Genomic DNA, 114825 nt, shown 5'->3' with positions numbered 1-114825 from the left:
TCTCGTCGTCGGGCTCCAGCGCCGCCAGCGTCGACACGTGGGCCCGCTCCAGGAGGAGGGCGAAGCGGGCGTCGTCGCGCCGGTGGAGGAGGACCGCGCCACGGCCCGCCCACGCCTCGAACGCGTCCGGCTCGTGGACGTTGCCGGGGTGGGGGAAGGACACCTTGACGACGCAGGGGCGGCCCGAGGACCGCAGGCGGACCGGGACGATCACGCCCACACCGCCGTGCGTCACTTCGCCGTCGGGCACGCAGTCCCAGCGCCGCAGCAGGTCCTCGACCGTCGCCGGGAGTCCGGCGATCCAGGCCGCTCCGCGGTCACCCTCGCGGTCGATCGTGCCCCGTACCAGTGCCTCCGGAATGCCGATCATCCTGGCACCCTACGCGGCCCAGGGGTACGGCGTGCGGCGTACGGCCGCGTCCGGTGCCGTCCCGCGCCCCGCGCTCGTAGGCTGGCCGCACCACGGACCCCACCTGTGAAGGGCGCCCCCATGAGCAGCGGCTGGAGCAGCGGCGACATCCCGGACCTCGCCGGGCGCGTCGCCGTCGTCACCGGGGCCAACAGCGGGCTCGGGTACGTCACCGCCCGGGAGCTGGCGCGCAAGGGCGCGCGGGTCGTGCTCGCCTGCCGGAACGAGCGGCGGGGGAACGCGGCGGGGGACCGGATGGCCGCCGAAGTACCCGACGCCCACATCGAGTTCGGGCGGCTCGATCTCGGGGATCTGGCGTCCGTACGGGACTTCGCCGCCTCGTTCCGGTACGACCGGCTCGATCTCCTCGTCAACAACGCCGGGGTGATGGCACCGCCGTACGGGACCACCGCGGACGGGTTCGAGACGCAGTTCGGCGTCAACCACCTCGGGCACTTCGCGCTCACCGGACTGCTCCTGCCCGTCCTGCTGCGCACCCCCGGCGCCCGTGTCGTCACCGTCTCCAGCATGATGCACGTCCTGGCCAACGTGGACCTCGGCGACCTCGACAGCCGGCGGCGCTACCGGCGCTGGGTCGCGTACGGGCGGTCCAAGAGCGCCAACCTGCTCTTCGTCCACGAACTCGCCCGGCGCGCCGACGCCGCCCGCGGCCCCGGCCTGGTCGCCGCCGCCGCGCACCCCGGCTACGCCGCCACCAACCTGCAGACCGCCGGACCCCGCGCCGAGGGGCGGCGCGCCGCCGAGCGGGCGATGACGGCCGCGAACCTCGTGTTCGCCCAGTCCGCCGAGGCCGGGGCCCTGCCCACGCTGTACGCGGCCACCGCCCCCGGCGTACGGTCCGACTCCTTCACCGGTCCGGCCGTCGCGATGTGGCGCGGGGCGCCGGCCCCCTCCTGGCGGGCGCCCTGGACCCGCGACGACACCATGGCCAGGCGGCTCTGGGACGCCTCGGAGCGGCTCACCGGGGTGTCCTACGACGCCGTCCTGAAGGGGGCGTGAGCGGGGCGGGACCTACGCGGCCCGTACCTCGTACGCCGTCACCCGTACCGTCTCGTCGTCCAGGCACGCGCCGGTCTCCAGGTCGAAGCGCTGCTTGAGGAGCGGGGAGGCCACGAACGGGCGGCCCTGGTGGGTGCCGGTCAGGCCGCGGGAGAGGACCGCCGCGCCGCCGAACGGGTCGCGGTTGTCGATGGCGTAGAGGCGGCCGGCGCGGTCGCGGAAGACGGCGGCCTGGTGGCCGTCCGGGAGGAGTACGGCCACGCCCCGGCCGGGCGTGAGCAGGCTCAGGTCGCAGACCGTGAGCCAGGCGTCGGCCAGCTGGAGCTGGACCTTCAGGTCGGTGGTCTCGGGGGCCAGGGTCATCGCTGGGCGCTTCCTTCCAGAACGGTCGCCGTGCCGTCCGCGCGGCGCAGGCCGATGGACAGCAGGGGCAGGTCGGGCTTCATCTGGTCCCGCTCGGGCACGAAGCCGACGACCGGGTCGGGGGTGTCGGGGGCGTTGACGAAGGACACGAACCGGGCGAGCTTCTCCGGGTTGTCGATGGTGGTCGCCCACTCGTCCGCGTAGCCGGACACGTGCGCCGCCATCAGGGACTCCAGCTCCTCGCAGATGCCCAGGGAGTCCTCGACCACCACGTCACGGACGTGGTCCAGGCCGCCCGGGATCCGCTCCAGCCAGGTCGACGTGCGCTCCAGGCGGTCGGCCGTACGGATGTAGAACATCAGGAAACGGTCGATCAGCCGGACCAGTTCGGCGTCGGTGAGGTCCTGGGCGAGCAGGTCCGCGTGGCGTGGGGTGGCGCCGCCGTTGCCGCCGACGTACAGGTTCCAGCCGTTGGCGGTGGCGATGACGCCGAAGTCCTTCGACTGGGCCTCCGCGCACTCGCGGGCGCAGCCGGAGACGGCGGACTTGAGCTTGTGCGGCGACCTGAGCCCCCGGTAGCGCAGCTCCAGGTCGATCGCCATCCGGACCGAGTCCTGGACGCCGTAACGGCACCAGGTCGACCCCACACAGGACTTGACGGTCCGCAGCGCCTTTCCGTACGCGTGGCCCGACTCGAAACCGGCGTCCACCAACCGCGTCCAGATCAGCGGGAGTTGCTCGACGCGCGCGCCGAACATGTCGATCCGCTGGCCGCCGGTGATCTTCGTGTAGAGGCCGAAGTCGCGGGCGATCTCGCCGATCGTGATCAGGCCCTCGGGGGTGATCTCGCCGCCGGGGATGCGCGGGACGACCGAATAGGACCCGTTCTTCTGGAGGTTGGCGAGGAAGTGGTCGTTGCTGTCCTGGAGCGCCGCCTGCTCGCCGTCCAGGACGTAACCGCTCGCACCGATCGTCGGGGCGAGGGACGCGATGACCGACGCCACCGCCGGCTTGCAGACCTCGCAGCCGTCACCGCTCCGGGCGCCCTCCCGGCCGTACCGGTCGAGCAGGTCCTGATAGGTGTTGATGCGCAGTGCCAGGACGATCTCGTACAGCTCCTCGCGGGTCTGGGCGAAACAGCCGCACAGGCCCTTGTCGACCTCGACGCCGGACGCCTCCAGCTCGGCGGTGACCAGCTGACCGAGGACCTTGACGCAACTGCCGCACGTCGTACCGGCCTTGGTGCACTTCTTCACCTCGGGCACGGTGCTGCAGCCGTGCTCCGTGACCGCGCCGCGGATCGTGCCCTTGCGGACGTTGTTGCAGGAGCAGATGACCGCGTCGTCGGGCAGCGCGGCCGGGCCGAGCTGGACGGACTCACCGGCACCGGCCGGCAGCACCAGCGACTCGGGCGGGACCGGCGGTACCGAACCGGTGAAGGCCTTCAGGGTGCCGTACGCGTCCGCGTCGCCGACCAGGATGCCGCCGAGCAGGGTGCCGTCCCGGCCGATGACCAGCTTCTTGTACAGGCCCGAACGGGAGTCGGAGTACACGACGTCCAGGCAGTCCTCGGCCGTGCCGTGCGCGTCGCCGAAGGAGGCCACGTCCACGCCGAGCAGCTTCAGCTTCGTGGACAGGTCGGCGCCGGTGAAGGTCAGCTGCTCGGCCTCGTCGGCGGCGAGGGCCGCCGCCGCGGTCTCGGCCTGCTCGTAGCCCGGCGCCACCAGCCCGTACACCCGGCCGTCCGCCGCCAGCGCGCACTCGCCGATCGCGAACACGTGCGGGTCACCGACGGTACGGCACTGCTCGTCGACCGTGATGCCGCCGCGCTCGCCGACCGTCAGACCGCAGTCGCGGGCGAGTTGGTCCCGCGGCCGGACACCGGCGCTGAACACCACCAGGTCGGTGGCGAGTTCGGAACCGTCGGACAGCCTCATCCCGGTCACGGCACCCGCGGAGTCGACCACGATCTCCTGCGTGCCGACGCCGGTGTGGACCGTCAGACCCATCTCCTCGATGGTGCGCAGCAGGGCCGCGCCACCGCCCTCGTCCACCTGCACCGGCATCAGCCGCGGCGCGAACTCCACGATGTGGGAGGTGAGTCCGAGCCCCTTCAGCGCCCCGGCCGCCTCCAGCCCCAGCAGCCCGCCGCCGACCACCGCGCCCACGGTCGCCCTCGACTTCGCGTACTCCTCGATCGCGAGCAGGTCCTCGATGGTGCGGTAGACGAAGCAGCCCGTCGCGTCCTTGTGGGGGACAGGAGGCACGAACGGGTAGGAGCCGGTGGCGAGTACGAGCGTGTCGTACGCAAAGGTCCTGCCGGACCCGGCCGTCACGGTCCTCGCCGTGCGGTCGATCGTCTCCGCCGGGTCGCCCACGCACAGCTCGATGCCGTGTGCGTCGATGAACTCCATGTCGGTCATGGAGAGTTCGTCGGGGGTCCGGCCCGAGAAGTACGAGGTGAGGGCGACGCGGTCGTAGGCGGGGCGCGGCTCCTCGCACAGCACGACCACGCGGTGCGTGGCGGTCAGGCCGCGCTCGGCGAGCGCCTCGAGGAAACGCTGACCGACCATGCCGTGGCCGACGAGCACGATCGTGGGGGTGGCCCCGGGGGTGGTGGTCATCAGGAGCCTCCGTCGTTGGGGAGCAGGTGGAGCAGGGGGCGACCGCGCTCGGAGGGCACGCCCGTCCGCAGCGCGCCTTCCGGCTGCACGTGGTCCGACATGTCGTATGCGATCGCGGTGCCGTCCGCGCGGCCGGCGGTCCGGGCGGCGCGGACGGAGCCGGGCACCTGGGCCTCGGCCGGGCCGCCGCAGGTGGGGCGGGCGGTCACCTCGGAAGCGCGGCGGGGCGACCCGGGCGTCACGGGGGCGCCGAGCTCGCCGGGCCACCGGGCGGGACGGGCGCCCGTGCGGCCGGCGCCGATCACCACCACACGCGTATTCGAGGTCATACCCAGGAGCGTGCGGCGCCGACGTTACCCGGCCGCATCACCGCTGTTTCCCGTGAGGAACGCTGCCCTCTTCGGGGGCGGGAGGTGGGTGTGAGGGGTCCGGGGGAGGGACGGCGGGGACTGTGAGGTGGCGGAAACGCGGGGCGGCGGTCGGCCTGCGCCGCAGGTGGGCGGTGGTGGGGGCGGCGGCGGTGCGCCGGTGGGGCGGTGGGGTGGCGACGGGACCGGTTTCGCGGGACAGAGGTTGTGTACGTCGTCCCCGGACCGCGGTCGGTCACCGCCCGCCCGTCACCGACTGCCGGCCGGCGGCTGTCCGTCACCGACTGCAGGTGAACGGCTGCCCGTCAGCGGTTGCCCGTCACCGGCTGCTCGTCAGGTGGGCGAAGACGACGACGTTCCCCTGGTACCCGGTGGTGCGCGAGTAGCCGCCGCCGCAGGTGATGACCCGGAGTTCGGGGCGTTTCGCGGCGCCGTACACCTTCTCGTCGGGGAAGTCGCGGGCCTGGTAGACCTCGACCGCGTCGACGCTGAACACGGCGACGCTCCTGTCCTGCCGGTCCACCTCGATGGTCGCGCCGCGCCTGAGGGCGCCGAGGTCGTAGAAGACGGCGGGGCCCTCGGTGTTGTCGACGTGCCCGGCGACGATGGCGGTGCCGGTCTCGCCGGGGGTGGTTCCGGCCTCGTACCAGCCGGCGAGGTTCTTGTTCCCGGCGGGCGGGACGTCGAGGCTGCCCGAGGGGGTGAGGGCGAGGCCCATGAGGGGGGCGTTCACGCGGATGGCGGGGATGCGGATGCGGGTGGGCGGGGAGGGCGGCAGCGCGGGGGCTTCGAGGGCTTCCTCGCCGGGGTCGGGGCGGCCCTCGGCGGCGGACGGCTGGGGCGGCGCGGTGTGCGGTCCGATGCCGGGGCCCAGCAGCCAGACGCCGGAGCCGAGGGCTATGACGGTCACGGCGGCTATCGCGGTGTCCCCGATCCTGCGCATGCGAACCCCTCTCCCTGAGGGACGAACGTGACCCCCTCCCCCTCCGGGCCGCGAGGGGCGTCGGACCCGGAGGGGGTGGGATGTGCGGTACCGGCGGACGGACAGCGGAGGGTGTCCGTCAGATCACATCGCCTCTCGCCCGGCGATGCAGGAGCCAGGTACCGCCCGCGGCGGCGACGGCCAGAGCCGCCACGCCTGCCGCGGTCTGCACGGGGTCGGAGCCAAGGGCACCACCGACCCCCGTCTTCACACTGCCGTGGGGCTGCACCTGCTGCCCCGCGGCCGGCGCCAGTGCCACCACCAGGTCCCCGGTCACCTGCCGGTTCCCCTCGGCGCACTTCGCGACGATCTCGTACGTCCCCGGTTGCGCGCTCGGCGGCACCTGGAACTGCCCGATCGCCTCGCCTTCGTGCGTGCTCGGCGCAAGGGTGAACGTGCCGGCGCCGACCGAGCCGGCGTCCCCGACCGCCGTTCCCTTCTCACCGCAGGCAGCCGTGTTCACGGTGACCTGGGCGCCTGCCGCCGCGGTCGACGGGTACACGTCGAGGCTGCCGGTGCCGCCACCGTACGCCGGCGCGACGGCGAGTCCGGCCGTGGCCACGGCCAGCGCGGTCCCGGTCACCAGACGGGCGGTGCGTCGCATGGTGCTCCCTCGGTCGAGGTCGTCCACTCCCTTGCTCTACCGAGGTAAAAGCCAACCGCCCGACCGCGCTCCCTGAGGCGCCGTCAGTTTTGGGATGAACGGGTGTCACGGCGGGGGGTCGGGAGCCCCGTTGAGGGGGAATTCGGGCAGGTCAAGGGGGTTGAGCGGGCACCGGTATGAAGAACACACGAATGGTGGGGGTGGGGGGAGTGAACGGGTGACCCTCTCCGGGGGCGAGCGGCCGGGCCGGGCGGCCGGGCCGGGCGGCCGGGCCGGGCGCCCGAATGTCGGATGCATGCCCGAAGGCGAGTGAGTCTGACGTCCGGGCCGCATCTGCGGCGCTACGGCATCCCCTGCCCGCCCTCCGGCACCGTCCGGATCGCCGCGATGTCGAACTGCAGCCGCACCGTCTCGCTCACCATCGCCCCGCCCTCCGCCAGGCGGGAGTTGTAGGCCAGCCCCCAGTCCATGCGGTTGATGGTGGTGGTGCCGTCGAAGCCGACGCGCTGGTAGCCGAAGGGGTCCGTGACGTTGCCGATGTAGGTGAGTTCCAGGTCCACCGGGCGCGCCGTGCTCTTGATGGTCAGGTCGCCGGTCATGACGTAGACGTCCGGCGCTTTCAGGCGTACCGCCGTGCTCTGGAAACGCATCCGCGGGTGGGTCGCGGCGTCCAGGAAGTCGCGGCCGACCAGGTGGGCGTCCCGTTGCTCCACGCCCGTGTCGACGCTCGCCGTGGACAGGATGATCTCCGCCTGGGAGCGGGAGGGGTCGCGGCCGTCGAAGTAGAGGCGGCTCTTGTACTCGGTGAAGGCCCCGCGGACCGTCGTCACCATCGCGTGCCGGACCGAGAAACCGATTCTGCTGTGGGCCGGGTCGATGATCCACTCGCCGGTGAGGGCGGCGAGGGCGGGGTCCAGGAGGGTGGGGGCCGCGGTGGGGGTCGCAGCCGGACGTGGGGGGAGCGTGGGGGTGCGCCGGGAGGTGTGGGGGCGGCTGAACAAGTTCATGATTTATCTAGTTAGTCGACTCGGGGAATTGCCGCAAGTGGCCTTCCGGGCAATGGAGTTCGGAAAACCGGCGGTGCGTCACCGAAACTGCACATCATCGCCATCTGATCCACTCAGGGAGCATTGTGAGAGGGCCCGGCATTCCGGAATTCCGTGATTCCTTGAATTGCGCTATTCCCTGTTGTCTGGGGTGTATGTGACGGCCGCCCCGGTTCGTTCGCCGGGGCGGACGCCCCACCTCGATGCGCCGTGCCTCAGTTCACGTTCACCGCGCTCCACGCCGCCGCCACCGCGTTGTACTCCGTGCTGCCGTTGCCGTACAGGTCCTTCGCCGCGTTGAGGGTTGCCGTGCGGGCGCCCGCGTAGTTCGTCGAGGACGTCATGTAGACCGTCAGGGCGCGGTACCAGATGGCCCCCAGCTTGTCCCTCCCGATCCCCGTCACCGTCGAGCCGTTGTACGTCGGGGAGTTGTAGCTCACGCCGTTGATGGTCTTCGCGCCGCTGCCCTCCGCGAGCAGGTAGGCGAAGTGGTTCGCGACGCCGGAGGAGTAGTGGACGTCCAGATTGCCCACCGACGAACTCCAGTAGTCCGCCGAACTCCCGTCCTTCGACGGCTGGTCCATGTACCGCAGTGCCGTCTTCCCGAAGCCGGAGCGGACGATCTTCTCGCCGATCAGGTAGTCGCCGGGGTCGGAGGAGTTGTTGGCGTACCACTCCACCAGCGTGCCGAGGATGTCGGAGGTCGCCTCGTTCAGGCCGCCGGACTCGCCGGAGTACGTCAGCGCGGCCGTCTTGCTGGTGACGCCGTGCGTCATCTCGTGGCCCGCCACGTCCAGCGCCACCAGCGGGCCGAAGGTCGTCCCGTCACCGTCGCCGTACGTCATGCAGAAGCAACTGTCGTCCCAGAAGGCGTTGTTGTAGCTGTTGCCGTAGTGGACGCGGTTGTACGAGCCCTTGCCGTCGCCGGCGATGCCGTTGCGGCCGTGGACGTTCTTGTAGTAGTCCCAGGTCTCGTTGGTGCCGTACTGGGCGTCGACCGCGGCCGAGGAGCGGTCCGACGTGGCGCCCGTGCCCCAGTGGTTGTCGGCGTCCGTGAACACCGTCGACGGCGCCCGGCTGATGCAGATGCCGAAGATGCACAGGTCCGTCTTGTTCGCCGCGTCGCCCGTGTACGTGTTGCCGCGCGTCGGGTCCGTGAGGTTGTACGTCGATCCGGACTGCGTCGTCTCCAGCGGGACCGTGCCGCTGTACAGCGACTTGCCGTCGCCGGTCGCCGTCTCGATGCTGTCCCAGGCGTCGATCTGGGCGCCGGTGCGGGCGTCCGTCAGCACCGTGCGGGCGACCGGGTTGCCGAGCGAGTCCTTGCCGACGGCGTTGGTGCGCCAGGCCAGCCTCGGGGTGCCGTGCAGGGCGTCGACGACCAGCTGCGGCTTGGCCTGCACCTGCTTCAGCGCGTCGCCGAGGTTCGCCGCCCGCAGCGCGTTCACCGCGAGGTCGGCGGCCTTCGGGGCGGAGACGTCCGGGACGATCGACGCCAGGGATATCCGGCTCCGGGTCGCCCGGTCGGCGCTGCGGTAGGCGCCGTCCGACTTGAGGTGGACGACGAAGTCGCCGCCCAGGACGGGGAGTTGGCGGTACGTGCGGTCGTAACGGACGTGCTGTGTGCCGTTCCCGTCCACGATCACGTCGCGGACCGAGGTGCCCTCGGCGGACGTGAGGCCGAGGGCGGTGGCGTGCTGGACGAGTGCCTGTGCCGCGTTCGCGAGCGTGGTGGCCCGGGTCGGTCTGGCGTCCGCGTGGGCGGCGGGGGAGAGCGCGGCGGCCAGCAGGGTCGCGGTGGTGGCGGCGACGCCGGCCGTGGCGAGACGGGAGGCTCGGGTGTTCCGTGTCCGGCTCATCGGTCTCCTTGGAGATGCGCCTCGAAGGCGTGGGGGTGGCGCTGATGACGACTGAGATTTAAGAGGCCATGACATGTCATGTCCATAGCGCCTCCATGGAGATGTGTGTGGAGGTCGGGAGGGTGCAGAATCCTTTCTGTGACCGCCCGGAACCCCCACCGCCTCCCGTTCTTCGTCTACGGCACACTCCGCCCGGGCGAGGTCAACCACGACGCGTACCTGCGGGGACGGACAAGGACCGAGGAACCCGGCCGCCTCGACGGCGCGGTGCTCTACGACGGGCCCGGCTACCCCTACGTCGTCGAGGAGCCCGGACCGGCGGCGGTGCGCGGCGAACTCGTCACCGCGCGCCCGGAGTCGTACGACCGGCTCCTTCTCGAACTCGACGAGTTGGAGGAGTGCGTGCCGCAGGACCCGGCGAGCCTGTACGTACGCGTCGCGCGGGACGTCGTACGGCTGCGGGACGGGGCCGCGGTCCGGGCCTGGGTGTACGTCGCCGGGCCCGTCGTGGCCGGGAGACTGCGCACCGACGGGCGGCGCATCGACGGCGGCGACTGGCTGGGCCACGGCTGACCGGGGGCTGCCCCCGGAGACCTCGACGCCCGCCCGGTTGGCAGGGGCGACAGGGCCACCCCGAACCGCGGGGCGCGGTACGGGCGGCGGGCGGGCGTCGAGGCGGCCTCCACGTCGACCAGCGTGCGTCCGGTGTGTTACGTCCCGTGACGGACCCGTGTTGCACCGCCGAAACGGTCAACTCCCCCCGGTATCCCTGCCATCGTGAGAACCGATACCGGGCCGCCGGCGTCGGCGCCGCCCCACCCGGGGCCGACGGGTGCCTGGTCCGCCGCCGTCCCTGGGGCACGGAGCCCCCGCAAGTGGCTCATTCCCCACCCCTGTTGGCCGGTCCCACCCCGTTGAGTCTCCAAGGGACCCGACTACAGTCGTCGTCTGCCACCGCCGTCCCCCACCCCGCGTAAGACCCGCACGGCGCTCGACCCCCGCCCTGACCGGGCCCCCGCCGCTCCCGGACTCGGCCTCCCCCCACTCGAAAGAGCCAGCCAGGAGGTCTCCGAGCCATGCCTCTGCGTCACCTCACCCCCCGCGACCAGCACCTCTTCTGGCAGTACGGCCGCGGCGCCGACACACCCGTCCACGAACCGCTCGTCCACCGGGCCATCGAACGGCATGCCATCGTCCACCCCCACGCCGTCGCCGCCGAGCACCACGGCGCGACCCTCACCTACGGCGAACTCGACCGCTACGCCGGTGCCCTCGCCGCCCGGCTGGCCCGCGAGGGTGTCCGACCCGGTGACCACGTCGGCCTGTTCGCCAGGCGCTCCATTCCGATGCTGGTCGGCCTGTTCGCCGTCCTCAAGGCGGGCGCCGCCTACGTCCCCCAGGACATCGGCCGCACCTCCTCGGCCCAACTCGCCGACGTCATCCGCACCGCCGGCACCCGGGTGATCCTCACCCAGAAGGAACACGTCCCGCGCGTCCCCCTCCCCGGCGGCCACCGGCTGATCGCCCTCGACGACCCGGCGCCGTACGATCCCGGGCCCGTGCCGCTGCTGCCGCCGCATCCCGACGACGGCTGCTGCGTCCTCTTCGTCCCCGGGACCGCCGGCCGCCGCACCCACGCCGTGAAGCTCACCCACCGCAACATCGCCAACCTGCTGCTCACCGAACCCGGCGGGCTCGGCATCCGCCCCGGCGACCGGGTCGCCCAACTCCTCGGCATCGCCTCCGGCCCGGCCGCCTGGGAGATCCTCGGCTGCCTCACCCGCGGCGCCACCCTGGCCGTCCGCGGCGAGGACCCCGGTGCCGCGGCCCGCACCGCGACCGTCCTGATCGCCACCGCTGCGGTGCTGTCCGGCATCGACCCGGCCGACTGCCCGCGCCTGCGCACGGTCGCCGTCGCCGGGGAACCCTGCCCGCGCCCGCTCGCCGACCGCTGGTCGCGCCGGGCCGCCTTCTTCCACTGCCGCGGCCCGGCCGAGGCGACCCTCGCCACCACCATGAGCCGCCACACCCGGACCGCCGGGCGGCCGCTTCCCAACAGCACGCTGTACGTCCTCGGCGCCGACCGCCGTGCGCTGCCCATCGGCGAGACCGGCGAGGTGTGGGCGGGCGGCGACTGCGTCTCGGCCGGCTACCTGGGCGACGACACCCTGAACGCCGAGCGGTACGCCCCCGACCCGTTCCTCGGCGCGGGCCGGGCCATGTTCCGCACCCGCGACCTCGGCCGCTGGACAGCCGACGGCGACCTCGAACACCTCGGCCGCCCCGCCGACCGGCTCGGCCCGCCCGGCGAACGGCCACTGCTGCGGCTCGCCGGGGAACGCACGGCGGGCACGGTCGCGGTCACCCGCTGAGGACGACGGCGGGGTGCTCCCGAGAGCTCCGCCGGAAGTGCCGCGATCTGCCGTCTGCCGTCTGCGGCGCCGTCGTGGCTGGTCGCGCAGTTCCTCCCCCGGCCTTCGGCGGGGGACCCCCAGCGCCCCCTTACGGGGCGCTGCCGTCGACGGACGCGCTCAGTGCGGCGCCGCGGCCAGGGCGCGGGCCACCCCCGGTTCCTTCTTCCCCAGGAACCGGGGGTTCGGCTCGAAGAGCACGTCGAGAGCCGCCTTCCCCGCCGCGAAGACCTCCCGCGTCCCGCCGTAGTACCAGGTCACGTCGTGCTTGGCGTCGACCCCGACCCCGTACGACTCGACCCCCGCGGCCTCGCACAGCGCCACCGCCCGCCGGATGTGGAAGCCCTGGCTGATCAGTACGGCCCGGTCCACGCCGAAGATCTTCTTCGCCCGGACGCAGGAGTCCCAGGTGTCGAAGCCGGCGTAGTCGCTGACGATGCGTTTGCCGGGCACGCCGTGCGCGGTCAGGTAGGTGCGCATGGCGTCCGGCTCGTCGTAGTCCTTCCGGCTGTTGTCGCCGGTGACGAGGACGACCTTGACGCGGCCCTCCTTGTACAGCGTCGCCGCCGCGTTCAGGCGGTTGGCGAGGTACGGCGAGGGCTCGCCGTCCCACAGGCCGGCACCGAAGACGACCGCGACGTCGGCGCGCGGCACGTCCGCCACCGTGCGCAGCCGGCCGGCCGTCGACACGTACAGCCAGGTGGCGGGCAGCAGCGCCAGCACGCACGCGGCCATCACGCCCTGCACCAGGCGCCGCCGGCCGGTGCGGGTCTGCGGCAGTCGCGGTCGGCGGATCCTCATACGCTCGTTCCCCCCTTGGGCGCCCCGTGGGCTTCGACCATGGAGGACGCAGCGCAGGAGGTTCCGGTTCGCTCACAGCGTGCGGGTCCCTACCGTGAAGCGCCGGAAAAGACTCGTGACGGTCAGGCAACGGGCGTGCAACCTCGCCCGGCGAGGATCTTCGCATGACGGTGACCGACCTCTCCCCGCGCCCCGGCCCGCCCGCCCTGGTCCTGGTGGCCCACGGCAGCCGCGACCCGCGCGCGCTCAGCACCGTGCGGGCGCTCATGGACCGGGTGCGCGCGCTGCGCCCTGGCCTGCCCGTGCACCTCGGTCACATCGAACTGAACGAGCCGCTGCTCCCGGACACCCTCGCCGCGCTCGGGGAGACCGAGGCCGTCCTCGTTCCGCTCCTCCTCGGCCGCGGCTACCACGTCAAGCAGGACATCCCGGAGATGGCGGCCGCCGCCTGCGCCCGCACGCGCGTCGCCGCCCCCCTGGGCCCGCACCCCCTGCTGGCCGACACGCTGCAGGCCCGCCTGCGGGAGGCGGGCTGGCGCCCGAGGCCCGCGAGCGCCGTGGTCCTGGCGGCGGCGGGTTCCCGTGACCCCGACGCCAGGGTCGACACCAGCCGCATGGCCGACCTGCTCGCCGCCCGCCTGGGCGTCCCGGTCCTCCCGGCCTACGCCTCGGCAGCGGCCCCGACGGTCCCGGAGGCGATCACCGCCCTGCGGGCGAGGGGCCGCCGCCACATCGCCATCGCCTCCTACTTCACGGCCCCCGGCCGCTTCGCCACGGAGTGCGCGGCGAACGCCCCGTGGATCGCGTCGGCCCCCCTGGGAGCCCACGACGCGATGGCCGAGCTGATCCTCCACCGGTACGAGCGGGCCCAGGGAACGCCGGTGACGGCAGCCGCCTAGGGGTGCGCTTGCGGCTGCGGGTGCGTCGTGGTTGATCGCGCAGTTCCCCGCGCCCCATTCAGGTCGGCCCACTGCACCCACCTTCTTGAGGGCGCGGGGAACTGCGCGACGAGCCCCCACGCACCCGCAGCCACAGACGCACCCCGACCCGGCAGACGAGTAGGCGCCCCACAACCGCCGTTTCGTCACCACCAACCCGTACTGTCGAACCATGGCAGGCACCGCACCCGCACCCTCTTCGGCCTACGACCCGGCGTCAGCCGACCGCTGGGCGCCCGAACCCGACAAACGCCCCGGCCGCACCGCCTTCCAGCGCGACCGCGCCCGCATCCTGCACTCCGCCGCCCTCAGAAGGCTCGCCGGCAAGACCCAGGTCGTCACCCCCGGCACCTCCGCCCAGGCGTGGGACGCCAGCCCCCGCACCCGCCTCACCCACTCCCTCGAATGCGCCCAGGTCGGCCGGGAGCTGGGCGCGGCCCTCGGCTGCGACCCCGACCTCGTGGAGGCCGCCTGCCTCTCCCACGACCTCGGCCACCCGCCCTTCGGGCACAACGGCGAGCAGGCGCTGAACGAGTTCGCGGACGACTGCGGCGGCTTCGAGGGCAACGCCCAGTCCCTGCGGCTCCTGACCCGCATCGAGCCCAAGCGGTTCACCCCCGAGGGCTCCGTCGGTCTCAACCTCACCCGCGCCGCCCTGGACGCGGCCACCAAGTACCCGTGGCCGCGCGGCGCGCACCCCACCGACCCGGCGTCCCCCAAGTTCGGCGTGTACGAGGACGACCGGCCGGTCTTCGACTGGGTCCGCAAGGAGGCCCCCGGCACCCGCACCTGCTTCGAGGCCCAGGTCATGGACTGGTCGGACGACGTCGCCTACTCCGTGCACGACGTCGAGGACGGCCTGCACGCCGGTCACGTCGACCCCGACTGCCTGCACGCGGAACCGGAACGGCAGGAGGTGTTCGCCGTCGCCGTCCGCCTGTACGTGCCCGCCGGCACCGACCCCACCGAACTCGCCGCGGCCCTCGACCGGCTCCAGGCCGAGGAGTGGTGGCCGCACGGCTACGACGGCACCGCGGTCGCCCAGGGCCGCCTCAAGGACGCCACCAGCCAGCTCATCGGCCGGTTCTGCCTGGCCGCGGAGGGCGCCACCCGCGAGGCGTACGGGGGCGGGCGGCTCACCCGGTACGGCGCGGAACTCGTCGTACCGCGCGAGGCCAGAATGGAGTGTGCGGTGCTCAAGGCCATCGCCCACCGGTACGTCATGCAGCGCGCCGAGCAGGAGCGGCTCCGTGCCGACCAGCGGGTCGTCGTCGCGGAACTCGCCGAGGCGCTCACCGCCCGCGCGCCCGACGGACTCGACCCGCAGTTCCGGGCGCTGTTCGACGCGGCCGGCGACGACCACGCCCGCAAGCGGGTGATCGTCGATCAGATCGCATCGCTCACCGACGCCTCCGCGCGGTCGCTGCACGCGCGACTGACGGGACGTATGTGAACACTTTGTGACTCTCTGCGACTCCCTCTGGCCTGAACGGGGCAAGATCGCGTCAGCGGGGGTCACTCCCTCTTCCCGCATCACGCTGCGTGCGGGAGGCTCACAGTGCGGCGCATGTGGGTGGCATATGTGGCGGCACCCTTACGAGGAGGCATCAAGTGGTCGACGCGGACCAGACATTCGTCATCGTCGGAGGCGGACTCGCCGGTGCGAAGGCGGCCGAGACGCTCCGAGCCGAGGGCTTCACCGGCCGGGTGATACTGATCTGCGACGAGCGCGACCACCCCTACGAGCGGCCGCCGCTCTCCAAGGGCTACCTGCTCGGCAAGGCCGAACGCGACAGCGTCTTCGTGCACGAGCCCGCCTGGTACGCGCAGCACGACATCGAACTGCACCTCGGCCAGACCGTGGACCGCATCGACCGCGCCGCCAAGACCGTCCGGTTCGGCGACGACGGCACGCTGGTCCGCTACGACAAGCTGCTGCTCGCCACCGGAGCGGAGCCGCGCCGCCTCGACATCCCCGGCACCGGCCTGGCCGGCGTCCACCACCTGCGCCGCCTCGCGCACGCCGAGCGCCTCAAGGGCGTCCTCGCCGCGCTCGGCCGGGACAACGGGCACCTCGTCGTCGCGGGCGCCGGCTGGATCGGCCTGGAGGTCGCGGCGGCGGCCCGGACGTACGGCGCCGAGGTCACCGTCATCGAGCACGGGCAGACCCCGCTGCACAGCGTCCTCGGGCCCGAACTGGGCAACGTCTTCGCCCAGCTGCACGAGGAGCACGGGGTCCGGTTCCGCTTCGGGGTGCGGCTCACCGAGATCGTCGGCCAGGACGGCATGGTGCTGGCCGCGCGCACCGACGACGGCGAGGAGCACCCGGCGCACGACGTCCTCGCGGCGATCGGCGCGGCGCCGCGGGTCGGGCTGGCCGAGGCGGCCGGGCTGGAGCTGGCCGACCGGGCGGACGGCGGGGGCATCGTCGTCGACGAACGGCTGCGGACGTCCGACCCGGACATCTACGCGGCCGGCGACGTGGCCGCGTTCCCGCACGCGCTGTTCGACACGAGGCTCCGCGTGGAGCACTGGGCCAACGCGCTGAACGGCGGGCCGGCGGCGGCGCGGTCGATGCTGGGGCAGGACCTCACCTACGACCGGGTGCCCTACTTCTTCACCGACCAGTACGACCTGGGCATGGAGTACAGCGGGTGGGCGCCCGCGGGGTCGTACGACCAGGTCGTGATCCGGGGTGACGCCGGGAAGCGGGAGTTCATCGCGTTCTGGGTGAAGGAGGGGCGGGTGCTGGCCGGGATGAACGTGAACGTGTGGGATGTCACAGAGCCGATCCAGCGGCTGATCACCTCGCGGGCCGTGGTGGACACCGACGCCTTGGCGGATCCGCATGTGCCGTTGGAATCGCTCGCCTAGGGGGCTGCCGGGAGCTGCCGTCCCGCGGGTGCGGGTGCGTGGGGGCTGGTCGCGCAGTTCCCCGCGCCCCTTTGGGGCGCTGTGGTGACCGTAGAATTCACCCGTGGCTGGACGGATCAATGACGAGGATGTGAAGGCGGTACGGGACGCGGTCCCGATCGACGCCGTCGTGTCCGAGTACCTCCAGCTGCGCAACGCGGGCGGCGGGAACCTCAAGGGCCTCTGCCCGTTCCACGACGAGAAGTCGCCGTCCTTCCAGGTCAGCCCGAGCAAGGGGCTCTTCCACTGCTTCGGCTGCCAGGAGGGCGGTGACACCCTCACCTTCGTGATGAAGGTCGACCACCTCTCCTTCTCGGAGGCGGTCGAGCGGCTGGCCGCCCGCGCCGGCATCACCCTGCGCTACGAGGAGGGCGGGTACAACCCGTCCCACCAGCGCGGTGAGCGCATCCGCCTGGTGGAGGCGCACAAGATCGCCGCCGTCTGGTACGCGGAGCAGCTCGCGACCAGCCCCGAGGCCGAGACCGGCCGGGTCTTCCTGGCCGAGCGCGGCTTCGACCAGGCCGCCGCCGTGCACTTCGGCGTCGGCTACAGCCCGCAGGGCTGGGACCACCTCACCCGCTACCTGCGCGGCCAGGGTTTCACCGACAAGGAGCTGCTGACGTCCGGCCTGTCCCAGGAGGGGCGGCGCGGGCCCATCGACCGCTTCCGCGGCCGTCTGATGTGGCCCATCCGGGACATCGGCGGCGAGGTCGTCGGCTTCGGCGCCCGCAAGCTCTACGAGGCGGACAACGGGCCCAAGTACCTCAACACGCCCGAGACCGCGATCTACAAGAAGTCGCAGGTCCTGTACGGCATCGACCTCGCCAAGCAGCACATCGCGAAGGCCAGCCGCGCGGTCGTGGTCGAGGGCTACACGGACGTCATGGCCTGCCACCTGGCCGGGGTGACGACCGCGATCGCCACCTGCGGTACGGCCTTCGGCGGCGAGCACATCAAGATCCTGCGCCGGCTGCTGATGGACAACGGATCGGCCCGCGTGATCTTCACCTTCGACGGCGACGCGGCCGGCCAGAAGGCGGCCCTGCGCGCCTTCGAGGACGACCAGAAGTTCGCCGCCGAGACGTACATCGCCATCGCCCCCGACGGCATGGACCCCTGCGAGCTGCGCCTGGCCAAGGGCGACGAGGCGGTCGCCGACCTGACCGAACCCCGCACCCCGCTCTTCGAGTTCGCGCTCCGCCAGATCGTCGCCCGCTACGACCTGGACACCCCGGCGGGCCGCGCGGCCGCCCTCGACGAGGCGGCGCCGGTCGTCGCCCGGATCAAGAACAGCGGCGCCCAGCACGAGGTCGCCGTCCAGCTCGCCGGCATGCTCGGCATCCTCGACACCCAGTTCGTGGTGAAGCGGGTGGCCCAGCTGGCCCGTTGGGCCCGGGAGAAGGGCGGCGGCGGTGGCAGGGGGGCCGGCGGCCCGGCGCGCGGCCCGCAGCAGCCGTCGTACGACACCGGCACGGCCCGCCCCGTCGTCTCCGGGCCCGCCCTCAACCTCCGCAACGCCGTCTACGCCACCGAGCGCGAGCTGCTGAAGCTCGCCCTCCAGCGCCCCGACCTGGTCTCCCCGGCCTTCGACGCCTACGGCGTCGACGAGTTCACCGCCGAGCCCTACGCGGCCGTGCGCCAGACCATCATGGAGGCGGGCGGCGCCGAGTACGGGGCGCAGGACCCGCAGGAGTACCTGGTCCGCGTCCGCGACGCAGCCGCCGACGACGCGGTCCGGGCGATGGTCACCGAGCTCGCCGTCGAGGCGATCATGCGCCGCACGGTCGACGAGAACTACGCGGGCGAGCAACTCGTGACCGTCCGCCGCCGCGCCGTCGACCGCCGTATCCACGAGATCCAGATCACCCTCACCCGCCTCGGCAACGGCGGCGACCCGGCCCAACTCGCCTCCGTGCAGAACGAGTTGTGGGTGCTCCAGCAGTACGGCCAGGCGCTGCGCGAGCAGGGTCCGGCCGCCCTCTGAGCCCCGGCCGGCCGGCAGGATAACCGCGCGGTCACGGACCGGACGCAAAAAGTCACCGCACGCCCCTCGTGGCGGCGATGTGTCTTACCCCACACTGGGGTGCGGTGCCTGAGTCCTCGGAGCGCGGCCGGCCCGTCCCGGACGGGTCCCACACCCCCGCCGTTCCACTCATCGCGTACGGGACGGACAGCGGCGAGGCCGTCGTCTCCGCCCCCGAAGTACCGCTGCCGTACCCCCTGGCAGCGATCATCCTGGAGGTCGCCCCCGTGCAGACCCAGACCCTGACCCAGACAGACAGCAGCACGCTCACGGACGAGCCGGAAGCCGATACCGGCGGCCATGCCGGCGTGCCGCCGCAGAGCCGGGCCGCGCTGCACCCCGAGACCGAGCCGGACGGCCCGGCCCCGGAGGAGCTCGCGGCCGACGCCCCCGACGCGGAGCCCGAGCCCGAGCCCGCCGAGCCGCGGGCCGCCGCGCGCGCCGACACCGGCGGTCCCTCCTCGGACCTGTTCCGCCAGTACCTGCGCGAGATCGGCCGCATCCCGCTGCTCACCGCCGCCGAGGAGGTCGAGCTCGCCCGCCGCGTCGAGGCCGGCCTGTTCGCCGAGGAGAAGCTGGGCAGCACCCCCGACCTCGACAGCGAACTGGCGCTGGACCTGGACCGGCTGGTCGTCATGGGCCGCATGGCCAAGCGCCGCCTCATCGAGGCGAACCTGCGGCTGGTGGTGTCGGTCGCGAAACGGTACGTCGGCCGCGGTCTGACCATGCTCGACCTGGTGCAGGAGGGCAACCTCGGACTGATCCGCGCCGTGGAGAAGTTCGACTACGCCCGCGGCTACAAGTTCTCGACGTACGCCACCTGGTGGATCCGCCAGGCCATGTCCCGGGCCCTGGCCGACCAGGCCCGCACCATCCGCGTCCCCGTGCACGTGGTGGAGCTGATCAACCGCGTCGTCCGGGTCCAGCGCCGGATGCTCCAGGAGCGGGGCTACGAGCCGACGCCCGACGAGGTCGCCGCGCACCTGGATCTGGCGCCGGAGCGGGTGGGGGAGGTGCTGCGGCTGGCGCAGGAGCCGGTGTCCCTGCACGCCCCGGTGGGCGAGGAGGACGACGTCGCCCTCGGCGACCTCATCGAGGACGGCGACGCGGCGAGCCCGGTCGAGTCGGCGGCGTTCCTGCTGCTGCGGGAGCACCTGGAGGCGGTGCTGTCGACGCTCGGGGAGCGGGAGCGGAAGGTGGTCCAGCTGCGGTACGGCTTGGCCGACGGCCGTCCTCGGACGCTGGAGGAGATAGGCCGGATCTTCGGTGTGACGCGGGAGCGGATTCGCCAGATCGAGTCGAAGACTCTGAACAAGCTGCGGGATCACGCATTCGCGGACCAGCTGAGGGGCTATCTGGACTGATTGCCGGGTGCGGGTGCGTGGGGGCTGGTCGCGCAGTTCCTCCCCCAGCCTTCGGCCGGGGGTACCCCCAGCGCCCCTTACGGGGCGCTTCGCCCGCCGCTCGTTCCCAGCCACCCTTCTCAGCCGCGGGCAGTCGTGCCGCTGGGGCGGCACGGGTGGGCGCTGGGGGTCCCCCCGGCCGAAGGCTGGGGGAGGCACCCCGCAAGCGCGGGCAAGTGAAACCCCCTGCCCGCGCCCACAGCGTGCCGCACCCGCGTCAGTCCACCTCGGCCACCGCCTGCGCGAACTGTGCCTTGTACAGCCGGGCGTACGCCCCGTCCGCGGCCAGCAGCTCGGCGTGCGCGCCCTGTTCCACGATGGACCCGTTCTCCATCACGAGGATGGTGTCCGCGTCGCGGATCGTGGAGAGCCGGTGGGCGATGACGAACGACGTCCGGCCGTCCGCCAGTTTGGCCATCGCCTTCTGGATCAGGACTTCCGTGCGGGTGTCGACCGACGACGTCGCCTCGTCGAGGACGAGGATCGTCGGGTCGGACAGGAAGGCGCGCGCGATGGTGATGAGCTGCTTCTCACCGGCGCTGACGCCCGTGCCCTCGTCGTCGATGACCGTGTCGTAGCCGTCGGGCAGGGTCCGGACGAACCGGTCGGCGTGGGCCGCCCGTGCCGCCTCCTCGATCTCGCCGCGGGTGACCTCGCGGGAGGCGCCGTACGCGATGTTCTCCGCGATGGAGCCGCCGAACAGCCAGGTGTCCTGGAGCACCATGCCGATCCCGGAACGGAGTTCGTCCCGGGACATGTGGCTGATGTCGACGCCGTCGAGGGTGATCCGGCCGCCGGAGACGTCGTAGAACCGCATCAACAGATTGACGAGCGTCGTCTTGCCGGCGCCCGTCGGGCCGACGATCGCGACCGTGTGGCCCGGTTCCACCGTGAGGGAGAGGTCCTCGATCAGCGGCTTCTCCGGGTCGTACCGGAAGGAGACGTGCTCCAGGGCGACCCGGCCGCGCAGTTCGGCGGGGCGCTCGCCGGGGACCGGGTCGGCCTCCTGCTCCTCCGCGTCGAGGAGTTCGAAGATCCGCTCGGCGGAGGCGACACCGGACTGCACCAGGTTGGCCATGGAGGCGACCTGGGTCAGCGGCATCGAGAACTGCCGGGAGTACTGGATGAAGGCCTGGACGTCACCGATGGACAGGGCGCCGGAGGCGACCCGCAGACCGCCGACCACGGCCACCAGCACGTAGTTCAGGTTCGACACGAACATCATCAGCGGCTGCATGACCCCGCTGTTGAACTGCGCCTTGAACCCGGCCTCGTACAGCGCCTCGTTCTGCTCGGCGAACTGCTGCGCGGACTCCTCCTGCCGGCCGAACACCTTCACCAGGGTGTGCCCGGTGTACATCTCCTCGACGTGGGCGTTCAGCTTGCCGGTGGAGCGCCACTGCTGCACGAAGTGCGGCTGCGAGCGCTTGCCGATGCGGGTCGCGACCAGGAAGGACAGCGGCACGGTGACCAGGGCCACCAGCGCCAGGATCCAGGACACCCAGAACATCACCGCGAGCACGCCGACGATGGTGAGCACCGAGTTGATGAGCTGGCCCATCGACTGCTGGAGGGTCTGGCCGATGTTGTCGATGTCGTTGGTGGCGCGGGAGAGCACCTCGCCGCGCTGCCGCTTGTCGAAGTAGGACAGCGGCAGGCGGGACAGCTTCGTCTGGACGTCCTCGCGCAGTCGGTACATCGTGCGGTTGACGGACCGGTTGACGAGCCGGGTCGCCACCGCCATCAGCAGGCCGGCGACGACGTAGGTGCAGAGCGCGAACAGCAGGACGTTGCCGACCTGGTCGAAGTCGATGCCCTTGCCCGGCGTGAAGTCGGTGCTCCTGAGCATGTCGGCGACCGTGTCCTGGCCCCGCTCGTGCATGCCCTGGAGGACCTGGTCCTTGGTGGCCCCGGCGGGCATCTGCTTGCCGATGACGCCGGCGAAGACCAGGTCGGTGGCCCGGCCGAGGATCTTCGGGCCGATCACGTTGAGGGTGACGCTCGCGACCACGCAGAACAGCAGCAGGTAGATCGTGAGCTGTTCGGGTTTGAACCGGGCGAGGAGCCGTTTGCCCGAGTTCTTGAAGTCCATCGAGCGCTGGTCGGGGCCGCCCCCGGCCATCATGCGTCCCATGGGCCCGGCCATCAGGCAGCCTCCGCTTCCGTGAGCTGGGAGAGCACGATCTCCCGGTAGGTCTCGTTGCCGGCCATGAGTTCGTGGTGGCGGCCGGTGCCGACGACGCGTCCCTCGTCGAGGACGACGATCCGGTCGGCGTCCCTGATGGTCGCCACCCGCTGGGCGACGATGACGACGGTCGCCTCGGCCGTCTCCTGGGCGAGCGCGGCGCGCAGGGCGGCGTCGGTCGCGTAGTCGAGGGCGGAGAAGGAGTCGTCGAAGAGGTAGATCTCCGGGCGCTGCACGAGCGTCCGGGCGATGGCGAGGCGCTGGCGCTGGCCGCCGGAGACGTTCGTACCGCCCTGGGCGATGGGCGCGTTCAGCCCGCCCTCCAGCTTCTCCACGAAGCCCTTGGCCTGCGCCACCTCCAGCGCGTGCCACAGCTCCTCGTCGGTGGCGTCCGGGTTGCCGTAGCGCAGGTTGGTCGCCACGGTGCCGGCGAACAGGTACGGCTTCTGCGGGACCATGCCGACCGTCTGCGCGAGCAGCTTCGGGGCGAGGCCCGAGACGTCCTCGCCGTCCACGAGGACCTGACCGTCCGTGGCGTCGAAGAGGCGCGCGACCAGCCCGAGCAGGGTGGACTTGCCGCTGCCGGTGGAGCCGATCACGGCGGTCACCTCGCCGGGCCGGGCGACCAGGTCGACGGCCTTGAGCACCGGCTCCTCGGCACCCGGATAGCGGAACCCGGCGGCCCGGACCTCCAGGTGGCCGTGGCGGCGCAGCTCGGTGACCGGCGCGAGCGGCGGGACGACGCTGGACTCGGTGTCCAGGACCTCCTCGATGCGCTCGGCGCAGACCTCCGCGCGCGGCACCATCATGAACATGAAGGTGGCCATCATCACGGACATGACGATCTGCATGAGGTAGGCGAGGAAGGCGGTCAGGTCACCGATGGCCATCCCGCCGCTGTCGATCCGGTGGGCGCCGAACCACACCACCGCGATGGACGAGACGTTCACCGTCGTCATGACGATCGGGAACATCAGGGCGAGCATGTTGCCGGTGGCCAGCTGCATCTCGGTCAGGTCCTTGTTGGCCCCGCCGAACCGGCCCTGCTCGTACTCGTCGCGGACGAACGCGCGGATCACCCGGTTGCCGGTGATCTGCTCGCGCAGCACCCGGTTCACCGTGTCGAGCCGGACCTGCATGGCCCGGAACAGCGGGCGCAGCCGGCGCACGATCAGCGTCACGCTGATCCCCAGCACGGGTACGACGGCGACCAGCACCCCGGACAGCGGGACGTCCAGGCCGAGGGCGAGCACGATGCCGCCGACACACATGATGGGCGCCGACGCCATCAGGGTGAACGCCATCAGGACCAGCATCTGGACCTGCTGTACGTCGTTGGTCGTACGGGTGATGAGCGAGGGTGCCCCGAAGTGACCCACCTCACGCGAGGAGAAGGACTGCACCCGGTCGAAGACGGCGGCACGCACGTCCCGGCCGAGCGCGGACGCGGTCCTGGCGCCGTAGTAGACGGCACCGACGTTGCACACCACCTGTGCGAGCGAGATGCCGATCATCAGGGCGCCGAACGTCAGGATGTAGTCCGTGTCACCCTTCACGACGCCGTTGTCGATGATGTGCGCGTTGAGCGTGGGCAGGTAGAGAGTGGCGCAGGTCTGCAGGAACTGCAGCAGCACCAGGATGGAGATGGGTTTCCTGTAGGGCCTGAGATAGGTCCGCAGAAGTCGTATGAGCACGCTACGTCTCTCGGAGTCGGCGGTGGGGTGGGCGGGGTGGTCTGCCCGAAGGGCGGGGTGTTTGCCCTAGGCCCCTATCGTCCGACACTCCACCCGCGTTACCTCAACCGATTAACCCGAGAGCGGACGCCCGGGGACGTGCGCGGCCGTACGCTTCGGGGGGTTTACGCCCGGAACGCCCCCGGATGGGTCTGCTCCCGCACCGAGACGAACTGCTGCCGCACCGCCTGCCCGACCGCCAGCTCGTCCCCGGGCTCCAGGACCTGCGCCGCCGCGCCCTGCCACACCGGTGGCGTCCGCGGGTCCAGCGTCCCCTGCGAGACCCCGAGCGCCCAGGCCGCCTGCCGGGCCGCACCGATCGCCGCGTAGTCCGCCGGCTGCGGTACGACGACCTGCGCGCCGAACAGCATCGGCGCCGCCGCCTGTACGGCCGGCAGCTCGGCGGCCTGCCCCAGCAGGAAGATCCGCCGCACCTCCACACCCCGGCCGCGCAGCACGTCCAGCGCGTCGGCGAGCCCGCAGAGCATGCCCTCGAACGCGGCCCGCGCGAGATGCTCGGCCTTCATCGACTCCCGGCGCAGCCCGGCCAGCGTCCCGGCGGTGTGCGGCAGGTTCGGCGTCCGCTCGCCCTCCAGGTACGGCAGCATGACCAGCCCGTGCGAGCCGGGCGTGGACTTCATCGCCAGGTCGGAGAGGGCCTCCAGATCCGCCAGCCCGAGCAGCTCGGCGGTGCCGCGCAGGGCCCGTACGGCGTTGAGCGTGGTGACGACCGGCAGGTGCATGCCGGTGGCGTCGGCGAGCGAGGTGATCATCCCGGAGGTGTCGGCGAGCGCCTCGGTGTGCACGGCCATCACCGACCCCGAGGCGCCGAGCGAGACCACGGCGTCCCCGAACCCGAGCCCCAGCCCGAAGGCGGCGGCCATGGTCTCGCCGGTCCCCGCGGAGATCAGCAGCCCCTCCGGGGTGGTGCCGGCCGCGTCGGACGGGCCGATCACGTCGGGCAGCATCGCCTGGTGCCCCAGGGCGAGTTCGACGAGGTCGGGCCGGTAACCGCCGGTGGCTGCCGACCAGTACCCGGTCCCGGAGGCCCCACCGCGATCGGTGGTCCTCCGGACCGGCCGGCCGAGCAGCTGCCACACCAGCCAGTCGTGGGCCTGCAGCAGTACGGCGGTCCGGCGGGCGTTCTCCGGCTCGGTCTTCGCCAGCCAGCGCAGCTTGGTGACGGGCTGCGCGGCCTGCGGCACGCACCCCACCGCCTGTGCCCAGGCCTCCCGCCCGCCCAGCGCGTCGATGAGATCGGCGGCCGCGACCTGGGCGCGCTTGTCGCCGCCGACCATCGCGGGGCGGACGGTGTTGCCCTGGGCGTCCAGCGGGATCAGCGCGTTCTGCTGCGCGGACACGCCGATGGCCTGCACGCCCTCCAGGAGCCCGCCGCCGGCGGCCTCGCCGAGGGAGAGCAGCCAGGCCTGCGGGTCGACGTCACTGGGGCGCGCCGCGCCGTCCGGCGTGTCGAGCGGGTGCGGTGCGTATCCCTGGCGGAGCACCGCACCCGTGTCCGTGTCGCAGACCACGATGCGAGTGAAATCGGGTGAGCTGTCCAACCCGGCGACTATCCCCATGACCGAAATTCTGCCGCACGCTCCGCTGTGGTTCGGCCGACGGGCGCCTTCTGGGGTGGGTGCCTTGTGTCGTACGGCGGGTGGGGGCTGCTGGCGCAGTTCCCCGTGCCCCCAGGTCGGACGGGCTGCCCGGCGCCGGAAAGCGCCGTCAGGTGTTGCTGGTACCCCAGTCGTCGCCGGCTGCTCCGTCGGTGTTGCGTTCGCGCAGGGACCGGACCCGGGCCGCGACCGAGTCGGGCATGCGGTCGCCGACCTTCTCGCTCACCGAGTGGATGGCCTTGCCGGCGTAGACGCGGCCCTGCTGGGCGGCGGTCTCGGCGGTGTTGCGGACGGCCGGGTTCTGGGCGACCTGACGGGCCGACTTCTTCAGCTGTTCGTAGCGCTCGCGTCCGGCGCGCGTGCCGAGCACGTAACCCAGAGCGAGCCCGACGACGAACGTGAGCTTGTAACGCATGGCGGCCACCCTTCCGACGTGTGGGAGTACCGATTGGCGGAGCACCCCCCTGCTTGCGCTAATGTATGTGTCGCAGCGAGCGGGCGCCCCCTGGCGAATACCCAGGTAGGTACGTTCGATGCAACGAGGCATTCCTCCGTAGCTCAATTGGCAGAGCAGCCGGCTGTTAACCGGCAGGTTACTGGTTCGAGTCCAGTCGGGGGAGCTCGGTCCTCCGTAGCTCAATTGGCAGAGCAGCCGGCTGTTAACCGGCAGGTTACTGGTTCGAGTCCAGTCGGGGGAGCATGCTGAACGAGGACCCCTGCGGGGGTCCTTTTTCATGTGCGTCGGGCGTCCGTGGGAACCGCCGGGCCTGCGCCGATGTCCTCAAGGTCGTGAACGTCGCAGTTCGCCGACCAGCCGAAGCAGGAGATCGTATGAGCGGCTATGCTGCGGCAGACGGCGCGCACACTTGTACGCGACACGCCGCTATGGGGCGGTAGCTCAGCCGGTTAGAGCAGCGGACTCATAATCCGTCGGCCGTGGGTTCGAGTCCCACCCGCCCCACCACTCGCTGTGCGAGGAGAAACCTTCTGAGCTGCGGCTTTGTCGTGTCTGGCGGGTGGCTCCGCCGGTTTCGTGGAGTCCTGTGCGGGCTCGGCCTGCCTCAGGGGCCGAGCCAGGGGCCGGCGGCCGTTCACTGTGTGGCGTTTTGTCTCGCGTGGGCGATGTCCGGCGCTCGGCACGGGCATCGGGTCAGGGCAGGGCGTTCAGGCGAGTCTGCCGGCCTTGGCGTCGGCGGCGAGTGAGGGGAACCGGTCGCCGCTCATCTGGACGCGTCGGCCGGAGTCCGAGCAGTGTGATCCGCTGCCCGGCGGGGACGCGGGTTGTTCTCGATCCCGACGCGGCGGACGACACCGGAAGGGAATATCCGCCCACGCTCGACGCCGACGCGCACGGGCAGTTCCGTGCGCGTCGGCCTCGTCTGCGGTACCTGGCGATGGGTCAGCCGATCGCCAGCTTGTTCTTCCAGCCGATGCCGTCGCCGTTGCCGATGATCTCCGTACCGGAGCCGCTGAGCGCCGTGCGACTGCCGGTGTAGAAGCGCACGGTGCCATCCACTCTGAGCGTCCAGATGTCGGGGATGCCGTCCCCGTTGGCGTCCGGAGTGCCGAAGACCAGCCTGATGCTGGAGCTGCCCCAGCCCGAGGCACCGTACTCGGTGTCCGCGCCTCCGGAGGAGGCGGCCGCCGAGGCGAGCGAACCGGTGTCGACCCCGCCGGTCGCGGTGTCCTTGATGCCCTTGCGAAGCAGCAGTCGTCCGCTGACATCCGAGCGGTAGACGAAGTCCGTGACGCCGTCGCCGGAGACGTCCTGGGCGGTGACGAGGTCACGCTCGGTCCAGGCTGACGCGGACAGTCGCCGGGCCTCGTCCACCGTGGCGCCGTTGTACCCGATCAGCGCCCACAGCGCGTCGCCGACCGTGAGGAAGAAGTCGGGCTTGCCGTCGCCCGTGGCGTCGCCGGCCGAGACGATCTGGGTGATCGTGGAGGGATCCGGTGCACCGGGCGGCAGCAGGATCTCGTGCCGCTTGCCGATGTCGACGGCACCGTAGCCGTCGCCCGGGTACACCCACAGCTTTCCCGCGCGCACCGCGATCAGGTCCTGCAGACCGTCACCGCCGTAGACGTCGCCGAGGTGGGCGATGAGGGTGTTCTTCCAGTAGCCGGAGGACGGACGGGAGTACAGGGGCAGGTCGTCGCCGTTCGGGTCCTTGTCGCTGTTCTCCTGGTAGGCGCCGGACATGGAGTAGCCGAGGGCGCCGGTGCCCTTGGAGCCGTCGGTGGTGCCCTTGTCCGGGTACATGCGCAGGTTGCCGTTGGCGTCCACGACCATGAGGTCGGGGAAGCCGTCGCCGGTGAAGTCTCCCGGCGCGTCGGCCGCGTCGCGCGGGGTGACGTAGAAGAAGTACTTCCGCGGGTCGGACACGTTCCCGGCGTCGTCCACGGCACGCACGTAGAGCACGTTCGGCCCGGCGAGCGGCGGCTTGGCGCCGGAGTAGGTGGTCAGGGTGGAGGTGGCGGCGCCGTTCGTCCGCGACACGGAACCGCTGTACGAGGCGGAGTTGTAGCCGTACTCGTACTTGACCACGTCGGTCTGCGAGGCCTTGAAGGTGAACGAGCCCGCCGTGCCGAACTTGACGGTGGACCAGGTGGAGTCCTCGTCCGCGTTGCCGAAGCCGTCGTCCTTCGCGTCGGCGTCGGGGAACGTCGTGGAGGTGACCACGGGCGGCGTGGGCCGGGAGCTGTCGAAGACGAACCGGCACGGCGTCTTCGACGGCGTGTAGCCCGATGTCGCCCCGCGCTTGTCCACCGCCTTGACCCGCCAGGAGTACTTGACGCCGTTCTTCAGGCCATTGGTGGAGAACGGGTCGGTGTGCACCCGGGCCGAGTCGGTCTGGCTGCCGACCGTGACCTTGGCCTTGCTGCCCAGCAGGTTCCCGCTGCCGCCGGTCGGCCACAGCTCGAAGCGCAGCGAGTCCAGGTTGGCGTCCTTGTCGCTGCTGTTCGCCCAGAAGGTGATCGAGGACGCGCCGACGTTGACGTAGGGCGAGGTGGTGTCGCAGGACAGGTCGGGGTCGAGGTCCAGGTGGGACGGGGCGGCCGGCGGGCGGTTGTAGACCAGCTCGACGTACGGGTCGTTGCCGCCGTCCGCCTGGAACTTCTTCCACGAGTACGCCGAGTCCTCGTCACCGGCCCGGAAGCCGATGGTGAGGGTGGACCAGCCGTGCGCGATCGCCTTCTGCGCGGCCGGCTTGACGTCGAACGCCTCGTAGTCGTCGGGGCAGCCCGAGGACTTGTAGCCGTGCGCGAAGCTCTTGCTCGCGAGCTTGTTGCCGGCCGTCATCTTCGGAGCGTTGCGCCAGGTCGTCCTGTTGCTGATCGCACCGGTCAGATAGACGTTCATCGTGCGGGCGCTGCACGACCACGAGTAGGTCTCCAGCGCGTGCAGCTTGGCGCTGATGACCGTCGCGCCCTCGAGGTCCGGGTTCCAGTCGATGCTGAAGAACGACCGCGAGGTGCCCCAGGTGTCCGACTCGAAGCCCACGCGCGCTTCGTGGGTGCCCTTGTTGAAGTTGCGCCCGTTGTAGAAGTTCGCGTTGGGGTGGCGGCTGTAGGCGGTGGTCCAGTCGTTGGTGTGCTTGCTGACGGACGGGTCGATGAAGACCGGGTAGACCGTGTCGGGGTCGGTCAGGAAGTCCTGGTCCGGTGTCAGGGACCAGGTGGAGCCGTCGAGGTCGGCCGTGACCAGCGTGCCGCGGGAGTCGGGCTGCGGGCCGGCCAGCGAGGGCAGGTCCAGGGTGGCGGCCGCCCCCGTGTGGGTCGGCTCGGGCGAGGGCTCGGCGGGAACGGACGGCGCGGCGCCCTCGCTCTCGCCGGCCGAGGGGTCGGGAGCCTCGTCGGTCGCGTCGGGCAGCACCTCGTCATCGACATCGCCGTCGTCGCTGTCGTCGACGGAGTCGCTGGGCTCGGGGGAGGCGGTGGGGGACTCCGAGTCGTCCGGTGCGGCACTGGCGTCGTCGGACAGGCTCTCGGCGGCGGTCGGCGACGCGCTCGTGCCCGCCTGACCGTCGGTCAGGGCGGGAGTCCCGGAACTGTCCCACATCAGCGGCGTCGGCGAGATCGCCGCCTCCTCGCCGTCGGCGTCCCGGCCGCTGACGATGCCGGTGGTGGGGTCGAGACTGAAGGTCAGGTCGGGGGAGGTCAGCCCGTAGGCCAGCTGCGCCACCCGTGGATCGGCGGCCGCCTGCCGGGACTTGACCACCAGCAGCTGGGCGAAGCCCCCGTCGTCCGCCGTCAGCACCAGGTCGGCGCCGGGGATGATCTCCGGGTACAGCGCGCGCGAGCCGTCGATCACCGGCGTGGGGATGGTCCCCGGCCAGGTCAGCTGGACGGTGTGCTCCCCGGTGGTGAGCGTCACCAGGGTGGTACCGGTGCCGGCGGCCGCGGTGAGCAGCGAGACCCTGCGCACCCCGGTCCCGCGGTCGGCACGTGCGGAGGCGGTGCGGGAGCCGGCCGAGAACGTGAGACCGACGTTGGTGGCGCGTGGCGACCAGCCGTCTCCGGTGCGGACCAGCGTGGTGTCGATCGACTGCCAGCGGCCGTGGGCCTTGGCGCGGACCGGTGTGGCGTGCACGCGCCGCTGCAACAGCCCGTCGGGCCGTGCCCAGGTGGTCTCGTACGCCGTCCGCAGCGCCGTCACCTCGACCGGCCTGCCGGACCTCGCCGCACGCGAGGCGGCCTCGGCCTCGGTGACCGGTGCGGCCGCGCGGGCCGGGCGGTCGGTGCCGGGGTGCCGGTCCTTGCCGGTGCCGGTCAGCCCGGCGTACGTCAGGCCGCCGACCGTGGCCAGGGCCACGACGGCCGCGGCCGCGGCCCGGCGGGCGCGCGGGCGCCGCCACTTGCTGGTCATGAGCGAGTTTTCCTTCCCCCCTAGGGCAACGGGTGCAGATCATGACCTACGCGAACGCGCCCGTCACGCCTGTGTCTTGAACCGACGGCCGCGGCGGGGCTCCGCGGGCGCCGGAGCATCCCGATTGACGCTCCTTTGACTGTTACATGACGTGATCATTGCCACATGGTCACAGGGAACTCTGGATTTCTTCATGGCATGGACACAGAATCTGGCCGATCTTGAAGTGGCTTCACCTGCGGTCAACCCAGGCGCCACTCCACCTTGTTTCGGGTCGACCGGGGGATTTTCGCCGTGCCCTTCTTCCTGTCCGCGCACCGGCGCAGACGCCGTTCCGCCGTGCTCGCGCCGGTGGCCGCGGCAGTGGCGCTCGCTCTGCTGCCCGCCCAGGCGTTCGCCTCGCCGCCGGACCCCACCACCGCCGACGCGCCGCGCGAGGACGTCGACCTGGTGAAGCTCACCGACGACGAGGCGGTCGCCGGCACCACCCGGGACCCCGGCCTCGACAGCATCCGCACGGACCGGCCCGCCGACCAGACCGAGGCGCCGTCCGGCACCACCACCCCGGCCCCGTCCGGCAGCGTCCCGGTCAGCTTCGGCACCGGCACCACCCAGACCGCCCTGCGCACCGGCGGCTCCGCCACCGCCACGCAGACCGACTACGTGCCCGCCGGCACCCTCCCGGTCAAGCTGGGACCGGCCCCCGACGCCCCCGCCCCCAGCGGCACCTGGCAGGTCGGCGTCTTCGACCGCGCCGCCCCCGAGGCCCAGGGCGTGGACGGCACCCTCGTCAAGGTGACCGCGCCGGCCACCGGCTCGGTTCCGGTCTCGGTCCAGCTGAGCTACCAGAAGTTCGAGAACCTCTACGGCGCCGACTGGGCCTCCCGGCTGCAGTTCGTCCAGTTCCCCGAGTGCTACCTGACCACCCCGGACGTCGAGGAGTGCCAGCAGTACACCGAGCTGGACACGAGCAACGACCCGCACGCCAAGACCGTTACGGCCACCGTCGACACCGCGGCCGACGGGACGGTCAGCCAGGCCGCCGCGAGCGGTCCCGGCTCCGCCGGCTCGGGCGTCGTGCAGGCCTCCTACGCGCAGCCGGCCGCCGCGAGCGGCGACAGCGCCGTGATCGGGGCCGTCGACTCCGGGGGCGGTCCGGCCGGCACCTTCAAGGCCACGCCCCTGACGACCGACGGCAAGTGGGCCTCGGGCGACTCCTCCGGCGCCTTCACCTGGTCCTACCCGCTCCAGGTGCCGCCCGCGCCGGCCGGCCCCCGGCCGGAGATCTCCTTCGACTACAACTCACAGGCGGTGGACGGCAGAACGGCCACCTCCTCGCCCCAGTCGTCCTGGATCGGCGAGGGCTGGAACTACGACCCCGGGCACATCGAGCGCCGCTACCGCACCTGCAAGGACGACCGCGAGGACACCGCCGCGGGGGCGCCCAACAACAAGGACAAGAAGTACAAGACGTCCGACCTGTGCTGGGTGTCGTACAACGCCGTGCTGTCGCTCGGCGGCAGGACCACCCAGCTGGTGCGGGTCGGCGAGACCGACAGCTACCGGCTGGAGAAGGACGACGGCACCAGGGTCGTGCTGAAGACCGGCGGCGACAACGGCGACAACAACGGCGAGTACTGGGTCGTCACCACCACCGACGGCACGCAGTACTACTACGGCCTGAACAAGGTGGGCGGCGGCCATGCCGACACCGACTCCGTCTTCACCGTCCCCGTCTTCGGCAACCACCCGGGCGAGCCCTGCCACAAGGACGCCTTCGCCGACTCCCGCTGCACCGCGAGCGACGGCACCAAGCAGCAGCAGGCCTGGAGCTGGGGCCTGGACAAGGTCGTCGACGTGCACGGCAACACCATGGTCGTCACCTGGCACAAGTCGACCAACTACTACGCCGTCAACAAGAAGTTCAAGACGCCCGAGAAGTACGTCCGCGGCGGCTACCCGGACACCATCGAGTACGGGATGCGCCCCGACAGCCTCACCAGCCCCGCCGCCAAGATCGTCTTCGACGCCGTGCAGCGCTGCGTGGAGACCGACGGTTCCTGCGCCGCCGACAAGTTCGACGACACCAAGAACCCCGCCTCCTACCGCCCCTGGTGGGACAGCCCCGGCAACCTCAACTGCAAGTCCGACTCCAAGCTGTGCCCGGCCTTCCCGTCGTTCTGGATCCGGATGCGGCTGGGCACGGTGACCACGTACGCCGCCCGGCCCGGCAGCAGCGGCCTGGCCCGCGTCGACACCTACACCCTCCACCACTCCTTCCCGCGCGACTGGTACAACACCTCGCCCGGACTGTGGCTGGACTCCGTCACCCGCACCGGCTACGCGCCCGGCGACACCACCGGCACCCTGCTGACCACGTCCGGCGTCAGCTTCGGGCCGTACGTCGTCAGCAAGGACGACCCGCTCGGCGGCTACCTCAAGGACCAGCAGCTGCCCAACCTGGTCCCCCGCTACAAGGGCGACCCGCGGCCCGGGTTCACCCGGCCCCGCATCGGCACGGTGTCCACCGAGAACGGCGGTGACGTCGAGGTCGTCTACCGCGGCGGCTGCCGTACCGAGCCGTCCATCGACCCCGCCGACAACCACGGCACCTGCTACCCCGTGCGCTGGTCGCCGGACGCGGAACAGGCCAAGCCTCCGCTCGCCTGGTTCAACAAGTACGTCGTCGACTCGGTCACCGAGACCGACAAGATCTCCGGTGTCTCGGACCGCGTCACCACCAAGTACGCCTACAGCGACGCGGCCTGGAGCCAGGACGACGACGAGCTCACCAAGCCGAGCCTGCGCACCTACAGCGTCTGGCGCGGCTACCAGAAGGTGTCCACGTACCGCGGTGCGAAGAACGGCGGCACCACCGTGGGCGTCCCGCAGACCCAGTCGTACGGTGTCACCCGCTACTTCCGCGGCACCGGCGGCGAGGTGAAGGACTCCACCGGCACCGTCACACTGGCCGCCGCCGACGCACCCCAGTACGCCGGCATGGCCGCCGAGACCCTCACCTACGACGGCACCGGCGGCCGGCTCCTCAACCGCACACTGAACTACCCCTGGTCGCACCAGACGGCCTCCCGCACCCGGGACGGCGGACTCGACCCGCTCCTCGCCCAGCAGGTCGGGGTCCGGCGCACCGACGCGATCCAGACGGTCGACTCCAGTTGGCAGGCGGTGCGCACCGAGACCGAGTTCGAGACCGACCACGGGCTGCCGTGGCAGGTGCAGACCGCCGTCGTCAAACCCGACGGGAGCGGCGAGAAGCTCAGCGACTACACCTGCGCCCGCACCGACTACGTCAACAACGAGGACGCCAACCTCATCGGCCTGCCCAAGCAGGTCCGGATGACGGCGACCTCCTGCGACGGCTGGGCGACCGCCGACCCGGCGACCCAGCTGATGAACGCCACCCGCACCAGCTACGACAACGGCGCCTGGGGCGCGACCCCCACCAAGGGCCTGGCCACCAGCACCGCCACCCCCGACGGCACCGGCGTCGGCTACTCGGTGGTGACCGGCCGCAGCTACGACCCGCTCGGCCGGCCGCGCAAGATCACCGACCCGCTCAAGGGCGTCACGGAGACCCAGTACACGCCCGCCGACATCGGCGGACCGGTCACCGCGATCAAGACGATCAACCCGAAGGGACACACCAGCACCACCACCTACGACCCGGGCCGCGGCCTGGCCCTGACCGTCACCGACACCAACGGGCACGTCTCCCGCAGTGAGTACGACGCGCTGGGCCGGCTGACCAAGGGCTGGTCGGCGTCCCGCTCCGCGGGCGACCAGTCCCCGGACGTGATCATCGGCTATCAGATGGCCGCCGTCACCTCCAGCACGACCAAGCCCACCGCGGTCACCGTGCAGACGATCAAGGACGACGGCACCTACAGCAAGCAGGTCACCCTCTACGACGGCCTGGGCCGCAAGTTCCAGGTCCAGAGCGAGGCGCACGGCCCCGGCCGCGTCGTCGTCGACACCCGCTACGACGACCACGGCCTGGTCCGCGAACAGACCGGCGACTACCTCGCCAAGGGCGAGCCGGAAGCCGCCCAGTTCAAGCCCAGGAGCCCCAGCCTGGTGCCGAGCATGACCCGGACCGCGTACGACGGCCGGGAGCGCCCGGTGAAGACGACCGCGCTGCACAGCGGCACGGCCGTCTACTCCGACACCACCAGCTACGGCGACAACTGGACGCTCGCCAAGCCCGCCGGCGGAGCCACCCCGGCGACGAAGACGACCACCGACGCCCTCGGCCGGGCCACCCGCGTCCAGCACTTCACCAACAAGGACCTCAGCGACTGGCGCAGCACCTGGTACGGCTACGACGCCCGGGGCAACCGCACCTCCGTCAAGGACCACCAGGGCAACCTCTGGACCTACACCTACGACGCGCGCGGCAGGCTCAGCACCTCCACCGACCCCGACCTCGGCACCTCGTCCTTCGAGTACGACGACCTCGACCGGCAGACCAAGGCGTCCGACGCGAACCAGAAGACGACCTACACCTCCTACGACGCCGTCGGCCGGGTCACCTACGTGCGGGAGGGCTCGCCCACCGCCACGCCGGTCAAGGAGTTCACCTACGACCTGCCCGGCGCGGTCGGCAAGCCCGCCTCCTCCATCCGGCACGACGCCACCGGCGACTACGTCGACTCGGTCACCGGCTACGACAGCGAGTACCGGCCGACCGGACGCGAGATCGTCGTCCCCGCGCAGGCCGACACCACCGGACTCGCGGGCACCTACCGGTACGAGTACACGTACACGCCCACCGGCAAGCCGCTCAGCGTCACCCTGCCGGCCGTCGGCGGCCTCGCCAAGGAGAAGGTCGTCACCCGCTACGACAGCGACGGCCTGCCCCAGTCCACCTCCGGCCTGACCTGGTACACCTCTGACGTCACCTACTCGCCCTACGGCGAGCCCCTGCGCACGGTCAGCGGAGCGCAGCCCTACCGGGTGTGGACGACGAACTTCATCGACGAGCACACCGGCCGCGTCCAGCGCACGGTGTGGGACCGGGAGACCGACAGCTCCCACCGGATCTCGGACTCCTACTACTCCTACGACCGGGCGGGCAACGTCACCTCCAGCGCCCGCAAGCAGACCACCGGGTCGACGAGCACCTGGGACACCCAGTGCTTCAGCTACGACTACCTGGGCGAGATGGTCCAGGCCTGGACCTCCTCGGAGGCCGTGGGCACCGCGGGCACCGGCTGCAAGTCCGCGAGCGGCACCGCCTGGGGCTACCGGCAGGACGGCCAGTCCTCGGCCGGCCCCATCGCCGAGGCACCGGACTCCGCCACGGACGCCACCGCGCCCGACAGCGACATGGCGGCCTCGCTGACCGCCGCCGCACCCGCCGCCGGCACGGTCTCCACCGACACCACCGCCTACTGGCAGTCCTTCACCTTCGACGCGATCGGCAACCGGGCGAGCCTCACCGAGCACGACCCCGCCGACACCGCCAAGGACGTCAAGAGCGTCTACGGCTACGGCACCCAGGGCACCGGCGGCACGCTCGCGCAGCCGCACACCCTGACCAGGGTCACCCCGGCCACGGGCACCGCGTCCAGCTACACCTACACCGCGGCAGGCAACGCCGAGACCCGGACCCTGCCCGGTGGCACCCAGAGCCTCCTGTGGAGCGCCGAGGACAAGGTCACCGAGGTCAAGGGCTTCGGCGACGGCGCCGGAGCGGTCGTCGGCCTGTCCGGCAAGTGCCTGGACGACGCCGGCGGTTCCAACGCCGACGACAACCCCGTCCAGCTCTACCGGTGCAACAACTCCCGCGCCCAGCAGTGGCGGACGACCGGCGACACCCTGCGGATCTTCGGCAAGTGCGCGAGCGCCTCCGGCACCGCGAACGGCACCAAGATCCTGCTGGCCGCCTGCGACGGCGGCAGCGCGCAGAAGTTCACCGTCCGCACCTCCGACAAGAGCCTCTACAACCCCGCCTCCGGCAAGTGCGTCGACGTGCCCAGCTCCAACGACGCGGACGGTACCGACCTGCAGCTCTACACCTGCAACGGCAGCGCGGCCCAGCAGTGGACGCCGGCCGACCGCACGTCGTACGTGTACGACGCCGCGGGCAACCGCCTGCTGGAGCACACCGCCGCGGGCAGCGTGCTCTACCTCGGCGAGACCGAGGTGAGCGCGGACACCAAGGGCAACATCGTCGCCGCCTCGCGCGGTTACTCCCACTCCGGGGCGCCCACCGTGGTCCGCTCCACCAAGTACGGCAGCACCACCGGTCACCGGCTGAGCATCCTGCTCACCGACCAGCTCGGCACCGCCACCACCACGGTGGACGAGTCCAGCGGACAGCCTGTCACCCGCCGCTTCTCGAAGCCCTTCGGCGAGACGCGCGGCAGCCAGCCGTCCAGCTGGCCCGACCGGCGCTCCTACCTGCGCACCGGAATCGAGGACACGGCCACTGGCCTGACCCACCTCGGCGCCCGCGAGTACGACCAGTCCACCGGCCGCTTCCTCTCCGCCGACCCGGTCATCGACCCGTCCGACCCGCTGCAGATCAACGGCTACTCCTACGCCGACAACAACCCGGTCACCAAGAGCGACCCGGACGGTCTGCAGGCCATCGAGTGCTGGGAGGGCACGGCGGTGTGCCGCAACGGAGTGCCCGTCGCGGCAGACCCCCCGAAGGAGATCAAACCGGAGCACGCGCTCACCCAGCGCACGGTCAGCGGCCGCCAGGTCATCTACGACGAGCGCGGCGTCCCGCACACCCTGGGCGGGCAGTCGAATATCGCCTCGGAGAAGGTCGCGTTCGACTACATGAACGAGGACCTGCGCAACGGCGGCAAGTACTACGACGGTTCCAAGAACGGCAGCGGCTCCCGGTACCTGTGGCAGGACGACAAGGGTGTGATACCCAGGAAGGGGTTGATGCACGGCCCCAACGGCGACCATGTCGCGGCCGGTGCCACGGCGGACTACATCAAGGTCACCTGGAAGAACGGCAAGATCGTGGCCGTCGACATCTGGGACGCCAACGAGAGCAACGCCAAGGTGTTCAACGCCGACGACGTCGCCAAGACGGTTTCCAACAAGATGAACACCACCAGCACCGGCAAGGGGCAGACCCAGAACGTCGTCTACGTCGCCAAGAGCCAGGCCGAGGCGGAGGCGATCCGGGACAGGTTCGTCGGCAACAAGCACGTGCGCGTGATCTGGCCGGACGGTGCTTTCGACACGCAACGCGTGCAGCCGCTGGTCCGCAAGATCAACGGCGGGACCGTCCGGATCACCCCTGGTGAGGTCACCGAGAAGGCTCCCAGCCTGCCCGATGCGCCGTCCGAGCCCAGGACGGGCGGGGCAGGAAGCCGGGTGGGCAAGCTCATGGGCGGTCTCGGGGTGATCGGTGACCTCTACATGATCTGGGACGCCACCCGGTCGTGGCAGCGGGGCTGTGACGGATGGCTCGTGTCCTGTGACCCGCCGCCGATGATGTGACCATGAGCGTCGGGAACAGACCGAGGAAAGGGCTATGGCGAAAGAGCGAGTGACGGTGTGCGTCCCCCCGTGCGACCCGGGGGACGTCGTCCGGGCCATCGGCGCGGCGATGGCGCCGTACGACTACAACCGTGACGCCGGCGTCGGCGATCCGGACGGCGAGACCTGGTGGGACTACTGGCAGGTCGACGGCGGGGGCTGCGAGTTCCTGGTCGTCCCGGGGCACGAGGGCGACCCGCGCCTCGTCCGGGGTGCCAAGACCCTGTCCGGAGAGCCGCGCAACGTGCCGCCGGCACTGTGCGACGGCGGCCCGCGAGCGCTGCTGGATCTCGAAACGCCGCGGGCCCGGGCGGCCGCCGGGGCCCGCAGGGCCTTCGAGGCATGGCAGGAGTTCGCCTCCGCCTACCCGCCCGGCCGTGCCTTCGGGGACTTCCGGGCCCGGCACCTCGCCGACCCCGGGAGCTATTCACCGATGCAGGCCGTGGAGGACTACCGAGCTCAGCCGGTCATCGCGGCGTTCCTGGACAACCCGGAACTGGAGGAGATCGTGGGCGGCGACCCGATCGCCCGCCTGAGCGGCGACCTCGACGGCCTGGTACGCCACGCCATGGACTCCGCCCTGCCCTCCCACGCCCTGCTGACCCTGGACGGACGCTGGCTGGACATCGCAAACGCCGAGCGGCGCCGCTACTTCAACCACTACCTCGACGCACTTCCGGCCGACGCCTACGCCGTTCGCGTGCTGTACCACGGATGAGGTCTGCGTCCGTGAGTGGGCCATGCAGGAGAGTGAATCCTTACGCTGTCTGGCGGTGCTCTGCATGGTCACTGTGAGGTTCCGGTCCGGCGACTCGGACCGGAGCCTTTGCGCGTTGGAAAGGTGATCCGCTGCGCACCGGTTTCGGACGCGCTCGTCAGGCTGGGCGGACGCCGGCCGGCGCGGGCTCATGGCATTGATCAAAGACGCTCAGGGGCCGGCGGACGTCAAGGTTGGGACGCTGATGGGACGCAAGGAACCGGAAAGGTGCGTCCGAGCCCTGGGCTTGCGCTGCTCCGGCCGTGGTCAGCGGACTCGGTGCGACGTGCGCCGGGCTCCAGGATGCTGGGCAAGGTCTGGGCCGCTGGTGTGCTGCCGGGGCCGGGGAAAACAGTTCAGAATCAGCTCGCCGACTCCGAGGGCAGCCTGGGCCCAGTTGGTGCGCTGCATGACCTGGCCGGCGGTCTGGGCGAAACCGGAGACGGCGTTGCTGAGGGAGCTGGACCAGCTGGCGCCGGTGGGGTCGCTGCCGGTGACCGGGTCGTTGCCGCTGTAGTCGTAGCCGGAGATCTGCGAGGGGTCGGAGGATTCCAGGAGGGGGTCGAGAGAGACGAAGCGGCCCGTCTGTGCGTCGTACTCGCGGGCCCCGAGATCCTCCAGGCCCGTGCCGGAGTCCGCGATGCCGCCGACGTATCCCTTGTCGCCGGGCCAGGGGGCGTCCGGCGGTCCGTGATCGGCGCGGATGTCGCGCTCACGCGATGCTGCGCGGGGCAGAGGCCATCAACTCGATGGCCTCCTTCCCGGCAGGCACCGGTCCGGCGTGGGTGAAGTGGCGGTCGACGCCGTCGAAGACACGGTGGGTGACCGGCAGACTCCCGCGGCCTCCAGAGCCTTGGCGGTTCGTCAGACGGGTGAACGACGTGTGCGGCACCGTGCCGGCGGCGTCCTCGATGCCGGTCGGACGCGACTCGGTGAGGCGGTCCTGCCGCCGGGGCTTGTTGTGGAGGGCCCGCAGCCCGTCATGATGTGCCGAGAGGGCCGCCGTGAAGTGCGGCGGCCCTCTGGGTGGTGGTTCGTCAGGACATCGTCCACTGCTGGCTGGTGGCTCCGGTGCCGGTCAGCTGGACGACGCCGGCGCCCGCGGTGGTCGAGGAGGAGTCCACCCCGATGTTCAGCCCGCTGTTGATGTTGACGAGCATGAACTTCGTGCCGGTGAGGCTGCCCACGAGGTCGGCGGCGAACTGCTGGTTGGCGCCGCCGTTGCAGGTCCACTGCTCCAGCTGGACGTTCTCCGCGGTGGACTTGTTCGGGACGTCCAGGCACAGGCCGCTCTTGACGCTGACGAGCGTGTAGACGTTGTCGGCGACCCGGTTCAGCGTCCACTTCTGATTGTCGCCGCCGGTGGACTGCCACTGGATGATCTTGCCGCCGCTGGTCGTCGAGCCGCCCGAGACGTCCATCAGCATCGAGCTGCCGGCGTCGGTCAGCGTGTGCACCGCGTTGGTGGGCACACCGGAGACGGGCGTCCAGGTGCCGGCGCTGGTGTCGAGCGACCAGCTCGGGTACTGGCCGAGGTTGACCACGGTGCCGCGGATGGTCAGCGGCAGCCAGATCAGCTGGGAGTTGCCGAGGTCGCCGGTGTTCCACCGGTCGCCTGCGTAGATGTACGTGGTGCCGGAACTGCCCTGCACGGTGATGATGTTCGCCGTCTGGCTGTTGTACGTGTGGGTGCCCGGCGCCGCGAAGTTCCGCATCGTCGCCCATGGCCCGCTCAGCGAGGTGGCGGTGGTGTAGACGTTGTCGTTGGTGCTCCAGCCGGTCAGGTGGGAGGCGAGCAGGTAGTAGGTGCCGTTGCTCTTCACCATCGCGGGCGCCTCGTAGCTCGCGGAACCGCTGCTGCCCAGCAGGGCCACGCTGCTGTCCACGGAGAGGTAGTCGGCGGAGAGCTTGTAGATGTGCAGGCCGTTGTTGCGGTCCTCGCTCAGCAGGTACCCGGTGCCGTCGGTGTCCTGGAAGAGGTTCATGTCACGGCTCAGGTTGCCCATCGGGCGGAAGCTGCCCCGGTAGCTGTAGGGCCCGCAGGGGGTGCTGCTGGTCGCCACGCCGACCCGCGCGTCGCCGTAGCTGGTGCTGTCGATGTGCATGTACATCACGTACGTACCGGTCGACGCGTTGTAGATGACCTTCGGTCGCTCCACGATCCGGCTCGGGCCCAGGTCGCCGCTGGCCTGCTTGGCCAGTGCCACGCCTTGGTACGTCCAGCTGGAGAGGTCGGTGGAGGTGTAGCAGGGGATGTCCTGGAAGGACGTGTCGGACGAGGTCTCCCCGGTCTTGTCCTCGCCGAAGCCGTACCAGGTGCCGCCTACCTTGATGATGCCCAGGCCGTGCAGCTGGAGCGTGTTGCCGTTCTGGTCGGTCCTGGTGGCGCCCAGGGTGAAGGAGACGGTGGCGGCACTGGCGGGCGCGGCGGGCAGCAGCACTGCCACGATGCCTGCGAGCAGGGTGAGGAACGCGGCGGCGGTCGCCCGCAACCGGCCGTGCGAGGGTCTGTGGTGGGGTGCTCGGTTCGGCATGCTCTGCCTCTCCTTCGAGGTGCTGACATGACGTCGTCCGCGCGGCGCGGGTGCCTGGCGGCTTGCGGGAGGGGGGAGTTGAGGCCGCGAAGGGTGGCAGACGCGGCGAACGCGCGGCAGCGGATGCGACGTTCAGTGGGAAATGAGAGCTTCCTGTTCGTCGGGGTGTCAAGAGACGCGATCGATTTTGTTTATTCATGACGGAACCGAAGGGGTGAGGGGTGGTCGGTGGGGATTTTTCCGGTCGGAACGGTTGACCCTTCAGAGAGCCTGGGCGTACAACTGCCCGGTGCCGATCGAAAGCGTTCGTAACTGTTCGTTTGTGTTGGGGCAACTCGGGGCGGCCGCCGACTCGGGTCCCATCGATGGAGAGGGGCACCGCCATGGAGGTTCCAGCACGCCCGGTGTCCCGGCGGGGACTGCTCAAGGGCGCGGCTGTCGCCGCCGGCGCCGCCGCGGTCGGGATCGGTACGACGGGCACGGCCGCGGCGGCGGACGCCTCGGTCACCGCGACGGCCCCCGACGGCAGTACCACCATCACGATGTCGCTGACCGGCGGCGTTCTGACCTGGTCGGCCAAGCGCAGGGGTGCGACCGTCGTCGACACCGCGGCCTTGGGCCTGGAGCTGGGCGACGGGACGACGCTCGGCCGTAGCGGCACGGTCATCACCAACTACCAGCACTGGACCGTCGACAACACCTGGACCCCGGTCTACGGCCGCAACGCGACCGTCCGCGACCGGTACCAGGAGATGCGCTGGAACCTCCAGGACACCGCCACCCTGATCAACTTCAGCGTCCAGATCCGCGCCTACCCCAGCGGTGTCGCCTTCCGGTACGTGCTGCTCGACAGGGGCACCGCCACGGTCACGGACGAGCTGACGACATTCGTCTTCCCCGACGGCACCCTCGTCTACAGCGCCCGGGACGAGGACGCGTACAACCCCGTCGCCCCGGGCTCGATCCCGTCCACCGGGACCTCCGGCACCGACACCGGCCCGCTGACCGACCTTCCGCTGACCGCCACGTACGCGAGCGGCGGGCTGATCGCCTGCGTCTGCGAGTCGTCCCGGGTCAACTTCCCGCGGCTGATGCTGTCTTCGGTGTCGGGGCAGCCCGACGCCCTCGCCGCCCACCTGATGGAGCACACCGCCCGCGGGAGCGGGACCGTCCAGACGGCCTCCACGGTGACCACCCCGTTCGCCACCCCCTGGCGCGCGGTGGTGACCGGCTCCACCCACGCCGAACTGGTCGACAACGCCGAGCTGGTGCTCAACCTCGCGCCCGCAGGCGCGCCGGCCGACACCTCGTGGATCAAGCCCGGCAAGGTCTTCCGCTGCAACCTGACCACCGCCGACGGCACGGCGGGCGTCGACTTCGCCGCCGCTCGCGGGCTGCAGTACATCGAGTACGACGCCGGCTGGTACGGGCCGGAGGGCAGCACCACCGACGCGACCGAGCCGATCGACGCCATCGACCTGCCGTCGGTGATCTCCTACGCCACGGGCAAGGGCATCGGGGTCATCCTCTACGTCAACCGCATCGCGCTCACCAGCCCCGACAGCCTCTTCGCCCTCTACCGCGGCTGGGGCGTCGCGGGCGTGAAACTGGGCTTCATCAACGACGGCACCCAGGCCATGACCAACCAGATCACCGGCTGGGCGAAGACCGCGGCCGCGCACAGCCTGCTGATCGACATGCACGACGACGTGCGGCCCTTCGGCTACGAGCGGACCTACCCCAACTGGATCAGCCTGGAGGGTGTGCGGGGCAACGAGCACTTCCCGGCCGCCTCGCACAACGTCACCCTGCCGTTCGCCCGGAACATCGGCGGGCCGATGGACTACACGATCTGCTACGGCCAGTCGCGCGACCGGACCACCAACGCCCACCAGATGGCGATGGCCGCGGTCTACTACCAGCCGCTGAACTTCCTCTACTGGTACGACTCGCCGTCCAAGTACGCCAACACCGCCAACTGGCCCGGCCTGCCATGGTTCGACGCCATCCCCACCACCTGGGACGAGAGCCGGACCCTCGATGGATCGATCGGCCAGTACGTCGCGGTCGCACGCCGCAACGGCTCCACCTGGTACCTGGGGGCGATGACCGACGAATCGGCCCGGACGCTGTCGCTCCCGCTGTCCTTCCTCGCCGACGGCACCTGGACGGCGACGGTCTACGCCGACGGCACGCCCGGCACCTACGCTTATCAGACTCCCGTCGTGAAGAGCACCCGGACCGTCACCTCGGCCACCGTGCTCAGCGTGGCCATGGCCCCTGCCGGCGGTCAGGCGGTGGTGCTGAAACCGAACTGACGCCGGTCCCGGCCGAGGGTCCATCGCCGCCGGCCCGCTGCTCGGTCCAACCCTTTGGCACCGGCACCGGCTCTGATTGTCAGGCGAGTGCGCGGTCGGCGGTGAGCTTGCGGGGGGTTTCGGCGAGCAGCGTGCGCAGCCGCGCCTTGGGCAGCGGGACGCCCGGGTCGTCGGAGGGCGGCATCTGCGCCGGAGCACCGGAACGGATGGCTTCGGCGAGCGTGCCCCAGCCGGCCCGCGTGGCGTCGGGGTCCGTGAAGTACGGCGCCGTCTAGGGGTCGGTCTCCGGCTCGAAGCGCCAGCTCTCGGCCAGGGGGCCGGTGTCGACGGTGTCGAAGCCCAGCCGGCTGATCAGGTCGGCGGCACTGGCCTTGGCCTGCGGGTCGTCGCCGGCGATGGGCAGGGCGGTGCGGTCGGCGGCGCCTTGGGGGCGGGCGAGTGCGGGGATGTGAAAGTCCATGATGTTGTTGAACGCCTTGACCAGCTTCGCGCCGGCCAGGTGCTCCTGGACGAGTTCGCTGGTGGTGGTCTGGCCCGAGTCGAGAGGATCGAGGAGCGGGATTCAGCAGCCGTCCCGCATCGACCGGGCTGTGAGACCGGTCGTCGGCCTCGGCGACGTACGTGGAGCCGGACGGTACGTTCTCGACGGAGTCGTGCGCGGGTCCGATTCGGTCGCGGCGGCGGACATCGCGGTGTCGGGCGCCACCGGCGGGCGTTACCGTCTGAGGTCGATCGCCTGTGCCGGTTGGCCCGTCGTCCGGGCGATGGTTTCGAAGTCGCGGTCGTAGTGGAGCAGGGTGAGTCCTGCCTCTTCGGCGGTGGCGGCCACGAGGAGGTCGACCGGGCCCGCGCTGCGGTGTTCACCCTTCGCGGTGAGCTGTTCCTGGATGACCCGGGAGCGACGGTAGACACCGTCGGGAATGGGGCACCACGTGTAGTGGGCGTCGAGTGCCGTCTTCAGGAGCGCGCGGTCCGCGGCCGAGCGGGCGGAGTAGAGGATCTCGAGTTCGGTGACGTCGCAGATCGCGACGAGGCCTGCGGCGATCCTGTCGTCCCACTCGGTGGTGTTCTGGCCGAGCAGGACGCGGACGAGGGCGGAGGTGTCGATGAGGTAGTCGGCGACGGTCACGGCCGGTACTGCGTCTTGTCCAGCAGTACGTCGATGTCCAGGGCGCCGTCGGCTACCAGTTGCCGGGCGTCTTCGAGCGCGCGCAGGCGCCGGTAGCGGGCGGTGACCTCGCGCAGGGCGGTGTTGATCGTGTCGCGCTTGGTGGTGGTGCCGAGTTCCTTGGCAGCTGCTTCCAGTGCCTCGTCGTCGAGGTCGATGACGGTTCGGCTCACAGCGACTCCCTGTGTATACGGCGTCGTATATCAATATACCTGATCCGTTGTACAACCGAGGCGTCATGTCCAACGCGGCAGTCCTGCCCCTTCCAGCCGCAGAGGCTCCGCATCCTGCACACACCATGGATGCGCACATCGCGGACGTCGGAGGCGTTCAAGGCCTCGGCGTCCTCCCGTGTGCCGTGGCGTTCCCCGCGGATAGGGTGGACGGTGATCGACAGGGACGGGCGGGGCGAGGGCGGCGGACGGCGTGGGCGGTGCCGAGGACAGCAGGAGCACGGGCACCGGGCGCCCCACGTCCCGGGACGTCGCCCGGCTCGCCGGTGTGTCGCACACCGCGGTGTCCTTCGTGTTCAACGGCCGGGCCGAGGGCAACCTGTCACCCGCCACCCAGGAACGCATCCGGCAGGCCGCCGCACAGCTGGGGTACCGCCCCGATCCCGTCGCCCGCGGACTGCGCCGCCGCCGTACGGCCGTGATCGGGCTGGTCACCGACGAGATCGCGTCCTCGCCGTTCGCCGGCCGGCTGTTGCGCGGGGCCATGGAGACGGCCTGGGACAGCGAACACCTCGTGCTCACCGTCGACTCCGGCGGCGACCCGGCCAAGGAGGACGCCGCCGTCGCGGAACTCCTCGACAGGCGCGTGGACGGCATCATCTACGCGGCCATGTCACTGCGCCGGGTGCGGGTCCCCGAGGGCCTGCACCGCACCCACTCCGTGCTGGCCAACTGCCTGCCCGAAGACGACTCCCTGCCCGCCGTGGTCCCCGCCGAGCGCGCCGGCGGCCGTACCGCGGCCCGGCTCCTGCTCGACGCGGGCCACCGCCGGCTCGCCGTGATCGGCGGCCTGGACGACATCGCCTCGGCCGAACGCACCCGCGGCTTCCGGGACGCGCTGCGCGCCGAGGGCGTCACCGTGCCCGAGAAGTGGATCGTGCGCGGCGGCGGGGAGATCTCCGCGGGATACGCGGGGGCGCTGCGCCTGTTCGACGGGGTCGGACCGGACCGCCGCCCCACCGGCGTCCTGTGCTACAACGACCGGGTCGCGGCAGGTGTCCTGCACGCCGCGACCCGGCTCGGGATCGACGTCCCCGCCGATCTGTCGGTGGTCGGTTACGACGACCAGGAGCACATGGCCGCGTTCCTCACCCCGCCCCTCACCTCGGTCGCGCTGCCGCACCGGGCGATGGGCGAGGCGGCGGCCCGGCTGCTCCTGGACGCCATCGACACCGGCCGGACGCCGCCGAAGACCATTCGGCGCCTGGCCTGCCCTGTGGTCAGCCGCGCCTCCGTGGCTCCGGCGCCCACCCGGTGACCCGGGCACCCGGCCCGTCGACCGTCAGCTCCGCGATGTCGCCCGGGCGCCGGTAGACGCGCTCGGTGACCATCGCCCGTTCCGCGACGAAGAGTTCGAGGAGCGAGCCGTCGACGAGCAGCCGGAGCGCGAGTTCCGGCGCCTTCGGCACGTGCACGGTGATCGGGGCGGAGCCTTCCCTGCCGGTGCGGGGCCAGGCGCTGCGGTCGAGGAGGACGGTTCCGCCGGCGGGGTCCGCCCGGACGGTCAGCTCCCGGCCCGACGCGTCCCGGAGCAGGCTCACCGTGGTCGGTCCGCATGCGGTGACCGTCAGGTCGTACGTCTCCGGAAGCGGAACCCGGCCCGGCGCGCTGACGAACGGCTCGGCCGGGCGGAGCAGGTCGAGCTCCGGGGCCGGACGGACGCGCAGCGAACCGTCGGGGTGCACGTCGACGACCCGTGGCGCGGTGAGTACGCCCGCCCATCCCGCCCGGTGCACCTCGTCCTGCGGGCGGGCCTCCCACGACCAGCCCCACAGCAGCGCGCGGTCCGGTTCCTGGAGCACGGCGGGAGCGTAGAAGTCCCGTCCCTGGTCGAGCCGGCCGCCCGCACGTGGCACAAAACGCAACCCGCGTCGGCCGTCGGCCTGCAGACGGCCGGTCAGGTAGCCGGTCGAGCAGGGGTCCCCGTCCCACAGGGAGACCAGAAGTACGTGGTCGCCGCCAGCTGTCGCGTACAGCTGGGGGCACTCCCAGCCCACCGCCTTGTCGCCGAACACGCCGGCGGCCACCGGGTCCCTGCCGTCCAGCAGCACACCGGCGAACCGCCAGTCGGCCAGGTCGTCGCAGTCGTAGAGCAGGACCGTCGGCGTGCCGTCGGCGTGCCCGGCCCCGACGAGGGCCCAGCGCCGGTCCGCGTGGCGGAAGACGAACGGGTCGCGGAACATCACCACGTCCAGTCCCGGCGGCGGTCCGGCCACCACGGGCGTCGGCAGCGGCTTCCACCCGGTCAGCCGCTCGTCGCCCGGGTCCGCCGCCCGCGCCAGGCAGATGGTGCCGAGACCGGTGTGGTGACGGTCGATTCCCGTGTACACGGCGGTCGGTGTGCCGGCGTCGTCGACCACGCAGCCCGACCAGCAGCCGGCCTCGTCCGGGCCGCCGGGTGTCGGCGCGAGGGCGACCGGGTGGTGCTCCCAGTGGACGAGGTCGCGGCTGGAGGCGTGGCCCCAGTGGATGTCGGTGTGGACCGGTGCGCCCGGGTTGTACTGGTAGAAGAGGTGCCGGCGGCCGCGCCAGCGGAACGGGCCGTTGGGGTCGTTGATCCAGCCCGCGGGCGGACGGACCCGGAACCGGGGGGCGTGGGGGTCGTGGCTCACCGGCTGACTCCCGCAGAGGTGATGCCCTCGCGCAGCGGGCGCTGGCCGACGACGAACACGGCGAGGGCGGGGAGCATCGACAGCACGACCCCGGCCAGGACCACCGAGATCGACCCGGTGCCGAGGTTGCCCTGCAGGGAGACCAGGCCCAGCGGAAGCGTGTGGTTCTGGCTGGAGGTCTCCAGGATCAGCGGGCGGAAGAATTCGTTCCAGTGGTAGTTGAAGGCCAGCACGCCGACGATCGCCAGGCCGGGTGTGGCCAGTGGCGCGTACACCGAGCGGAAGATCCGCCAGGGCCCCGCGCCGTCCAGCATGGCCGCCTCGCCCAGGTCCTTCGGCATACCGAGGAAGTACTGGCGCATCAGGAAGGTGCCGAAGGCGGTCGGGAAGGCCGGGATGATCAGGCCGAGGAGCGTGTCGGTGAGGTGCATCGACTTCAGCACCAGGAACACCGGCACGATGGTGACCTGCAACGGCACCATCATGGTCGCGAGGACCAGGCCGAACAGCGGCTTCCTGAGGCGGAACTCCAGGCGCGCGAAGGCGTATCCGGCCAGGCCCGCGGTGAGCATCTGGCCGAGCGCGATCAGCGCCGTCACCAGCGTGGAGTTCAGGGCCAGCAGCCACACGTCGATCTGCTGGAAGACCCCACGGTAGGCCGCGGTCGTCGGGTGCGTCGGGATGATCTGCGGGGGCAGGTCGAAGGACTGGGCCGGAGTGCGCAGCGATGTGGCGACGGTCCAGATGACCGGGCCCAGCGTCAGCAGGGCGCACACGGTCAGTCCGGCGATCCGGGCCCAGGGGGCGAGTGAGTGACGTACGCGGCTCAGGGTCGGGGTTGCTTGGCTCATGCGGCTCACCGGCTCACTGGTAGTGGACGAAACGCCGGCTGAGCCGGAACTGGACGGCGGTGACCGCCATGATCAGCACGAAGAGCAGCACGCCCACCGCGGATGCCTCGCCGAAGTCGAGCTGCTCGAAGGCCCTCTCGTAGATCACCATCACCACGGTGCGGGTGGCATCACCGGGGCCGCCGTCGGTGAGGACGTAGGGCTGTTCGAAGACCTGGAGGGCGTTGATGATGCCGACCACCGACGCGACGAGCAGCGTCGGCGACAGCAGCGGCAGCGTGATGCCGAGGTGCTTGCGCAGGCCGGTCGCGCCGTCGAGGGCGGCGGCCTCGTGGATCTCCTTGGGGATGTTGTTCAGGCCGCCGACGAACAGCAGGAACGAGAAGCCGAACTGCTGCCAGACGTAGACCAGGATCACCGTGGCCATCGCCGCGTGCTCCGAGGTCAGCCACGGCACGGGCGCGACGCCGACCAGGCCGATCAGCCAGTTCACCACCCCGAAGTCCTGGTTGAACAGGTACTTCATCACCACCGAGATCGACGCGGCGGACAGCACCAGCGGAAAGAAGAACGCCGAACGGAACACCGACCGCAGCCAGACCGGCATCCGCCCGTTCAGCGCGAGCGCCAGCACCAGCGCGATCAGCAGTTGCAGCGCGACCGCGAAGACCATGAAGAGGAGCGTGTTGCGGAAGGAGACCAGGACGGTCGAGTCCGTGAAGGTCGTGCGGTAGTTGGCGCCGCCGGCGAAACGGGGCGGGTCGATCACGTTCCAGTGGAACAGACTCAGCACGACGGACCCGATGATCGGCACGACCGTGAAGACGACGATGCCGACGACCGTGGGAGCGAGGAACAGCGCGGCCAGCAGCCTGGCGCCGCGGTCGCGGACGGACGGCCGCACGGCGACGGCGTGTGGGGCGGCGGGCCGCGAACGTACGGGCGGGACCTGGGAGTTCGGGACCTGGGGGTTCGGGACCTGGGTGTTCGTCATATCTCACGCTCCATGGCCTGCTCCAGGTCGCCCTGCATCCGGCGCAGCGCGGGGCGCACCGCGCGCGGCGAGGCCAGCGCGGTGCCGGTGTACTTGAGCAGGACGTCGGTCACCTCGGCGACCTGCGGCGGCGCGGGGATCGGGCCGGTGCCGGGGAACCGGTCGAGGGTGTCGTAGAAGACCTGCCAGTGCGCCGGGCCGCTCGCGGCGTAGCGGGCGGCGTTCAGCATCGAGCGCCGGGCCGGGGTGGTCTGGTTGCCGCGGAACAGCCGGGTCATGGTGTCCTTGCGGGCGGCGTACTTGATGAACTCCCAGGCGGCTTCCTGCTTCTTCGAGGTGCGCAGCAGCGCGTAGCCCGCCGCGCCGAACTGGTGCCGCTGGGTACGCCAGCGCGGGAAGTACTGCACGTCGTAGTCGGCGGCCCGCATGCCGGCCAGATGCAGGCCGCCCGCCCAGAAGCCGCCCGCCGGTGTGACGCCGACGCGGCCGGTGGAGAACACGCCGACCAGATTGCTGCCGTTGCCGCCCTCGGGCCGGGTGCACAGGTCTTCCTGGACGAGGGAGGCGAGATAGTCGTACGCCTCCTCGACCCGGTCGGCGGTGGCCTGCGGGGTCGTCCAGCGAAAGCCCCCGCCGCGTCCCTGCCGGTCGGCGGCCGGGTAGAAGGTGTCCCACAGCCAGGAGCCGCCCGGCGCCTTGGACTCCGCCAGCAGGTTCGTGTCGTTCGCGAAGAGCCAGGGCACCACGCCGCCCCACAGCCTGTTGGTCCAGAAGTACGGCGTGAAGTGCGCGTCGCCGGCCCGCTTCATCTCCCGCAGCAGCGCGGTGAAGTCGTCGCGGCTCCAGTCGGCCGCCGGGAAACCCGCGCCCGCCCGCTCGAGTACCTGCTTGTTGAGGTACATGTCGGCGGCGTTGAACTCCATCGGCAGCTGGTAGAGGTTCCCCTCGTACATCATCGACTCCACCAGCGAGGGGTGGACGTCGGCGAAGTACTCGCGCAGCTCCGCCGCGTCCCGCCGCACCCAGCGGTCCAGCGGCACGCCGAGCCGCCGGGCGAACAACTGCACGCCCTCGGTGGCCACGTACACCAGGTCGGGCGCGCTGCCCGCGGCGATCTGGGTGAGGATCTTCGCGAAGAAATCCGACCAGTCGACGGCCTGCACCGCGTTCACCCGCAGCGGGATGTCGGGGTGGAGACGGTGGAAGCCCTTGGCGAGGGCGTCGACGGTGGCCGGGTCGAAGGCGGAACCGAGGGTGGCGACGACGAGGGAGCCGTCGTCGCGGCCGGGTATGTCCGCTCCGGTGAGCCGGTCCCAGCTCGCGGCGGTCGCGGCCAGGGCGGCCGCTCCCGCCCCGTAGGCGCCGTACCGCAGCAGGGTGCGGCGGGGGAGGTGCGAGTCAGTCATCCAATGGGCCTAACTCGTGTTAGATCAGGGTCGATGCTCCAGATGATGGGAACCGCGCAACAGGAGTGTCAAGGGTCGGGAACGCTTGACCTTTAACGAGTTAGGTCTACAAGTTAGGTCTACAGTCCTCGTTCGCACGAGCCGCCATGGGCCCTCACGAGCCGCCACGAGAGGAACGATGCGTCATGCCCGGAACGTCAGGGATTTCCAGGAGAGCGCTGTTCGCGGGATCGGCGGCGGGCACCGCCGCCGCACTGCTGTCCGCCGAAAAGGACAAGGACAGGGAAGAGGACAAGGAGAAGGGCAAGAACAAGGCCAAGGCCGCGGTGAGCGGCGCGAGTTACCGTGCCGCGTACCACTTCACGGTTCCCGACCAGTGGAAGAACGACCCGCAGCGGCCCGTCTGGATCGACGGCGAGTACCACTACTACTACCTCTACAACGCGGACTACTTCACCGGCGTCGTGGGCACCGCGTGGCGCCTGGCCACCACCGAGGACCTGGTCTCCTTCACCGACCGCGGGGTCGCCGTGCCCAAGGACACCACGCCCAACGGCGATCTCTGGTCGGGTTCGGCGGTGGTCGACACCGGCAACACGGCCGGATTCGGCGCGGGCGCGGTCGTCGTCATCGTCACCATGTCCCCCGGCGGCGGCACCGACCATCAGGAGCAGTTCCTGTACTACTCGACAGACGGCGGCCGCACCTTCGGCAACTACGGGACCGACCCCGTCCTGCCCAACCCGGGCGTCGCGGACTTCCGCGACCCCAAGGTGATCCGCGACGAGGACCGGGACCGCTGGGTGATGGCCCTCGCGGAGAACGACAAGATCGGCTTCTACCACTCCGACGACCTCAAGTCCTGGACGTACGCGGACGGTTTCGTCCACGACGGCATCGGCGTCCTGGAGTGCCCCGACCTGTTCCGCATCACCGCCGGTGACGGCACCGTCAAGTGGGTGCTCGGCGCGAGCGCCAACGGCAAGGGCGCGGGGCTGCCCAACACGTACGCGTACTGGACGGGTTCCTTCGACGGCAGCGCGTTCACCGCCGACGCGAGCGACCCGCAGTGGCTCGACCACGGCTGGGACTGGTACGCCGCCGTCACCTTCGAGAAGCGGGACGCGAGCGGGGCGGTGGACGACGCTGCCCGGTACGCGATCGGCTGGGTGAACGACTGGGACTACGCCAACACCACCCCGACCATCGACTGCGACGGCTTCAACGGCACCGACTCCGTCGTCCGCGAGGTCACCCTCGAGAAGGCGTCCGACGGCACCTGCTACCTCGCCTCCCGGCCCGTCGCCGGCCTCGACTCGCATGTCTCCCGCACGGTGAACCTGGGCGACGTGACCGTGGACGGCACGAAGCTGCTCGACTACACCGGCATCTCCTACGAGGTGACGACCGAGATCGCCTGGTCCCGGCTCACCGGCGCCGGCCTCCAGCTGAGGCGCTCCCCGGACGGCGGTCGGCACATCGACGCCGGGATCTACGCCGACTACGCCTTCCTCAACCGACGCAACACGGTGAACGCCGACACGTCCGGCAAGTGGCAGGAGAGCCACACCCCGTTCGACCCGTCCGCCGGCACGGTGAAGCTGCGCATCCTGGTGGACCGCACGTCCGTGGAGATGTTCGTCGACGACGGCCGCTACGTGCACACCAGCCAGGTGTTCCCGTACCTGCTGGACACCCGGCTCGCGCTGTTCACGATCGGCGGCAGCGCGGTGTTCCGCAACACCGTGATACGCGAGTTCTCGGTGTGAGGCCGGCGGGGGGCGCGTGAACCTGACGGTGGAACGCCCGCTTGGCCCTGTTCGAGGCGTTCACCTCCACCGGCCTGGCCCCAGCAGCGCAACTGACAGGTCTTCGTCGGACCATCTTCGAAAAGCTGGACGCCGCCCACTTCTACGACCAGATCGCCTGGTTCACCAAGGGCCAGCAGCACCGTCCCGTCCTGACGCTGGACGCCGCCGCCGACGGACAGGCCGACTTCGTCGGCGCCCTTCGGAGAAACCGCACGCTGACCGAACTGTCCTGGCACATTTCCGACCACTACCCCCTGTGGGTCGAGTTCACCATCCCCGCCAACCGACCCGGCAGGCTCGGTCGACGCTGCGCACTGCCAGCTGTCGGGTCCGCCCGTAGACGGATGCCACGGTCTGTTGTTCGGCTGCACCGTGACAGGGCGCGGAGAACTCGCTTCCGCAGGCGGGGTCGGTGGCGAGCCCGGGAACCCAGTCCATCACCCGGTGCGTTGCCGTCGGCAGGCGCAATGCCGGGGCGGTCGCCGTCTCAACGATCCGCAGTGTCGTAGCCGTCGACCAGGAGTTGGTCCTCGAGGACCCGCATGCAGTCGCCCCGGGGTGGCTCACTCGTAGGCGGAGAACGTGTTGATGCCAGGAAGCGGTCAGGACGGGGAGAAGGGGGCAACCGTCAGGGTGCCGTCCTCAAGTAGTTCGGCATGTCGGGCGAGCTTGGCAAGAACCTGCTCAGGGGAGAGCCGGACGCCGGAAGCGATGGCCTGCAGTCGGCGGCTGACGTTCTCAGGCAGGTACACCTGCGTCCGCAGTCCGTCCTGCTCCTCCTGATGTTCCTTCAACCAGGCGGCGTATTTGTCCAGGCGGGCCTGCCGCCGGGTTTCCCGCTCACGCGCCCAGGTGGTTCCGTCGTCGTCCCGGTCCGGGTCGTACGCTTCCCGGCCGGAAGTCTCCAGCAAGGCAGCGATCCGAGCCCACTCGGCGCGCTTGGCCTCCCACAGCGCCACAAAGTCTTCCGGATTCGTCGTGTACGGGCTTTGACCGGTCGGCGCAGGCGGCTGCTCCCGGTTCTCCCGCACCCGCACGGCTGCTTCCGCGAGCTTTTCTGTCACCTGTGCGGCCGTAAGGCCTTGGCCCTCACTCCGGACAGCATCACGGGCCAGGTCTTCCCCGCTCCATTTCACGACGTCCGCCCTCCATGTGTCCCTGGCATCATCACGGCCCAGTGCGGTTGCCACTGGTCAGATCCTCCACACATCCTCTCAACTCCCGTTCTGCGAGCGCGGCATGCTGCCCGTGACCCTTTCGCGGCGGCCTCTGGTGTTCAAGACCCACGCGCCCAGCTTTCACGATCCCTCCTGTGTGAAGGGCGGGAGACGGTGCCCCGGCCGGATGCGCGTCACGGCCGAACGACCAACACCTCTTGACCCGCGGCCTGGCGAGGCCGGTGGCGCAAGAGGGGGTGGTCACTCGGGGAGGAGTCAGGTCAGGGCCAGTCGATGTCTCCCGCCGGCGCCGTGGCGACGACCGGCCGGGGGGCCGGCCAGTCGATGTCGGAGTTCACTCCGATGGCCAGGGCGGTCAGAGCAGAGGACAGGATTGCGGCAGAGAAGAGCAGCAGCTGCTTAGGCATGGGATCTCCAATAGGGCCCGGACACTGACGTGGCTGGCGCGGCCAAGCAACGGTTGTTGCCTGGCTTGACCGCCGTAAACCTATGGCGGTCCCGTGAAGCTTGGCAAGTAGCGTTGCCAAAAATTGCCAACTCTTCCAGGCTAGGTGGTGCCCAATGCTGCCTCCTTCGTGGCATTATGTTGACATCTCCGATGCCACGAGGGGGCGTGGCGAAGTCATGGTGGGGCGCGACGTGTCCCGCCCGGAAAGATTGCGGGATTCGTATGACATCCAAGTCGTCCTTCGGGGCACGCCTCAGGTTCCTCAGGCAGCAGCAGGGGCTCTCCCAGGTAGCTCTGGCGGGCGACGAGATCTCCACGGGGTACCTGTCCCGTCTCGAGTCCGGTGCACGCCAGCCGACCGAGCGGGTGATCAGCTACCTGGCCAAGCAGTTGGGCGTGGACCGCTCCGCTTTTGACACCACGCCGACCAGGGGATTTCTCACCCAGGCCCTGAGCATGGCGGCCACGACCGACAACGATGCCGCCGCTGAGGACCTCATCGCCGCGCTCGACGAGGCGAGCGACGAGGATCCCCTGCTGCGCTGGCAGGCCCTGTGGCTCATCGTCGAGTACCGGCATCGGCGCGGTGAGCGCAGCGAGGAACTCGCCGCCCTGGAACAGCTGTCCGAGCTCGCCGACGAGCTCGGACTGCCTGCGCTCCAGTGCCGGTCCAGGACGTGGTTCGCCCGGTGCCTCAGGGCGTCGGGCGAGACCGCCCGGGCGCTGGAACTGGCCACGCGCACCTACCTGGAGGCCAGGGAAGCGCAGCTGTCCACGGTCGACACCGGGAGCGCGCTGCTGGTCCTGGTCGCGACCGAGGCGGAAGCCGGCCGGCTTCCGGATGCCCGCGCGCATGTGCAGGAATTGCTCGAACTCGTGGCGGACGTCCCGGACAACACCCGGCGCGCCGAGGCACTCTGGTCGGCGGCCACGGTCCACTCCAGACTCGGGGACGACGATGCCGCACGGGGCTACCTGGGGCAGGCCATGGAGGTGCTCGACAGCCGGGACGACCTCACACTGTGGGCGCGGCTGCGGCTGGCCGCGGCCTCGCTCTCGCTGCAGTCCCGGCCCGCCCTCACCGAACCGGCCCGCAAATACCTCGCCGAGGCCGGCACGGCGCTGTCGCTCGTCGGCACGCCCGTCCAGGAGCAGGAGTTGCTGACGTTGCAGGCGCACCTCGCCTTCGCCGAGGGGGATCGCGTCGCGGCCCGGGGCTTCCTCGACCAGCTGGACCTGGACCAGTTGATGCTGACCTACCGGGACCAGATCCGGCTGCGCGCCCTCGACAGCCTGCTGCTGATCGGCGAGGGAGACCAGGAGCACGGGCTCGCCCGGCTCAAGCAGTTGGGCGAGGACGCCCGCCGTGCCTCCAACATGGATCTGGCTGCGGAGATCTGGCGTCTCCTGGCCGAGGCGCTGGAGCACACGGACAAGCCCACCACGGGCGCTTGAGCGGCCGGGCAGCATGAAGGGGCCGTCGGCCCCAGGCCCCGCACGACGAGGCCTGGGCCCGACGGCCCTTTCGCGCTGCCTACTGTCCGGGCGTCCGCACCTCGACGCCTGTCAGGAACGGCGCGGTGTACTTCCTCGGGTCCGTGCCGGCAGGTTCGTCGGTGAACAGTTCGGCGTGCAGCATCCGGTCCTCGGCGGAGTCGGTCGCGTAGCCGAGAATCAGGCAAGGACCGCTCAAGTTCGTCAGGTTCAGGACCAGATCCGCCAGATCGCGGCCCTCGGGGTCGTGGAAGTCCTGGGACGGCACACAGCGGAATCCCATGCTCACCTTGAACGAGAAGAGCCCGGCCTTCGTGAGATGCCCGTACAGGTTCGGCTCGTCGCCCAGGGTCACCCACCGGTAGCCCTTCTCTCGGGCTGTGCGCATCGCGGCGAAGTAGAGCGTGCGGGCGAGGCTGGACCGCCGCCACTGTTCCGTCACAGCCGAGAACCTGATGCGTACGGCGTCCTCGTCCGGGCATTCCCGTACCACGCAGCCGCCGACCAGTTCGTCACCCTCGTGGGCATAGACAGCGAAGTACTTCTCTGCGCCGCCGAGAAGGCGGTTGCGCTGCCGTACGGCGATAGGGACGCCGAAGGCCATCTCCTGGACCCGCTCCAGGTAGAGCGCGAGGAAGGGGTCCAGGATCTCGGGCGCCATCGTGTCCTGGACCGTGAACCGCAGCGCGCTCTCCGCCCGCATCCGGGCCCGCCGTACGTCCTGACGCGACTTGTTCTCCAGACGGGACAGGAACTCCGCCTCGTCGGCGCCGAGCTCGGCCTTCCAGCACAGCAGCTCCGGCTTGCGAACAAATCCCGCCGCCGTCAGCTCGTCCCAGCACTCAACCGGCGGTTCGGGGAGCCGAACCACGTCGATGTGCGGGCCGCTGTTGCGCCAGGGCCGGGTGTCCAGGTCCGCCGGAGTGATCAGGGCGACGGACAGCCCGTGTTCGTCGACGATCTCCATCGCGGTCACCCGACCCTGTCGTAGCCGACGGTCGCCAGGACGGGCTGGGCGTCGGTGCCCTCGGCCACCGTCACGCGGAACCTTCGGCCGATCTCCGTCACCCGCTGGGCCACCTGGTCCTCGTCTGCGGCGCGCATCACCACAATGCCGGCGTAGACGGATGAGTCGAGCGGCCCGTGGAAGACATCACCGGCCTTGATCTTGACCTCGGCATGGACCACACCCGGCACCGCGAGCAACTCCCGGACCGGAGTGACCTCGGTGACCGTGCCGAGCGGACGCGGAAGCATGTACTGGATCATGTGGTCCGTGCGGGGCGGCTGCTTGACGTCGACCATGCCCCCCATGGACAGCTCCAGCAACGCACTCAGCTGGTCCACGCCGTACTGGTGCTCCAGCTGGGGAGTGATCCCGCCGCCGCCGGTACGGCAGGCGATCTCGCCGATCAGATAGCCCCGGGAACACTTGAGGACCTCGAGGTGGGTCACCCCGTCGGTGAGGCCCAGCGCGGCGACGACCCGCTCGTGGAGGGCGGTGATGATCTCGGCGTCCGGGTGGTCATCGGGCAGGGTGTACGAGCCGATGACGCCGCCCACGCTGCGCAGTACGGGCGCGAAGTAACGGGATACCGGGGCGAATCGGACCTCCCCGTCCACGACGATGCCGTCGCAGTGGAACTCGGTCTCGATGTCGATCAGTTCCTCGGCCATCAGGGGGTAGGCGCCCGCGCGCAGATTCGCCGTGCTGTCGTCGCCGGCCAGCGCCAGGGCGTGGTCCGCGTCGCGGACCACGAAGACGTCCTCCGAGCCGCCGCCGAAGGCCCGCTTGACTACGATCGGCCAGCCGAGATCGTCCCCGGCGGCCGGCGCGTCGCCGAAGGCGTCAAGTCGCCGGAAGTTCGCCACCGACAGCCCCGCGGCAGCCAGTTCCTGTTTCATCACGAACTTGTTGGAGAAGGCGTTCGACACCGCGTAGCCGGTGCCTGGCAGGCCGAAGTACGAACGGATGTAGCCGCCGGCCTGAATGCTCCACTCGGAAGGGGCCACCACGTAGTCGAACGGGTTGCGGGCCCTGATACGCAGGGCAGCGAGCCGGACCTGGGTGAGGTCCTCGACGGTGTCGATCACCTCGACGTCCACGCCGGGAGAGTAGTAGTGCGCGTACTCCGGCATGGTGATGACGGAGAGATTTATGTCCTCACGCTGTTGGAGCGCTCGGGCCGCGTTCTCCCGGCCTGAGTTGATCAACAGGACGTTCTTCATCACACGGACCTTTCCTCGGCCATGGCGAGTTCGGCGGGTACGGGGACAGGACGAGGGGCGCCGCTCCGGACTGTCCAGACGAGCACCCCGAGCAGTGCGGTCACGGTGACCGGGAAGAAGATCCGGAGCGAACCGGTGAGGTTGGCCGTGAGGCCCAGCAGGAGCGCGGAGACGGGGACAGCGCCGGTCATAAAGGTACGGATCACCGCGTTCACCCGGCCGGCCAGTTCGCTGGGGATCTCGGCCTGCCGGTAAGCCATCGTCGTGGCATTGACACCGCCCTCGCCGAGGCACAGCACGCAAAACGCGACGACCACGGCCAGGGGCGCGCTGATGAGCAGGGCGATGGAGCCGAGGGCGGCCACCCCGAGCCAGAGGGCGATCCGGTGGTGTCGGCGGTCAGGGGCCAGCACTTTGGGGCTCAGCCAGGCGCCCACGGCGGCAGCCACTGCACCGCAGGACACCGCGACGCCCAGGGCGGAGGAAGACCAGCGCCACTGGGCGGCGCCGACAGTGAGCAGGGTGGGTTCCAATGCTCCAGCACCGAGGTTGTACAGCGCGACGGCAAGGGTCAGCCGCTGGAGGTCGGATCGCGAGCGGAAGTACGTGATGCCCTCGTGAAGCATCGCGGTCAGCGCCGTCCGGGTAGTGGCGGGTGCCGACTTGGGCATGAAGACGACGGTCAGGCTGGTGAGCAGGAAGGTGGCGGCGTCGATCGCCAGGGCCCAGCCTGGGCCGACGCCGGCGATGACGGCACCGGCCAGGGCGGGGCCGGCGAACCGGGCCGTCAGCTGGATGGAATTGAACCAGCTCGACGCCTGGTCCAGGCGGTCACGCGGGACCAGGGCAGGTAGCAGCCCGTAGTCGCCCGCCACGTCGGAGACGACCTTGGCGAGGCCCATGACGAACAGCGCCACGAACACCGGCGCGATCGCCTTCATGGCAAGGAGCAGCGGGATCAGGGCCACGCACACGCCCTGGATCACCTCGCCCGCGGCGAAGAGGAAGCGGCGGTCGTACCGGTCGATGGCCGCACCGAGGAACGGTGCCGCCAGATAGGGAGCGGTCTGGGCGGCAAGGCTCAGGACGGCCAGCAGACTCGACTGTGTCGACTCGACGAGGGCCCAGGGAACGGCCAGATAGAGAAAAGTATTTCCGGCCGTGGACACCGCGGTGGCCCCGGTCAGCAACCAGAACGATTTCATCGGGATTCCTCAACGCAGAAGGACATCAGGGAAAGATCAGAGGAAGTGCCCACTGGCCAGGTACGGTCCGGGTACCGCCATGCCGCGCACTGCGACATAGCCCTCCTGGACGATGTCGAGTCCAGCGGCGAGGCCTACGTCCATCGCCCACTCGTTGACCGCCGTGATCGACGGGACGAACGCCTCCGCCTGGGATGAGGCCAGGGCCTCCCACAACAACGCCCGTGCCGTGTCCTCGTGGGCGGCGGCCAGCAGCGCCACACGGCCCCGGTGGTCGACGTACGCGTATCCCGGCCTGGCATCGGACCGGGACACGATCAGCCGGAGGGTGGCCAGCATGAACGCGTGGTCGGGTCCGTGGCCCGCGCCGCGGAGGTCAGTGTCCAGCCGGTCCATCCAGCTGAAGTCGCCGGTACCGCCCTCGTTGAGACCGGTGACCGCTGGAAGCGTGGACCGGTTGACGGTGCCGGTCATCCGCACCTGAGAGTGGAGCGAGAACCCGGCGAGCCGGTAGCGGCGGGTAGCGCCGGGGTGCACGCTGGAGATGAAAATCCCCTGGCGGTCCCCGGCATGTGCGAGCGCGGCGTCCATGAGGCCTTTGCCGACGCCCTGTCCCTGGTGGCCGGGCAGCACACCGTACGTCGCCAGGTACCAGAGGCGGTCACGGTTCTGCGAGATCGCGAAGCCCGCGACCTCGCCCGCCTCGTCCACCGCTACCCAGCAGCCTCCGGGATCCACGGTGAGAAAAAGGCGCATCCGGTCGATCCAGAGGGCGGAGGCCTCGGCCGAGCGGGGCTGCACCTGCGGCTCGACGACACGCCGGTTGAGCTCCTCGGCCTCCAGGAACGTCGCCGCCGAGGCGCGTTCCGCGGAGTGGAGGTCGTCCTCCCGCATGAGCCTGATCTGCATGTTGAACTCCTGAATTCCCGAACTCTTCCGACTCCGCCGTCCTACCCGGGGAAGCGGCGGCCGGCGAAAGCGACCGCAGGACGGCTTGCCGCCCCGACGAGCAGGAGGAGCCCGGCGAGGACCAGCCAGCCGGGCCGGCCCCAGCCCAGCACCATGACGCCCATCACGGTCGGGGCCAGGGCGTCTCCGGCGCCGGCGCCGAGCCTGAAGACGCCGGAGTACTGGCCTTGTGCCTCGGCATCAGCGAGGCCGAAGGAGTACTCCATGGAGGCCGCGGCGTGCCAGAGCTCGCCTGCCGTGTACACGGCGGTGGCCGCCACCAGGATCAGGACCGAGACCCAGGCCGTCGGTCCGCTGGCCGCGGCCATCAGGACGAGGCCCGTGCACAGGGCGCAGCCGGCCCACAGCATCCGTTTGCCCGCGGCCTCCGTCGAGGTGACCGACCGGCCCGCCATCACCTGGAGGCTCGCCACCATCACGGTGTTGAGCAGCAAGATCGCCGACACGGTCCAGCGCGGGGCATCGGTGTGGTCCACGATCCAGAGCGGCAGCGCGAAGGTCGGCACGGCGTAGTGCACCTGCATGGCCCCGTTGATCACCGTTGCCACGAGGAAGGAGCGGTTGCGCAGGGCCACCCAGCCGAGTCTGTCCGTCGCCCGGGTGTCGCTGCGTACGGGACCGGGCAGCCGGGTGAGCACGAGGGCGCAGCCGACGAAGGCGAGGGTCCGGCCGACCAGGAGGCTCACGTAGGCCTCGCGGGTGTCGGCCTGGATGGCCAGGCCGGCCACCACCGCACCCAGGGCGATCGCGAGGTTCGTCATGGCCTGTAGGTAGGCGCGGTACGCAGCGGGCCGCTCGCCGCCGAACTGCCGGACCAGCGGGTCCCGGCTGGTGGGGTTGGCGGAGTGCACCGCGGCGGTCAGACAGGCCACCGCGATGAACGGCCAGAAGGTGTGGACGAAGAGGTAGCAGGTCATGAAGAACGAGCCGAGCACCATGACGCCGATCTGGGTGCGTTTGGCGCCCCAGCGGTCCGCGACCCGGCCGCCGGCCAGCCCCGCGACGAGACCGACGATGCCGCCCGTGGTGAGACCGATCGCCACCTGAGCGGTGGGCAGTCCGACGACCCGGGTGAAGTACAGCGCGCTGCTGGTGACGAACAGGCCGCTGCCGAAGGTATTGACGAGGGTGGCGGCGGCGAGAATGCGCTGCGGCCCGGGTGCGGGCAGCAGCCTCGCCCACCGGCCTGGTGCACGCCGGTCCGCCGGGCCGACCTTCCGCTCGGTGTTTTCGGTCAGGGCCACAGCCGGTCCCCGAGGTCGCTGTGCGGCCAGGTCGCCCGCTGCCAGGTGCGCAGTTCCTGCGGGGTCGCCGGATGGGGGGCAACGGTCAGTCGCTCGTCGAACCACTGGCGGACCTCGGCGAAGCGTTGCTTCAACTCGGCCTCCGAGTCGGCGGTGACGAGGATCTGGGCCACCCGCTGGTCGGTGCCGGAGGGACCGCCGGTCCAGACCGTTCCGACGGGGGCTTCCACTCGGGCGTACTCGACCTCGGGCAGGGCCATCAGGTCGGCCGCCGAGGGGCGGTCGACGAGGATGCCGGGGCGGCCGGGCAGATAGGCGGTGCCGACCAGGCCCGGCCGGACTTTGACGTTCAGCTCGGGCCGTCGGCCGAGGCCGCACAGCACCATGGCCTCGCCGAGGTCAACGTCGAACTTCGCCTGCACCTCCTCCTGGATGAGTGCACCGCCGCGGCGGGCGCCGCACTCACCGAAGACGAGCCTGCCGGAGGCCGGATTGTGGAAGAGCTCCATGTGGAAGACGCCGTCCGTGAGGCCGAGCGCCCGCAGCGCGCCGAGCACCACGGGTTGAGCTCGCTCATACCGCCACTGCTCGGTGTCCGGGTCGATCCGCCGCATCCACAGCGGTAGTCCCTCGTCGAGCGCGGTCAGGCAGGGGGCGCCGTAGGCGCCAAGGGACCAGAAGAGGACCTCGCCGCCGAAGACGATGCCGTCGGCGATCCATTCCTCGCCTCCGATGAACTCCTCCAGGACGAAGGTGCGTTCAGCGGTGCCGGCCGTGCGGTACCGCCGGCTGAGACCGTGCAACTCCTCGGCAGTGTCCACGACGGCGGTCAGCCGGGTCGAGGCGCCGGCCACCGGCTTGAGCACGGCGCGCGGGTACGGAAGGTCTGTCAGGGCGGAGACGTCGTGAACGTCTTCGATCAGCGTCACCCGGGCGGTGTCGATCCCGGCCTCCGCGACCAGTCGCTTTTGCAGGTACTTGTCGCGGAAGTTGAGCGCCGTGCGCGCGTCGATCGCCCGGCAGCCCAGGTGTTCCGCGATCAGCCCGGCGGTGACCAGCGCGAACTCGTCGGAGGTGACGACTGCGTCGAAGTCGCGGTCCGTGAACCCGCCGCGATGCAGAGCACCGAGGACTGCCTCCGAGGAGGCCTGATGGTCGACCCGCAGAACGGTCACCTGGTCGTCCGCTGCGAGACCGGCGTCGTTCTCCCGGGCGCCCGAGGCGACGACGGCGTCGATGCCGAGGCGGACGCACGCCTCGACCACATACCGGGCGCTGCCCAGGAGCAGGACCAGCGGGCGGTTTTCGTTTTCCATGTCACTTCCTTCCGTATGGGGTGCCGTCAGAGCAGCCGGTAGACCTCGTCCTTGAGGTCGTCGACCAGGGCTCGGTCCCGGCGCAGGCTTGCTTCGTCCGGGCCGGCCAGGAAGAACCGCAGCGGGCTGGTGAGCAGATCCTCGGTGGGCCGGAGGCGCCTTCCGGGGCCGGAGCGGACGACGGCGCTGTGGACGGCGGGGAGCGCGGTGATCCGGTCCACGACGCCCGTGTCGACGGCGGCGATGACGCCGTCGAGAGCGGTGGGCGCGTGGTAGACGGCGGCAGCCTGCATCGGCTGGTACACACGGCCACCGAAACGGCGAGCGAAGCCGGTGGGCTCGGTGTAGGCATGGGCGACCAGTTCCGCGACGTTCGTGCCGAACACGATGTCGTGGAAGTCGGGGTCCATCGAGCCGTTGAGGCGGGCGCCGATCTCGACGAGGGTCGGGCCCTGCGGGGTCATGATGACCTCGGCGTGGGAGGGGCCGTGCCGGATGCCCAGGGCGTCGAGGACGGTGTGGACGTAGGCGTTCAGGGCCGGGACGGGTGCGGCGTCGGGATCGCGCAGCACGCACATGTCGTAGATGGTGCGGCCGCCGTCGATGTGGCGCCGCTCGGACTCCCAGACCCCTGCCAGATAGCGGCTGCCGTCGGCACTGACGCAGTCCACGGCGTACTCGCGGCCGGACAGGAACTCCTGGACCAGGACCTCGGTGTTGCGCTCCGCGAACATCGAGTGCGAGGCGAGGACACGGCGGGCAGCGTCGGCCACCTCTTCGGCGGTGCGGCAGATGTACACGTTGTCGGAGGACGCAGAAGAAAGCGGTTTGACGACGACGGGGGTACGCCCGCGCCGTACCGCCCACGCGGCGGCCGCGTCCGGGTCGTCGGTCTTGAACTGGTCGGCACAGCGGACGCCGGCGGCGCGCAGCGTCTCGATCATCTCGTACTTGTCGCGGCGGGCGGTGGAGAGCGCCGTGCCGTTGGTGGCGAGGCCGAGGCGTTCGCTGAGCATGTCGGCGAGCGGCACCCCGGGCTCCTGACCGGCAAGCACCGCGACCGGGTCCAGTGCGTGCAGCTGGTCGACGACCTGGTCCACCGCGGCCGCGTCCGGGCAGACCAGCCAGCCCCGGTAGTCCTCGGGACGCGGCGGGATCATCGCAGGCCGCGGCTCCGGCGTGCTCAGTACGTGCGTTGAGGCGTACCCGCGCCGGGCGAACGCGGTGACCAGGGACGCGGCGTTGGAGTATCCGTCCACGATCACAACGGTCTTGGGTGGCAAGTGGTCAGCCATCGTCACTCCTTGATCGAGGTCTAAGAGGTTGTCACAGCATTGCCTAAGAGGCAACCATATTGCCAAAGATTGCCATGGCTTCTAAGGTCGGTGCGACAGCCGACTCCGAGACCTTCGGGAGCCCCGATGCCCGCTGAGAGAACGGGCGGCCCATGTGCCGACTGATCCTGGCCCACGGCTCGTTCGACCCGGCGGAGATCGTCGCCGCCGCTGTACAGATGAGCTGTGGAGTCACCGCGAACCACGACAACGCCACCACTGTGCACGCCCACGGCTGGGGAGCGGTATGGCGCGACCCCGTCGACGGCCGGCTGCGGGCCCACCGTGACGTACGCCCTGCCGCCGACAGCGCCGCCGACTCGCCCGTGGCGACCGTCCGGACCGACTTCCTCGCCCTTCACGTCCGCAACGCCACACTGCCCGAGAACCGGGGCCTCGCCTACACCCACCCGCTGGAACGGCCCGAGGACGACTGGTACTTCATGCACAACGGCTACCTGCCGACCGTGCACCGACTGCTTGGCATGCCCGCGTCCGTCTTCGACTCGGCGGAGTACTTCGACTACCTGATCCCGCCCCGGACCCCGCGCCTGGAACAGGAGAGCGCCCTGGAACGGCTGCGGGCGATCCCGGGCGGCGGCATGTCGGGCAACGCCATCGCCATCCACCCCGACCAGGCCCATCTCGTCCACTGGAGCCCGCCGGAGACCCGCACCCCGCGGTTCTTCGCGATGCACCGCCACACCACTGCGGACCGGGTCGTCGTGGCCTCCGAGACCGTTGTGGACCTGGCCCCCGCCGACCAGTGGGAGCCGCTGCCTGCCGACACCGTGTTCACGTTCCCGTTCACCCGGGAAAGCGCCCGCGCCGACGCCGCCTGGGAAAGCGCCCGCGTAAGCGCCTGAGAAGCTCCCGAGAAAGGACCCCCGACATGCCCGCTGCCTGGGAACGCGTCGTTCACCACCTCGACCGGCCTGGGGATGCCGAGCCCCCCGGCCCCGGCATTCTGAAGGGACTCGTCAACGGCGACCACGCCGTGGTCGTCCTGCGTGGCCTTTTCCCCCGGGAGGAGTTCGACGCCGACGTCCAGCGCGTCGTCCCGCTCTTCGGGCAGGCCTCCACCACGCAGTACAGCAATGGCAGTCTGACCACCATCGGCCCGTTCCTGGCCAAGCACCTCGGTGCCGTCGACGCCTACTTCGAGGAGGCCGCCGCGGCCGCGCGGCTGACCGACTCGATCGGCTTCGGCTTGGCTGCGCGCACCCGCGCCCGCCTCGCCGAGGTCCTCGGCCTGAACTCGTTCGAGGCGGCCGTGGAGCCGGACGGCCGGCGATACGCGGAGAACAACGTCCGCATCTACCCGAACGGCGTCCGCACCCCGCTCCACAACGACAACATGATGCGCGACGCGGCCGGCACCGGCCTGCTCCTGCAGAACCTGCGACACCACCTCAGCGTCGTGGTGTGCCTCCAGGAGTGCGAAGAGGGCGGCGAACTGGAGATCCACCGCAAGAAGTGGGCACCCGAGGACGAGAGCTTCAAGGTCGTCCACGGCCTCGGCTACGACGACGCGGTCACCGGGGGCGCTCCCTCGCACCGCTTCAAGCCGGAGGCCGGCGACGTCTACCTGCTCAACCCCACGCACTACCACTCGATCGAACAGCCGCTGGGCACGGCGGACCGAGTCACCATGGGCTTCTTCTTCGGCTTCTTCGACGACGCCCTGACCGACGCCATCGCCTGGGTCTGACCGGCCGGGCCCTCCGGGGCCGTCCAGGACCACCTCAACGACCGCATCCGATCAGAGATGAGAGCTGCTGCACGTGCGTAACCACGACGCCCTGGACGGCATCAAGCACGCCGTCGAACAGGACAACATCGAGCTGATCCGCTTCCTCTGGGTCGACCACAACTCCGTCACCCGCGGCAAGGCCGTGACCCGCAGCGCCCTGCCCTCCCGCATGGAGTCCGGCATTGGCCTGGCCCGTACCCGGCAGGCGTCGAGCCTGCTGGACCTGGGCCAGCCGGTGCCCGGCTTCGACGCGGTGGGTGAGGTCCGGCTGGTGCCGGACCCCGACTCGTTCGTCCGGCTCCCGTACGCCCCCGGGTCGGCTGCCATGCTGTGCGACCTGGTGACCCTGGACGGCGAGCCCTGGGCCGCCTGCCCCCGCACCTTCCTCAAGGAGGCGCTGGCCACAGCCGCCGACTACGAGGTGTTCGCCGCCTTCGAGCCGGAGTTCACACTGTGCGCCGGGAAGCCGTCGCCCGGCCGGCTCGATCTCCTCGACGACGGCCTGTGCTTTGACAACGAGAGCTTCGATACCGCCAACGAGTACGCCGTGGCCCTGGTGCGCGCGCTGCGCGATCAGGGCCTGGAGGTGGAGACCTACCACCCCGAATTCGGCGCCGGCCAGCACGAGATGACACTCCGGTACGCGCCGGCCTTGCGGGCTGCCGACAACTACGTCTGGCAGCGGGCCATCACCCGCGGCCTGGCCCGAGAACGCGGACTCTGGGCCACCTTCGCGCCCGTCCCGCGCCCCGGAATGCGCGGCAACGGCAACCACACGCATCTGTCGCTGTGGCAGCCCGGACCGGCAGGGGAGCCCGCCGTCAACCTCTTCGCCGACCCATCGGACGACCTGGGGCTGTCCTGCCTTGGGCGCCACTTCATCGGAGGTCTCCTCGCGCACCTTCCTGCGCTCATCGCCCTCACCAACGCGAGCGTCAACAGCTACCACCGGCTCCAGCCCGGCATGTGGTCCGGTGCCTTCGGCGCGTACGGGTTCGACAACCGCGAGGCGGCCATCAGGATCCCCAGCCAGCTGCGCGGCAGCGAGTCAGCCTCGACCAACATCGAGGTCAAGACGGTCGACTCGACAGCCAACCCCTATCTGGCCCTCGGGGCGCTCATCCACGCGGGGATGGACGGCGTACGCCGCCGGCTCGACCCCGGTGAGCCGCTCTTGGAGGACCCGAACAAGCTCTCCGACCGCGAGCTGCGCGAGCGCGGCGTCAGGCCACTGCCGAGGTCGCTGGACGAGGCCGTGAACGCCCTGGAGCAGGACGAGTTCATGATGTCCGTCCTCGGTCCGGAACGCCGCGCCCTGTATCCGGCCGTCAAACGGGCTGACGTCCGGGACATGAAGGACATGGGATCCACCGCCGAATTCCACACCCACTCGATCAGGTTTTAGACGAGCTCGGCGCGGAGTATGTGCTTTGGCCCTGCACCCCTCGAAGGGGTGCAGGGCCAAAGCACATACTCCGCGCCGTAGTGCGGCCGGGTCAGCCGGTGAGCTCCGCACGACGGGCCAGGACCCGACGGAAGGCCTCAGCGATGTCGTGCATGTCCTCCTCCTCGCCCAGCAGCGCGGCGTGATGGAACGTGAGGAAGGAGCGGGCAGCGCGTTCGCTGATAGGCAACGCATACCGGCCCGGGTCGAGCCGCTCCAGGTGGCCGGGGCCGATGTCGAACCTGGGGCGGGACGACGGGTCGTACAGCCGGCTGGCGAAGAGCGGCTGATACACGGGGCGCACGTGGAGTCCCAGCTCGGCGGTCAGGGCCTCCGCGACGTCCGCGGCGGCGGCGCCGTCACGGACCTCCTCGGGCAGTTCGACCGCGTAGCCGAAATAGGTGCGCCGGGTCGTGCCCGGGGAGGTCTGCTGGGGGCGCAGGCCCTGCCCGGCCAAGAGCCGGTCGAGCAGGACCGCGTTGGCCCAGCGGGTACTGTTCTGCGCGTCGAGGGTCTTCAACTGAGCGATGAGCAACGCGGACTGGAACTCGGACAGACAGCGGTTGCTGCCCATCAACTCGCCCGTCTCCACCAGTTCGGGAGCGCCCGTGCGCGGCGGCGCCGCCGCCCGGCAACGCCCGTCAGCTCGCAGATGCTCGATTCGCCGGGCGAGCGCCGGGTCGTCGGTGACCGCCGCTCCCCCTTCGCCGCTGGTGAGCACCTTGGTGTGGTGCATGCTGAACGTGCCGACGTCACCGAAGGTGCCGACCTTGAGACCCTCGTACGTCGCTCCGTGGGCCTGGGCGCTGTCCTCGATCAGCGCCAGTCCGTGCCGGTCCGCCACCGCCCGGAGGGCGGCGAGGTCGGCCACGGCCGAGTACAAGTGCACCACCACCATGGCCTTCGTCGCCGGGGTGACGGCGGCCTCGGCCGCAGCCGGATCCAGGCACAGCGTTCGCGGGTCGACATCGGCGAACACCGGTACGGCGTTGACCCCGACCACCGTCGAGGCCGAGGCGGCCCAGGAGAGGGCGGGCACGATCACCTCGTCGCCCGCCCCGACCCCGCACGCCTCCAGGGCCGTCATCAGGGCCGCCGTACCGCTTGCGGTGGGGATGCAGTGGCCGACGCCGAGGTACGCCGCGAAGTCGCCGGCGAACCGCTGCTCGTACGTCGGGACGCCGCCGTACGGGCTGGCGATGGACCACCGGCCCGAATGCAGTACTTCGAGAAGCGCCACGTCCGCGTCCGGGGCGGGCTGCGGCCAGCGGGGCCAGGACCGGCCGGCGCGCACCGGTGTCCCGCCCCGCACCGCGAGTGCCGAGCCCATCAGAGCAGGCCTCGGATCGTGCCACCGTCCACGCCCCAGACCGCGCCGGTGACGAACGAGGCCGCGTCCGAGGCGAGGAACGCGATGACCCGGGCGATCTCGTCCGGGGTACCCATCCGGCCAAGGGGCAGCTGGCGCTTGCTCATCTCGTACTCGACGGCCTGCTTGGCCTCCCGGCCGTGGACGTTGCCGAGGGTCTCGGCGAAGCCGCCCGGCCGGATCCACAGCGGGGTCCACACCGGGCCGGGGGCAACGGCGTTCACTCGTACGGCCGGGCCTTCGGACAGCGCCAGGCTCTTGGTCAAGCTGAGCAGGGCAACCTTGGAAACCTGGTAGTCGGCCGGACCGGCCTCCGGCTGGCGGGCGAGGTCGGAGGCATTGGTGACGATGCTGCCGTACCCGCGCTCCCGCATCCCCGGCAGGACCAGCCGGGTCGCGCGGACCGCGCTGAGGAAGTTGATCTCGAAGGTGTCCAGCCAGTCCTGGTCGGAAAGCTCGTCAAAGACACGGGCGCGGCACTGACCGACGTTGTTCACCAGCACGTCCGTGTGCCCGCCGAAGACGTCGAGCAGGGTGGTGAACGCCTCTGTGACGCCGTCGGCGCTGCCGAGGTCCGCTGTCACCGGTGTCACCTCGGCGCCTGCTTCGGACAACTCCTTGCCGAGCTGGGTGAGTTCCTCGGCGTCGCGGTCTATCAGGCCGAGCCGGGCGCCTTCCCCGGCCAGGGTGCGGGCCGTCTCGGCTCCGATACCGCTCGCGGCACCGGTGATGATCGCCGTCCGGCCGTCGAGTCCGAGCTTCATACGACCCCCACCTCCGTGCTGATCACCCGGAGGGGTCCCGGCCCCGCGGTGCTCGTCGCGGTGAAGGCGAGCCCCGGGGTGACAGCGACGGACAGGCCCGGACCGCCGGAGTACTCGGCGCCGTCGACGGAGATCACGGCGGAGCCGTCCAGGACGTGCAGCACGATGCTGCGGTCGGCCGGCACACTCTCGTCGAGTCGGCCGCCGTCCGGGATCTCCAGGAGCCGGAACCGTTGCCAGTCCCCGGTGAAGTACGGGGTGAGGTCGACCTCCGCCGACCGGTGCCCTTCGCGGGGCGCCAGCAGGTCGGGCACGTGCAGGTGGGCGGGGAGCGCTGCCGGGCCCTCGCCGGGGAAGACCTCGGTCACGAAGAAGTGCATGTCCTCGCCGCCCCGGTTGGCGATGGAGTGGGACGAGCCGATGGGAGTGGTGATCAGATCGCCGGCCTTGGCGTGGATCTCCACACCGTCCATCGTGACGACGGCGTGGCCCTTGACGATGTAGTAGATCTCCTCGGTGCGCAGGTGCACGTGCTCGCCGACAGAGGCGCCCGGCTCGATGACCACGTACTCGACGCAGTTCCACTCGCCTTCCAGGTGCATGCCGTTCATCAGCATCTTCCAGCGGCAGATGCCCTCGCCGCCGACTTGGCGGTGGGTGACGGCCGGCCCGGAGATGTCGTTGGCGATCGGTCCGAAGGGGCGGCGTTCGCCGCGTACCACGGTGGCCATCAGGCACCCACCAGCGAGGGACGGCTGGAGAGCACCGACTCGATGCCGATCCGTACGGTGTCCTCGTCGACCTGGGTGATCTGGTTGCCGCCAGGGCGGTGCGGCCGGCCGAGGCCTTCCAAGAGGATCAGGTCGCACGTGCCGTTGCGGCCGGGGACGTAGCCGCGCTTGTTGTCGAGTCGGACGATGTTGAGCACGGACGTGGTGTCGAGCTCCTCGGGCAGCGCAGTCGGGGCGCCGTTGAGTTCGAGAAGCTTCAGATGGGCCGCCTCGTCGGAGCGGTCGAGCATGCCGAGTTCCCGGGAGACCCGGGCGGCCGCCAGCATGCCGATGCCGATGGCGAATCCGTGGCGCAGTCGTCCGCCGGTGAGCAGTTCGGCGGCGTGTCCGACGGTGTGCCCGTACTCCAGGACGAGCGCCTCGCCCTTCTCGTTGGCGTCGTGACGCATCACCCGGGTCTTGGCGTCCACACACAAGTCGATGAACCGGCTCATCACGTCGGGCGGGTAGCGGCCGTCGGTGCGCAGCAGCCCGGCGACCTCGTCGTAGCGCTCGGGCACGATACCGATCACGTTCTTGATCATCTCGCAGAGCGCGGACTGGATCTCAGCGGCAGGAAGCGACTCGAGGAAGTCCAGGTGGTTCCACACGAGCACCGGGGCGTGGAAAGTGCCCAGGTGGTTCTTGCCGTAGCTGGAGTTCACCGCCTGCTTGAGGGAGAGCACCGAGTCGGACATGCCGAGGAGGGTAGTGGGCATGTGGACCAGCCGAATGCCGCGGAAGACGAGTGCGGCGAGCAGGCCCGCGATGTTGCCGACCGTGCCGCCGCCGAGGGCGACCACGACCGAGCGGCGGGTGATGCCGTGGCGGAGTGTCTCCTCGGCGAGCCGGTCGAGGGTTGTGAGGCTCTTCTGCGTCTCGTCGGCCTGGGCCTTCAGAACCTGGGTGGGCGCGAGCGCGGCCAGGTTCATCTCGGTCTCGGCGAGCAGGTGCGCCGGCAGCCCGGCGTCCGCCACTATCACGAACCGGTCCGCATCGAGCTCCGCGAACCGGGCGCGCAGATCACTCCACGCGCTGTGGCCGTGTCGTACGTGGAAGTCGTAGCGGACGTCGCCGAAGCGGACCTCGCGGTCGAGGCCGATGGCGTTCTCCGACAGGATGGTCACGTCTTCTCCTGGAATCGATCAAGAGCTGTCAACGGGCCTCGTGCCGCCTGTCCGTGCAGACATGAGGCCGCGGGGGAGTAGAGGTGGACAACTGTGAGGGCCCCCGCCGGGCGAGGGCGCGGACGCGCGGAGTGCGCCCGGCCTGGTGACGTCGCGTCGCCAGGCCGGAGTGCTTGCAGGACAGGGCCGGAATCACATGGTCTGCGCCCCGCCGGCGCCGAACTCCACGGTGTTGCCGCGGATCGCGTAGCCCGGCAGGCCGTCCACGCCGACGGTCGTCGGACCCGCGACGGTGACACGCTCGCCGCGCCGGTGCTCGGTGTAGTCCCGGATGGCGTAGTGCAGGGTCGCCTGGTTGTCCCAGATGACCAGGTCGCCCTTGCGCCAACGCCAGCGCACCGTGTGCTCGGGGAGGGTGGCGTACTCGGTGAGGGCACGCAGGATGTCCCGGCCGCCCTGCGGGCTGTAGCCGACGACGCGACGGGCGAACCCACCGAGCATCAGCGCCTTCTCACCGGTCTCCGGGTGCACGCGCACCGCGGGGTGCTCGGCGCTGAACACGTTCTTCAGGTAGCTGTCCTTCACGTCACCGTCGTAGGTGGCGTCGGTGAAGTCGGAGTCGTTGCTGTGGATCACGCGCAGGCCGTCGGCGAGCTTGCGCAGCCCCGCCGGCAGGTTGCGGTACGCCAGGGCGGTGTCGGCCCACATGGTGTCGCCGCCCACCGGCGGGCAGACGACGTTGTGCAGGATCGCGAACGCCGGCGGGTTCTCCATGTACGTGAAGTCCGCGTGCCAGTAGTTGGCACGGGTCCCCTCGCCCATGGAGTCCATCTCCCGCAGGTGCGGGAAGCCCTCGGGGCCGCCGTAGATCGGGTGGCCCAGGGTCAGGGTGCCCAGGCGACGGCCGAAGGCGACGAGCTGGTCGTAGGCGAGGTCCTGGTCGCGCAAGAAGATGACCTTGTGGGTCAGCAGGGCCTGACGCAGCTCGGCGACAACCGGCTCCGGCAGCTCCTCCGCGGCGTTCACGCCGCTGATCTCGGCACCGATGTTGCCCGCCACGCGGGCGATCTCGACACCGGTGTGCTCTCGTGTCAGGGTCTCGGACACTTCATCGTCTCCTTCTCGTCGACTTCGTCGTATTTCGGTCAAGAGTTCTGGGGAGTGGGGTGGGCCAAGGGGTGGCAGAAGGCCGGAGAGAGGGGTGCGCTCAGGCGGTCGGGCCGGCGAGGATCGCGTCCAGGAGCTTTGCGGCACCATCCGGGTAACGGACCACGTCGGTGGTGGGCAGGCCGGTGGCCACCTCGATCTTGGCGATCTCCTCGCGGGCCTGTTCGTCGGAGAGACCTCGGGTGATCAGCGAGATGCCGACGACCGGGCAGCGGCCCTCCGGCCACACCCAGCTCGCGCCCTCCGCGTGCATCTCGATTGAGCGTTCCAGCGACGGGAGCGGGAAGTCCGGCAGCAGCTTGATGGTCGGACGGCTCAGGTCATGGCACAGGATCAGTGAGTCGGCGCGGCTGCCGTGCATCAAGAACAGCGGACCACCGGAGCCACGCGGGTGGTTCAGCGCGCCCTGGCCCTCGACCAGGACGAGTTCGCTCTCCTCCAGCGCGGAGAGGGTCTCCTCCTCGATGATCTTGGCGACGTAGTCGACCATGATCGCGTCGATCGAGACACCACGGCCGGTGATCATGGTCCCGATCTGCCCGGTCGCGACGAATTTCGCCGCGAGCTCGCGGCGCAGCGCCTCCTTCTCGATCTCGAGCATCGTGGTCATCTTGCCGATGCCGCAGTCGGTGCCGACCGTGAGCACGGTCCGCGTGCCCGGACGGTGCGTCGCGATCTCGAAGACCGGCTTGCCGTCCGGCATGAACTCGACGGTGTAGCGCTCCGTGGGCTCACGGCGGACGTCCCAGAGCGTGGCGCCGGTGCGCTCGGCCACGGCGACGATCTCGGCGTCCTCCCCGAGCATGGTGTGCAGGCCGTTGATCACGTCGAGGCCCCGGCCGACCGCGTCGAGGACCATGGCCCGCCAACTCGGCGGCAGAATGCCGCCGGTGGGCTCGGCACCCAGCAGGACCGCGTCCGGCTTGAAGGCCATCGCAGCGTCGACATCCGCAACGATCGGGATCCCGGTGCCGAGGCCCTGACCGACCGCGTCGCCGGTGTCCCGGCCGTCGTTGTGGCGGTCGACCACGGCGACCACCCGGTCGGACCGGTACCGCAGGATGCCCATCAAGGTCTTGGCCGGGCTCGGGGTGATCTCGTCCTCGGCGAGAATCGCGATGCGCTTCAGGTGTTCCATGTCAATGCCCTTCCTCGGGTCGTTCGGGGGTGATTCGGGCTCGTGCGAAGTGGAGACCGGCGCCGGCAAGCGTGGCCGCGCCGAGCGCGAGCCAGTACCAGTCACCCGCGCCGTGGTGGTAGCAGGCCAGGAAGACAGCTCCGCCGGACAGCGATCCGAGGGCCTCGCCGGTGGTCAGCGAGATGCCTTGGAAGTTGGAGGAGGTGATGGGGGAAACGTTGGTGAGGCGGTTGAAAGCGATACTGACCATCGGACCGAACAGCATTTCGGCGAACGCGAACACCGCCACTGCCAGAGCCGCCCCGGCGACGACGGGCAGGCCGACGCCGAGCAGCACGATTCCGGAGCCGAAGGCGGCCACCGCGATGGCCAGGAGCTCCTGCGGAGCCATACCGGCCCGGAGTCTCCGGTTCGTCAGGGCGGTCACCCCGGACTGGAACAGCACGATGAGGATCGGGGGCCCGCCGAGCAGCACCGCGCGGAGCATCGCGGGCTCGACCGCCAAGGCGACGAAGAGCGCGAACGCGGAGTAGAACTGCCCGTAGGCGAAGGCCCCGACCGCCGTGAGCGCGAGGGCGCGCAGACACTGCGGATCCCGCAGCGTACGCATCCGGGCGCGGACCCCGTCGATGCGCCGCAGCGTCCTCGGCGGTCGTAGCCCGAACGGCAGGCCGACGAGGAGCGACACGGCCGCGGCCAGGTAGGCGATACCGACGAAGGCGAGCAGCGACCGGTTGTCGCCCGCAACGTAGAGCACTCCGGCGATGAACGGGCCCAGCGCGGCGGCGGCGTTGGTAGCGATCTGGAGGATGCCGTAGACGGTGTTGCGGGCCGACTCGGCGGTGAGGCTTTCCGCCACCAGCACGCGGACCAACACTCCGTGGACGCTGTTGCCAAACCCGGCCAGGCACAGCGCGAGCAGCACAGACACCGGACGGTCGGTGAAAGCCAGGGTTCCGAATCCGGCGCCCGAGCAGACCATGCCCGCCGCCATGCTCACGGCGTACGGCAATCTCGGCAGCCAGCGGCTGATCAGCAGCGAGGACAAACCCACGCACATCAGGAACGCGAACATGTCGAACCCGGCAGCCGACGCGCTACCTCCGCTGCCACGGGCCAGCATCACGGCCAGCACCGGCATCAGGGAGAACTTGCCGAACTGGCAGCACAGGTAGTTGACGCCGAGGGTGCGCCGCAGCGCCCTCTCGCTCAACCTGGATGCGACACCCGTCCGTGCGACCGTCTCAGTCATCGTCGGCGCTGTCTGTCCGCTGGTAGCCAACGAGCCGGGAGAGGTCGTTCTCGCGGCTGATCTCCCGCTCGTCGGACATCCGGTGCCAGGGCTCCACTGCCGACTGCGGGGTCACGGTGAAGACCAACCGCGCCACGCCCGCCGCGGCGTTGTCCGCCGCCTCGGCCGAGGTGTCCCCGGTGGCGATGACGTACGCGGCCCGGTCGCCCGACCAGCGCACCGGCCCGATGCGCTGTCCGACCTCGTGGAGTACGCGCAGCTCGGTCACCGCTGGATCGGCGACGACCTTCTCCTGGCCGGTCACCGCTTCGAGTTCGCCACAGGGGGCCTCAGCAAACCTGATCGCCGAGCCGCGCAGCAACGGCGGCGGACCGGCCAGGGGTTCGGCCAGGCCCAGCGCCCATGACACGCTCAGGGCTTCCATGTCCACCCCGTGGGCGAGGCGGACCAGTTCGTTGATCCGGTCGCCACCGCGCCGGCAGTGCCCTTCGACGATCCGTGGACCGGCGGCAGTCAGCTTCACCTCGACGTGCGACGGCCCGTCGGTGAGACCGATCACGTCCAGGAACGTCCCGACCAGCTCAACCACGTCAGTGACGACGGCCTCGTCCAACTCGGCGGGAACGGTGTGCCCGGCCTCCACGAAACCGTCGCCGGTCGACTTGTCGGTGAGGGCGAGCACGACGTGCCGGCCAGCGAAGGTGAATGACTCAGCGCTGATCTCGGGTCCTTCGAGGTACTCCTCGAGGAGGAAGGCGCCCGCCCCGCTGTCGGCGAACCGCTCGGCGATCTCGTCCACCCGGTCCGGCTGGACCAGGACGACTCCGAAGCTGCCAGTTGCCGAGACCGGCTTGGCGATGAAGGGGAAGCCGTGCTCGGCACCAAACGCGCGCAGGTCGTCGACCGTCCGCCCCAGAGCGGCCGCCACCGGACTCACTCCGCACTCGGCGAGTGCCGTGCGCATGGCCCATTTGTCGGTGACGAGGCGGACCGTGTCATGGCGCGGCCCGCGCAGCCCCAACCGATCGTTGAGGGCGGCGAGCGACAACAGGGCGTGCTCTTGAATGCTCACGACCGCGTCGAACGGCCGGTACGCGTGCAGATGCGCGACGAGGTCGACAAACGCCGGCTCGGTGTAGTCGGTCAGCAGGGTCACGACCGGAGCGGCGGCCTCGGCGGGCCGCACACGGTCGGGGCGCTGTGCCCACCACACCTCGGCTCCCAGCGCGACGGCCGCGTCGACCAGGGTTTGCTGATCGCCCAGGACCAGTACACGTGGCTTCATGGCAAGAACACTGCCAGATGTGTGCCGCATGAGGCAATCCCTTGGGGGAAAATTGCCAACCATCTCGCAACGGGGGCCCTTCATGCCCTCCGGATCTCTCCATCGCTGCAGGTGGGCTTGGCATAATGCCCGATGGGAGCCGAACCGAGATTGACAATCTCTTGCCAAGAATGTGCCTGACTCGTACGCTCAAGCCTCGCTTCGCCTCGTACTCGCCCTGCGTCCACTGGTCCTGGAGGAGAAGAAATGACGACGTCCATACAGAACGAGGATCTGAGTCTTGACTTCAACAGACTCGACCCTGGAGTGCGAAAACAGCTGAGAGCGCTGTGCACCATCGACAACCACCACGCCCCGCTCGCCCTGATCGGCGACTACCTGCTGCTGGCAGCGTCGATCTACGCGTGTGTCGGCGTCTCCTACTGGTTCTATCCGCTCGCCGTCGTGCTCATCGGCTCCACCCAGCGGGCCTTCGTGAACCTGCTGCACGAGTCCTCGCACAAGGTGCTCGCCCACAGTGGGCGACTCAATCTCGTACTCGGCACCGTGTTCTCGGGCTACCTGGTGCTGCACATGTACAACCCGTACCGCAACTCCCACATCGGCTTCCACCACCGGTTCCTCGGCGACCCGGAGAAGGATCCCGACTACCAGTTCCATCGGGACATCGGCATCTACGACCACCGGGTCTCCGACGCCCGCTTCTTCGCCCGCAACATCGCCTCGGCCCTGCTGGGCCTGCGCGCCCCCCAGTACGTCACCTACGTCGTGCGCGACCGCATCCTCTTCAACGAGAACGTCTCGGTGTCCATGCCGATCCGGCAGAGCACCGAGCGCGCACTGCTGCTCCTGCAGTGGGGTGCGATCGTCGGTGTGTGCGCTTGGCAGGGCTGGCTGCTTCAGCTGGTGCTGTTCTGGTTCGTGCCCCTGTTCACCACGGCCGTGGCCATTGGCTGGCTGTCGGAGCTGGCCGAGCACTATCCCCTGCCGGAGAGCGAGTCTCGGCAGAAGTTGATGACCCGCAACCGGCACGGCTGGGCCATCGAGCGCTTCCTGCTCGGCCGGCACCACGACAACTATCACCTGGTGCACCACCTCAACACCGGTGTGCCGTTCTGGAACATGAAGCGTGCCCACCAGGTGCTGCTCCAGGACCCCGGTTATGCCCGCTGGGACGGCCTCTGGGCCGGTGTCCTCACCCGCTCGCGCGGCCGTGAAAACCAGGAGACGCTGCTGAGCTACGCGTCGAAGTACCGCCGCTGGCGCCGCCTCGGGGGTGATCCCGCGCTGATCGACGACGGTGGCTCCTTCGCCGAGGCCGCCGCGCTCGCCCGCATCCTCTGACTCACCTCATGCCCCACCCCCTCGTCCAACGAAGGAGTCAGCGGATGCCCGTGCACCTCAACACCGCCGGTGCCGGCCTGATGCCCGCAGAGGTCGTGGAGACCATGACCGCCCACCTGGCGGAGGAGGCCGCCGAGGGCGCTTACGAGACGGAACGTCGCCACGAGGCCACCCTGGAAAAGGGCGTCTACGAGGCGCTGGCCCAAGTACTCGACGCACCCGTCGACGACCTGGCGCTCTTCGACAGCGCCACCCGCGCTTGGAGCTCTGCCGTGGACGCACTGCGCTTCACCGGCGCCGACCGCGTCTGGATCACCCCCTACGAGTACGCCGGCAGTCTCATCCTTTGGACCGAGCTGCGCAGGCGAACCGGCCTGCGCATCGAGGTCGTCCCCCTGAACCCGTCCGGGGACCTCGACCTCGAGTGGATGCGCCGCAACATCCGCGAGGACGTGGTGGCCGTCTCCGTTCCGCACGTCCCGTCCGGCTGCGGAATCGTGAACCCGGTGGAGGAGATCGGCCGCATCCTCGCCCCGTGGCCATGCCTCTACCTCGTGGACGCCTGCCAGTCGGTCGGCCAACTCGGCGTCTCTGTGCGCGAGATCGGCTGCGACCTGCTCACCGGCGCAGGACGCAAGTTCCTGTGCGGGCCGCGGGGCACCGGATTCGCCGCCATCGGCCCCCGCCTGCGGGCCGTCGCCGCTCCCGTCTTCCACGACCTCCACGTCGCCGACATGACATCGGCCGACAACTACGAGGTACACACCGAGAGCGCCCGGCGCTTCGAATACGCGGAACGCTCGGCGGCCGCCGTCCGGGGCCTCGAAGCGGCGCTCCAGCACCACCTGGCCGGCTCCGACGGGCCCGGCACCGGACCGAGTCCGCGCGACGCGGTCCGGTGCATCGTCGACGAACTGCCCAGCACCCGACTGATCGACCCCGGGACACGGCACGCCTCCATCGTCACCTTCGTCTGTGAACTGATGCCCGCGTCACGGATCCGTGACGAGCTCGCCGCCCGCGGCGTCAGCGTGTGGGTGGCACAGGGCAACCACACCCCGCTCTACCTACCCGGGCAGGGCGTCGCCCACGGTGTGCGCGTCTCACCGCACCACTACACCTCGCCCCAAGACATCGAGGTGTTCGCCCGAGCACTACGAGAAGTGATCCGTTGACGGTCACCGAGGGAGAACCCGTGCCTCACCCCGCCCCCATCGAACAAATCGACAAGGACGCCGTCAGAGCGCTCGCAGAGGAGCGGATCGACTGGCGCTTCAAAGGACTCCCTGTGTCAGCCGAGGGCAGCACTGTCGCCGAGGTTGCGGCCCGCCACCTCAACGTCTTCGACGACGGCTTCGTCGGCCCACTCATGACCATCGACGCCGACGCCCTTGAGCACAACGTGCAAGTTCTGGCCAAGTGGTGCGCCGAACGCGGCGTCGAACTCGCCCCCCACGCCAAGACGACCATGGCCCCCCAGCTCTGGGAACGCCAACTCGACGCGGGTTCCTGGGGACTGACCGCCGCCAACACCGCCCAACTACGGGTGTACCGCCACTTCGGCGTCTCCACCGTCCTCTTCGCCAACGAACTGGTAGACGCACCGTCGCTGCGCTGGGTCACCGAGGAACTGGACGGCGACCCGTCCTACCGGTTCATCTGCTTCGCCGACTCACCCGAGGTCGCCGAAAGGATGCACAAGATCCTCGCGACACTGGAGCCCGCGCCGTCCCGGCCCCTCGAGGTCATCGTCGAGCTCGGCAGGACGGGCGGCCGCGCCGGCGCCCGCACCGTCGAGGACGCCCTGGCCACCGCACGTGCCGTCAACGCGAGCCCCGCACTGCGTCTCGTCGGCGTCGGCGGCTACGAGGGCGTGCTGGTCAATGACCCGTCGCCGTACAGCCTCTGTGTGATCAACGACTTCCTGAACCGGCTGCGCGAGGTCACCACTCGGCTCCACGACGAGGGCCTGTTCGAGACCGACACCATCATGGTGACGGCAGGCGGCAGCTGCTTCTTCGACCAGGTGACCGACGCCCTCACGCGGCCCTGGAAGCCGGGAATGAACGTCCTGCCGGTGCTGCGCAGCGGCTGCTACATCGCCCACGACGACGGCTTCTACCGCTGGATGTCGCCCTTCTCCCGGGCGGATGACACCGAGCGGGAGCTGCGCCCCGCGCTGCACGCCTGGGGCCGGGTGACCTCGATGCCCGAGGCGGGCCTCGCGCTCATCACGGCCGGCAAACGGGACTTGTCCTTCGACGCCTGGCTGCCCGAGCCGCAGGCCGTCCGCCGCGACGACGGTACGACCCACGAGCTGCGTGACTGTGTCGTCACCGCAGTCAACGACCAGCACGCCTTCATCCGCCTCGCGCCCGACAACGACGTCAAGATCGGGGACTGGATCCGCCTGGGCCTCGCCTTCCCCTGCACGGCCTTCGACAAGTGGCAGCTGATCCCGGTGACACGGGACGAGACGGTCGTCGACTTCGTCCGGACGTTCTTCTGATGCGCCGCCCCGCGGCCTTTTGGAAGGGCCGTCGACTGCTCGCGGCCCTGCACACCTCCATGTCCGGCCCCGCCAGGGCCGCACCCGCTGACCGCACTACGCGTCCTGTGACCTGGCCTGATGGGCTTCGGCGCTGGGTGAACCAACGGACCCCCTGACCGCACCTCAGGTTCGATCACGAAATCCCCCGTGAACCGGTTCCGCCCTTCCGCCGTGACCCCCGCGCGGTGGTTGGGCGGGACCACCCGTCCTCCGGCTCCTGCCCTCCCTCATGGATGAGGGCCTGGAACCGATCGCACTACGGGCCGATGCGAACCATCTCAAAAGCAACCGGAGGAGAGGCACTGTGAAGGCACTCGGCGGTATACAAAGGGAATGGGGTGGCGCGCGCGCAACGCCACCACCTACAACCCCACCCGATCACTCCGGCCGCCGAAACCGAGCCGCCGGCGGCCGGATCGGCATGGTCACTCCTCCCGTCGACATAACCGGAATCCTGCTGGACGGCGAAGACGAAGACCCCGATCCCCCGTTGGAAGAGGACTACCGGCGAAATGTGGTTCGCGGGGCGACGGAATGACGCGGGCGTCATCTGACGGGGCGCCCTCCCCGGGCTCGGCGGCATGAGCTTCGTGCGTCGACCGCCTGCCTCGCCGCCGCGGCCTACCGATCGTCCGCCGGCCAACCCCCACACCGGTCACAGCAGGTCGGGCTGCCATTCGGCGCCGAGGACGTGGTGGTCGAGGAAGTTGAGGAACGTCTCGTACCACAGGCGCGTGTGGTTCGGCCTCAGGATCCAGTGGTTCTCGTCCGGGAAGTAGAGGTACGTGCCGGGGACTTCGTGCCGCTGAAGCTCCTGGAAGAGCGCGGCGCCCTGCCCGATGGGCACGCGGTGGTCCTTCGCGCCATGGATGACCAGCATCGGGGTACGGATCTTCGCGACCTCCAGGTGCGGCGAGTCGGCCTCGTACCGCTCGGGGCGGGTCAGCGGGTCGCCGAAGATCCGCTGGAAGTACCAGGGCGCATCGGTGTCGCCCTGAAACATCCGCAGGTCCCACAGACCCGCATGGCTGACGATCGCCTTGAACCGGTCCGTGCTGGTGGCGACCCGGTCCGCCATGTACCCGCCGTACGAGCCGCCGGCGAGCGCGGTACGTGAGGCATCGATGTCGTCCCGGGCCTCGGTCGCGTCGGTCAGCGCGATCACATCGGTGTAGGGACGCCCGCCCCACTGCCCCCACCCGCGCCGGTGGTTGATCTGCCTGTAGCCGGTCGACAGGGCCGGATCCGGCAGCAGCACCGCATAGCCGCGCGCGGCGAACGGCCACGGATTCCACCGTCAGGTCCAGCCGTTCCAGCTGAACTGCGGTCCGCCGTGGACGGCGACGAGCAGCGGAGCGGGCCGCTCGGCGGACGCGCCCTCCGGCAGCACGAGCCAGGCGCGCAGCACGAACCCGTCGTCCGCCGCCGCGTGCACCTCGGTGAGTGTGCCGGGCAGCCGGCCGACGCCGCCCGGGGCGGGCAGCCCCGCCGGAGTCTGGTCGACGACGTCGGCGTCGATCCGGACGGGTGTCGGCGGCGCGTCGACCGCGTGGCGCAGGGCGTAGAGCGTCCGCCCGTCGGGGGCCACGGTCAGCGAGTCGTACGCGCCCGAAGCGGTGAGGCGTGTGACGCCACCGTCCGGGTCGCGCCGGAAGACGGGGGCGTGTCCCTGCTCGTCGGCCGTGAAGAAGAGCGTGTCGTCCACCGGTGAACAGGCCACGCCACCGGGCCAGTTGTCGAACTCGGGCAGCAGGTCCTGCACCGTGCCGTCGGTCAGGTCGATCCTGACGAGAGTCGCTTCCCAGGGGTCGTCGTACGTCGGGTAGCGCATCCGGCAGCACACGACGGCCGCGCCGTCATAGGTGAACCGTGGAACCTCGTAGAGGTGTTCCAGATCACCGACGACGTGGATCTCCTCACCGCTGACCGCGTTGGCACCACCACGGCGGTGCGATGCTCGTCCGGGACCCGCCCGGGCACGAACCTGCGGTACGCCACCCGTGTGCCGTCCGGCGACGGTCGTCGCCCTCAGCTCGGACGGCCGGCAGATCGAAGCCGTGACCTTCGCGACGCAGACGGCGCGCTACATCAAGGGTGGTCAACACCGGTAGCGCTGACAACTGGTGGTCGATCGCAGAGTTCAACGCATACGACTGAGCACCTGAATCGCGCTCCCGAGCCCGGGTCGGCTTGCTGACCCGGGCTCGGGGTTGCGTCAAGCCTTTCGGCCCCGGGCAAAGCCCGAGACAGAGCATCTGCGCGTTGGTAGGTGAATCCGCTGGGCGTGGGTCGGAGAGACGGCCGTTCAGTCCCCGGCCCGTACCAGCCCGCTCTCGTAGGCGAAGATCACTGCGTGGACACGGTCGCGGAGGCCGAGTTTGGTCAGGATGCGGCCGAGGTGGGTCTTGACGGTCGTCTCCCCGACGAAGAGGCGGTCGGCGATCTCGCCGTTGGCCAGTCCCCGGGCGACCAGGGCGAGGACCTCCCGTTCCCGCTCGGTGAGCGCGGCCAGGCGGCTGCGCTGGGCGGGCACGGACGTGGGGGATTGCAGGACGAAGCGTTCGACCAGGCGCCGGGTGAGTGAGGGCGCCACCATGACCTCGCCCCGCAGCACTGCCCGGACGGTCACCAGGATCTCCTCGGCGGGCGCGTCCTTGACGAGGAAGCCGTTCGCGCCGGCACGCAGGGCCGCGTAGGCGTACTCGTCGAGGTCGAAGGTGGTGACGACGAGGATCCGGGGCGCATAGGGCTGCGCGCAGAGGTGTTCGGTCGCGGCGAGCCCGTCCAGGCCGGGCATGCGTACGTCCATCAGGACGAGGTCCGGCTCCAGGGCGGCCACACCCGCGATCGCCGCGTCGCCGTCGGCGGCCTCGCCCACCACGGTGAGATCGGGCTGGCTGTCGACGACCATGCGCAGTCCCATCCGGATCAGTTCCTGGTCGTCGCAGATCAGCACCCGCGACGGTGGCGGGGTGGGGGCCGGGCCGGTCATGGGGTCGCCGGGGTGGGCTCGGGCTCGGTGGGGCGCAGGGAGGCGGTGACCCGGTAGCCCCCGTCGGGTGTGGGTCCGGCGTCGACGCTCCCGCCGTACAGGGCGGTGCGTTCGCGCATGCCGGTGAGTCCGTGACCGCGGGCGTGCAGTCGGGCGGGGCGCTCCGGGACGGCTCCCGCTCCGGCCGAGTTCTCCACCCGGACGCGGACCAGCCGTCGGGGCCCCTCGGTACCGGTGTCGACCCGTACGTGGATCGTGGCGTTCGGCGGCGCGTGCTTGACGACGTTGGTGAGCGCCTCCTGCACGATGCGGTACGTCTGCACGGTGAGATCCGACGGAAGGCCGCCCGGCTCTCCGCGAAGGTCCAGCCGGGCGCGCGTGCCGTTCGTGTTGAGGCGTCCGACCAGCCGCCGCAGATCGGCAAAGAGGGAATCACCGGCTCTGGCCCCACCGTTGCCGGGTCCGGGGTCGCCGGACGAGGCGTCCGCGTCGGGGGTGCGCAGCACCTCGAGCAGCCGGCGCAGTTCGTCCAGGGCGTCCCGGCCGGTCGCGCTGATGACGCCGAGGGTGCGGTCGACGACCGCGGGGTCGGTGTGCCGCATCAGCCTGCCGCCCTCGGCGTTCAGCACCATCACGCTCACACTGTGTGCGAGGACGTCGTGGATCTCGCGGGCGATGCGGGCCCGCTCCTCGGCGACGGCGAACCGGGCCAGGGCGAGACGTTCCGACTCGGCGAGCACGGCCCGCCGCTCGAACTCGGCGACATAGGCGCGCCGGGCACGGACGTACTCGCCGAACACCCAGGCCCCGGCCAGCAGGAGGCCCACGGCGAGCGGGGTGAGCCAGGCACCGCGGGCACCCGGGCCCCCGTAGTCCCGCTGCCAGGCGGGAATCCACAGCAGTACACAGCCGGCGGCACAGATCACCGTGGCCGCGGCGGCCCGGCGCAGGCCGCGGACCGTGAGGGTGGCCAGGACCGCGGCCAGGGCGACGGCGCCGCGTCCCGGTTCCTGTCCCCACACCTGTCCGAGGTACTGCGCCCAGAACGCGGCCGTCACCAGGGCCGCGACGAGCACCGGCCGGCGGCGGCGCCACAGCAGGGGCAGCACCAGGGCGGCGTACACGACCGCCTGTACCCAGACCGGTCGCCAGCCCGGCTGCGGGCGGATCACCGGGGGCACGGCAACCAGCACGACCAGCAGGACGTCCGTCAGCCACGGATGTCCGCGCCGCAGGCGGGGCAGGGTCTCGATCAGCCGGTGCACCGCCTCACGCTACGGCCGGGGACCGCTCCGGGGCATCGTCCTGGCGGGCGTCACCGGGTCCTCCCGCAGTCGTACGGACACCGGCCGGGGACACGACGTGCGGCCACCCCGGGCGCTTCCAGCATGGCCGCCATGTCGATCACCACCGAGTTCCTCAGACGGCCCCTCATGACCGGTGCCGTGGCGGCCAGTTCACGACGGCTGGCGTGCGCGATGACCGAGGGCATCGGCCTGGAGCAGGCCCGGACCGTTGCCGAACTCGGCCCGGGGACCGGGGTGTTCACCGACGCGATCCTCGCCCGGCTCGCCCCCGGGGCACGGCTGGTCGCCGTCGAGCTCAACCCGGTGCTCGCCGCCCGGCTGCCGGTCACCCGGCGCGACAGCCGGCTGACCGTGGTCCATGGCTCGGCCGCCGACCTGGCCGCCGCGGTGGGCGAACCGGTCGACGCGGTGGTCTCCGGGCTGCCCTGGACGGTCATGCCGCAGAACCGGCGCGGGTACATCCTGGATGCCGTGACCGAAGTCCTCGCGCCCGGTGCCTGGTTCACCAGCTTCGCCTACCTGCACGCGGCCTGGACCCCGCCCGCCCGTCACTTCACCGCCGAACTGGCCAACCGTTTCGACCGGTTGGAACGCTCGAAGACGGTGTGGGCGAATCTGCCACCCGCCTTCGTGCACCGGGCCACCCAGCGGCCTTGACTGGGGGGTGCGGTGATCCGCGGTTGGGCGCCTCGCCGACCTGCGGTCATGCCTCGTGCGGTTGCTCTCGCGGGCTGGGGCGGACGGTCTGATCGGCGGGCGAGGACGGTAGTTGGGACCCTGATGGGACGCAGGGAATCGGAAGTGGCTGCGGCGGTGCGATGTGGACGGCCCGCACCGAAGCGGCCCACTGTGCCTGCGGTCCGGCTTGGCCGGCAGGCATCGCCCCCAGGTGCTCAGTGCTCGCCGAAGAAGATCTCCTTGACCTCGCGCAGCGCGTAGTGGACCAGCACGTATCCTGCGGCCGGGTCGGCCCACCACAGGCCGGCCACGGAGTTCAGCAAGAGGCCGATCAGCACGGAGGCGGCCAGTAGGCCGTCGATCAGGGTGACCCGGCCCTCGGTCTTGAGTACCGGGTTGTCCAGCGCGGTGCCGGTGCGTGCCTTGCCTGCAGCAAGCGTGAACATCACCAACGCCGTCACCGCAGTCCAGCCGATGCCCAGAGGTGAGTGACGGGGCCGGAAGCCGCTGGCCAGCACCCAAGTGGACTGCACCAGCAGGTACACCGCCAGCAACGCAAAACCGACACCGATCAGTTTCAGCGCGAAGCGCCGGCGGTGCTCGCCGGTACCGGACAGTTCCCAGATCACCACGGTGGAGGCGCCGATCTCGATCAGGGAGTCCAGCCCGAACCCGGCCAGCGCCACGGATCTCGCCGCGATCGCGGCGACGGCGAGCACCACGATGCCGATCACGTTCCAGCCGAGGGTGGTGTACTCCAGGGCACGGCCGCGGCGGACGAGCGTCCTGCGGGTGGCGTCGTCAGTGCTGGTCACCGCGGGATCCTCCCAGAACCTGGGCTGTCTCTCCACAGCGGGTTCCTGAGACGCCCTGATGCGCGCTCTGCCCCGGCGCGACGTGCTTGCCGCTCCCGCTGCTGTGTTGATGTTCGCCCTGGTCGGCTGCGGCGGCTCCGACCGGAGCCGCCGCTGACCGGGGACATCAAGCAGAAGCCCAGGGTGCGGCTGCCGTCAGTGCCCCGGCGACCCCGCCGATCATGATCTGGAGGAGGACGTCCTCGCGGACGACCCGGACCCGGCGGGCGCGTCGGCCGGTTTCGTGGAACAGATGAGTACGGAGGAAGGGGGACGCGCTACGCTCGGCGCTCCGAGCGGTGAAGAGGCGGAGCAGCGCATGATCACAGCCGCGGGGTTGGCCGGATACGCGGTCCTGGTGGGTGCCGTGGTGCCGCCCCTGCTGGCCAGGGCCCCGTGGGCGCACCGGGCCCCGGCCGTCGCTGTGCTGGCGTGGCAGGGCCTCATGGTCACGTTCGTCGTCGCCACCGCCCTCTCGGTGTACCACGCAGTGACGGCCGAACAGCATGTGCACGACGGAATGATCGGTCTGCTCACCGCATGCGGACTGCCCGCGGACGCCTCGTCGGCGGGCGGCGCGCCCCCCACCTTCGAGGACGCCCTGGCGATCGCGGCACCCGTCATGGTCGTCCTGCTGCCGGTCGGATGGCTGGTCCGGTGCGCCTGGCGGGCGCGACGTGCCGGCAACCGTCAGCTGGACATGCTCACTCTCGTCGGCGAACCCGCGCCCGAGTACGGCGCCACGATCGTCGACCACGGCATTCCCGCGGTGTACTGCCTGGCCGGACGCCGCGCCCGCGTGGTCGTCACCAGCGGCGCGCTGGACATCCTCACCGAGGAGCAGTTGCGCGCCGTACTGGACCACGAGCGCGCCCACATCGTGGGCAGGCATCACCTGTTGAAGATCCTGGTGGACGCGTTCTCGCGCGCGTTCCGCGGTCTGCCGCTCGCCCGGCACGCAAAAGAGCAGACGAACCTGCTGCTGGAGATGATCGCGGACGACCGTGCCCTGCGGCATCACTCCAGGGAGACGCTGGCGACGGCGATGTGCGAGGTCGCGGCGGGGCGAGCGCCGGCGGCGGCCCTGGGTGCGGGCGGCTCGGGAGTCCTCATCCGGCTGCGGCGCGTCCTTGCACCGCAGCCCCGGCCGCACCGCGTGGCATGGCTGGGCATCGTCGTGGCCACGGTCCTGGCTCCGCTGCTGCCCCTGACGGTGGCGTGCGTGCCCTGACTCCCAGCGGACCCGCACCATCCCCAACAGGTTGATCAAGGCGCCTTCCACAACCTGCGTTTCGCCAACCTGCGTTTCGCCGGGAGAGCGGCGCGACGCCGGCCCGCCGGAGAGCGCCGTGGCCGGGCCGCTGAAGACCACCGCACGGGCACGGGCGCGCTGCTCGTCCCAGCGCGCCATCGTCTCCGGCATCGCGCTCATGGGTACGGCCTGCCTCCCCCCGCTCATCGGCACCGGCACGGCGCCCGCGTCTCCGGCCCGGCGGCCCGGGCCGTGACACTGGCACTGGCACCGTTGTCCGCGGCAGTGGTCCTGCCGGGACGGGGCACGGCGGCGGTTCACCTGTTCGAGACGGACACCGTCGTGCGGTCGGCCGAGGCCGCCCGGGGCGGCCTGGTCCTGACGGACATCCGCAGGCCGGCCCTCGACCGCCTCGCCGCAAACCCGTCTGATCACCGTGGACGAGGACCTGTCCAACGACGAGATCGCCGCGCGGCTCCGAGTAAAGACCTCGTCATGCGCGTCGACTTCGTCTGAACGGTCAGCTGTCTGCGAACGTACTAAGGGCATCAGTAGATAACCCGTGTGACAACAAGGGAGAACTCCGTGTCCCGGCACCGCATTGCCCTCGTCATGGCCTCGGGCGTCGCCTCGGCGTTGCTGCTCACCGCGTGTGGATCGTCCAGCGACGGCTCCACGAATACCGGCGCGGCCGCACCGGCGGCCTCCGCTCCGGCCGGTACCACGGCACCCGCCGACGGCGGCACGTCCGCCCCGAGCAGTGGCACGGGCCATATGGTCAGCACGAACATGCTGATGTCCAAGACGATGTCCGGCATGGGTGCGGTGGTCACCGACGCCGAGGGCTTCACGCTCTACCGGTACGGAAAGGACCAGGTGAACATGTCGATGTGCACCGGCAGCTGTGCGCAGACCTGGATGCCGGTCATGGCCGACGGCACCCCTCAGGGGATGGGCGTGCAGGCCAAGGTCGGCGTCGTCACCCGCGACGACGGCATGAAGCAGATCACCCTCGCCGGCTGGCCGCTGTACCGCTACATGGGCGACACCAAGGCCGGAGAGATGAACGGCCAGGGCAAGAACGGCGCGTGGTTCGCCGTGACACCGGCGGGCAAGGAGATGACCGCCTCGGGGTGACGGGTGCTGCGTGCCCTGCGGAGGCCGGTCGTCGGCCGATGTCGTGTACGCAGCTCGCTTAGTAGAGTCATATACCCCTAGTGGGTATAGTGGGTGGGTCGTGTCAGACAGAACGGGGCGCGGAAAGCGATGACGACAGCCACAGAGCGGCAGGCCGGACCCCGAGGCAGCGCAGCGCGCTGCGCGCGGGCCGTGGTCGTCGCGCTGCTCGCCGCACTCGCTGTCCTCGTCCACCACGACACGACGTCGGCTGTCACGCCCGCCCACTCCATGAGCGCGATGGCCGGCATGGATCACACCTCCGCCGCCATGACCCCGATGCCCGCCCCGGTCGCGCACGGCGCGGTCCTGAAGACCGCGGACACGGCGACGGGCGATGACGGCGGCGCCTGCTCGGGTCCCGGCATGCAGCACTGCTCGGCTGGAAACGTAGGCACGGCGAAACTCCTGCCGCCGCCCGCCGCTGCCACCGTCGTCCGGTCGGATGCCTTCCGTTCCATGCCCGCCCAGCGTGATCCGACCGGGACGTCGTACCGAGCGCCCCCCGATCTCTTTGTCCTCTCCCGGCTGCTGATCTAGGCCGGATCCTGCGAGCCGCCGCCGCGTCCCCCTGGTACGCGAGCGGTGCTGCCCGCACGCGGTCCGGCCGACGGCACATCGAGTAGAGGACTCCCCACGTGAACGACATGAACAGCATCAACCGCCGCTCCGTCCTGCTGGCCGGGCTCGGCGTCGCGGGCGCGGGCGCGCTCGCCGCGTGCAGCAGCGGCTCCGGCAGCTCCGCCCCCTCCCTGGTCAGCCCCGATGACGCGGCGGTCGCCGCCGTCGAGAAGAAGCGCAGGACCACCGGCAGGACGCAGCAGGCGACCCTGACCGCCGCGCGCGCCATGCTCGATCTCGGCGGCGGGGTCACGGCGGCCAGCTGGGCCTTCGGCGGCCGGACACCCGGCAAGGAACTGCGGCTGTCCGTGGGTGACACGCTCGCCGCCGAACTCTCCAACCAGCTGCCGGACCAGACCACCACCTCCATCCACTGGCACGGGATAGCCCTGCGCGCCGACATGGACGGCGTACCCCCGGCCACCCAGGCCGCCGTACGCGCCGGCAGCAACTTCACCTACCGCTTCGTCGCCGACGCCCCCGGCACCTACTTCTTCCACCCGCACGTCGGCGTTCAGCTCGACCGGGGTCTCTACGCCCCGCTCATCGTGGAAGACCCCAGGGAACCGCTCCAGTACGACGACGAGTGGGTCGTCATCCTCGACGACTGGGTCGACGGTGTCACCGGCACCCCCGACGAGGTCTACGCCGAGGTCAAGCAGGGCATGGGAGGCATGGACATGGGCGGAGCCGGCGCCGGCCCCAGCGACTCCTCCAGCGACGACATGGGGGGCATGGGCGGGATGGACATGAGCAACATGGGCACGGACAGCGGGAGTCCGGACGCGAGCGCCTCGCCGTCCGGCTCCGGCGGCATGTCGATGAAGTTCATGCTCATGGGGGCTCGGAGCAAGCTGCTCGGTGGCGACGCGGGCGACGTGAAGTACCCGTACCACCTGGTCAACGGACGTGTCCCGGCCGACCCGGAGGTGTACACCGGCAAGCCGGGCAAGCGCGTGCGGCTGCGGATCATCAACGCGGGCGGCGACACGGCCTACCGGGTGGCGCTCGGCGGGCACAGGCTGACCATCACCCACACCGACGGATACCCCGTTCAGCACCAGCGGGTCGACGCCCTGCTCGTCGGCATGGGAGAGCGGTACGACGTCCTGGTCACCCTCGCGGACGGCGTCTTCCCGCTGGTCGCCCTCGCCGAGGGGAAGGATGCCAACGGTATGGCGCTGGTCCGAACCGGTTCCGGCAGCGCACCGATGCCGACCGTCCGCCCGAAGGAACTCGACGGCCTGATCATGACCGCCGCGCGGCTGAAGGCGGCGGACGACGTCCGGCCGGCGACGAAGAGGGCCGACCGGGTGCACCGTATCGAACTGACCGGCAGCATGGGCGAGTACAACTGGGGCATCAACGGCAAGCGGTTCGACATGAGCAACCCGACCGCGAACCCGATCCTGGTCGAGCAGGGCGAGCGGGTCCGCCTGGACTTCGTGAACAGGACGACGATGTGGCATCCGATGCACCTGCATGGTCACACCTACCAGCTCGGCAGCGACGGCCCGCGCAAGGACACCACCATCGTGCTGCCGAAGAAGACGGTGTCCGTCCACTTCGACGCCGACAACCCGGGCCAGTGGATGCTGCACTGCCACAACGCCTACCACGGTGAGGCCGGCATGATGGCGTTGGTGGCCTACCAGGCCTGACGAACCTTCATCGAGAACTTCGCGTCCGGATCGGGCGGAGTCTCGGAGAGGACGTCCGCCCTGCGCCCGCCGACGTCAGGAGCGAGCGGCGGGCCAGGGCGACGTACTTTCCCGTGAAGTCGTCGGTGATCTGCCCGAACTCGGCCTCGCTCAACGGCTGGAGCGGCGAACTTGGCAGAATGGCGACCCTGTCCTCCAGCAGCGCCAGTTACGTGTCGGCGCGTCTTCCCGCGTTGCGCAGGGCTTTGCGGAGCGCGCTGATCTCGGCGGAGGACATCTGGTCCACGAAGTGGGTCAGCGCCACAGGGCGGTCCTCGCTGGCGCTCAGGGCGTCCTCCATGAGGGCGGCCGCGTACTCCTCGCGAGTGCGCACCGGTTCGTACAGCCAGGCCCGGCCGTCCTTCTGCTCGCGTACCAGCCAGCCCTTGCTGTGGAGGATGTTGGCCACCGTCATCACGGTGGTGTAGGCGACGGGCCGGGTCCGGTTGATGTCGTCGACGATCTCGCGCACGGTCGCCGGGCGCCTCCACCTCCACAGACGGTCCATGATCTCCGCCTCCAGATCACCCAGCCGTCGCATGCCCAGCGTCCCCTCCTGCACCGCGGTAACAGGAGTCATCGTAAAGGGTGCGGTACGGCCGGTGGGGTGACCTGATCGCGGACGAGCCCGACGCGGCCGCCGCGAGCCTGGCCTGGGGACGGGATGACGTGCTGTCGCCGGCCGTCGCCCCGAGACGACGAGTCTCCCCCACCCCACCACTCGCTAGGCGAGGAGAAACCTTCTGAGCTGCGGCTCTGTCGTTCCCTCGCTCCGGGGGGCGAGGTCTACCCGGCGTCGCCGAAGCCGGCGATCGACAGTTGGGCGCCGCCGACCAGGTAGTGGCCGAGGGCAGTGCCTGTCGTCGGCACGATGGCCGCCGGGATGGCGCCGGTGCCGGTCCAGCGGACCTGTAGGTGCTTGGCCGGTTCGGCGTTGACCGGCTCGCCGGTCCACGCGTGGGTGGCGAAGACGACGGTGAGGAAGCCGCACGGCGCCTCGACGCCCCAGGCGCCGTGGATGAGGTGGGCGACGCGCAGTGACCTCGGATCGACGACCAGCCCGGTCTCCTCCCGTAGTTCACGCACGGCCGTTTCGGTGATGGGCTCGCCGGGGTCGCTCTTGCCGGCCGGAAGGTCCCACAGACCGTTCCCGTACTTGGCGCCCGGGCCGCGCTGCAGGAGGACGACCCGGTCGTTCTCCTTGTCGTGGACGATGACGGCGGCCGCCAGGAGGGTCATCGACTCCACCGCGGGCCGCAGGGCCGGTGGCCTGCCGCCGGTGCGCCGGTCCGCCACGGGTTTCCCTTCGTAGATGGGCTCGTTCGGCATGCTAGGGGAGGGTCGTCCGGCCGCGGTGCGGAATCGGTCCCGACGGCCTGCGGACGCCGTCGGTCGCTCCACCGAAATGCGGATTGACACGCACAAACCACCGTCCTTGAGTGGACGCCAGGCAGAACCGCAGGGGGAGACGTCATGCCTGGTCACAGCAACTCATCCGCGCCGCAACCGCCGCTGCAACCACCACTGCCCGGAGTTCCGAACGACCGGCTCTGCAATGAGTTACTGGGGGCGAGCGACGCCGCCGCCGACACCGGCGACCTGGCGACCGCCGCCGCCCATGCCCGTACCGCGGCGATGCTGGCCGCCTCCGCAGGGCTGGCGTCCCACCTGCGGGCCGCCCAACTGCGCCAGGGACGCCTGGCCCTGCTGGCCGGGGACCGTGAGGCCGCCGCCGACTGGTTCCGGCAGGCCGGGGCGCCGGACGCGGACCGGACCCCACCGGACGACGCGGCCCGAGCCGACCCCGGCGCCCGGCTGTGGGGGCGGCTGCGCCACACCTGGCGTGCCCCGGAACCGCAACGGTCTCCCGACCCGGCCCAGCCTGCCGCGCACCTTGCGCCGCAGCTGGCGATCGCCCTGCTCGGCTCGCTCAACGTCAGCGTCGACGGCGTCCCCGCCGAGGGCTGGAACGGCCACCGCACCCGCTCGCTGCTCGCCTTCCTGGCCACCCACCGCGACCCCTGGCCGCACCGGGAGGCCCTGATGGACACCTTCTGGCCGGACTCCGCACCCGAGGCCGCCCGCAACAGCCTCGGTGTCGCACTGCACCAACTGCGCCAGACCCTGCGCACCGCCACCGGCGACCCCGTGGTCGTCTTCAGCTGCGGCACGTACCGGCTCTGCCCGGGCCTCGGCCTGTGGCTGGACTGCGACGAGTTCGAGCTGCGGCTGCGCACCGCCCGGGACGCGGAGGACCGCGGCGACAAGACCGACGCGGTGACGGACTACGAGCAGGCGCTCGCCCTCTACCGGGGCGAGTTCCTCGCCGAATCCCCGTACGAGGAGTGGAGCGCCCTCTACCGGGAGCGGCTGCGCCTGGCCCACCTCGACGCCCTCGCCCGGCTCAGCGAACTGCACTTCATCACCGGACGTTACGTCCCCTGCGCCGAGCTCTGCCGCCGGCTGGTCGAGCTGGACCCGTGCCGGGAGAGCGCCCACCGCCGCCTGATGCGCTGCCTGAGCCGGATCGGCCAACCCCACCTGGCCATCCTCCAGTTCCGCTCCTGCGCCAAGGCCCTGCAGGCCGAACTCGGCATATCGCCACAGCGCGAGACGGCGGCACTCCACGACCGGCTGCGCGCCGACCTTCCGGTGTGAGCGTCGCTTAACGCGTGGCTCAACGCGCCGGTCCGCGCGATTAAGCGGTGCCCGGCGGGGCCGTTAAGCGGCGTCCGGCATAACCGGTGCCATGGCCGGCGGCACTCCGCCACCGAGCCGACCGCTCACGTCTCAGGGGGAGACCAGCATGACCGGACAGCCCGAACCCGGCAGCAACATCGCATTCGTGATCGACGCCACAGCCGTCCACGTGACGGACAACGACGGCATCCCGTCCAAGTACGTGCTCGACGCCGACAAGCAGATCAGGATGAACCTGGTCTTCGAGATCGACGGCCTCGTGATCCCGTCGATGGACGGCCAGAAGTACCGGGTGACCTACGCCTTGGCCCCGCTGACCGACACCCCGCCGTACAAGGCGGTGCACGAAGGCAACCTGAGGACAGCCCTGCCGTCGCCCACGAAGGTCTACAAGGAGGCCGACACCGAGGTGAAGATCCCGGCCGGCGCCGTCGAGCCAGGGCTCTACCAGCTGTCGGCGTTCGTCCAGTTCCCCAAGAACCCCGGCATCGCCGCGTTCACCACGCTCCCGGTGATCGAGGTCATCGAAGAGCAGCCGTGACCGAGGAGCTGACCCGCATCGACGGCGTCGGCGCGTCCACCGCGCGCAGACTGGCCGCCGCCGGAATACGTACCTGCGCCGAACTCTCCGCCGCATCCACGGACGAGGTGCTGGCCGCCGTGCACGGCCTGCACGGCATGTCCGTGAGCAGGGCCGAGCGGTGGCGCAAGGACGCGGCGGAACGCGCTGCGGCGGAACCCGGGCCGGAGCCGGAGCCGGCCGACGAGGAGGGGTACGAGAGCTTCGTCCTGCGGGTCCGGCTCGACCGGGGCCGGGTCCGCGCGACGGAGATCCGCAGAGTACGCACCGGGGAGAGCCGGCACTGGCCCGAGTGGGACGCCGAGGCGCTGCTGGCCTGCGTCCTGGGCCGGCCGGCCCCGTCGGAGGCCGACGCACAACCGGAGCCGGAGCCGGAGCCGCAGGCAGCGGCGGCCGACGAGCCCGAGGATCGTCCCGTACCGCCGACCGTCATCCTGGCCCAGCCCCGGCTGTCGGTCGGTGACGGCGGCACCGTGCGGGCGTGGGTGCCGTTCGTCATGGACGTCACGCTCGAACTGCCGCCGTCCGGTGACCCGGAGCAGCGTTTCGCGTACTACGCGGCCGCCACCGAGATCCTGACCGACGCCGGACGGCGGATGCTGGCCGACGGCGGGGGCGTGGTGGTCGCCGGACACCCCGTCATCCGGCTGCCGTTGCCCGGCCTGCCGCCCGGCACCCACAGCCTGGGCATCGCGGTCAGCCTGCGCGAACCCGGCGGGCTCCACCCGAGCGCGCTGGCGGCCACCGTGGACGGGCTCGTGCTCAGCCTGTGACGGTGACGGGCACCGGACCACGCCTCACGCGGCGGAGCCCGAGTCCGGGCCCGCCTCGTCGTCCCAGGCGATGCCGATCTCCCGCAGCCAGCGGCTGTCCTCCGGTCCCGGCCCGGAAGGCATGGCCAACGGCTGCGGGACGGTCGGCGTGGCGGGCATTTCGGTTCGTACGATCGACAGGCCGCCCTTCCCTCCCGCATGGGTGACGGTCTCGTCGCCGCGCTCCAGCACCACCAGCTCGTATTGGGGCGGCCACTGCATCAGTATCCGGCGCCGGCAACTCGGGCAGAACCATTCCTCGGCGCCCGATGCCAACGTGTTGACCAACTGCATTTCATGGGTCGCGCTCATGGCGTCCCTCCGTACCGGCGCGGAACAGGGGAGTCGGATCGGGAACCGGATCGGCCGCGGGGTGGAGCGGCCGTACGCCCGTATGTGCTTCATGCCCACTGCGCGCTGATCGCCAATCAGCTTTCGGCGGATCGCCGGGGCTCGGGCAGGCTCGCCCGAGCCCCGGCGGCGTCCCACGCAGCGGACTGTGCGCATCCGAGAGGGGCTACTAAGTGAGCCCGAGTTCGCCGGACTTCTCCAGAAGGGGACGCGGGGTGTCGGACGGGCGGTCCTCCGGGGCGGGCCCGGCGTCGGTCGGGCGGAGGTCCGTGGCGAGGCCGGGGGCGGACGGCTCCTCGGAGGCCGTCACGGCTTCCGCGGCCGTCACGGTTTCGGTGGCTGTCACGGCTTCCGCGGCTTCCGCGGCCTCCGCGGGCGCTGCGGTCGCCCCCTGCCTGCGGGTCATCCCCACACCCACCAGTACCACCGCCATCCCCAGCACCACCCGGATGCTCAGGTCCTCGCCCAGAACGACGGCCCCCAGCAGTACGGACACCACCGGCAGCAGGTAGCCGACCACGGCGGCGTTGGTCGCGCCCTCGTCGTTGATGATCCGGTAGGTGAGGTGGAAGGTGGTCGCGGTGCAGAACACGCTGAGGACGACGGCCGCGACGAGGACCGTCGGGCCGGGGTCGATCGCGTCCAGGCCGCCGATCGGCACCGCGAGGGCGGTCAGCCCGCTCGCGGCGACGAGCTGGGCGGCGGAGAGCGAGATCGTGGGCGTGCCCCTGCGGACCAGGGTGCGGCCCATGTACGTGAACGCGACGGCGTAGCTGGCGGCGGCGCCCAGGATCGCGAGGGCGCCCCAGCCGGTGGCGCCGGTCGTCCGCCAGGGGGCGAAGATGACGATCGTGCCGGTGAAGCCGAGCAGCAGCCCCGCCAGCCGTACGGGCCGCAGCCCGCGCTCCGAGCCGAGGGCGAGACCGAGGATGATCGACCAGAGCGGGGTCGTGGCGTTCAGGACGCCCGCGAGCCCGGAGTCGACGGTCTGCTGGCCCACGCTGAACAACGCGAACGGCAGGGCGTTGCAGAAGAAGGCCGCGACGACGATGTGCCGCCAGACGGCGACGCCCGTCGGCAGCCGGTGCCCCGTCGCGTAGCAGGCGACGACGAGGACGAGCGCGCCGAGGGCACAGCGCGCGAACGTGACCTGGAGCGGGGAGAGCCCGCGCAGCGCCAGCTCGATCCAGAGGAAGGTCGAGCCCCACAGCAGGGCCAGCACGGCCACCCGCAGGCCTCCCCACAGGGCCCGCGTACCGCTGTTGTCGGTCATGGCGTTTCCCCATTCTCGTCTTCTCGTCCGGTGGTCGTGTCGTCCTCGCCCCACGACTCCTTCGACTCCGACGGTGCCTCAGCCGAGCTTTGAGCACAAGCAAACGCTTCTACTCATACTGTTAAGCTGTCCTACATGCTGGATGTGAGACGACTGCAGGTCCTGCGCGCGGTGGTCACCAGCGGCACGGTCACCGCGGCCGCGGCCCACCTCGGCTACACCCCGTCCGCCGTCAGCCAGCAGGTGGCGGCGCTGGAGAAACAGGCCGGTACGGCGCTGCTGGAGCGGGTCGGACGCGGGGTGCGCCCCACGGCGGCCGGGCTGCTGCTCACCGAGCACGCGGCGCTGATCAGTTCGGCGGTCGCCCAGGCGGAGACGGCGCTCGCCGACCTCCGCGCCGGGCGCACCGGCCGGCTGTCGGTCCGCTACTTCGCCACGGCCGGCTCCACGCTGGTGGCACCGGCCCTGGCCAGACTCCGCGCCGAGCACCCCGGCGTCCGCGTCGACCTCGAACTCGCCGACCCGGAGGACCCGTTCCAGGAGGTGGCGGGAGGCCGGGCCGACCTGGCCGTGGTGGTCCAGGCGCAGGACCGCACGGGCGGCGGCTTCCGGCTCGTCCACCTCCTCGACGACCCGTACGCGGCCGTACTGCCCCTCGGCCATCCGCTCGCCGGCAAGAAGACGATCGACCTGCACGAGCTGTCCGGTGAGCAGTGGGTGGGCAGCGAGCCCCCCGGTCCCTGCCTCGAACCCGTCATCGACTCCTGCGCGGCGGCCGGCTTCAGCCCCGACTTCGTCATCCAGAGCGAGGACTACGCCACCGCGCAGGGCTTCGTCGCGGCCGGCCTCGGCGTCGGTCTGATGCCGCGGCTCGGGCTGCGCAACCGGCACCCCGGTGTCGTCGTACGCCCGGTCCGCAACCCCGAGCCGGTCCGGGTGATCTCGGCCGCCGCCCGGGAGACCGCCCTCGAACAGCCGGCCCTGCGCGGCCTGTTGGACGCGCTGCGGGACGCGGCCGCCACCGCCGACCCGGGTGACGAGCCTCGGTCGCCATGACCGCGGCCTGCGGCGTGCGGGCCGCGGGGGCCGGCGGCGGTGGTGTGCGGGGCGCGTGTCAGGCGCCGTGCGCCCCGGGCACGGCGGGCACGGCGGGTACGGCGGGTACGGCGGGTACGGCGTTCAGGGTGACCACACTGGCGAAGATCTCCTTGTCGTGCTGCCGGGCGCTGATCCGTACCCGGCCGGGGTCCGCCAGCCGCTCGGTCTCCATCCAGCAGGGGGCGTCCATCTCGGCGTAGCGGACGAAGTCGGAGTCCATGCCGGTGACCGCCGTCGTGCCGGGGTGTGCCGTGGCCAGGGCCGCCTGGCGGGCGGCTTCCAGGAGCAGCATGCCCGGCACGTGGTCGACGAGGTGGTCGAAGAGGGTGGGATGGGTGGTGTCGACGCGCAGCTGCCAGCGGTCGGGGCGGTCGGTGGCGGCGAGCACCACGTCCTCGAAACGGTCGCGGCCGAACGGTGTGAGACCGGCCGGTGGCGGCAGCGGCACGGCGCGTGCGGTCGCCGCGGCCGCGTCGGCGTACGAGCCGCGGAGCCGGTTGTAGACGGTGCGGTCCTGGACGGTGAAGCGGGAACGGGCCGAGGCGAGGTGCCGGCCGCCGCGCTCCACCTCGACGCTCAGGGATATCGCGGCGGCGCGTTCGCGACGGTACGTCACCTCGGTGCAGGTGATGTGCAGTTCCAGCTCGGCCGGGTCGCCGTCGGCGTACGCGGCCGACGGGTCGAGGCTCCAGCCGAAGTCCTTCCACAGTAACTGGTGGCCGAACGGCACCCGGTAGGCGCCGTGGGACAGCAGCGGCAGCGTCTGGCGTACGGTTTCGCCGAGCAGGAGCGGGTCGTGCAGGCCCAGGCGGTTGACGTAGAACGGGTGCGTGGCGGGCCAGGCGGCGGTGACGGTGAAGGCGTCGGGCGCGGTCCGCCGCCAGTCGCGCAGCAGTACTTCGGCCTGGTTCGTCTTGTGCGTGAAATCCGCTGAAACCCTCTCAAAACGATTTTCGAGGGCGTGCTGGGCAAAGCTGATAGACATGGTTGACCCCCTGTTGCGGTGACTCTCCTGTGGGCACGCGCAGGTGAAACGAGGGCGCTCGCAGTGACAGGGCGGCGCCGACGTGAATAAAATAGAGGTCGTTCTTTTTGTTTGTCTACGGATACGAGGGAGTCCGCTGATGGCGCGACAACGACAGGAGCGGGCGGAGCGGACACGGGTCGCGCTCATCCATGCGGCGGCGGAGGAGTTCGACCAGGCCGGGTACCACGGCGCGGGTCTGAACGCGATCCTGCGGCGGGCGGGCATCACTACCGGAGCCATGTACTTCCACTTCAAGTCGAAGGAGGAGCTGGCCCGTGCGGTCATCGTCGACCAGGCCGCCGAGCTGCGCTGGCCCCAGGAGCGGAAGGGCCTGCAGCAGCTGATCGACGTGTGCCAGTACCTGGCCGTGCAGATGCGCTCGAACGTGTTGTTCCGGGCGGGTGTGCGGCTGGCCGTCGAGCAGAGCGAGATGAACCTTCTCGACTACTCGATCTACGACTGGTGGGCCGAGCAGTTCGCCACGCACCTGGCGGAGGCGCGGGAGCTCGGGCAGTTGCGTCCCGACGTCGACGAGGCCGCGTTCCCGCAGGTGATCGTCGCCGCCTACACCGGGACGCAGATCATGTCCCGGCTCGCCACCAACCGGGTCGACCTGCCCGAACGCATAGAGACCATGCTGCGATGTCTGCTGCCGGCCCTCGCGCCGGCTGAGGTCGTCGACACGCTGGAGTTCCCGGGAGACGCCGACGGGGCGAAGGCGACGGGGGAGGCTGCCGCTTCATGAAGCCTGTCCGGGTCTTGCTGACGGGCCCGACCGGGTTCGTGGGGCGGGTGGTGCTCGGGGCTCTGCCGCGCGCGGAAGGCGCGGGCGGGGGAGCGGTCGAGGTGCGTGCGGTCGCCCGCGCGGTTCCCGCGGATGCCGGGGCGCCGGCGGGCGTGGAGTGGGTGCGGGCGGACCTGGCGGACCCGGCGTCGCTGGCAGGCGTGGCGAGCGGCACGGATGTGCTCGTGCATCTCGCCTGCCGGGTCGACGGCGACGCGGAGGAGTGCGAGCGGACCAACGTCGATGGCACCCGGGCGGTCCTCGCCGAGGCCCGGCGGGCCGGGGTGGGGCGCGTCGTCCACCTGTCCACGGCGGCGGTGTACGGGCCGGGACCGCATCGGGGCATCGCCGTCGACGGGGTGACGCCGGCACCGGTGTCGGCGGCCAGCCGTACCCGGTTGGCCGCCGAGCGCATCGCGCTCGACGCGGGCGGGGTCGTGCTGCGGCCCGGTCTCGTGCTCGGGGCCGGGGACCGCTGGGTGGTGCCCGCGCTCGCCGAACTGCTCCGGCGGGTGCCTGCGGGGTGGGACGGCGGGCGCGGGCGGGTGTCCGCGGTCGACGTCGGGGACCTGGCCCGGCTGGTGACGGCGGTGGCCCTGGCCCCGGACCGTGAGGTGCCCTCCGGGGTGTACCACGCCAGCCATCCGGTGCCGGTGCGCAACCGCGACCTGATGGCCCGGCTGGCGGAGCTGGACGTCCTGCCGCGGCCGGCCGGTGACCTGCCGTGGGACCGGTGCCTGGCGCGCCTGCGGGAGGCCCCGGGGCGCATCAGCGAACGGCAGTTCGCACTGCTGGCCCGGGATCACTGGTACGAGAGCGAGGAGATCTGGCGGTTGACGGGCTGCGCACCGGGACCGGGACCGCTGGAGCGGTTGGGCGGGGCGGCGGGGTGGTACCGGAGGCAGCTCGCGGCCGCCGGGTGACGGTCTGCGACCGCCGTGCCCGCCGGGCCTGCCGGGCCGGGGGTCCGGCGGGCGGTGCCCCGTGCCCCGGTCTCCCCGCTCCGCGACGGTGGCCGCGGCGGCACCCTCCCGTCCGCAGGGGGTGCGGATGCCCGGCCCGGCGCACGCGGTTGCCCCCGGAGCCACCCGGCCGCCGGCCCCGAGGCGCCGCCGACGGGCCGGCGTGCCCTGGCACATACCACCGGCATTACCTCAACTTGGCCAAGTAGTTGCCGATTTGGGCACACGGGGTGTCCAACGGGGAAGCGGCGGTAGGTTCGGGAGACTGAGGGCCCTGCCCTCTCGTCCCACAAGCGAAGGAACGGCGGGCGGGAGCGCGACGACGGGTCCCCGCCCCCGGTGCCCGGAGCACGCAACACCGTCCTGTGGCCCGTGGGTGTCAGTTCCCGTGACGGATACCGAGGTCAAGCCCATGGTGAAGCAGGTGCGAGCGGAACGCACCCGGCAGGCGCTGGTCGCGGCGGCGGCCGTCGAGTTCGACCGACAGGGGTACGCCGGTACCTCACTGTCCGCCGTGCACCGGGCCTGCGGGGTGACGATGGGGGCGCTCACCTTCCACTTCTCCGCCAAGGCGGAGCTGGCCACCGCCGTCTGCCACGAGGCCGAGGACGTCACCCGGCGGGCGCTGGCCCGGCCCGCCCCGGACGGCGCGCTCCAGCCGGTCGCCGAGTTCACCTTCGCGGTGGTCCGGCTGCTGGACGAGGAGGTCACCGTGCGCGCCGCGGCCCGGCTCACCCAGGAGCAGGCCGTCTCCTTCCGCTGGCACGCCGTCTGGCGTACCGCCCTGCGGGAGGCGGTGGCCCGGACCCGCGAACGGCCCGGACCCGAGCCCGAGGAACTGGAACTGCTGGCCCTCTACCTCACGGCGGGCGCCGAGGCGGCGCTGCGCGCGGGCCGCACCGGCAAGGAGGTCCGCGCCCAACTGGAGCGTCTGTGGGCGCTGGTGCGCGATCCCGGGCCGTCGGCTGCCGCCGCGGCGCGTCCACCGGGCGCCGCCGCGTGTACACCGGGCGCCGCCGCGAGTCCGGTCGGCGTCCTTCCCCCAGCCTCTTCCCCTTCCGCGTCCCCTTCGTCGTCCCCCTCTCCGTCCCTGCCCGCGTCCTCATCCGATACGAAAGGGCTCACTCCATGATGCGACGCTGCGCGCTCGTCACCGGCGGTTCCCGGGGCATCGGGGCCGCCATCGCGACCGAACTCGCCGCCGCCGGGCACCGGGTGGCCGTGCACTGCCGTGCCGAATCCGCCGCCGCGAAGGCCGTGCTGGACGCCCTGCCCGGCACCGGTCACGCCCTCGTCACCGGCGACGTCGGCGCTCCGGGCGCGGCCCGGGAGATCATCGAGTCCGCGGTGGGACAGCTCGGCACGGTCGACGTCCTCGTCAACAACGCCGGCGTCTACGCCGAACAGCCCGTCGCCACCACCTCGTACGAGGACTGGCGGGCCGACTGGCGACGCCTGCTCGACGTCAACCTCCTCGGCCCCGCCGACCTCGTCTGGCACCACGTCGACCACCTCCGCCACCGGCTCCAGGGCCCCCAGGGCGCGCGGATCGTCAACGTCGGCTCGCGCGGCGCCTACCGCGGCGAACCCGACGCTCCCGCCTACGGCGCCACCAAGGCCGCCCTGCACGCGCTGACCCAGTCGCTCGCCCAGTCGCTCGGCCCGCTCGGCATCGCGGTGACCGCCGTCGCACCGGGATTCGTCCGCACCGACCTCACCGAAGCCACGCTCGTCGGGCCCGTGGAGGACGACGTACGCCGGCAGAGCCCGCTCGGCAGGATCGCCGTGCCCTCCGACGTCGCGGCCGCCGTCGCCTGGCTGAGCAGCGCCGGGGCCGAGTGGTGCAGCGGCACCGTGCTCGACGTCAACGGCGCCTCCCACCTGCGCTGAACCCCGTACCCACCGACCACGAACGGAGACACCGTGCGCGCCGCCCTTCTGCAGATCGCCGTACGACCGGAAGAACCCGTCGCCGAGCGGCGAGACCGCGTGGCCGCCCTCGTCCGCGAGCAGCACGGCGCCGATCTCGTGCTGCTGCCGGAACTCTGGACGCTCGGCGCGTTCGCCTTCGACACGTTCCGGGCCGGGGCCGAGCCGCTCGACGGGCCCACGGCCCTGGCCATGGGCGAGGCCGCGGCCCTCGCGCGGGTCTGGCTGCACGCGGGCTCGATCATCGAACGCGGCCCGGGCGACACCCTGTACAACACCTCCCTGGTGTTCGCACCCGACGGCACCCTCCACCGGGCGTACCGGAAGATCCACCGCTTCGGCTTCGATCGCGGCGAGGCGACGCTGCTCGCAAGGGGCGAGGAGACCGTCACCGCCGTGCTGGACGGGCCCGGCGGGGCCGGACTCACCGCGGGGCTCGCCACCTGCTACGACCTGCGCTTCCCCGAGCAGTTCCGGCTGCTGGTGGACGCCGGTGCCGAACTGTTCCTCGTCCCGGCCGGCTGGCCCGCGGCCCGCCGCGCCCACTGGTCACTGCTGGCCCGCGCCCGGGCCGTCGAGTCACAGGCGTACGTCCTCGCCTGCGGTACGGCCGGCACCCACGCCGGGGTCGAACAGGCCGGGAACAGCGTCGCGGTCGACCCGTGGGGCGAGGTGCTCGCCGAGGCCGGGCCGGGCGAGGAGACGCTCGTCGTCGACCTCGATCCGGCGCTCGTGGCGAAGACCCGCGCCGAGTTCCCCGCGCTCCGCGACCGAGTGCTCGGTGTGCCGGCGCCCCGGTGACCGGCTCCCGGCGACGGGTGTCGCCCGCCCCGCGACCGCCGGGGCGGGCGACACCCGTCGCCCGTGCCGGACGCGGACCGTCCCTGCCGTCAACCGCCGCTCCCCGCAATCCCGTTGGATCCTTTGCCGTGGCCCCTTGCGGGCCACGCGGCAGACGTGTAACACTCTTTCGCGAGGCAGTCTGCCCACTTTCAGGTGCTCCGAAAGTTCCGGGAACTCTCCCTTGGGCCCTCGCACTGCTGTCGCGTCGCCATCGAGCGGCGCTTTTTTTGTTTCCCACGAAGGTGAGGCGTCCATGGCCGACCCGACCCCGTCGCAGTCCCGCCCGCGGCAGTGCGCGTCGCACCGCTGCGGCCGGGCGGCCCGTTCCGACGCGCTGCGCCGCAGGCCCGCCGCGCCCGGCGCCCGGCTCTGCGGATCGTGCGCACGCGCCCTCGCGGCCGACCTGGCGGCGCTGCCCGCGCTCCACCACGAGAGCGAGCAGCAACTCGTACTCCCCGCGCGGCGAGCGGGCCTCGCCCGGGTCACGGGCAACCACCCGGACGCACCGCCGGTGAACGACGCGGCGCTGGAGGCCCGCCACGACGCCGTCGTACGCCTGGCCTCCTGGGCCCGGCTCGTGCTGGACGAGTGCGCGGACGCGGACGCCGGGGCACCTCCCGGCCGTACCGTCCCCGAGCTGGCCGCCTTCCTCGGCCGGCACGCCGGCTTCCTGGCCGCCCACCCCGCCGCGGGCCCGGCGGCCGACGAGATCGCCCAGGTGGCCACCGCCCTGCGGCTCGTCGTGGCGTCGCCCCGGCCGGAACTCGTACCGCTCGGCCGGTGCGTGGAGCCCGGCTGCGACGCCGAGGTGTCGCTGCCCGGGCGCGGTGGCGACGAACTGGTGCTGCGCGGACCGATGTGCGACGCCGGACACGTCCTCACCCCACGCCAGTGGCTCCTCCTGAACCAGCGTCAATCCACGGCCCGGACCAAGGAGTCCGCATGAACGACGACGTACAGACCCCGCGCGGCAAGCGCGTCCCCACCTCGCTCGCCGCACTCGCCCTCGGCGTCCGCGAGGGCACGATCCGCCAGTGGGCCCGCCGGGGCAAGATCACCCGGTACGGCACGAAGCGCCAGGCCCTGTACGACCTGAACGAACTGACCGCGCTCGCGGCCGGCGAGAGCGCCACGTAGCCACACCCGGCACCACGTAACCCCCCCACCCACAGCACCGTTCGGCACCCGCCGCACGGCGCTTCCGCCTGCCCGGAAACGGGCCGGCACCCGAGGAGAGACGACAGTGGAGACACCCCAGATGTCCCAGGCACCCCAGGCATCCCAGGCGACCCAGTGGCAGGAGCACTGGCAGACCCGCCGCGATCCCTTCGTCGCGGAGTGCTTCCGGGCGCGGGAGAGCCTGCGCGCCGACCTGAAGGACCCGCGTGCCGCCCAGGCCCGCGTCCTGGACGACCTCATCGACATCGGCGCCAGTTCGCTGCACTGGAAGGAGGAGGGGTACGACGTCATCGCCGCCGACCCCGCCACCTTCCGCTCCGTGCTGCCGATCATGCGCTACGACGACTTCGCCGAACAGATCGACCGGGAGACCCGTACCAAGGGCGGCGTCCTCTCGTGCAGCCCCGTACTGCGCTGGCTCAAGACCAGCGGGACCACGGGCACCCCCAAGCGGATCCCGTACACGCTGCACTGGCTGCTGAAGTACCGGATCCCCGCGATGAAGGCCATGTGGGGCACCTACCTGGAGCACCACCCCGAGATCCTCGCCCACCCCTGGGCCACGCTCGACACCCAGACCGTCCGGGAGGACGTCTACGACTTCGTGCACGGGGTCGAGCACCAGGCGATCAGCAACCGCCACCCGCAGATCAACAGCCTCGACTGGAACCCGCCGTGGTACGAGTCCCCCTGGTTCGGCCCCGACGCCCCCACCAGCCACGCCGGGCGGATGTACCACCGCGTACGGCACCTCGTCGGCAAGGACCTGCACTACATCTCGGCGATCAACCCCAGCACGCTCGTCTCCCTGCGTGACCTGATCGCCGAGCACGGCGCCGAACTGGTGCGCGACCTGCGTGAGGGCACCTTCCGGGGCAGGCCGTGGACCGACCCCGACGAGAAGGCCGCGCTCCACCTCGAACAGGCTCTGGCCAAGCCCGACTTCAGCCTCGTCGACGTCTGGCCGTCCCTCACCCTCTACAGCTGCTGGCTGTCGGCCTCGGCGGAGCTGTACCGGCCACGCCTGGACGCCGTACTGCCCGGTGTCGCCAAGCTGCCGTTCATGAGCTGCGGCACCGAGGGCGTCACCACCATCCCCGTGGACGAGACCCTGGAGAGCCAGCCGCTCGCCGTCACCCAGGCCTGGTTCGAGTTCGTCCCCGCCGACGTACCGCTCGGGCAGCTCCTCGACGCCGGCGAGAAGGTCGAGACCCTGCTGTACGACGAGGTCGAGGCCGGCCGCGACTACCACCTGATCATGTCCCAGGGGAACGGCCTCTACCGGCTGTGGACCGGCGACATCTACCGTGTCGACCGGATCGTCGACGGCACGCCCTGGATCCACTTCACCCACCGCGACGGCGTCTTCCACTCCTTCACCGGCGAGAAGATCACCGAGAGCCAGGTCACCCAGGCCATCCGGCAGGGCCTCGAAGGCAGCGGCCTCGACACCGGGCTGTACATGTGCGGGCCGCGCTGGGACGAGCCGCCGTCCTACACCGTCGTCGTCGAGGTGCCCGTCCCGGGGCCCGGGCTGGACGCGGAGCTGTCCGCCGCCATCGACCGCGAGCTGTCCGTCATCAACATCGAGTACGCCTCGAAGCGGGACAGCGGACGGCTCGCCGGCCTCAGGGTCCGGACCGTGGCGCAGGGCGCGATCGCCGCGTACGTCGAGTCGCGGCGGCAACGGGGCAACGCGACCCAGTACAAGTACAAGCCGTTCCAGAAGGACACCGACTTCGTCGACGCGATCGTCACCGGCTGACGCCCGCACCGCCGGTGTCACTTCCCCGGCATCCCCGACCACGCACGGAACGACCACCACCGAACGACCACGCACCGAACGACCACGCATCGAACAAGGAGAGTTCGCCATGCTGGAAACCCTCAGGCCCCCGCAGAACACCCGCCGCGAGATCATCGACCTGCCGTCCGGCGACGGGGTCCGGCTCGCCCTGCACGTGTGGCGGCCGAAGCAGATCAAGGGAGCCGTCTTCTACTTCCACGGGCTGCAGAGCCACGCCGGGTGGCTGTGGGAAGTGGGCCCGCAGTTCGCCGACAACGACATCGCCTTCTTCGTCCTGGACCGGCGCGGCAGCGGCATAAGCCCCGGCGCGCGCGGCGGGATACCGGACGTCGGCACGGTCCTCGGCGACTACGCCCAGGCCGTCGCGTTCGTCCGGGAGATGATCGGCGACACCGTACCCCTGTCCCTGTTCGGGCACTGCCTCGGCGGCTCCTTCATGGCGGCCCTGATGAGCTGGGAGGGGTTCACCACCTCCTACGACGCGGCCGTGTTCTGCTCCTCCTGGCTCGGCCGGATGCACGCCACGCTCGACGCGGACGCGCGGGCGGCGATCGCGGCGGACACGAGCGAGGAGCCGTGGGACGCGGGGCTGGACAGCGCCGACTTCACCGGCGAGGCCAAGTACCGGCACTTCATCGACCACGACGACCTGGCCGTACGGCAGCTGACGCGGCGGTCGCGGGCCGTGCTGCTGGAGCTGGAGCAGCTGTATCTGGCGCGCGGGCGGACCAGGCCGAGGGTGCCCGCGGCCACCTTCGTCTCCGGGATGACCGACCCGATCGTGAACCTCGACGCGGCCCACTCCGTCTTCCAGGACCTCGTCTCCGGGCGCGGCGCGATCATGAAGTTCCCCACCGACAGGCACTACCTCTTCTACACCGACGTCAGCGGCGACCTGGTCGACTGGACGTCGACGTACACCCTGCTCCAAGGGGTGAACCGTGGCGCCTGAGACCGGGAGCCCCGGACGGGCCCGGCTGTACCACGTCGAACTGCCCATGCGGACGCCGTTCGAGCATCCCGCCGCCCGGCGCCGTACGTCCGACAGCCTGGTCCTGAGACTCTCGGCCGACGGCGTGGACGGCATCGGGGAGTGCGCGCCGCGCTCGTACGTCACCGGCGAGACCGCCGCGAGTGTGCGCGCCGCGCTCGAACAGGTCGACTCCGCCGCGCTGTGCGCGGTGCTGACCGGCCGCGCCCCGGAGGAAGTGCTGGGCCTGCTGCACCGGGACGGCTTCTCCCGGACCTTCGGGATCACCGGCGGCAACAACCTGCTCTGTCTGCTGGAGACGGCGGTGCTCGACTGGCTGGGGCGGCGGCTGGGCCTGGGCGCGCGCGCTCTGCTGCCCGGGGCGGAGGCCGGGACCCCACCGTCCCTGCCGGTCTCCCAGGTGCTCGATCTCAGCCTGGACGCCGAGGAGTTCCTCGCCACCCGGGGCCCCTTCCACTTCGTCAAGATCAAGGCGTCGGACGACGTCGAGCACGACGCGCGGACCGTCCGCACGATCCGCGACAGGATCGGCGGTGACGTACCGGTCATGGTCGACGCCAACATGTGCTGGACCCCCGCGAACGCGGTCGGCCACGCCCGCCGGCTGCGCGAGGCCGGCGTCGACTACGTGGAGGAACCGCTGCCCAAGGGCTCCTGGGAGGCGCTGCGCGTGCTGCGTCGCGACGGCGGGGTGCGGATCATGCTGGACGAGTCGGTGTGCACGGCCCGGGACGCCCGTACGGCGGTGGAGTCCGGGGCGTGCGACGCGTTCAACATCCGGGTGTCGAAGAACGGGGGACCGCTGCCGGCGGCCGGGCTCGTCGACTACGCCCGCGAGAACGGGGTCGGCTTCCAGTTCGGGGTCCAGGTCGCCGAGGTCGGCCCGCTCATCAACGCGGGCCGGGCCCTGGCCTTCGGCCGCCCGGACGCGCTCACCGTCGAGGCCGGCCAGTCCGACCGCTTCTTCCCCGAGATGATCGTCGCCCCGCCCCCGGCCGTCGACCGCGGCACCAACACCCTGTCACCGGCGGGCGGCACCGGCTGGGGCATGGCCCTGGCCGCGAGCGCGGAGCGCTGGGCGGTACGGGACCTCTGAGCCCGCCCCTCGCCCGAACCGCCCTCTCCCTCCTCCCACTTGCACGTCACACACCGCATCCCCCGCCCGAAAGGGAAGACCGTCATGACCGTACTGTTCGAATGCGCCTACCGGGGCGGCCGTTACTTCGGCCTCGGAATCCCCAAGGACGGCGAGCCGCTGCACATCACCCCGCTCGGCAACCTGGACCTGGGGAAGCTGCTCGTCCGGGGCGGCGACGCCGCGGTGCGGCACGCCGCCGCCGAGGCGGTGGCCGTTCCCGCGAGCCGGCGCGACGCCGTGTCCTTCCGGCCGCCGCTGCTGCCCGCCCACCTCGGCGACGCCATGGTCGGCGGCTTCATGCAGACCCACAACGTCAAGGTGGACGCGGACACCCCGAGCCAGCCCAACTGGTTCCTCAAGGGGCTGGGCGAGGTGCTGAAGACCTCCGGGGAGGAACTGCGCGCGCCCGCCGGTTCCGTCGCGCTGACCGAGGAGGCGGAGATCGTCCTCGTCTACGTCACCGACGACGACCACCGGCCCCGGTACGTCGGCCACACCTTCGGCAACGACCTCACCGACATCGGCCGCTTCCGCCGCCACCGCGGCCACCTCTCCTACGCCAAGCTGTGCGACGCGGCCGTGGCACCCTGGCTGTTCCTCGGCGAACCGCCGCGCCACGTCACCGGGCACGTCACGATCGAACGGGACGGCGAGCCGTGCTGGCGGGGCGACTTCACCACCGGGACCAAGGCCCTGCACTACGGGCTCGACGACATCATGTCCGAGCTGTTCTCCTACGACGCCCTGCTCACCCCCGGCCGCGTCCACTACGTCTACATCGGCGCCGACCGCAGCAGCTTCCACGACGGCCACCGCATGGCCGACGGCGACCGTGTCACGCTGGACTTCGCCAGCCACGGCGTCACCCTCTCCAACACCGTGCGGTGGGCGTCGCCGGGGCTCGCGGCCGCCACGCACGAGGGCTCGTGAGCCGGGGCGAGAGGGTGCGCAGGCTCGGCGACACGGAGGCGGCGTTCGCCTACGCCCACGCACTCGTGCACGGCAGCGGGCGGCTCACCACCACCTTCACGGTGAACGGCGTCCTCGCCCCGGAGCGGATCGAGCGCGCGGTGGAGACGTGGGTACGGCGGCTGCCGCTGCTGTCGCTGCGGATCGAGGACACCGGCGACGGCGGACTGTGGTTCCGGCAGGGGACGCCGGGACCGCACCCCGTCCGCGAGCGGGAGGTGGACGGGGAACGGCTGTGGGCGCTGAGCGTCGGACGGACCCCGGTGGGTACGACCCGTTTCTCCCTCGCCCTGCACCCCGCGATCTGCGACGGATACTCCGTCGGCCGCCTCGTACGGCCCTTGCTGGACGCCCTGTTCGGCACGCCGGGTTCCTGTTCGGGGGAACAGGAACTGCCTCCCGACCTCGACGGGCTCACCTACCAGGGCGGGGCCGCGTGCGGGTGCGGGGTGTGCATGCCCTCCGGGTCGCCGCGGCGGGGCAGGCGGGACGCGACGCCGTGCGCGGGAGACCGTGACGGCCGGGCCGGGCGGGTGGACCGCGCGGGTGACGTCGTGACCCTCGCCCTGGACGCCCGCGCGTCCCGTCGGCTGCGTGACTGGTGCGGGACCCGGCAGTTGACGGTGAGCGGGTTTCTCACCACCGTGCTGGCCGACGCGCTGGTCCGGGCGAGCGGACGCACCGAGGTCACGGTCGCCACGGCGGTGTCCCTGCGGCGGAGCTACGCGGAACGGACGCTGATCACCGAACAGGGCTGTGTGCTGGGCATGGTGCGGGCGGCGCTGCGGGCGAGGCCGGGCGGCGACCCGGTGGGTGCGGCCCGGGCGAACACGGCGGCGCTGTGCGCGGCGGGGCGTGCGTGGCGTCCGGAACGGCGCGCGCACACCGCGGTCCGCCGCGCCGTGGAGCGGGTGGCGGCGGGGGAGGGCGGGGTGGAGTTGCGGGTCATCGACGCCGGTTCGCTGGACACCGCGCTGGGCCCGCACGCCGGCAGGGTCACGGGGCTCCGGACCGTCGCGGCACATGGGGGGACGCGGCTCGGCGGCACCCTTCACCTGTCGTCGTTCAAGGGGGCGTTGACGGTGGCTCTCGCCGCCGGCGGGCCGTGGGCGGCGGTCGCGGAGCGGGAGCTGACGGATGCGGCGCTGCTGCGGTCCGCCCTGCTCCCCGTGTAAAGGCACAGGTGGGAGCGGTGCGCGGGGGCGGACTCCTCAAAGTCGTAGCCGGGTGGCCCCCTTTCTTGAAAACAAAGAGTTCGTTCTCTATTTTTTTAGGGCGGGCCTCGGACCGGTGAGGCCCGCCCAACCGCGCACAGCCGAGAGGAAGGAGGCGCGTCATGGCGAGGACGCTTTCCGCGGTGGCTCCCGGGCCGGTCCGGACGGTGGCCGGCTCCGTCGCGCACCGCACCGCCCTCGACGCCTTCGTCGCGGAGATCTTCGACCGACTGCCCCGCTCCGACCAGCGCAGATGGGCCCATGTCTACACCCGTGGCCTGCTGGTGACGCCGGGTCGCAAGACGGTACGGCGGCTCGCGGCCGCCCTGCCCGACCCGGCCACGGCCGCCCAGGCCCTGCACCAGTTCGTCAACGCCAGTCCGTGGGACTGGGCGCCGGTCCGCGCCCGGCTCGCCGACTGGGTCGTACGGCGGTCCCGGCCCCGCGCCCTGGTCCTCGGCCCGGTGGTGCTGCCCAAGCGCGGCAACAGCTCCTGCGGGGTGCACCGCCGCTTCGTCCCGCAGGACGGACGTACCGTCAACTGCCAGCTGGGCGTCAGTGCCTTTCTCGCCGCGGACGACGCGACGGTCCCCGTCGACTGGCGCCTGCTGCTGCCCGGCGCCTGGTCCGAGGACCCGGAGGTCCGCGGCCGGGCCCGGGTGCCCGAGACCGCCGGCGGCCCCCAGGACTCCGCCGAGGCACAGGCCCTGGACCTGGTCGACGAGGTCGGTCGGGGCCTGCCGGACCCGCACGGGCTGCCGGTCGTCGCCGACCTGGTCGGCTTCGCGGACGGCGGTGCGCTGGTGAGCGGACTGGCCGCGCGGCGGCGGAGGTTCGTGGTGGCGGTGCCCGGGGACCTCGTCGTGGTGCCGGACCGGCCGGAGGGAGGCGGGGCCGGGCGCGTCCCGCCCGGGGCGTACGGCCGGGCCGACTCGGGCACGGCGGGACCCGCCGGGTCCGGTACGGCCGGGGCGCGGGCCGGTGCCGTCATCGCGCGGAGCCTGCTCGCGGCCCGCCGCGCCCGGCCGCAACTCGGCCCCCCGGCGGGGACCGAGCCGGACCGGGCCCCCGCCCCGGAGCCGGCGGCCGTGGCGACGGGGGTGGTCCGCCTCCCCGGCCTCCCCGTCGCCCTCCGGCTGGTCTGCGAACGCCGGACGGAGGGGACCGGGGGCCCCGGTGACGGCGTGCGGGTCTGGCTCACCGATCTCGTGGACCGGCCGGCGCAAGAGGTGCTGGCGCTGGCCCGGCTGCACACGGAGGCCGTCGACACGGTGGAGCGGCTGGCCGAGGACTTCGGGCTGCGTGCCTTCGAGGGGCGTTCCTACCCCGGCTGGCACCACCACATGACGCTGGTCTCCGCCGCCTTCGCCTATGGCACCCTCGGCTCCGCCACCGCGCCGCCGGGCCCCCCGGTCCCCGCCGCACACGCACCGAGGGCCGGCCGGCCGCCGCGCGGAGCGCGCAGCGGTACGGCACCGGCCCGGAGCGCCGGGGGCCCGGGCCGGGGTGGGGAAGCCCCCTCGCGGGCTGCCGCACACCCGCCGCGGCCTTCCGCGGTCCCGACCGCCCCGCTCTCCCCGCGCCCGTCACCTGTTCCGGTCAACGGCACAGCGGGCGACAGGCCACCGTCCCCTCAGCAGGCTGTGCTCGTGGGCCGAGGCAGCACAGGCACCGCGCCAGGTGCGCCGCCGCCCCGGGGTCCTGAAGGAGGGCACATGGACTCGTCCGCGACGCGCCGAGGGCACGACGAGAACGCCCGAACTCCCCGTGGCATCGCCCCCCACCTCTCCGACACGACTGGATGCTCCTGATGACCCTTCCCAAAGCGTTCTGGCTGCTCTGGTGCGGGCAGACCGCCAGCCGGCTCGGGACGCTCGCCCCCGCCTTCCTCGTCCTCTACCTGGAGCAGGACGGCCGCGTCGCCCCCGGCACCACCCCGCTCGTCGTCGGGCTCTTCGGCGCCGGTGTCGTGCTGTCCGGCCTGGTGGGAGGGGCGGTCGCCGATCTGATCGGACCGCGCCGGACCATCGTCGCCGCCCAGCCGGTGACCGCCGTGATGGCCCTGCTGTTCGGTGTCGCCGACCATGTCGCCGCGTTGTGCGCGCTGTCGCTGATCACCGGGTTCCTGTCGGCGGTGGACCGGCCGGCCGGGGCCGGGCTGATCTCCGCGATCGTCCCCCAGGAGCAGTTCTCGAAGGCGTACAGCCTCTTCCTGGTCGGCTTCAACATCGGGATGTCGCTGAGCCCGGTCGTCTCCGGGTTCCTCCTCGAGGTCAGCCCCGGCGCCCTGTTCGTGGTCTGGGCGGTCTCCAGCCTCGTCTACGCGGCCCTGGTCTTCGCGGTGCCCGCCGACCCGCGGCCCGCGCGGGACGCCGACCGGCCCGCCGGGGCCGCGGCCGCCCTGAAGTCGGCCGCGCGCGGCATCGCCGAACCCTTCCGCACCCCCGTCCTGGTCGCCTTCCTCCTGCTGACCTTCCTGCTGGCCTGCATCTACCTCCAGGTCAACTCCGCGCTGCCGCTGGACATGCGGGACAGTGGGCTGACCACCGGGGACATCGGGTTCGTGTTCGCCGTCAACGCCGTACTGTCGGTCCTGCTGCTGCCGCTCGTGCCCCGCCTGGTCGGCCGGCTGCGCGCCCACGTGCCGCTGGTCCTGGCCGCCGGGTTCATGGCGCTCGGCTTCGGGGCCAACGTCCTCGCCGACGGCATGGTGACCTTCACCCTCGCCACCGTCCTCTGGACCCTCGGCGAGGTGCTGTGGGCCCCCATGTCCGCGACCTTCATCGCCGACCGGGCTCCCGCCGGACGCACCAGTACCTACCAGGGCTCGTACTTCTTCGCCTGGAACGCCGCGTTCGTCGTCGGCAGCCCCGCCGGACTCGCCTTCGCCCACGCCCACGGCTACGGACCGCTGTGGCTGTCCGTCCTCGGCCTGGGCCTGGCCGTGGCGCTCGGCTTCGCACTGCTGCCGAGGCTGACCGGCTTCGCGGCCGGGACCGCCCCCGAGTCCGAGTCCGAGTCCGAGACCGAATCCGACGCCGTCCCGTCGGGCGCCGTCCCGTCGGAGGCCGTCCCGACGAGCGACCTCCGCTGAAGAAATCCCGACCACAGAGACAAGGTGATCCCACATGTCCGCACCCACCCCCCGCACCGCACTCCTCGTCGGAGCCGCCGGCGGCATCCTCACGGAGGTCTCGCGCAAGCTCGCCGAAGAGGGTCACACGCTCGTCCTGTTCGACCGGGACGCGGAGGCCGTGGGCCGGCTCGCGACGGAGCTGGGGCAGATCACGAAGGTCGAGGCCGTCGTCGGTGACATCACCGACATCCCGGCGGCGGAACGCCAACTGACCGACATCGTCGACCGGTTCGCCCCGTCGATCCTCGTCAACGGCGTCGGCGGCGACACCCGGGTCATCGGCTACGCCGACCTCACCACCGACCACTTCGACCAGTCGTTCCTGGAGAACGTGGTCAGCAGCTGGATAGCGGTCAAGGTGTGCGCCCCGCGCATGGCCGCCGACGGCTACGGCCGCATCGTCAACTTCGCCTCGGCGGGCGGCCGTACGTACAGCCACTTCAACAACGCCGCGTACGTCGGGGCCAAGGCCGCCGTCATCGGCATGACCAAGCAGATGGCGTACGAACTCGCCCCGACCGGGGTCGTCGTCAACGTCGTCGCCCACGGTCCCGTCGCCACCGAGCGGGTCGCGGGGGCGTTCGAGCGGCGCGACCCCGCGCAGCGGGCGGCCGTCCTGGCCAAGCTGCCGATGGGCCGCTACGGCACCGTCGCCGAGGCCGTCGGCAGCGTGCTCCACCTCTGCTCGGAGAGCGCCGGCTACTCGACCGGGTCCGTCATCGACATCAACGGCGGCCTCTACATGTGAGCCCCGCCCCCGTCTCCACCCCCGCCCCCACATCGTGACAACGGAGGTTTCCATGGCGCAGTTCGTCGTCGAGTTCGAGTACAACGTCGACCGTGCGGGCCGCGAGCACCTGCACCCCGCCCACACCGACCACCTGCGGGCCCTCACCGACAGTGGCGTACTGCTGCTCGGCGGGCCGCTCCAGGACACCAACGGCGGTCTGCTGGTCTACGAGGCCGAGGACCGGGACGCGCTGCAGCGGATCCTGGACGCCGAGCCCTACGTCACGGGCGGCATCGTCCGCCGCATCCGCATCCGGCAGTGGGCCCCCGGCAAGGGGGCGTGGGTCGCGGGGCAGTCCCGGACGGCGGCCTGAGCCCGACGGCCTTCCGCCCCCCGCCGACCCCATCCGTTCCCGCCCTCCCCGGGGGCTGCGCTCCCAGACCCCCGCGTTCGCGAAGCGACCTTCTCCGAAAGGACCGACTGACGTGCTTCTGACGCCAGTGCCGCAAGCCGCCACACCTCTGCCCCGTGAAGCGCTGCACGCCGGCATCGTGGACCCCGACATGGACTCGATGCGCCTGCTCAGCGAGACGGCGATGAGGTTCCCCGAAGCGTTGTCGTTCTCGTCGGGGGCGCCCCACGACGGTACCCACGACCTCGCGAGGCTCTCCTACTACGTCGACCGCTACATCGCGCACCTGCGGGAGAAGGGGGTGCCCGAACAGCGCATCACCCGGCTGCACTTCCAGTACGGACCCGTCAACGGGTTCATCCAGGAAGAAGTCGCGCGGATGCTCGCCAAGGACGAGGACATCGTTGTCTCGCCCGAGGCCGTCATGATCACGCACGGCTTCCAGGAGGCGGCACTGGTCGCCCTGCGGGGGCTGTTCCGGTCGCCCGACGACGTGCTGCTGTCCGTGTCCCCGGCGTACGTCGGCATCCGCGGGGCCGCCCGCATGCTG

At 71.1% G+C, this 114825-nt stretch carries 94 protein-coding genes, 3 tRNA genes and 4 pseudogenes (2 of these 101 cut by a window edge); 50 read left to right on the top strand and 51 right to left on the bottom strand.

Translation table 11 applies throughout. From position 1 onward, the window contains the following. Nucleotides 1-370, bottom strand: the 5' portion of a protein-coding gene (locus tag ACZ4UV_RS04555; protein ID WP_451016445.1) for an aminoglycoside phosphotransferase family protein. The gene continues 563 nt to the left of window position 1, outside the view; only the first 370 of its 933 coding nucleotides appear in the window; the start codon lies at nucleotides 368-370; its stop codon lies beyond the left edge, outside the window. 120 nt (nucleotides 371-490) lie between these two features. On the opposite strand from ACZ4UV_RS04555, the gene ACZ4UV_RS04550 reads away from it, so the two are divergent. Then, the gene (locus ACZ4UV_RS04550) at nucleotides 491-1429 is read left to right on the top strand and encodes an oxidoreductase (protein ID WP_467835784.1); all 939 of its coding nucleotides are present in this window, start codon (nucleotides 491-493) and stop codon (nucleotides 1427-1429) included. A gap of 12 nt (nucleotides 1430-1441) precedes the next feature. Here ACZ4UV_RS04550 and nirD read toward each other — a convergent pair whose 3' ends face one another. The 7 genes from nirD to ACZ4UV_RS04515 all read right to left on the bottom strand — a co-directional run bounded on the left by nirD (nucleotide 1442) and on the right by ACZ4UV_RS04515 (nucleotide 9275). Beyond that, nucleotides 1442-1792 carry a nitrite reductase small subunit NirD gene (gene nirD / locus ACZ4UV_RS04545; protein WP_390040313.1) on the bottom strand — a complete coding sequence of 117 codons (351 nt, stop codon included), beginning with the start codon at nucleotides 1790-1792 and terminating at the stop codon, nucleotides 1442-1444. Continuing rightward, a complete protein-coding gene (nirB, locus tag ACZ4UV_RS04540; RefSeq protein ID WP_467835783.1) occupies nucleotides 1789-4416 on the bottom strand; it encodes a nitrite reductase large subunit NirB in 2628 nt (875 codons plus the stop codon). The genes nirD and nirB overlap by 4 nt, the downstream gene beginning before the upstream one ends. After that, on the bottom strand, nucleotides 4416-4745 hold the full coding sequence (locus ACZ4UV_RS04535; RefSeq protein ID WP_451016442.1) for a hypothetical protein: 330 nt from the start codon (nucleotides 4743-4745) through the stop codon (nucleotides 4416-4418). The genes nirB and ACZ4UV_RS04535 overlap by 1 nt, the downstream gene beginning before the upstream one ends. A 358-nt stretch (nucleotides 4746-5103) precedes the next feature. Further along, complete coding sequence (locus tag ACZ4UV_RS04530) at nucleotides 5104-5727, bottom strand: class F sortase (RefSeq protein ID WP_351495109.1); 624 nt, start codon at nucleotides 5725-5727, stop codon at nucleotides 5104-5106. 118 nt (nucleotides 5728-5845) lie between these two features. Next, nucleotides 5846-6370, bottom strand: coding sequence for a hypothetical protein (locus ACZ4UV_RS04525; protein WP_351495107.1), 525 nt, complete (start codon nucleotides 6368-6370; stop codon nucleotides 5846-5848). Nucleotides 6371-6711: 341 nt separating this feature from the next. Further along, nucleotides 6712-7377 carry a YceI family protein gene (locus ACZ4UV_RS04520; RefSeq protein WP_451016441.1) on the bottom strand — a complete coding sequence of 222 codons (666 nt, stop codon included), beginning with the start codon at nucleotides 7375-7377 and terminating at the stop codon, nucleotides 6712-6714. Nucleotides 7378-7631: 254 nt separating this feature from the next. Beyond that, complete coding sequence (locus ACZ4UV_RS04515; RefSeq protein WP_467835780.1) at nucleotides 7632-9275, bottom strand: M4 family metallopeptidase; 1644 nt, start codon at nucleotides 9273-9275, stop codon at nucleotides 7632-7634. Between the two features lie 138 nt (nucleotides 9276-9413). Between ACZ4UV_RS04515 and ACZ4UV_RS04510 the strand changes: the two genes are divergently transcribed. Together ACZ4UV_RS04510 and ACZ4UV_RS04505 are read left to right on the top strand one after the other, a co-directional pair. Continuing rightward, nucleotides 9414-9848 (top strand): gamma-glutamylcyclotransferase family protein, encoded by a 435-nt coding sequence (locus tag ACZ4UV_RS04510; RefSeq protein ID WP_451016439.1) that lies wholly within the window; start codon nucleotides 9414-9416, stop codon nucleotides 9846-9848. A 503-nt stretch (nucleotides 9849-10351) separates the two neighbouring features. After that, nucleotides 10352-11590, top strand: a pseudogene (locus ACZ4UV_RS04505) (AMP-binding protein); the annotation flags it as partial. 216 nt (nucleotides 11591-11806) lie between these two features. Here ACZ4UV_RS04505 and ACZ4UV_RS04500 read toward each other — a convergent pair. Further along, nucleotides 11807-12487: a SanA/YdcF family protein gene (locus ACZ4UV_RS04500; RefSeq protein ID WP_451016438.1), complete on the bottom strand. Its 681-nt coding sequence runs from the start codon at nucleotides 12485-12487 to the stop codon at nucleotides 11807-11809. 164 nt (nucleotides 12488-12651) lie between these two features. On the opposite strand from ACZ4UV_RS04500, the gene ACZ4UV_RS04495 reads away from it, so the two are divergent. From ACZ4UV_RS04495 to ACZ4UV_RS04475, 5 genes are all read left to right on the top strand, one after another. Further along, nucleotides 12652-13386 (top strand): sirohydrochlorin chelatase, encoded by a 735-nt coding sequence (locus ACZ4UV_RS04495; protein WP_451016437.1) that lies wholly within the window; start codon nucleotides 12652-12654, stop codon nucleotides 13384-13386. 211 nt (nucleotides 13387-13597) lie between these two features. Next, a complete protein-coding gene (locus tag ACZ4UV_RS04490) occupies nucleotides 13598-14878 on the top strand; it encodes a deoxyguanosinetriphosphate triphosphohydrolase (protein ID WP_467835777.1) in 1281 nt (426 codons plus the stop codon). Between the two features lie 158 nt (nucleotides 14879-15036). Then, the gene (locus ACZ4UV_RS04485; RefSeq protein WP_451022621.1) at nucleotides 15037-16299 is read left to right on the top strand and encodes an NAD(P)/FAD-dependent oxidoreductase; all 1263 of its coding nucleotides are present in this window, start codon (nucleotides 15037-15039) and stop codon (nucleotides 16297-16299) included. Between the two features lie 103 nt (nucleotides 16300-16402). After that, nucleotides 16403-18322, top strand: a complete 1920-nt coding sequence (gene dnaG / locus ACZ4UV_RS04480) for a DNA primase (RefSeq protein ID WP_451022620.1) — start codon at nucleotides 16403-16405, stop codon at nucleotides 18320-18322. A gap of 104 nt (nucleotides 18323-18426) precedes the next feature. Then, the gene (locus ACZ4UV_RS04475; RefSeq protein WP_451022619.1) at nucleotides 18427-19725 is read left to right on the top strand and encodes an RNA polymerase sigma factor; all 1299 of its coding nucleotides are present in this window, start codon (nucleotides 18427-18429) and stop codon (nucleotides 19723-19725) included. Nucleotides 19726-19981: 256 nt separating this feature from the next. Here ACZ4UV_RS04475 and ACZ4UV_RS04470 read toward each other — a convergent pair whose 3' ends face one another. From ACZ4UV_RS04470 to ACZ4UV_RS04455, 4 genes are all read right to left on the bottom strand, one after another. After that, nucleotides 19982-21910 (bottom strand): ABC transporter ATP-binding protein, encoded by a 1929-nt coding sequence (locus ACZ4UV_RS04470; protein ID WP_351495084.1) that lies wholly within the window; start codon nucleotides 21908-21910, stop codon nucleotides 19982-19984. Next, a complete protein-coding gene (locus ACZ4UV_RS04465) occupies nucleotides 21910-23643 on the bottom strand; it encodes an ABC transporter ATP-binding protein (protein ID WP_390040342.1) in 1734 nt (577 codons plus the stop codon). The genes ACZ4UV_RS04470 and ACZ4UV_RS04465 overlap by 1 nt, the downstream gene beginning before the upstream one ends. 164 nt (nucleotides 23644-23807) lie before the next feature. Then, complete coding sequence (locus tag ACZ4UV_RS04460; protein WP_390040344.1) at nucleotides 23808-25262, bottom strand: FGGY family carbohydrate kinase; 1455 nt, start codon at nucleotides 25260-25262, stop codon at nucleotides 23808-23810. Between the two features lie 148 nt (nucleotides 25263-25410). Continuing rightward, nucleotides 25411-25716 carry a YtxH domain-containing protein gene (locus tag ACZ4UV_RS04455; protein ID WP_390040346.1) on the bottom strand — a complete coding sequence of 102 codons (306 nt, stop codon included), beginning with the start codon at nucleotides 25714-25716 and terminating at the stop codon, nucleotides 25411-25413. Nucleotides 25717-25848: 132 nt separating this feature from the next. Between ACZ4UV_RS04455 and ACZ4UV_RS04450 the strand changes: the two genes are divergently transcribed. The 3 genes from ACZ4UV_RS04450 to ACZ4UV_RS04440 all read left to right on the top strand — a co-directional run bounded on the left by ACZ4UV_RS04450 (nucleotide 25849) and on the right by ACZ4UV_RS04440 (nucleotide 26265). Next, a tRNA-Asn gene (locus tag ACZ4UV_RS04450) sits at nucleotides 25849-25921 on the top strand. Between the two features lie 5 nt (nucleotides 25922-25926). Then, nucleotides 25927-25999: transfer RNA gene (locus tag ACZ4UV_RS04445), tRNA-Asn, on the top strand. A gap of 189 nt (nucleotides 26000-26188) precedes the next feature. After that, nucleotides 26189-26265 (top strand) — tRNA-Ile (locus tag ACZ4UV_RS04440). A gap of 435 nt (nucleotides 26266-26700) precedes the next feature. Here ACZ4UV_RS04440 and ACZ4UV_RS04435 read toward each other — a convergent pair. Then, nucleotides 26701-30168, bottom strand: a complete 3468-nt coding sequence (locus ACZ4UV_RS04435; protein WP_467835770.1) for a DNRLRE domain-containing protein — start codon at nucleotides 30166-30168, stop codon at nucleotides 26701-26703. 294 nt (nucleotides 30169-30462) lie between these two features. Between ACZ4UV_RS04435 and ACZ4UV_RS04430 the strand changes: the two genes are divergently transcribed. Then, complete coding sequence (locus ACZ4UV_RS04430) at nucleotides 30463-37656, top strand: ricin-type beta-trefoil lectin domain protein (RefSeq protein ID WP_467835768.1); 7194 nt, start codon at nucleotides 30463-30465, stop codon at nucleotides 37654-37656. 34 nt (nucleotides 37657-37690) lie between these two features. Next, complete coding sequence (locus ACZ4UV_RS04425; protein WP_451015879.1) at nucleotides 37691-38413, top strand: hypothetical protein; 723 nt, start codon at nucleotides 37691-37693, stop codon at nucleotides 38411-38413. Between the two features lie 573 nt (nucleotides 38414-38986). Here ACZ4UV_RS04425 and ACZ4UV_RS04420 read toward each other — a convergent pair. The 3 genes and pseudogenes from ACZ4UV_RS04420 to ACZ4UV_RS04410 all read right to left on the bottom strand — a co-directional run. Further along, a pseudogene (locus tag ACZ4UV_RS04420) lies at nucleotides 38987-39073 on the bottom strand (hypothetical protein); the annotation flags it as partial. Between the two features lie 91 nt (nucleotides 39074-39164). Further along, nucleotides 39165-39310: pseudogene (locus tag ACZ4UV_RS04415) on the bottom strand (alpha/beta hydrolase); the annotation flags it as partial. Nucleotides 39311-39489: 179 nt separating this feature from the next. Then, nucleotides 39490-40986, bottom strand: coding sequence for an RICIN domain-containing protein (locus ACZ4UV_RS04410; RefSeq protein ID WP_451015880.1), 1497 nt, complete (start codon nucleotides 40984-40986; stop codon nucleotides 39490-39492). Between the two features lie 383 nt (nucleotides 40987-41369). Here ACZ4UV_RS04410 and ACZ4UV_RS04405 point away from each other — a divergent pair, with 383 nt between their 5' ends. Beyond that, a complete protein-coding gene (locus ACZ4UV_RS04405) occupies nucleotides 41370-43304 on the top strand; it encodes a glycoside hydrolase family 97 protein (protein WP_451015881.1) in 1935 nt (644 codons plus the stop codon). 271 nt (nucleotides 43305-43575) lie between these two features. Here the strand turns inward: ACZ4UV_RS04405 and ACZ4UV_RS04400 are convergent, their stop codons facing one another. The 3 genes from ACZ4UV_RS04400 to ACZ4UV_RS04390 form a co-directional block, all read right to left on the bottom strand. After that, on the bottom strand, nucleotides 43576-43764 hold the full coding sequence (locus ACZ4UV_RS04400; protein ID WP_451015882.1) for an NAD(P)-binding domain-containing protein: 189 nt from the start codon (nucleotides 43762-43764) through the stop codon (nucleotides 43576-43578). A gap of 255 nt (nucleotides 43765-44019) precedes the next feature. Continuing rightward, the gene (locus tag ACZ4UV_RS04395; RefSeq protein ID WP_451015883.1) at nucleotides 44020-44433 is read right to left on the bottom strand and encodes a PIN domain nuclease; all 414 of its coding nucleotides are present in this window, start codon (nucleotides 44431-44433) and stop codon (nucleotides 44020-44022) included. Continuing rightward, on the bottom strand, nucleotides 44430-44645 hold the full coding sequence (locus tag ACZ4UV_RS04390) for a type II toxin-antitoxin system VapB family antitoxin (protein ID WP_451015884.1): 216 nt from the start codon (nucleotides 44643-44645) through the stop codon (nucleotides 44430-44432). Before ACZ4UV_RS04390 ends, ACZ4UV_RS04395 begins: the two co-directional genes overlap by 4 nt. A gap of 253 nt (nucleotides 44646-44898) precedes the next feature. Here ACZ4UV_RS04390 and ACZ4UV_RS04385 point away from each other — a divergent pair, with 253 nt between their 5' ends. Further along, nucleotides 44899-45963 (top strand): LacI family DNA-binding transcriptional regulator, encoded by a 1065-nt coding sequence (locus tag ACZ4UV_RS04385; RefSeq protein ID WP_451015885.1) that lies wholly within the window; start codon nucleotides 44899-44901, stop codon nucleotides 45961-45963. Here the strand turns inward: ACZ4UV_RS04385 and ACZ4UV_RS04380 are convergent. From ACZ4UV_RS04380 to ACZ4UV_RS04365, 4 genes are read right to left on the bottom strand one after another with little or no spacing between them, the layout of a single operon-like run. After that, a complete protein-coding gene (locus ACZ4UV_RS04380) occupies nucleotides 45926-47317 on the bottom strand; it encodes a glycoside hydrolase family 32 protein (RefSeq protein WP_467835764.1) in 1392 nt (463 codons plus the stop codon). The genes ACZ4UV_RS04385 and ACZ4UV_RS04380 overlap by 38 nt on opposite strands. Beyond that, nucleotides 47314-48168 carry a carbohydrate ABC transporter permease gene (locus ACZ4UV_RS04375; RefSeq protein WP_467835762.1) on the bottom strand — a complete coding sequence of 285 codons (855 nt, stop codon included), beginning with the start codon at nucleotides 48166-48168 and terminating at the stop codon, nucleotides 47314-47316. Before ACZ4UV_RS04375 ends, ACZ4UV_RS04380 begins: the two co-directional genes overlap by 4 nt. 13 nt (nucleotides 48169-48181) lie before the next feature. Then, complete coding sequence (locus ACZ4UV_RS04370) at nucleotides 48182-49162, bottom strand: carbohydrate ABC transporter permease (RefSeq protein ID WP_451015888.1); 981 nt, start codon at nucleotides 49160-49162, stop codon at nucleotides 48182-48184. Then, nucleotides 49159-50568: an extracellular solute-binding protein gene (locus tag ACZ4UV_RS04365; RefSeq protein WP_451015889.1), complete on the bottom strand. Its 1410-nt coding sequence runs from the start codon at nucleotides 50566-50568 to the stop codon at nucleotides 49159-49161. Before ACZ4UV_RS04365 ends, ACZ4UV_RS04370 begins: the two co-directional genes overlap by 4 nt. Nucleotides 50569-50753: 185 nt before the next feature. Here ACZ4UV_RS04365 and ACZ4UV_RS04360 point away from each other — a divergent pair, with 185 nt between their 5' ends. Beyond that, nucleotides 50754-52337, top strand: a complete 1584-nt coding sequence (locus ACZ4UV_RS04360) for a glycoside hydrolase family 32 protein (RefSeq protein WP_467835761.1) — start codon at nucleotides 50754-50756, stop codon at nucleotides 52335-52337. A gap of 644 nt (nucleotides 52338-52981) precedes the next feature. Here the strand turns inward: ACZ4UV_RS04360 and ACZ4UV_RS04355 are convergent. Beyond that, a complete protein-coding gene (locus ACZ4UV_RS04355; protein ID WP_467835759.1) occupies nucleotides 52982-53443 on the bottom strand; it encodes a hypothetical protein in 462 nt (153 codons plus the stop codon). 374 nt (nucleotides 53444-53817) lie between these two features. Then, the gene (locus ACZ4UV_RS04350; RefSeq protein ID WP_451015892.1) at nucleotides 53818-53964 is read right to left on the bottom strand and encodes a hypothetical protein; all 147 of its coding nucleotides are present in this window, start codon (nucleotides 53962-53964) and stop codon (nucleotides 53818-53820) included. A 263-nt stretch (nucleotides 53965-54227) separates the two neighbouring features. Here ACZ4UV_RS04350 and ACZ4UV_RS04345 point away from each other — a divergent pair, with 263 nt between their 5' ends. Continuing rightward, nucleotides 54228-55460, top strand: coding sequence for a helix-turn-helix domain-containing protein (locus ACZ4UV_RS04345; RefSeq protein ID WP_390040416.1), 1233 nt, complete (start codon nucleotides 54228-54230; stop codon nucleotides 55458-55460). Nucleotides 55461-55539: 79 nt separating this feature from the next. On the opposite strand, the gene ACZ4UV_RS04340 is transcribed toward ACZ4UV_RS04345, so the two are convergent. From ACZ4UV_RS04340 to ACZ4UV_RS04310, 7 genes are read right to left on the bottom strand one after another with little or no spacing between them, the layout of a single operon-like run. Further along, a complete protein-coding gene (locus ACZ4UV_RS04340) occupies nucleotides 55540-56466 on the bottom strand; it encodes a GNAT family N-acetyltransferase (protein WP_451015912.1) in 927 nt (308 codons plus the stop codon). Between the two features lie 5 nt (nucleotides 56467-56471). After that, entirely contained in the window at nucleotides 56472-57728 is a 1257-nt protein-coding gene (locus ACZ4UV_RS04335) for an ATP-grasp domain-containing protein (protein ID WP_451015893.1), read from the bottom strand. Beyond that, nucleotides 57728-58933: an MFS transporter gene (locus tag ACZ4UV_RS04330; RefSeq protein ID WP_451015894.1), complete on the bottom strand. Its 1206-nt coding sequence runs from the start codon at nucleotides 58931-58933 to the stop codon at nucleotides 57728-57730. Before ACZ4UV_RS04330 ends, ACZ4UV_RS04335 begins: the two co-directional genes overlap by 1 nt. 36 nt (nucleotides 58934-58969) lie before the next feature. Then, nucleotides 58970-59842 carry a GNAT family N-acetyltransferase gene (locus ACZ4UV_RS04325; RefSeq protein WP_451015895.1) on the bottom strand — a complete coding sequence of 291 codons (873 nt, stop codon included), beginning with the start codon at nucleotides 59840-59842 and terminating at the stop codon, nucleotides 58970-58972. Nucleotides 59843-59883: 41 nt separating this feature from the next. Beyond that, complete coding sequence (locus ACZ4UV_RS04320) at nucleotides 59884-61146, bottom strand: MFS transporter (protein ID WP_451015896.1); 1263 nt, start codon at nucleotides 61144-61146, stop codon at nucleotides 59884-59886. After that, complete coding sequence (locus tag ACZ4UV_RS04315; protein ID WP_451015897.1) at nucleotides 61137-62462, bottom strand: hypothetical protein; 1326 nt, start codon at nucleotides 62460-62462, stop codon at nucleotides 61137-61139. Before ACZ4UV_RS04315 ends, ACZ4UV_RS04320 begins: the two co-directional genes overlap by 10 nt. A gap of 26 nt (nucleotides 62463-62488) precedes the next feature. Then, nucleotides 62489-63757, bottom strand: coding sequence for an ATP-grasp domain-containing protein (locus ACZ4UV_RS04310; RefSeq protein ID WP_467835756.1), 1269 nt, complete (start codon nucleotides 63755-63757; stop codon nucleotides 62489-62491). Nucleotides 63758-63909: 152 nt separating this feature from the next. Here ACZ4UV_RS04310 and ACZ4UV_RS04305 point away from each other — a divergent pair, with 152 nt between their 5' ends. The 3 genes from ACZ4UV_RS04305 to ACZ4UV_RS04295 all read left to right on the top strand — a co-directional run bounded on the left by ACZ4UV_RS04305 (nucleotide 63910) and on the right by ACZ4UV_RS04295 (nucleotide 66954). Then, the gene (locus ACZ4UV_RS04305; protein ID WP_390045027.1) at nucleotides 63910-64662 is read left to right on the top strand and encodes a class II glutamine amidotransferase; all 753 of its coding nucleotides are present in this window, start codon (nucleotides 63910-63912) and stop codon (nucleotides 64660-64662) included. Between the two features lie 26 nt (nucleotides 64663-64688). Then, on the top strand, nucleotides 64689-65507 hold the full coding sequence (locus ACZ4UV_RS04300; protein WP_390045029.1) for a 2OG-Fe(II)-dependent halogenase WelO5 family protein: 819 nt from the start codon (nucleotides 64689-64691) through the stop codon (nucleotides 65505-65507). Between the two features lie 73 nt (nucleotides 65508-65580). Beyond that, nucleotides 65581-66954: a glutamine synthetase family protein gene (locus ACZ4UV_RS04295; RefSeq protein WP_467835754.1), complete on the top strand. Its 1374-nt coding sequence runs from the start codon at nucleotides 65581-65583 to the stop codon at nucleotides 66952-66954. Nucleotides 66955-67045: 91 nt separating this feature from the next. Here ACZ4UV_RS04295 and ACZ4UV_RS04290 read toward each other — a convergent pair whose 3' ends face one another. The 8 genes from ACZ4UV_RS04290 to ACZ4UV_RS04255 all read right to left on the bottom strand — a co-directional run bounded on the left by ACZ4UV_RS04290 (nucleotide 67046) and on the right by ACZ4UV_RS04255 (nucleotide 75865). Continuing rightward, nucleotides 67046-68323: a DegT/DnrJ/EryC1/StrS family aminotransferase gene (locus ACZ4UV_RS04290; protein WP_390045032.1), complete on the bottom strand. Its 1278-nt coding sequence runs from the start codon at nucleotides 68321-68323 to the stop codon at nucleotides 67046-67048. After that, nucleotides 68323-69126, bottom strand: a complete 804-nt coding sequence (locus tag ACZ4UV_RS04285; RefSeq protein WP_467835752.1) for an SDR family NAD(P)-dependent oxidoreductase — start codon at nucleotides 69124-69126, stop codon at nucleotides 68323-68325. The genes ACZ4UV_RS04290 and ACZ4UV_RS04285 overlap by 1 nt, the downstream gene beginning before the upstream one ends. Beyond that, entirely contained in the window at nucleotides 69123-69857 is a 735-nt protein-coding gene (locus ACZ4UV_RS04280) for a cupin domain-containing protein (RefSeq protein ID WP_451016882.1), read from the bottom strand. The genes ACZ4UV_RS04285 and ACZ4UV_RS04280 overlap by 4 nt, the downstream gene beginning before the upstream one ends. Then, nucleotides 69857-71023 (bottom strand): 2-deoxy-scyllo-inosose synthase, encoded by a 1167-nt coding sequence (locus ACZ4UV_RS04275; RefSeq protein WP_451016881.1) that lies wholly within the window; start codon nucleotides 71021-71023, stop codon nucleotides 69857-69859. Before ACZ4UV_RS04275 ends, ACZ4UV_RS04280 begins: the two co-directional genes overlap by 1 nt. 192 nt (nucleotides 71024-71215) lie before the next feature. Continuing rightward, nucleotides 71216-72130: a TauD/TfdA dioxygenase family protein gene (locus tag ACZ4UV_RS04270; RefSeq protein ID WP_451016880.1), complete on the bottom strand. Its 915-nt coding sequence runs from the start codon at nucleotides 72128-72130 to the stop codon at nucleotides 71216-71218. Between the two features lie 100 nt (nucleotides 72131-72230). Then, nucleotides 72231-73328 carry an N-acetyltransferase DgcN family protein gene (locus ACZ4UV_RS04265; protein ID WP_451016879.1) on the bottom strand — a complete coding sequence of 366 codons (1098 nt, stop codon included), beginning with the start codon at nucleotides 73326-73328 and terminating at the stop codon, nucleotides 72231-72233. A 1-nt stretch (nucleotide 73329) separates the two neighbouring features. Beyond that, nucleotides 73330-74580, bottom strand: a complete 1251-nt coding sequence (locus tag ACZ4UV_RS04260; protein WP_451016878.1) for an MFS transporter — start codon at nucleotides 74578-74580, stop codon at nucleotides 73330-73332. Further along, nucleotides 74573-75865, bottom strand: coding sequence for an ATP-grasp domain-containing protein (locus tag ACZ4UV_RS04255; protein WP_451016877.1), 1293 nt, complete (start codon nucleotides 75863-75865; stop codon nucleotides 74573-74575). Before ACZ4UV_RS04255 ends, ACZ4UV_RS04260 begins: the two co-directional genes overlap by 8 nt. 246 nt (nucleotides 75866-76111) lie before the next feature. Here ACZ4UV_RS04255 and ACZ4UV_RS04250 point away from each other — a divergent pair, with 246 nt between their 5' ends. Genes ACZ4UV_RS04250 through ACZ4UV_RS04240 form a run of 3 tightly spaced genes read left to right on the top strand, consistent with a single transcriptional unit; the run spans nucleotide 76112 to nucleotide 79718 of the window. Further along, entirely contained in the window at nucleotides 76112-77209 is a 1098-nt protein-coding gene (locus ACZ4UV_RS04250) for a fatty acid desaturase (protein WP_451016876.1), read from the top strand. Between the two features lie 44 nt (nucleotides 77210-77253). After that, a complete protein-coding gene (locus ACZ4UV_RS04245; protein ID WP_451016875.1) occupies nucleotides 77254-78384 on the top strand; it encodes an aminotransferase class V-fold PLP-dependent enzyme in 1131 nt (376 codons plus the stop codon). 20 nt (nucleotides 78385-78404) lie between these two features. After that, nucleotides 78405-79718: an amino acid deaminase gene (locus ACZ4UV_RS04240; protein WP_451016874.1), complete on the top strand. Its 1314-nt coding sequence runs from the start codon at nucleotides 78405-78407 to the stop codon at nucleotides 79716-79718. Between the two features lie 697 nt (nucleotides 79719-80415). Here ACZ4UV_RS04240 and ACZ4UV_RS04235 read toward each other — a convergent pair. The 4 genes from ACZ4UV_RS04235 to ACZ4UV_RS04220 form a co-directional block, all read right to left on the bottom strand. Next, complete coding sequence (locus ACZ4UV_RS04235; RefSeq protein ID WP_467835748.1) at nucleotides 80416-81018, bottom strand: alpha/beta hydrolase family protein; 603 nt, start codon at nucleotides 81016-81018, stop codon at nucleotides 80416-80418. A 39-nt stretch (nucleotides 81019-81057) separates the two neighbouring features. Continuing rightward, nucleotides 81058-81591, bottom strand: a complete 534-nt coding sequence (locus tag ACZ4UV_RS04230; protein WP_467835746.1) for a hypothetical protein — start codon at nucleotides 81589-81591, stop codon at nucleotides 81058-81060. A gap of 474 nt (nucleotides 81592-82065) precedes the next feature. Next, the gene (locus ACZ4UV_RS04225) at nucleotides 82066-82752 is read right to left on the bottom strand and encodes a response regulator (RefSeq protein ID WP_467835745.1); all 687 of its coding nucleotides are present in this window, start codon (nucleotides 82750-82752) and stop codon (nucleotides 82066-82068) included. Next, complete coding sequence (locus ACZ4UV_RS04220) at nucleotides 82749-84017, bottom strand: sensor histidine kinase (protein WP_467835743.1); 1269 nt, start codon at nucleotides 84015-84017, stop codon at nucleotides 82749-82751. The genes ACZ4UV_RS04225 and ACZ4UV_RS04220 overlap by 4 nt, the downstream gene beginning before the upstream one ends. A gap of 132 nt (nucleotides 84018-84149) precedes the next feature. On the opposite strand from ACZ4UV_RS04220, the gene ACZ4UV_RS04215 reads away from it, so the two are divergent. Continuing rightward, nucleotides 84150-84716, top strand: a complete 567-nt coding sequence (locus tag ACZ4UV_RS04215; protein ID WP_451016870.1) for a class I SAM-dependent methyltransferase — start codon at nucleotides 84150-84152, stop codon at nucleotides 84714-84716. A 236-nt stretch (nucleotides 84717-84952) separates the two neighbouring features. Here the strand turns inward: ACZ4UV_RS04215 and ACZ4UV_RS04210 are convergent, their stop codons facing one another. Further along, nucleotides 84953-85552 carry a cation diffusion facilitator family transporter gene (locus ACZ4UV_RS04210; protein WP_451016869.1) on the bottom strand — a complete coding sequence of 200 codons (600 nt, stop codon included), beginning with the start codon at nucleotides 85550-85552 and terminating at the stop codon, nucleotides 84953-84955. A gap of 358 nt (nucleotides 85553-85910) precedes the next feature. Here ACZ4UV_RS04210 and ACZ4UV_RS04205 point away from each other — a divergent pair, with 358 nt between their 5' ends. From ACZ4UV_RS04205 to ACZ4UV_RS04185, 5 genes are all read left to right on the top strand, one after another. Then, on the top strand, nucleotides 85911-86822 hold the full coding sequence (locus ACZ4UV_RS04205; RefSeq protein WP_451016868.1) for a M56 family metallopeptidase: 912 nt from the start codon (nucleotides 85911-85913) through the stop codon (nucleotides 86820-86822). A 118-nt stretch (nucleotides 86823-86940) separates the two neighbouring features. Further along, complete coding sequence (locus tag ACZ4UV_RS04200) at nucleotides 86941-87099, top strand: hypothetical protein (protein ID WP_451016867.1); 159 nt, start codon at nucleotides 86941-86943, stop codon at nucleotides 87097-87099. A 329-nt stretch (nucleotides 87100-87428) separates the two neighbouring features. Next, nucleotides 87429-87980 (top strand): hypothetical protein, encoded by a 552-nt coding sequence (locus ACZ4UV_RS04195; protein ID WP_451016866.1) that lies wholly within the window; start codon nucleotides 87429-87431, stop codon nucleotides 87978-87980. Between the two features lie 129 nt (nucleotides 87981-88109). Further along, nucleotides 88110-88559, top strand: coding sequence for a hypothetical protein (locus tag ACZ4UV_RS04190; protein WP_451016865.1), 450 nt, complete (start codon nucleotides 88110-88112; stop codon nucleotides 88557-88559). 107 nt (nucleotides 88560-88666) lie between these two features. Continuing rightward, entirely contained in the window at nucleotides 88667-90301 is a 1635-nt protein-coding gene (locus ACZ4UV_RS04185) for a multicopper oxidase family protein (RefSeq protein ID WP_467836543.1), read from the top strand. Nucleotides 90302-90509: 208 nt separating this feature from the next. Here the strand turns inward: ACZ4UV_RS04185 and ACZ4UV_RS04180 are convergent, their stop codons facing one another. Further along, nucleotides 90510-90881, bottom strand: coding sequence for a BlaI/MecI/CopY family transcriptional regulator (locus ACZ4UV_RS04180; RefSeq protein WP_390045067.1), 372 nt, complete (start codon nucleotides 90879-90881; stop codon nucleotides 90510-90512). Between the two features lie 245 nt (nucleotides 90882-91126). Beyond that, complete coding sequence (locus ACZ4UV_RS04175; protein WP_467835740.1) at nucleotides 91127-91669, bottom strand: NUDIX domain-containing protein; 543 nt, start codon at nucleotides 91667-91669, stop codon at nucleotides 91127-91129. A gap of 144 nt (nucleotides 91670-91813) precedes the next feature. Here ACZ4UV_RS04175 and ACZ4UV_RS04170 point away from each other — a divergent pair, with 144 nt between their 5' ends. The 3 genes from ACZ4UV_RS04170 (at nucleotide 91814) to ACZ4UV_RS04160 (ending at nucleotide 94393) form a co-directional block, all read left to right on the top strand. After that, a complete protein-coding gene (locus tag ACZ4UV_RS04170; protein WP_467835739.1) occupies nucleotides 91814-92998 on the top strand; it encodes an AfsR/SARP family transcriptional regulator in 1185 nt (394 codons plus the stop codon). 148 nt (nucleotides 92999-93146) lie between these two features. After that, a complete protein-coding gene (locus ACZ4UV_RS04165) occupies nucleotides 93147-93581 on the top strand; it encodes a hypothetical protein (RefSeq protein WP_451016862.1) in 435 nt (144 codons plus the stop codon). Next, a complete protein-coding gene (locus ACZ4UV_RS04160; RefSeq protein WP_467835738.1) occupies nucleotides 93578-94393 on the top strand; it encodes a helix-hairpin-helix domain-containing protein in 816 nt (271 codons plus the stop codon). Before ACZ4UV_RS04165 ends, ACZ4UV_RS04160 begins: the two co-directional genes overlap by 4 nt. 24 nt (nucleotides 94394-94417) lie before the next feature. Here ACZ4UV_RS04160 and ACZ4UV_RS04155 read toward each other — a convergent pair whose 3' ends face one another. Together ACZ4UV_RS04155 and ACZ4UV_RS04150 are read right to left on the bottom strand one after the other, a co-directional pair. Next, a complete protein-coding gene (locus ACZ4UV_RS04155) occupies nucleotides 94418-94744 on the bottom strand; it encodes a hypothetical protein (protein ID WP_451016860.1) in 327 nt (108 codons plus the stop codon). A 208-nt stretch (nucleotides 94745-94952) separates the two neighbouring features. Continuing rightward, entirely contained in the window at nucleotides 94953-96056 is a 1104-nt protein-coding gene (locus tag ACZ4UV_RS04150; RefSeq protein WP_451016859.1) for a DMT family transporter, read from the bottom strand. Between the two features lie 135 nt (nucleotides 96057-96191). Between ACZ4UV_RS04150 and ACZ4UV_RS04145 the strand changes: the two genes are divergently transcribed. Continuing rightward, nucleotides 96192-97112 carry a LysR family transcriptional regulator gene (locus ACZ4UV_RS04145; RefSeq protein ID WP_390045081.1) on the top strand — a complete coding sequence of 307 codons (921 nt, stop codon included), beginning with the start codon at nucleotides 96192-96194 and terminating at the stop codon, nucleotides 97110-97112. 58 nt (nucleotides 97113-97170) lie between these two features. On the opposite strand, the gene ACZ4UV_RS04140 is transcribed toward ACZ4UV_RS04145, so the two are convergent. After that, nucleotides 97171-98139 (bottom strand): ScbA/BarX family gamma-butyrolactone biosynthesis protein, encoded by a 969-nt coding sequence (locus ACZ4UV_RS04140; RefSeq protein ID WP_467835736.1) that lies wholly within the window; start codon nucleotides 98137-98139, stop codon nucleotides 97171-97173. Nucleotides 98140-98278: 139 nt separating this feature from the next. Between ACZ4UV_RS04140 and ACZ4UV_RS04135 the strand changes: the two genes are divergently transcribed. The 17 genes and pseudogenes from ACZ4UV_RS04135 to ACZ4UV_RS04055 all read left to right on the top strand — a co-directional run. Beyond that, the gene (locus ACZ4UV_RS04135) at nucleotides 98279-98926 is read left to right on the top strand and encodes a ScbR family autoregulator-binding transcription factor (protein ID WP_390045084.1); all 648 of its coding nucleotides are present in this window, start codon (nucleotides 98279-98281) and stop codon (nucleotides 98924-98926) included. Next, entirely contained in the window at nucleotides 98923-99888 is a 966-nt protein-coding gene (locus ACZ4UV_RS04130) for an NAD-dependent epimerase/dehydratase family protein (RefSeq protein ID WP_467835734.1), read from the top strand. The genes ACZ4UV_RS04135 and ACZ4UV_RS04130 overlap by 4 nt, the downstream gene beginning before the upstream one ends. Before the next feature lie 427 nt (nucleotides 99889-100315). Next, nucleotides 100316-101059 carry a TetR family transcriptional regulator gene (locus ACZ4UV_RS04125; RefSeq protein WP_451016856.1) on the top strand — a complete coding sequence of 248 codons (744 nt, stop codon included), beginning with the start codon at nucleotides 100316-100318 and terminating at the stop codon, nucleotides 101057-101059. Continuing rightward, nucleotides 101056-101817 carry an SDR family NAD(P)-dependent oxidoreductase gene (locus ACZ4UV_RS04120; RefSeq protein ID WP_451016855.1) on the top strand — a complete coding sequence of 254 codons (762 nt, stop codon included), beginning with the start codon at nucleotides 101056-101058 and terminating at the stop codon, nucleotides 101815-101817. The genes ACZ4UV_RS04125 and ACZ4UV_RS04120 overlap by 4 nt, the downstream gene beginning before the upstream one ends. Nucleotides 101818-101850: 33 nt before the next feature. Continuing rightward, nucleotides 101851-102657 (top strand): carbon-nitrogen family hydrolase, encoded by an 807-nt coding sequence (locus ACZ4UV_RS04115; RefSeq protein WP_451016854.1) that lies wholly within the window; start codon nucleotides 101851-101853, stop codon nucleotides 102655-102657. Nucleotides 102658-102952: 295 nt separating this feature from the next. Next, nucleotides 102953-103645 (top strand): hypothetical protein, encoded by a 693-nt coding sequence (locus ACZ4UV_RS04110; protein ID WP_351499459.1) that lies wholly within the window; start codon nucleotides 102953-102955, stop codon nucleotides 103643-103645. Further along, complete coding sequence (locus ACZ4UV_RS04105; protein WP_351499457.1) at nucleotides 103642-103836, top strand: hypothetical protein; 195 nt, start codon at nucleotides 103642-103644, stop codon at nucleotides 103834-103836. Before ACZ4UV_RS04110 ends, ACZ4UV_RS04105 begins: the two co-directional genes overlap by 4 nt. Before the next feature lie 106 nt (nucleotides 103837-103942). Beyond that, complete coding sequence (locus ACZ4UV_RS04100; RefSeq protein WP_451016852.1) at nucleotides 103943-105643, top strand: GH3 family acyl-acid amido synthetase; 1701 nt, start codon at nucleotides 103943-103945, stop codon at nucleotides 105641-105643. Between the two features lie 109 nt (nucleotides 105644-105752). After that, nucleotides 105753-106637: an alpha/beta hydrolase gene (locus ACZ4UV_RS04095; protein ID WP_451016851.1), complete on the top strand. Its 885-nt coding sequence runs from the start codon at nucleotides 105753-105755 to the stop codon at nucleotides 106635-106637. Beyond that, nucleotides 106627-107772 (top strand): enolase C-terminal domain-like protein, encoded by a 1146-nt coding sequence (locus ACZ4UV_RS04090; protein WP_467835731.1) that lies wholly within the window; start codon nucleotides 106627-106629, stop codon nucleotides 107770-107772. The genes ACZ4UV_RS04095 and ACZ4UV_RS04090 overlap by 11 nt, the downstream gene beginning before the upstream one ends. An 84-nt stretch (nucleotides 107773-107856) precedes the next feature. Further along, nucleotides 107857-108744, top strand: a complete 888-nt coding sequence (locus ACZ4UV_RS04085) for an FAH family protein (RefSeq protein WP_451023092.1) — start codon at nucleotides 107857-107859, stop codon at nucleotides 108742-108744. Then, complete coding sequence (locus tag ACZ4UV_RS04080) at nucleotides 108741-109958, top strand: hypothetical protein (RefSeq protein WP_467835729.1); 1218 nt, start codon at nucleotides 108741-108743, stop codon at nucleotides 109956-109958. The genes ACZ4UV_RS04085 and ACZ4UV_RS04080 overlap by 4 nt, the downstream gene beginning before the upstream one ends. Nucleotides 109959-110119: 161 nt before the next feature. Beyond that, nucleotides 110120-111379, top strand: a pseudogene (locus ACZ4UV_RS04075) (IS701 family transposase); the annotation flags it as partial. A 428-nt stretch (nucleotides 111380-111807) separates the two neighbouring features. Beyond that, nucleotides 111808-113091, top strand: a complete 1284-nt coding sequence (locus tag ACZ4UV_RS04070; RefSeq protein WP_451019628.1) for an MFS transporter — start codon at nucleotides 111808-111810, stop codon at nucleotides 113089-113091. A gap of 34 nt (nucleotides 113092-113125) precedes the next feature. Continuing rightward, nucleotides 113126-113881, top strand: a complete 756-nt coding sequence (locus ACZ4UV_RS04065) for an SDR family NAD(P)-dependent oxidoreductase (protein WP_390045108.1) — start codon at nucleotides 113126-113128, stop codon at nucleotides 113879-113881. 52 nt (nucleotides 113882-113933) lie between these two features. Beyond that, nucleotides 113934-114236, top strand: coding sequence for a YciI family protein (locus ACZ4UV_RS04060; RefSeq protein ID WP_451019627.1), 303 nt, complete (start codon nucleotides 113934-113936; stop codon nucleotides 114234-114236). A gap of 112 nt (nucleotides 114237-114348) precedes the next feature. Further along, nucleotides 114349-114825 carry the beginning of an aminotransferase-like domain-containing protein gene (locus ACZ4UV_RS04055; RefSeq protein ID WP_451019626.1) on the top strand. The gene runs 867 nt beyond the window's last position, so the window shows 477 of its 1344 coding nt (coding positions 1-477); its start codon is at nucleotides 114349-114351; the stop codon falls past the right edge of the window.

Source organism: Streptomyces sp. NPDC028289 (assembly GCF_055565975.1).
This window is presented reverse-complemented; position numbering and strand designations above follow the sequence as displayed.

What these genes read in the sequence shown, in the direction of transcription:
- ACZ4UV_RS04550 (WP_467835784.1), top strand. Translation starts at nt 491, where the DNA reads ATGAGCAGCGGCTGGAGCAGCGGCGACATCCCGGACCTCGCCGGGCGC.
- nirD (WP_390040313.1), bottom strand. Translation starts at nt 1,792, where the DNA reads ATGACCCTGGCCCCCGAGACCACCGACCTGAAGGTCCAGCTCCAGCTG.
- nirB (WP_467835783.1), bottom strand. Translation starts at nt 4,416, where the DNA reads ATGACCACCACCCCCGGGGCCACCCCCACGATCGTGCTCGTCGGCCAC.
- ACZ4UV_RS04535 (WP_451016442.1), bottom strand. Translation starts at nt 4,745, where the DNA reads ATGACCTCGAATACGCGTGTGGTGGTGATCGGCGCCGGCCGCACGGGC.
- ACZ4UV_RS04530 (WP_351495109.1), bottom strand. Translation starts at nt 5,727, where the DNA reads ATGCGCAGGATCGGGGACACCGCGATAGCCGCCGTGACCGTCATAGCC.
- ACZ4UV_RS04525 (WP_351495107.1), bottom strand. Translation starts at nt 6,370, where the DNA reads ATGCGACGCACCGCCCGTCTGGTGACCGGGACCGCGCTGGCCGTGGCC.
- ACZ4UV_RS04520 (WP_451016441.1), bottom strand. Translation starts at nt 7,377, where the DNA reads ATGAACTTGTTCAGCCGCCCCCACACCTCCCGGCGCACCCCCACGCTC.
- ACZ4UV_RS04515 (WP_467835780.1), bottom strand. Translation starts at nt 9,275, where the DNA reads ATGAGCCGGACACGGAACACCCGAGCCTCCCGTCTCGCCACGGCCGGC.
- ACZ4UV_RS04500 (WP_451016438.1), bottom strand. Translation starts at nt 12,487, where the DNA reads ATGAGGATCCGCCGACCGCGACTGCCGCAGACCCGCACCGGCCGGCGG.
- ACZ4UV_RS04495 (WP_451016437.1), top strand. Translation starts at nt 12,652, where the DNA reads ATGACGGTGACCGACCTCTCCCCGCGCCCCGGCCCGCCCGCCCTGGTC.
- ACZ4UV_RS04490 (WP_467835777.1), top strand. Translation starts at nt 13,598, where the DNA reads ATGGCAGGCACCGCACCCGCACCCTCTTCGGCCTACGACCCGGCGTCA.
- ACZ4UV_RS04470 (WP_351495084.1), bottom strand. Translation starts at nt 21,910, where the DNA reads ATGGCCGGGCCCATGGGACGCATGATGGCCGGGGGCGGCCCCGACCAG.
- ACZ4UV_RS04460 (WP_390040344.1), bottom strand. Translation starts at nt 25,262, where the DNA reads ATGGGGATAGTCGCCGGGTTGGACAGCTCACCCGATTTCACTCGCATC.
- ACZ4UV_RS04455 (WP_390040346.1), bottom strand. Translation starts at nt 25,716, where the DNA reads ATGCGTTACAAGCTCACGTTCGTCGTCGGGCTCGCTCTGGGTTACGTG.
- ACZ4UV_RS04435 (WP_467835770.1), bottom strand. Translation starts at nt 30,168, where the DNA reads ATGACCAGCAAGTGGCGGCGCCCGCGCGCCCGCCGGGCCGCGGCCGCG.
- ACZ4UV_RS04425 (WP_451015879.1), top strand. Translation starts at nt 37,691, where the DNA reads ATGGCGAAAGAGCGAGTGACGGTGTGCGTCCCCCCGTGCGACCCGGGG.
- ACZ4UV_RS04410 (WP_451015880.1), bottom strand. Translation starts at nt 40,986, where the DNA reads ATGCCGAACCGAGCACCCCACCACAGACCCTCGCACGGCCGGTTGCGG.
- ACZ4UV_RS04405 (WP_451015881.1), top strand. Translation starts at nt 41,370, where the DNA reads ATGGAGGTTCCAGCACGCCCGGTGTCCCGGCGGGGACTGCTCAAGGGC.
- ACZ4UV_RS04400 (WP_451015882.1), bottom strand. Translation starts at nt 43,764, where the DNA reads ATGGACTTTCACATCCCCGCACTCGCCCGCCCCCAAGGCGCCGCCGAC.
- ACZ4UV_RS04375 (WP_467835762.1), bottom strand. Translation starts at nt 48,168, where the DNA reads ATGAGCCAAGCAACCCCGACCCTGAGCCGCGTACGTCACTCACTCGCC.
- ACZ4UV_RS04370 (WP_451015888.1), bottom strand. Translation starts at nt 49,162, where the DNA reads ATGACGAACACCCAGGTCCCGAACCCCCAGGTCCCGAACTCCCAGGTC.
- ACZ4UV_RS04365 (WP_451015889.1), bottom strand. Translation starts at nt 50,568, where the DNA reads ATGACTGACTCGCACCTCCCCCGCCGCACCCTGCTGCGGTACGGCGCC.
- ACZ4UV_RS04360 (WP_467835761.1), top strand. Translation starts at nt 50,754, where the DNA reads ATGCCCGGAACGTCAGGGATTTCCAGGAGAGCGCTGTTCGCGGGATCG.
- ACZ4UV_RS04350 (WP_451015892.1), bottom strand. Translation starts at nt 53,964, where the DNA reads ATGCCTAAGCAGCTGCTGCTCTTCTCTGCCGCAATCCTGTCCTCTGCT.
- ACZ4UV_RS04345 (WP_390040416.1), top strand. Translation starts at nt 54,228, where the DNA reads ATGACATCCAAGTCGTCCTTCGGGGCACGCCTCAGGTTCCTCAGGCAG.
- ACZ4UV_RS04340 (WP_451015912.1), bottom strand. Translation starts at nt 56,466, where the DNA reads ATGGAGATCGTCGACGAACACGGGCTGTCCGTCGCCCTGATCACTCCG.
- ACZ4UV_RS04335 (WP_451015893.1), bottom strand. Translation starts at nt 57,728, where the DNA reads ATGAAGAACGTCCTGTTGATCAACTCAGGCCGGGAGAACGCGGCCCGA.
- ACZ4UV_RS04330 (WP_451015894.1), bottom strand. Translation starts at nt 58,933, where the DNA reads ATGAAATCGTTCTGGTTGCTGACCGGGGCCACCGCGGTGTCCACGGCC.
- ACZ4UV_RS04325 (WP_451015895.1), bottom strand. Translation starts at nt 59,842, where the DNA reads ATGCAGATCAGGCTCATGCGGGAGGACGACCTCCACTCCGCGGAACGC.
- ACZ4UV_RS04315 (WP_451015897.1), bottom strand. Translation starts at nt 62,462, where the DNA reads ATGGAAAACGAAAACCGCCCGCTGGTCCTGCTCCTGGGCAGCGCCCGG.
- ACZ4UV_RS04310 (WP_467835756.1), bottom strand. Translation starts at nt 63,757, where the DNA reads ATGGCTGACCACTTGCCACCCAAGACCGTTGTGATCGTGGACGGATAC.
- ACZ4UV_RS04305 (WP_390045027.1), top strand. Translation starts at nt 63,910, where the DNA reads ATGTGCCGACTGATCCTGGCCCACGGCTCGTTCGACCCGGCGGAGATC.
- ACZ4UV_RS04300 (WP_390045029.1), top strand. Translation starts at nt 64,689, where the DNA reads ATGCCCGCTGCCTGGGAACGCGTCGTTCACCACCTCGACCGGCCTGGG.
- ACZ4UV_RS04290 (WP_390045032.1), bottom strand. Translation starts at nt 68,323, where the DNA reads ATGGGCTCGGCACTCGCGGTGCGGGGCGGGACACCGGTGCGCGCCGGC.
- ACZ4UV_RS04285 (WP_467835752.1), bottom strand. Translation starts at nt 69,126, where the DNA reads ATGAAGCTCGGACTCGACGGCCGGACGGCGATCATCACCGGTGCCGCG.
- ACZ4UV_RS04280 (WP_451016882.1), bottom strand. Translation starts at nt 69,857, where the DNA reads ATGGCCACCGTGGTACGCGGCGAACGCCGCCCCTTCGGACCGATCGCC.
- ACZ4UV_RS04265 (WP_451016879.1), bottom strand. Translation starts at nt 73,328, where the DNA reads ATGGAACACCTGAAGCGCATCGCGATTCTCGCCGAGGACGAGATCACC.
- ACZ4UV_RS04260 (WP_451016878.1), bottom strand. Translation starts at nt 74,580, where the DNA reads ATGACTGAGACGGTCGCACGGACGGGTGTCGCATCCAGGTTGAGCGAG.
- ACZ4UV_RS04255 (WP_451016877.1), bottom strand. Translation starts at nt 75,865, where the DNA reads ATGAAGCCACGTGTACTGGTCCTGGGCGATCAGCAAACCCTGGTCGAC.
- ACZ4UV_RS04250 (WP_451016876.1), top strand. Translation starts at nt 76,112, where the DNA reads ATGACGACGTCCATACAGAACGAGGATCTGAGTCTTGACTTCAACAGA.
- ACZ4UV_RS04245 (WP_451016875.1), top strand. Translation starts at nt 77,254, where the DNA reads ATGCCCGTGCACCTCAACACCGCCGGTGCCGGCCTGATGCCCGCAGAG.
- ACZ4UV_RS04230 (WP_467835746.1), bottom strand. Translation starts at nt 81,591, where the DNA reads ATGCGCTACCCGACGTACGACGACCCCTGGGAAGCGACTCTCGTCAGG.
- ACZ4UV_RS04225 (WP_467835745.1), bottom strand. Translation starts at nt 82,752, where the DNA reads ATGACCGGCCCGGCCCCCACCCCGCCACCGTCGCGGGTGCTGATCTGC.
- ACZ4UV_RS04215 (WP_451016870.1), top strand. Translation starts at nt 84,150, where the DNA reads ATGTCGATCACCACCGAGTTCCTCAGACGGCCCCTCATGACCGGTGCC.
- ACZ4UV_RS04205 (WP_451016868.1), top strand. Translation starts at nt 85,911, where the DNA reads ATGATCACAGCCGCGGGGTTGGCCGGATACGCGGTCCTGGTGGGTGCC.
- ACZ4UV_RS04190 (WP_451016865.1), top strand. Translation starts at nt 88,110, where the DNA reads ATGACGACAGCCACAGAGCGGCAGGCCGGACCCCGAGGCAGCGCAGCG.
- ACZ4UV_RS04185 (WP_467836543.1), top strand. Translation starts at nt 88,667, where the DNA reads ATGAACAGCATCAACCGCCGCTCCGTCCTGCTGGCCGGGCTCGGCGTC.
- ACZ4UV_RS04180 (WP_390045067.1), bottom strand. Translation starts at nt 90,881, where the DNA reads ATGCGACGGCTGGGTGATCTGGAGGCGGAGATCATGGACCGTCTGTGG.
- ACZ4UV_RS04175 (WP_467835740.1), bottom strand. Translation starts at nt 91,669, where the DNA reads ATGCCGAACGAGCCCATCTACGAAGGGAAACCCGTGGCGGACCGGCGC.
- ACZ4UV_RS04170 (WP_467835739.1), top strand. Translation starts at nt 91,814, where the DNA reads ATGCCTGGTCACAGCAACTCATCCGCGCCGCAACCGCCGCTGCAACCA.
- ACZ4UV_RS04165 (WP_451016862.1), top strand. Translation starts at nt 93,147, where the DNA reads ATGACCGGACAGCCCGAACCCGGCAGCAACATCGCATTCGTGATCGAC.
- ACZ4UV_RS04155 (WP_451016860.1), bottom strand. Translation starts at nt 94,744, where the DNA reads ATGAGCGCGACCCATGAAATGCAGTTGGTCAACACGTTGGCATCGGGC.
- ACZ4UV_RS04150 (WP_451016859.1), bottom strand. Translation starts at nt 96,056, where the DNA reads ATGACCGACAACAGCGGTACGCGGGCCCTGTGGGGAGGCCTGCGGGTG.
- ACZ4UV_RS04145 (WP_390045081.1), top strand. Translation starts at nt 96,192, where the DNA reads ATGCTGGATGTGAGACGACTGCAGGTCCTGCGCGCGGTGGTCACCAGC.
- ACZ4UV_RS04140 (WP_467835736.1), bottom strand. Translation starts at nt 98,139, where the DNA reads ATGTCTATCAGCTTTGCCCAGCACGCCCTCGAAAATCGTTTTGAGAGG.
- ACZ4UV_RS04135 (WP_390045084.1), top strand. Translation starts at nt 98,279, where the DNA reads ATGGCGCGACAACGACAGGAGCGGGCGGAGCGGACACGGGTCGCGCTC.
- ACZ4UV_RS04130 (WP_467835734.1), top strand. Translation starts at nt 98,923, where the DNA reads ATGAAGCCTGTCCGGGTCTTGCTGACGGGCCCGACCGGGTTCGTGGGG.
- ACZ4UV_RS04120 (WP_451016855.1), top strand. Translation starts at nt 101,056, where the DNA reads ATGATGCGACGCTGCGCGCTCGTCACCGGCGGTTCCCGGGGCATCGGG.
- ACZ4UV_RS04110 (WP_351499459.1), top strand. Translation starts at nt 102,953, where the DNA reads ATGGCCGACCCGACCCCGTCGCAGTCCCGCCCGCGGCAGTGCGCGTCG.
- ACZ4UV_RS04105 (WP_351499457.1), top strand. Translation starts at nt 103,642, where the DNA reads ATGAACGACGACGTACAGACCCCGCGCGGCAAGCGCGTCCCCACCTCG.
- ACZ4UV_RS04095 (WP_451016851.1), top strand. Translation starts at nt 105,753, where the DNA reads ATGCTGGAAACCCTCAGGCCCCCGCAGAACACCCGCCGCGAGATCATC.
- ACZ4UV_RS04085 (WP_451023092.1), top strand. Translation starts at nt 107,857, where the DNA reads ATGACCGTACTGTTCGAATGCGCCTACCGGGGCGGCCGTTACTTCGGC.
- ACZ4UV_RS04070 (WP_451019628.1), top strand. Translation starts at nt 111,808, where the DNA reads ATGACCCTTCCCAAAGCGTTCTGGCTGCTCTGGTGCGGGCAGACCGCC.
- ACZ4UV_RS04065 (WP_390045108.1), top strand. Translation starts at nt 113,126, where the DNA reads ATGTCCGCACCCACCCCCCGCACCGCACTCCTCGTCGGAGCCGCCGGC.
- ACZ4UV_RS04060 (WP_451019627.1), top strand. Translation starts at nt 113,934, where the DNA reads ATGGCGCAGTTCGTCGTCGAGTTCGAGTACAACGTCGACCGTGCGGGC.